We start from the raw sequence: 113,134 nt of genomic DNA, 5'->3' as shown, positions 1-113,134 counted from the left end.
GACGGTAACATCTGCCTCGGCCCGACGATTAAGCTCTGCCGTCTGGCGTTCGACGAATATGCCGAAATTTGCTGCTCCCGCGTGCGGAAACAAAGTCGACAGGGTCAATATGCGAAGCGGTCTGGTCATCGGGATCTGGAAGTGCGGATCACAATGACCGGACAAGACGGACCGCGACGCCAATCCAGGCAGGGTCGCTGACAATCTGCTGGCGGGCTCCGGCGGCGAGTGGCAGGATCTGCAGCTTGCCATCCTCCCGTCCGATCAGCCGGCCAAACAGAAAACGCCCGCCGGGGCGCGGCACCAGCACATCGCGGTTGAGGGCAGAGGCATAGTCGTCTGGTGTGCGGCGGGAGAGCCAGAGATCGTCACCGGCCCGATAGTCACCGGTACTGCTCTTGATGCGCAGGGCGACCATTCCCGCCTCAACCGTCGGCTGATGAATTGTTTCGGTCCGGGTCAGTGCATGCGCACCCTTGTGATCGAGAGTCGCGGCGACCGGAATGTTATCCTGATCGGGAAGTGCCAGGAGGGCGGTGCTGTCCACGCCCAGCGCATCGGCAATCCGGTTGAGCCAGTCGAGCGACAATGTCCGGGTCCCGGTTTCCAGCCGTCCAATCGTCTGGGCCGTTGTCGGGGGCTCACAGCGTCTGGCGACTTCATCCAGCGTAAATCCCCGGTTTTTTCGGACATCACGAATGCGATTGATCATATTCAGCTCCAACCTATATGGTTTTTTCTTTCCTACATTATCTCCAAAATGGCAAGAGTCTTTGCCACGAAATGGAGATGCCAGTGAACAGATCACCCAAGACAGCTGAAGATCCTAGTCTGTTGGTCGAAAGACCCGTCCCGCAAGACGGAAGGGAAAAGAAGAGGAAGAAGTCGGGAAGATCCGGAAGACCGGCGCGCAGCGTCACGGTCAACCTGGCGGAGTCTCCTTTGGCATGGCTGCATGCTCGTGGTCATCTGACCGACCGGCAACTGGATGCAGGAGAAAAACTGCGGGAGGACTGGGAGCGCGCCCATATGGCCCCGGGGATAACCATGAACTGGTCCCTGGTCCCGAGGGATCAGAACCGAAGGTCCGGGGAACAACATCTCGAGCCATCGGAAGTGCAGATTTCTGCAAGGCAGCGTTTTGAAGCGGCTCAAAGCGCATTGGGCAAAGACCTGCATGATATTGCCTGGCGGGTTATCTGTGCCGGGGAAACGGTCCCAAATGCAGAGCGAAACCTCAATTGGCCAGCCCGATCAGGCAAGATTGTGCTCAGGATTGCTCTGGACCGTCTCGCCGATTTTTATCGTTTGCCGGGTTAAGCGATTATCGGGCCTTTTCCATGGCTTCAACCTGTTCCGCCAGTTCCAGCCAGCGCATCTCGGCCTCGTCTTTTTCGGCAAGAAGTGCGGTGTTTTCTGCTGTCAGTTGGTCAAACCGTTCCCGATCGCTATTATAAAGGTCCGCATCCGAAAGTGCTTCTGCAATCGCCGATATCCTGCTCTCAATCTCTTCGATCCGCGCCGGAAGCAGATCATAGTCCCGCTGATCTTTATAACCGAGTTTTTTAGGAGACTGTGACGGGGAAGCGGTCTTGGGTGCGGTTGTTTTTTCCCGGGATGTCGATGCGCTCTTTCGTTTGGTACCAGGTTTGGCCTTGCGTTTGGCTTCCCATTCCGCATAGCCACCGGCGACAATGTCCACCTCTCCGCTGCCATCGAGCCCGAGCGTGACAGTAACCGTTCTGTCCAGAAAATCCCTGTCATGGCTGACCAGCAGCACGGTTCCGTCATAGTCGGCGATGACTTCCTGGAGCAGATCCAGGGTTTCCAGATCCAGATCATTGGTTGGTTCGTCGAGGACCAACAGATTCGACATGCGGGCAAATTCCCGCGCGAGCAGGAGGCGCGACTGCTCTCCGCCGGAAAGGGTTCCGACCTTCGCATCGATCAACTCGGGTGCAAAAAGAAAATCCTTGAGATAACCCTGAACATGCTTTTTGACCCTGCGGACATCGACCCAGTCGCTACCGTCCGCCAGAATATCGCGCACGGACTTACCGGGTTCCAGCAATTTGCGTTGCTGATCGATAAATATGCCGCTCAGTGTCTTTGCCAGCGTGACCTGACCTGTGTCCGGGGCGAGTTCACCGGTGAGTATTTTCAGCAAGGTTGTTTTGCCCGCACCATTGGCGCCAACGAGCCCGATACGATCCCCCCGCTGAATGCGCAGGGAGAAGTCGCGGATTACCGTTCGTTTGTTGGAACCATCGCCAAATGTCTTTGATACATGCTCGGCGGTAATTACCGACTTCGTCCGGCTGTCATCGCTCTGGACCTTCAGAGCCGCCGTTCCGGCAGGCCCAATCATCGCTGCGCGCTGTGCCCGCATTTCGTAAAGTTTTTCGAGGCGTCCCTGGTTGCGCTTGCGCCGGGCAGTCACTCCGCGCTCCAGCCAGTGTGCTTCCAGCTTCAGCCGGGCATCGAGTTTCCTCGCCGCCTGCGCCTCGTCGGCATGGATCTTCTCCATCCAGGCATCATATCCGCCAAATCCAACCTCCTGACGGCGGAGGGCCCCGCGGTTGAGCCAGGCTGTCTGTTTCGTCAGCCGGGTGAGAAAGGTGCGGTCATGGGAAATGGTGATGAAAGCACCACTATATCGACCGAGCCATTGCTCGAGCCAGTTGATCGCCCCCAGATCGAGATGATTGGTCGGCTCATCAAGCAGCAACAGATCCGGTTCGGATGCCAGTGCCCGGCAAATGGCAGCACGCCGTTTTTCCCCGCCACTGGCTTTGGTCGCCTTGATGGAAAGATTGATGCCCAACTGGTCTGCAATCGCTTCCACGTCATGAACAGCTGGGCCCTGATCGCCCGCAACAGCAAAATCCAGAAGCGTTTCGAACGGTGCAAAATCCGGTTCCTGTTCCAGCATGACAATATTTGTGCCCGGCTGGATCATGCGGCGCCCCTTGTCCGCCTCAATCTGATCGGCGAGCAAGCGGAGCAATGTGGTTTTTCCTGCGCCATTGCGACCAATCAACGCCAGCCTGTCCCGCGGTCCCACATGAATATCGAGATCGCGAAACAGCATGCCTTCTCCCTGGTGGAGAGAAAGCCCTTCATAGGACAGGATGGGTGGCTGGGACATATCCAAGCCGGTTAGGGGGAAGACCGCCTTTGCTCAAGCCCCCAGTTGGGAAAAACCCTTTCCTTTCCCAACTCGTGGGGAAACCATTTTGCCTTTGTTCAGTTATCGCGTCATAAGTCATCATCACAAGGGAGGGTTTCACATGCACAAAATGCCTCGGCTTCCAGCTAGCCTCGTTGCGAGTGCGGCATTGGCCTTTTGGACTCCGGTGACCCTGCAGGCAGCAGAGGTCCAGATTTCTGCACAACATCCTGTGGTCGATCTCCGCGTCACCGAAACGGTGGAAAGCGTTCCTGATACGGCTTCCTTCAGCACGGGTGTTGAAACCACGGCTGCTACTGCCACGCAGGCGTTGCGCCAAAATTCGCGGCAAGTCCGGGTTCTGATCGACAAGCTGAAATCCCTCGGAATAGCGCAAAAGGATATCCAGACGACGGGAATAAGCCTGAACGCCAATTATGACTATGATCGGTCCACCCGTGAGAACCGGTTCACCGGATATCGGGTGTCCAATCAGGTCAGTGCCAAAGTCCGAAACCTTGATGATCTGGGCCGCATACTGGATGCGCTTGTCAGTGAAGGTGGGGCGACCAGTCTGAACGGCCCCTATTTCAGTGTCCGGGATGACAGTGAACTGAAGGAGCAGGCGCGTAACCGGGCATTGCAATCTGCGAGGGAACAAGCTGAGTCCTACGCTGCAATATCGGGCTTTTCCGGAGTCAAATTATTGTCCATCTCGGAAACTCTGCGGAACAGCTCGCCGGCTGGACCGGTCCCGATGCGGGCGATGGTCGCCGAAGCCGATGCCAGTGTCCCGATATCGGCCGGTCAGGTGGGGACCAGCGTGACTCTTCAAATCAGTTTCGAAATGATTCCTTAACAATATTCGCTATTGAGTGAATTGCCCATTCACCTTTGGTTCAAAGCCAAAAGACTAGGAGGAAGGCACGATGATGGGAAAAAATCTTCTTGTTCCGCTATTTGCGGCTTTTGGTCTGGCGACCATTTCGGCGCCCGCAAGCGCCGGCCAGGCCAGCAATGAGCAAAATGCCGCGCGCGCGCAAATGCTGGCCGGCAAGGTGCAGTCGATCCGGTCTATCGAAAACCGGGTTTTGCCCAAAATGTCAGGAAGTCAGTATATCGGGCCGGAATATGATGCCGCCTCACAGGTTTACCGGCTGAAATTCATTCGCGAAGGACGCGTCATATTTGTCGACGTCGATGCGCGAACCGGATCGATCTTGCGTCGCCGCCGCTGATTTTGCCGCGGCCTTCCGGACCCTATTTGATCATTGTGCGTTTCTGTCATGGTGATATACCCTTCCGAAAATCAAAACAGGTTACCGGAGATTTTGCATGCGTGTTCTGATCGTTGAAGACGAACCCACTCTTGGTCAGCAGCTGAAATCCACCCTTGAAGCCAATGGCTATGCCATCGACCTGTCCACCGATGGCGAAGATGGCCATTTCATGGGATCGACGGAAGAATATGATGCGGTGATCCTGGATCTCGGACTTCCCGAGATTGACGGGCTGACGGTGCTGGATCGCTGGCGGAAAGAAGAGCGCAATTTTCCGGTGCTCGTTCTCACCGCGCGGGACAGCTGGTCGGACAAGGTGGCCGGGCTGGATGCTGGTGCGGATGATTATCTTGCCAAACCCTTCCAGACCGAAGAGCTGATCGCCCGATTGCGGGCTCTCATTCGTCGTGCTTCCGGAAATGCGTCTTCCGAACTGACGGCAGGGGATGTGCGTCTGGATACCCGTTCCGGCAAGGTTACACTTGATGGCAGTCCGGTAAAACTGACGGCTCAGGAATATAAGTTGCTGTCCTATTTGATGCACCACAAAGGCAAGGTGGTGTCCCGAACCGAGCTGATCGAGCATATCTATGATCAGGATTTTGACCGCGATTCCAATACTATCGAAGTTTTTGTGACACGTATCCGCAAGAAGCTGGGTGCAGATGTCATTTCGACCATCAGGGGGCTGGGTTATAGTCTGGAGGATCCGGCAGGCTGAATGAGACGAGCAAAATAGACCTGCCAGCGGACGATGCGCCAGAGGCACGTTCCGGCCTGATCGGCACCCGGACCACTGGGTCTCTGGGACGCCGGATGATCGGTATTGCGGCTGCATGGATCGTGATCCTGTTGCTGGGCGGTGGTCTGTTGCTGGACCGCGTTCTGGTCAGTGCCGTAACCCGCAATTTCGATAATCAGCTCGAATATGTCCTGACCGCCATGATCGCCTCGGCCGAGATTGGCCCGGACGGAGAGATTTTCCTCAACCGCCCGCTTGGTGACCAGCGGTTTTATGAGCCCAATAGCGGCGCCTACTGGCAGATCAGCGGGCAGGACAAACCGGACTTCTATTCGCGTTCCCTTTGGGACCGGCGGCTTGAACCCAATTTCGACTATGACGATACCGACGTGTACATTGTGGAAAGCAATCAGTTTTCCGACGAGCCCCTGCGGATCGTCGGACGGACGATCATATTGCCGGATTCCGACACGAAATGGTCATTCCAGGTGGCCTCCGCAAAGGAAAGCCTGACCGCTCAGATAGCTGAAATCCGCGCTATTCTGATCAACAGCTTCCTGCTTCTGGCGCTCGGCCTGATCGGCATGGCCGCCCTGCAAACGCTATATGGCCTCTGGCCGTTGCGGAAGATCCGCAAGGCGATATCGGAAATGCGAACCGGCCAGCAGAGGCGAGTCAGCGAGCCGATGCCCAATGAAGTAACTCCCATGGTCGAGGAACTGAATCAGTTGCTTGAGCATAATGAGAAACAGGCAGAAGAGGCCCGCCGCCATGCCGGCAATCTGGCGCATGCTCTCAAGACTCCGCTGACGGTCATCATGAACAGTGCGACCGCCAAAGCCGATGATCTGGCCGATACCGTCATCCGGGAATCTGGGGTGATGCGACGTCAGGTGGATCACCATCTCGCGCGGGCCCGTGCGGTCGGTCGTCGCGGGCATGCCCATAGCATGGCCCGGGTCTGGCCGAGCCTGCAGGCAGTGGAAAGGGCTGTCGGACGGCTCTACAAGCATGTCCGGATCGATATTGATGGAGACAAGGAAGCATCGGTTTCCGTGGAGCGTCAGGACCTCGACGAAATGATCGGCAATCTCGTCGAAAATGCCGCCAAATATGGCGGAGGCAGCGTTTTCATCACTGTCGAACCCGGGGATGATTTTGTTGATCTGCTGATCGAGGACGATGGACGAGGCATTCCCGAAGAGGAACGCCAGCGGATTTTTGATCGCGGCGTGCGTCTCGATACCGGAAAGCCAGGGACAGGGCTTGGCCTCGCAATCGTGCGGGACGTGGCCGAAATATACGAAGGCACGGTATCTCTGGAAGAAAGCGAAGACCTGGGCGGACTGCTTGTCCGGCTTCGTTTGCCGCGATCGTTTCTGGCTCCATAAAAAAATCTCCGCGAAAGGGACGCGGAGATTTCATACCAAACTTGTATATGGATCCGCTGACGGACCCGGAATGTCAGGCGATGCTGGCTTTCATCGCGGACTTGCGCCGACGACTGCGCATCGCGCCGCCGATCGCCCCGAAGCCGATGATCATCATCGCCCAGGTTCCGGGTTCCGGAATGGCTGGTGGCGGGGCAACGAAATCGGCTTTGACCAGACCCAGCTTGAAGGAGTCGTTGGAACTGCTGAACTTCGGTCCAACCAGCCAGAAATTGCCACTGTTATTTGCCGCATTGACCGAGCGGAACGAGCTGCTGTTGTTGCCGCCATCGCCGCCATTATAGTCGATCAGGGACGGAAAGAGTGCGTTCAGCGCGGCCACGTTCTGATTGTCCAGATTGGGCACGGCCGCGTTCCAGGCGAAGTTCACGTTGTTGAAGCCAGCCACGATATCGCTGTCTTCGTCAATGAAGTTGAGCCGGAACCCGTTGACATCAACGGCCTGATCGAACTGCAGCAGAATGAAATCCTTGCTGACACTATTGTCGGCCACATGCCCCGATGATCCCTCATTGCGGTTGGTCACGCCGAGGCCACTCGAGTAATGGCCGAGATAACCATTGCGAACAACGTTGCTGGTGTTGATCGACCAAGCCGAAGCCCGGACGTTTATTGTCATGCCATTGTCGGTTGCAGAAAAGATGCGGCCATTGCCATCCGGCCCGGTAAGCGAACTATTCCCGCCGTTGAAATTGAACACAAAAGCTGCATGCGCTGGCGCCATAGCCGTCACGGCCAAAGCTCCTGCCAAGGCAAACTTCATCAGCTTGATCATAAATAGCCCCTTTGAAACGATCTGATACTGAACTCACAGATAGTTTCGTCAATTCGTTGCGCGACCCACACGCAAAGCCCGAATCTTCCGACTCAAGCTGGTTAATATATAGTGAATCCTGCGGCGCAGCACAAATCATTTGTACAGCCTGTCAATCCCTGGCTTGTCTCATTTTGGGTCAGATAGGTCCGGATAGTATTACTTTCGTATCCAAAGGAAATATTATCCAGATTTTTCAATAATTTGCTCGTGATGCCTTATGACTTCATCGATGATGAAACGCAGAAATTTCTCGGAAAATTCCGGATCCAGTCGCGCATCGCTGGCAAGCTGCCGCAATCGGGCGATTTGTTCCTTCTCGCGCCCGGGATCTGCCGGTGGCAGCTGATTTCTTGCCTTATACTCCCCGACAGCCTGCGTGACCTTGAAACGTTCAGCCAGCATGAAGACGAGCGCCGCATCGATATTGTTGATGCTTTCCCGGTAGCGTTTGAGCGTATCATCCATTGCGTGCTGACCTGACTTTCTGAAATCCTGTTGCCGGTGAAGGTCTCCCATATACCGGCAGGCAGGTTTTGCAAACCACACCTTGTCTTGCAGCGATTTGACTTGCGTTATCCGCTCTCCCTTGCCACATCCCCAGCAACATGAGCGCATCCATTCATCATATCGGTCGCGACGACGCACCATCGCTTGAACCCCTCATGACGCTTGTCGCCAATGACATGAATGCGGTGAACAGCGTTATTCTTGATCGCATGCAATCCGACATCCCACTGATTCCGGAGCTCGCGGGGCATCTGATTGCCGGCGGAGGCAAGCGGATGCGGCCGATGCTGACCCTCGCAGCTGCCAAGCTCATCGGCTATGAAGGCGAACGGCATTTCAAACTTGCTGCCGCTGTGGAATTCATCCACACGGCGACCTTGCTCCATGACGACGTAGTGGATGGCTCGGATTTGCGCCGGGGCAAAACTGCCGCAAACCTGATTTTCGGTAATCCGGCAACGGTTCTGGTGGGGGACTTTCTGTTCAGCCGGTCGTTCGAGCTCATGGTTGAAGACGGCTCACTGAAGGTGCTGAAAATCCTCTCCAGCGCGTCCGCTGTCATTGCCGAAGGAGAGGTCAACCAGTTGACCGCTCAGCGCAAGATCGACACCAGCGAGGACCGGTATCTGGACATCATCGGATCGAAGACGGCGGCCTTGTTTGCAGCAGCCAGCCGGATTTCTGCAGTCGTTGCTGAGCGTGACGAGGAAACCGAACTGGCACTCGATGCCTACGGACGTAATATCGGCATTGCGTTTCAGCTGGTTGACGATGCCATTGATTACAGCTCTGACAGCGAAACAATGGGCAAGGACGCGGGCGATGACTTTCGCGAAGGTAAAGTGACATTGCCGGTCATTCTGGCCTATGCGCGCGGCAGTGATGAAGAACGCCAGTTCTGGAAAGATGCGATAATCGGTCACAAGACCTCCGGGGATGACCTGGCTCACGCTACGTCGCTGTTGCAGCGCACCGGGGCCATTGAAGACACAATTTCCCGGGCTCGCCACTATGGTCAACGCGCGATTGATGCATTGGGAACCTTCCCGGCAGGGAAGGCGAAAGCGGCGCTCATTGAAGCAGTTGAATTTGCCATTTCGCGGGCTTATTAGCAGCGAAACGCACGAGGAATCACTGATGGCTGCCAGAATTTTTCAAAATCCCATGAATGCCATGCAATCAGGCAAGGCCCTCACGGACAAATGGATATTGCAGTTTGAACCGGCAGAGGCCCGCAAGCCCGATCCGCTGACCGGCTGGGCAGGTTCGGGCGATACCCGTCGTCAGATTGAGCTGTCATTTCCCGATATGGAAGCTGCCAGGGCTTATGCTGACAAATATGGCATCGCCTATTCGGTAACGGAGTCGCCGCAGAAAACCCTCAAAATCCAGGCCTATGCCGACAATTTTCGGTAGTCCGCCAGAACAGGAATTTTGACTTTTCAATAGAGACGGTGATCAGCGCTGACGAATGCGCTAAAGCAAATTCAAGGACAAAGTCCGGGAATTGAAACAGAAAGCGTATCTTCATGAAACACCTGACGGTCGTTGATCATCCGCTCGTACAGCACAAGCTCAGTCACATGCGGGATGTTCAGACCCCGTCACACCAGTTTCGTCAGCTGTTGCGTGAAACAAGCCACCTGTTGGCCTATGAGATCACGCGCAATCTAAAAAGCGGAACCCGGGAAATAGATACTCCGATGCAGCAAATGGAGGCCCCGGTTCTGACAGGCAGGAGACCGGCACTGGTTTCGATCCTCCGGGCGGGCAATGGGCTGCTCGATGGTGTGCTTGACCTGGTCCCGATGGCGCGGGTGGGGTTTGTCGGTCTTTACCGGGACGAAGAGACACTGAAACCGGTGCAATATTATTTCAAGGTCCCGGAGCAGCTGGACCAGCGACAAGTCATTGTGGTCGATCCGATGCTCGCAACCGGACACTCTGCGATTGCCACCATTTCCCTTCTCAAGGAGGCAGGGGCGAAAGATCTGCGCTTTTTGTGCCTGGTTGCCGCGCCGGACGGTGTGGCGGCGATGCAGGATGCCCATCCGGACGTGCCAATCGTCACTGCAGCACTGGACAAGGGGCTCAATGAAAACGGATATATTTACCCGGGACTGGGCGACGCTGGTGACAGGATTTTTGGAACTGACTAGGGTTGGCCGAACGGCAGCAGGAGCAGCAACCTTACATCGATGCCGGCTCCAGCCGCGCGTTTGGTGGCGATGAACTGATCCAGTTTATCGAGATGTACCCGGTGCACGATGATATCTTCCCCGTCAGTACCGCCACCGTCACCCGTTTTGGTCAGCCCTATTGCACGAAAAAGAGAAAAACTCTCGGAAACCATACCGGGAGAGGAATAAAATTCTCCGCAATCCTCCATGCTTTCCGCGAGATAACCGGTTTCTTCTTCGAGTTCCCGGATCGCCGCGATATCGGCGGCTTCGCCGGCGGTTTCATCGCCAACCAGCCCGGCAGGCAATTCAATACAGTTCCGCCCCAACGGGACCCGGAATTGTTCCACAAGAAGAACGTGGCCTTCGTCAATAGCGAGGATGACCGCAGCCCGAATGCCGCGACTGCGGGCAACATATTCCCACTTGCCCTGACGTCTGGCCGTGATGAAACGGCCTTCCCACATCGTTTCCACTGGCGGCTCGGAACTGCTCAAAGTTCGATCAGCCTGTCAGGCAGTTCGTTGGGGTTGTTGTCGGTTTTCGGGAAATGTTCGGTCAATACCAGGCCCATTTGCCGGACCGCTTCTGCCATGCCTTCGCCGGGCTTGCCCTCGCGAACGAGATCGATCAGAGCGACCATGGCGTCGCCCCAGACAGCAGACTCGACCTTCTCGACAATTGCGTCATCTGCCACAATCTCTGCGCGATGTTCCCGCATCGAAAGATAGAGCAGGATGCCGGTTCGTCCGACCGTGCGATGGTCGGTGGATACGGTGAACAGCGAAACGGCCCGTTTTCGAACCCGCGCATTTTTGATCGGTGGCGGGATCAGCACAAACAGCAGAGGCTTCCAGATGAGGATCAGCCGCGTGCCAAAGAATTTCAGCGCTGCAAAAGCGAAAAGGGCCCAATAGGGCAGGGCGGTGATTCCACTCCATCCTCCGGACAGCCAGTCAACTATGCCCAGATACCATTCCGGAAAAAGGCTGATGACGAGCAGGGCAGTGAGGGCTACCAGCCCGGATATGGCCCATGCCACGTCCCCATAATGATCGGATTCCGCTGTCACTATTGTGACGATTTCACCATCGGTGGCCTTTTCCGCTTCTGACACGGCGGTGGTGACAATACGATGATCATCACCGGTAAACTGGCTGACTTTCCCCATTACCAGCCTCCCGACGCGCCGCCGCCGCCGAAGCTGCCGCCCCCGCCGCTGAATCCGCCGCCGCCAAAGCCGCCACCACCGCCGCCCCAACTGGAACCGCCGCTGCTGCTACCCCAGCCCGAACTGCCGCCGCCCCAGATAACAACCGGGCCCGCACCACCGCGATAGCGCTTGCCACCCTTTCGCGCCCGGATCATGGGAATGATGACAAAAAAGATCAGGACGAACGCCCAGAAGATGATCAGGCCAACATTTTCACCATCATCACTTCGGCTGGAGGCCCGTTGTCCGGCTTCCTGGGCGAGCAACCGGGCTTCGTCTTCGGGCAGGGTCAGCTGGGTCGTGATCCGGTCGGCCCCGGCCATGATCCCGCCAGCCATGTTCCCGTTGCGGAATTGCGGCAGGATGTCGTTCTGAATGATGATGCTCGACAGGGCATCGGTCATGATGCCTTCCAGTCCGTAGCCGACCTCGATGCGCACTTTGCGATCATTTGGCGCAACCAGCAAAATCACCCCATTGTCTTTCTCGGTCTCGCCTTCGCCATCCTGACCAATGGCCCATGTCCGCCCCAGCTGATAGCCATAGCTTTCAATGTCATAGCCTTCGAGGCTGTTGATCGTGGCGACCACCATCTGCCGGTTCGATTGCATTTCCAGCGCTTCCAGGCGCGCCGTCAGATCCGCTTCCTGGGCGGGATCAAGCAGGTTCGCCTGGTCGACAACCCGGCCGGTGAGCTCGGGAAATGTCTGCGCATGCGCCGGAGAGACGAGCAGCAGGAAGGCAAGAAAGATGGCCGCAAACAATGAGCTGGCGGAACGTGAGCGGGCGTGGGGCATCAGTTGCCGAAATTCACTTCTGGCGCTTCTTCCGCACCTTCGGTGGTTGCTGCAAAGGGCTCCATTGGTTCAGCGCCGTGAATGATCTTTGCACCGATAATGTCGGGGAAGGTGCGGATTGTGGTGTTATACTGCCGGACGGCTTCGTTATAGTCCCGGCGTGCCACGTTTATCCGGTTTTCCGTGCCCTCGAGCTGGCTTTGCAGGGCCAGGAAATTCTGGTTCGACTTGAGGTCGGGATAGGCTTCCACTGTTGCCAGCAGCCGGCCGAGACCTTGTGACAACGCGCCCTGCGCAGCTGCATATTCCTGAACTTTCGAGGCGTCTCCGAGATCATCGGCACTGACTTGAATCGATGTCGCTTTGGCTCGGGCTTCCACCACTGCCGTCAGCGTATCCTGTTCCTGCGCCGCAAACCCCTTCACGGTTTCCACCAGATTGGGGATGAGGTCCGCCCGCCTTTGATAAGTGCTCTCGACATCCGCCCACTTGGCCTTGGCCTGTTCTTCTGCGGTCGGGACACTGTTGATGCCACAGGCGCTGAGCGACAGTGCGACAGCCGGTATCATCAGGAATTTGATCAAATTGCTCGCCATGTGTGAAAATCCTCCATCATCGCGGCTGAACGCCGCTTCCAATTGTAAAAATAGGGATTTTGCTGCCGGATTTCAACGGCTTCTCTCGACAATATCGCCGGATTCGGGCAGTTATGGGCCGACTAACAAAGGGAAGGACCAGCATGTTTAGCGAATTCAAGGAATTCATTCTCAAAGGGAATGTACTCGACCTGGCTGTGGCCGTGATCATCGGCGCAGCTTTTGCCACCATCACCACCTCACTGACCGAGGACGTGATCATGCCGATTGTCAGCGCGATATTGGGCACGCCCGACTTTTCGAGCATGTTCATCCTGTTGGGATCACCGCCGTCGGATTATGCCGGAGCCATGGACGATTATGCGGCACTCAAGGAAGCCGGGGTACCGATGCTCGGCTGGGGGCAGTTCCTGACGGTTGTCATCAATTTCCTGATCCTCGCCTTCATCATTTTCCTGATCGTGCGCTATGCCAACAAGGTGATGAAACAGATGGAAGAAGAGAAGGCAGCGGAGGAATCCGGTCCGACCGAGATTGATCTGCTGACCGAAATCCGGGACAATCTGAAAAAATAGTTTATAGTCAGCGATTTATATCAGAAACAAACGGGTGCGAAATGTGGATTCCGCACCCGTTTTTTATGCATTCGCTTTTCATTCAGAAATATCCGCCTATATAGGGCTCGTTCGCTTCGGCGGACTATGGTGATAAATTGTGATGTGCAATAGGCACAGCGGACCCGGGGGCAGTACCCGGCGGCTCCACCATTTCGGATGGCTTTGAGGCATCCTTGTTGACGGGGCCGAACCAGGATCGACGTGTGTTGAAAAGCATTGTTTTTACCCGGCCTGAGTATGCCGTGATTGCTCATTTTATAAGTGCAAACGATAACGAAGCACTCGCAGTAGCGGCTTAAGCCAACGACCTCACGGTTGTAACTTGAGAAGTTAAAGCGCGGTTGGACCCACCGGGCAACAGAAGGGATACCGGCGGCCTGGGGGTGCCGAGCAACAGAAACCCCCGCCGTTCAACTCTGCATGAATTGGTAATGCGGGCGAGACTCAGTAATCGTCGCCATAGGCCTTGTGCAATTCAATCGCCTCGAGCATTTTTGCGCCAGCCATGAATACGGCACCAGTGGCGGCAAGAAAAAGCAATTTCCCCCCGATGCCGGGATATTGAACCATATAGGCCTGACCGCGGGCCACGGCTCCGGTGGCCAGGGCATAGGTTATGAGGAAAGCTTCAAATTTGGTCTTGATAACAAAGAGGCGTTTGAATTTTTTCCACATGCATTAATAAAAGCAAGGCTTATGCCAAGCCCGGAAAACTGCCGATTATGGGCTGGTGGCAGTAGTTAACTGTAAATTAAATCGACAGTTTCGGTCATTCGGATGATACGAGTTCTGAGAGATCGCACAGCTCGAGCAATGCGAGGCGTGCGGACTGGATCTGCTCCGCCAGTTTGGCATCTCTCAATTGTGCTGGCCTGATGCTCTCCGGCCAGTTTTTCTTGATGACCGCAGCCATAGCGACCAGTTTGTCCGGCGTGGCCATGAACCGGTCATCGACCGTGGTCGGGTCGGCGACGACACGCAGCCGGAGACAGGCCGGTCCGCCGCCATTGGCCATGGATTGCCGGACATCTACGGGACAGAGCTTGCGAATGGGCCCGTTGCCGGCGACCAGTTCTTCCAGATATCTCCACACAGCCGCATTGTCCCGCGCTTCCGTCGGCAAAACTAGCGCCATGCCGCCATCATCCGGAAGCGTCACCAGCTGGGCATTGAAGAGATAGGAGGTGATGGCATCCGCCAGGCTGACCTTGTCGGCCGGCACAGTGACTATTTCCGCTTCAGGAAATTTTTCGGAAATTTCCGAATAGAGTTCGTCGGGTTGCTCAAAAGCCTGTTCATGGGCGAATAGCACCGGGCCGTTGGCGACTGCTACAACATCATTGTGAAAGGCGCCGGCGGCAATGGCCGTATTTGATTGCTGCGTATATATCACTTGCGCCGGATCGAGCTGGTGCAATCTGCCCACCGCTTTGCTCGCTTCCAGATGCTGGCGCGCAGGGAAGGGACCACCACTTTCGCCATAGACAAATATCTCCAGACCGGGTGCCTCATGCCCGGAGCACAGCCGCATATGATTGGCGGCACCCTCGTCTCCGAAGGCCGCCGGAACCGGTTCGTGCACGGCAAAATGCCGGTCATCGGCAAAGGTCAGCCGGAGCTGGGCGAGCGTTCCTGGCCATTCGTGGCTGCGGTGGGGCATGGTCCGCAGGTTGGCGACCGTCAGATGGCATTTCCCGTCCACGCTATCCGGCGCAGGTGACACCGTCGCAGCATTGGCAGCCCACATCGAAGAAGCCGAATAACCCGCGGCCCGAACATGCGGGTCAGCGGAAGCAATGTCCGCTCCCAACGAGGCCAGCCAGTCGGTATTTGGCCGGTCCAGCGGCATGAAAAAGCCCTGCGTCAGTCCGAGATCGATATTGTGCCGCATCTTCGCCAGACCTTGCAGAGCTGCTTCTCGCGGGAACGCTGTTTCGCCCGCATTTTTTGACGAAGCAATATTCCCCCGGCTCAACCCGGCATAATTGTGACTGGGGCCAATAATCCCGTCGAAATTGATTTCAACAAGCTTGCTCATCGCGGGATGTATCGCACTGTGTCGCCCACGCTGAGGCCAATATTGTCAGCCGCCTCGCCATCGATGGTCAGGCCGTCATCCAGTTCCTCGATCATCGCATAGGTTGCCTGGAAATCATTGAGATGACCGTGCGAAATAATCGCTTTGGTCTTGCCGACATCAATCCGGCTGATCTTCGCTTCCTTGCTGTTGCGCACACTGGTCACGTCGTCGGTTTTTGCAATCATGGTGGGCCCACCATCGAAAATATCGACATAGCCATCATAGGAGAAATTCTCGTTCTCCAGCATCCGCATCGCCGCCCGCCCATTCGGGTGTGGTACACCAATGGCTGCTCTCGCAGTCTCGCTCAGCATCGCGGTATAGATCGGATGTTTGGGCATCAGATCGGCGATAAACTGGTTGCCGTGGATCGCATTGAAATAGTCGGCTTCCTGAAAACTCATGCCGAAGAATCGTCCGGCCAATCCGTCCCAAAAGGGCGATCCGCCAGCCTCGTCAATCACGCCGCGCAATTCGGCGAATATCTTGTCGCCAAAACGGGGCCGGTGTTCCTTGATGAACAGATAGCGACTACGGGCCAGCAGCATGCCCAGACCACCGGCACGTTCATTCGGGTGCAGGAACAGGCCGCCGACTTCGCTGGACCCTTCCAGATCGGTGACCAGTGACAACATCTGGGCGCTGAACGTCCGGTCCAGCTCCTTGCTCGTTTGGGACAGGGTGCTCAGCCGATAGGAATAGAAGGGCCAGCTTTGCCCGACCTTGGTGAACAATTGCGATGTTCCGCGGACCATGCCGGTCTCGACATTTTCCAGGACCATGACGAACAGGTCATTGCCATGTTCGTCGGTTGTACGATCAAAGGCGCGTTGCGAGCGTTCCAGTTTTGCGGTCAGCGACGGCTTGTCGGCCGGCAGATTGGTGAAACCTCCGCCCGTCAGCTTCGCCATTTCGTAGAGATGCTGGAGATCCTCCATTCGCGCAGCACGTATCCGGAAACTCATATCCCTCCCTTTTCGGCCATGCGCATGATGGTCAGCGCTGATAATTGTGTGCGTTCCACCAGGCTTTCCGTGATCAGAAATTCATCCGGGCTATGAATGGAACCCCCGCGCACGCCCATAGTATCGACGACCGGTATTCCGCAAGCTGCGATATTGTTGCCATCGCAAACACCACCGGTGCTGCGCCAGGAAATGTCGAGGCCGAGCTCCCGTCCGCACTGCTTCACGAGGTGGAACAGCTTGTCTGCCTGCGTATCCACTGGCTTGGGTGGACGACCAAATCCGCCGTGGCAATGCACTGCGAGGTCGTGCTCCTTTGCGATCACCTGCACCATTTCGGCCAGCGCGTTTTCAGCTTTGTCCTGATCATCCAGCGTCTTCGGGCGAAAGTTCACGCGCAATATCGCATGATCCGGCACGGCATTGTTCGGGGCCCCGCCATCAATCTTTGCGGGGTTCACGCTGAGCCCCGGTCGATGCAGGGCCTTGAGCCGCAACGCCATGTCGGAAGCTGCGATCAGAGCATTGCGCCCGTCATCCGGATTGCGCCCGGCATGTGCACTTTTTCCGGTGAAGGTGATGGAGTAATTCCCGCTGCCACCCCGTTCACCGGCGAGTGTGCCGTCGGGCAGCGCCGGTTCGTAGGTCAGCGCCGCCATTTTGCCCTGCGCACAGTTTTTGATCAGTTCTGCCGAAGATGCAGAGCCGGTTTCCTCATCGCTGTTGATCATGATGTCATAACCGAGCTGCGATGCCACAGGGCTCTGTTCCAGCAGCTGTAATGCCCCGAGCATGACGGAGATGCCGCCCTTCATGTCCGCGACACCGGGACCGTTTAATATCCCTTCTTCCAGCCAGGCAAGTGTCTGAAACGGATGATCGATCGGGAACACGGTGTCCATGTGACCGGTCAGAAGGATCCGGTTTGGGGCCTCAGGTCGAACGGAGACAAGGAGATGCTCGCCGCGTTCAATCCGGTCAATGCTGCCATCCTTGCGGACAGCTTCCACCGGGTCTGGTGGAACAAACCGGATATCTCCCGGCAGGACGGCAAAGGCATCGGCAAGCATGCCGGCGACGGTTTTCAGGCCATCCAGGTTGGTCGAACCGCTGTTGATCTTGGCCCATTCCTCGGTCCGCGCGAGCAGCGGCAGGTCGTTTGCCTTTTCGAGCAGGGGTTTTTCCGGGAGGGAAGTAACGGACATGGCGAACTGATAGCATTTGAAATCAAACGCTGTCACCTGATTCCGCTACAGTCCCGAGCGATTTCAGATGCGCGCTTCCTTCACCACGCTGGTCAGGCCCGCATGGATTTCCTGCAGGACCTGGCGTTCCTCGTTTTCGGAGGCAGGGATGGTTTCATCAATTACGGCAATACCGGCATCGACGAGGCCCGTGAACCAGTCGGAACTGACCCGCAATGTGTCCTCATGATGCGGCACGGTGCTGCCGAACATGATCCGGATTTCCTGTGGGCGTTCGAGCCAGTTCATGATGCAGTACAGCACGCTTTCCACCATCTCGGCTTCCAGCTTCCGGGTGTTGCCCAGCCCGTGTTCGCGAAAGGATTGCTGCGCGTTTGGATGATCCGAATAATATTGGGCCATGACCGGCTCGGTGACATCACCAAGTTGCGTCGCCGCGCGCTCGAGTATGTTTTCCAGAACGGTCATTTTGCTGGTGGTATTCATTGTACACCCAGCTTGAACCGTCTTGGCTGACACTGCAAGCATCCGTTCCTGAAAATCGGCTTTTCGGGATTTACAAAATTTGTCGCAACCGCCATAGCTTCTGCCCGATTCCTCCCCGGACAAATTTGCGCATTTTGGACCCGCTCAGACCGTCCAGCAATGCTTCAACAATTTAGCAAGAGGAAAACCCATGTCCGAATATGTCAGCCAGAACGGCATTCAGATCGCTGGCGAGTTGCACGCCTTTGTAAATGGCAAGGTCCTTCCCGGGACGGGTGTTGACCGTGACAGTTTCTGGTCGGGATTTGCAGACCTGCTCGCGCGCTTCGCACCAGCGAATGCGAAACTGCTGGCCAAACGTGAACAGCTGCAACAGCAGATTGACGAATGGCACATGGCGCGCCTGGGCAAGCCGGTCGATCAGCCGGAATATCAGCAATTTCTGACCGACATCGGCTATCTGGTTGAAGAACCTGCGCCCTTTGCGATCACCACGGAAAATGTCGATCCGGAAATTGCCCGCATGGCCGGACCGCAGCTCGTTGTACCCTCGCTCAACGACCGCTTCGTGCTGAATGCAGCCAATGCGCGGTGGGGCAGTTTGTATGATGCCTTTTACGGCACCGATGTTCTGGATGCCGAACCCGCACAGCCGGGAGGATATGATCCGGTGCGCGGTGCGGCAGTGATAAAGGCTGCCAAGGCACTGCTTGACGAAATATTGCCACTGGACGGAAGCAGCTGGGCGGATCTGACCAATGTCAAGGAAAGCGGTATTCCTCTGAAAGATCCTTCGCAATGTGTGGGATGGAACGACAGGGGATGCCTGTTCCGTCACAACGGACTGCATATTGATGTCATTTTTGACCCGGATCACCCTGTCGGCAAAGACGATCCCGCCAATATTGCCGATGTCCACATGGAAGCGGCGCTGACCACCATCATCGACATGGAAGACTCGGTGGCGGCGGTTGACGCCGAGGACAAGGTGCTGGCCTATACCAACTGGCTGGGCCTGATGCGCGGTGATCTCGATGCCTCGTTTGAGAAAGGTGGAAAAACCGTCTCGCGCAAGGCCAATCCGGACCGGACCTATACTGATCCGGACGGCAAGGAATTCACCTTGCCGGGACGCAGCCTGATGTTCGTCCGCAATGTCGGGCATTTGATGACCAATCCGGCGGTATTGCTGGCAGATGGTTCGGAAGCGCCCGAAGGCCTGCTGGACGGTGTGTTTACGAGCCTGATCTCCATGCATGATCTGAAAGGGCTGGGTGAACTCGGCAACAGCAAGACCGGGTCGATCTATATTGTGAAACCGAAAATGCACGGGCCGGATGAATGTGCTTTCACCAATGACCTGTTCGATGCCGTTGAGGATCTGCTGGGACTGGACCGCAACACGATAAAGGTTGGCGTGATGGACGAAGAGCGCCGGACTTCTGCCAATCTGGCGGCCTGTATCCATGCGGTGAAGGACCGGATCGTTTTCATCAATACCGGATTCCTCGATCGCACCGGCGACGAAATCCACACCTCCATGCAGGGCGGGGCGATGCTGGCCAAGGGCGACATCAAGAACAGCGAATGGATCGCTGCCTATGAGCAACGCAATGTGGGCATCGGGCTGGCCTGCGGCATGTCGGGCAAGGCCCAGATTGGCAAGGGCATGTGGGCCGCACCTGACATGATGGCCGACATGATGGAACAGAAAGTCGGCCATCCGATGACCGGAGCCAACACCGCCTGGGTGCCCAGTCCGACAGCAGCGACATTGCATGCCATCCACTATCACCGGGTCAACGTCTTTGACCGGCAGAAGGAAGTGGTTGCGGACGGGATTGCGTCACTCGACAAACTGCTCACCATTCCCTTCGCCGATGGCCATAACTGGTCGGCAGAGGAAATCGAGCGCGAGCTTGACAATAATGCGCAGGGGATCCTGGGCTATGTTGTCCGCTGGATTGATCAGGGCGTGGGGTGCTCGAAAGTCCCGGACATCAATGATATCGGCCTGATGGAAGATCGTGCGACCTTGCGGATTTCTTCCCAGCATATGGCAAACTGGATGCTTCACGGCGTGTGTAGTGCGGAACAGGTGGATGCCGCGCTGCTCCGCATGGCGGCCAAGGTTGATGGGCAGAATGCCGGTGATCCGCTCTATCGCCCGATGGCGGACAATCCGGATGCGAGCCTGGCCTTCCAGGCTGCACGTGATCTCGTCTTCAAGGGTGTCGAGCAGCCAAGCGGATATACCGAACCTCTGCTCCATGCCTATCGCCGCAAGCTGAAAGGCAGCTAGTTGACCTCATCCAGCTGACGGGCGAGGGCAACAAATTCTTCAACACTCACCGTTTCCGGACGACGGGTGGGATCAATAGCTGCGATATCCAGAGCTTCCAAGGCACCTGGCAAGCCCTTCAGGCTTTGTCGCAGCATTTTCCGGCGCTGGCTGAATGCGGCCTGTGTCAGCCGTTCGAGCGTGGCGGGATTGACACCCGGTGGCTGCTCGCGGGGTGTCAGATAGACGACGGCCGACATCACCTTTGGCGGCGGCGTGAAGGCGGAGCGATGGACCGGCATCGCCAGCTTCGCATCACATCGCCATTGCGCGAGGATAGAAAGCCGGCCGTAGGCAGATGATCCCGGTGCGGCCACAATCCGGTCCGCTACCTCTCGCTGAAACATCAGCGTCAGGGATTTCCAGAGCGGCGGCCAGGTGGGCTGGGAGAGCCATTTGACCAGCAACGCGGATCCAACATTGTAGGGCAAGTTGGAAATGATGTGAAAAGGCCTGGAAAACCGGGCTTTCAGATCAATTTGCAACGCATCAGCATTGATCACCTTGAGCTGATTCGGAAAACAGGCGTCCAGTTCGTCCAGAGCGGGGAGACATCGTTCGTCCCGTTCCACCGCGGTAACTTCAGCCCCCGCCTGAAGCAGGGCCCGGGTCAGGCCTCCGGGGCCAGGGCCGACCTCGAATACTTGTTCTCCTTCCAGGGGACCCGGAATGGCCGCAATGCGGTCAAGCAACTGGGTGTCGAAGAGGAAATTCTGGCCGAGTGCCCGATTGGCGGTCAGCCCATGTCTTTTTATGACCTCCCGCAGGGGAGGAAGAGAAGGAGAGTTACTCAAAATCTGACCCGGTGATCATGTTCTTTACGATTCTCGACCGCCGTGGCGGCCATCTGGATCGCGGCAATCATGGAACGTGGATCCGCCTTGTTCTGACCAGCAATTTCGAATGCTGTTCCATGATCGGGCGAGGTTCTCACAATCGGAAGGCCGAGTGTCATGTTTACACCATCAAAAAAATGCAGTGTTTTCAGCGGCACCAGCGCCTGATCATGATAGGGGCACAGCGCCACGTCATAACGCGAACGAGCCTCGGCATGAAACATGGTGTCGGCTGGAAGCGGGCCGCTGATGTCGAGGCCATCTTTCCGCAAGCGCTGAATCGCTGGCTCCATGACAGTTTTTTCCTCGGTTCCCAGATTGCCATCTTCTCCGGCATGGGGATTCAGCCCTGCAACCGCGATACGTGGCTGCAATATCCCGAAATTGCGGATCATCGCTTTCCTCGCCGCTTCAGCGCGGGCGGTGATCAATTCCTGGGTGAGAAGGGGCGGGACGGCCTTCAGCGCGATATGGGTCGTCATCGGAATGACGCGGAGCGACGGGCCGGCGAGCATCATGACCGCATTCTCCCGAGCAATGCCGCACCTCTCGGAGACAAATTCGGTCTGCCCGGGATAACGAAAACCCACCTGGTATAATTGCGACTTGGACACCGGGGCGGTGATGATGGCTGCGGCATCACCAGATCTTGCAAGCCCAACGGCTATTTCGAGCGCATGCAAGGCGCATTGGGCGCCATCAAGACTGGGTTGACCGGCTACCGCAGGATCGCCCTCGTGAATGTGAAAAACGGGCAGTGCAGTTTCGAATTTGCTGAGCGCTTCGGCAGGCTCGCTGATTTTGACCGTGGGAACATCTGAATTTCCTTCAAAGTCCAGGAAATTGCCCACCACAAAAAAGGGCTGCAGACCGTATTTCTGTCTTTCAAGCCAGCTTTTGCAGATAATTTCCGGGCCGATCCCCGCTGGATCACCACCAGAAATGGCAAAGGGTTTGGTCACCCCTTCGCCCTTCAGTTATATTCTATGATCGCGTCGCGCCGCAGGTCTCTCAGATAAATCTGCGCACGCTTGTTGACGCGCTGATTTTCCAGTTGCGACATGATCTGGTCAAAAGACGGTGCCGCTGCCGATTGCGGGTCATCGCGACCACATAGAATCAGAACGCGCACACCATCTGCAACGGATCCAAAGGGCGGACTGGCTTGTCCGATTTGAAGTTGAGCAACGGTATTTTGCAACGGGCCAGGCAGATCCCGGAGCCGGACACGGTCATTGTCAACCACATCTGCATTAATACGTGCTGCGGTTTCGTTGGCTGCACCGCAGCCCTTGATCTGCTGGGTTGCTTCCGCAAATTCTGCTGCTCTGGCCGCGGCTTGCTGTTCCGTTGTTCCTTCCGGAAACGAAATTGCAAGTTGCTTGAGGCTCAGCAGAGCATTGCGCGGATCTGCTGTCAAAATCTGGCGTTGATCGATCAAGTAGAGGATGGAGAAACCGCCAGGTACCTCTACCGGGCCAACAACCTGTCCAACCTGCATCTGTACAGCTGCATCGGCAAGCGGCTGAGGAAGTTGCGCCGGGCGCACCCAGCCGAGATCGCCACCAGTCGCAGCGGTCGATGCTTCAGAGAACTGCCGGGCATAGGCAACAAAAGAGCCACCTGCACTGATTTGCTGGAGAATTTTCCGCATGTTTTCGACAACCTGTGGAGAATTTTCCTGACTGGCAGACATGTAGATTTCGCCAATACGGTATTCGGTTGTCCCCTTGGACGCATTTAACCGCTCGATAATGGCGTTCACCTCTTCATCACCGACATTGATGAACGGCTGAATATTGCGCCGGAGCAGCCGGCTCCAGGCCAGCTCACCCTTGATCTGGCGTTTCAGGGTATCGCTGGAGGAGCCGCGCTCGCGCAAATACTGGTCGAACGCTTCGAGATCCTGCCGAAAATTTTGCTGGGCTACCTGCTGGAAGGTGGAGTCGATTTCAGCCTGATCAATGACAATCTCGTTGGCTTCCGCTTCCTGAATCTGCAGTGTTTCATCAATCAGGTTGCGCAGCACCTGCAATCGCAGGCGTTGCTTTTCTTCATCCGAGACTTCGCCGCCATTGGCGGCCACGATCAGGGCCAGTCGGTGCCCGACATCGGTGCCGGTAATGATATCACCGTTCACAACCGCTGTGGCACGCCGCACATTCGGATCATTCTCTCCGAATATCGTCAGCTTTTCGGGAATATTAAGCCCGGTTTGCGGAACACTTGTATCCGCAACGGTTTGCCCGGTGGATGGTGTCACAGCGAGCATAGCTGCACCTGCCATTACCGCCAGACCAGAAAATGCTTTGGTTCCAAAACGCGATTTACTATGCATTATTCATTTCTTCTCAATACTATAAGCCATTAGGGGCGCGATCCTTTAGCGCACATGCTGTGAACCGGATATGACCGTTAACCAGTTTCCCGGACGTCTTACACGCCCAGATTGCGCAATGCCAGCCGGAACAGAAAAGTACTGCCGCGCTCCGCATCTCCGGTATCCTCATAATCATAGCGCCAGGTTACGCCAAGGGAAAGGCATCCGTCATCATAGGCTACGCCCAGCCGGTGGCGTACCGGTTCAAATCCGTCGGCAGAGGATGTCGGATCTTCCCGTTCATCAGTCAGGTCGACAATGGCTGATCCGAAAACGGACCAGTATTTGTCGATCTGATAGCGTCCCCCAATGCGAATCTCCTCGCGATCCCTTAAATCCTCAAGTTCTGCGCCAATGTCACGGTTGAGTCGCAGATAACCAGCCTGCACATATGTACTCTTGGAGCCGACAGTGAGGTCTATTTCGTTGCGCCGAACGGCGAGATTGTCCTTGTCGAGCCGGAACCGGTGGGTGAATTTGACGATATCCTTGAACCGCACATTGGATCGTCCGACAATGTCCGAGAAGCGGTCCGACAGCCCGGTACCTTCCGGTACGATATTGTTGTTGTTTTCCAGGCGGTAACTCTGTCCCACAATCGTGTTTATGCTGAGATTGGGACGGACGAGATTCCATTCGACGCCATAACTAGCGCGAACATTGTCCTCATACCGGTCATATCCGGGAAAGCGGTTCAATGAGAAAAGGTTGGTGTCTTCCAGATCAACTGCTCGAGAATCCTCATTGGGCAGCGACAGGTTTGCAAGGTTCGGCGTTGCCACAATCTGAAACCGCGGGGTTATCGTTTGAGTTCCGCCAAATGCTTTCCCTATAAACGGCCACTTGATATCTACCGCCGCGCTTACAATGCCTCGCGCTTCCCAGCCGCTATTGCCCTGATAGACCGTAACCGGATTCTGGACATTGTCATCGCTGTGATAGACATCTCCTCGGGCGTAGGCGGTGAAAGTAATCTCCTGACCAGTTTTTGTAAGCCTTCGCAGATCCCACCGGGCTGAGGCAAAGGCGCGCTGGGTATCCTGCCCGCCGGTCCTTTCAATGGCCAGGCTGTTGAACTGGAGCATCGCCTGTCCGCCCAGAACCGGATCGGAAAGCCTCTTGCGATAATCCACCATGGGCAGAACTATCGGTACCTGATTCTGCGGGTCACTGGTCCTCAATGTTTGGAATGCCCAGCCTGCCAGAGAAAAATAGCTGCTGTTGTCAATTCGTTCGAGGTTTATTGTGGACCGCAAACTGTCGTCATCACTGATGTCATAACGTCGGAGAAAAGTACGATCTGAAACCAGTCTCGCGGATTGGGAAACGGTCCAGTTATTGCCCAGTTTGAAACGGCCGCTGGTTTCAAAATAGCCCCGAAAATCCTTTTCCGCATTGGGCAGGGGGCCCGTCGCACCGGTGGGGATGCGGGAGCTGTAGGTTGCATAACCGGTTATTTGAAATGCGCCCTTGTCATCGAGATGGCGAAACGTGCCGCTCACAAGGGGCGCCACTTCCGTAAAGACCTGCGCAGTGACGGTGGCGTCCTGATTGGGCGCGATATTGAAATAGTAAGGCAGCGACACTGCTACGCCATTGGTCGAATCGATCCGCAGATTGGGAACCAGAATGCCGCTTCGGTTTTCGTTACTGATTGGATGGGACAGGCCGGGCAGGGGTATGACGGGCAGTCCGAATATCTCAATTCGGGCACCGTCATAGCTAACCCGCTTTTTGATCGGATCATACCGCACTTTCACAGCCTTGATCTGCCAGCTGGGTTCCTTTGGACATCCCTCTTCGGTCGTGACGGCACAGGCGGTATAGGCAGCGATATCGAGCGCCATTGATCCATCATCAAACCGCTCGCCCTTCAGGGCTGCCAGTCGACCGCCATCCTCCAGAACCAGCAGCAGGTTTTCAACCATCCCGTCGCGGAGGGAATCGGTCAGGGTTATGGTATTGCTGTAAACAATATCCCCATCGGGACCTGTGGTCCGGACGTCGCCTTCTGCGGTCACCCGCCCTGTTTTCCGGTTCCATGTGACATTGTCCGCCCTCAGCCGATAGCCTTCGCGTGCCAGCTCGACATTGCCGCGGGCAACCACAACGTCATTTTCGAAATCATAGTTGATTGTGTCAGCAGAAAATTCGATTTCCTCGGGATCACTCGCGGTGATCCCGGAGTCGGGTATATCTGGTTGTCCCTGCGCATTTGCCGGCAAGGAAAAAGGCAGAAGGCAAGCAGCAAGAGCGAAACAAGATTTCATCAGCTGACTCAATAAACCTCTGCCATTAACAAGTGGCGACCGGAACGCAAACCATCCAGCCGGGCCTGTTTTTCCTGTATCGGCCTTGGCCTATTGCACCTGATTGTCTCTGCTGCAAATATTTTGGACGCAAAAACCTAATTCTCATGCAACCCTCCTGCAACGTGCTGACATATTTGCGTTTGAGCGGTCCAATTGGTCCAGCAAATGATCGTTGCATTGCCTGAGCCAATCTTTCATTGATCTTGTCTTAACCAGGCCTGATGACTTCGGGCACAGGAACAGAATTTGCGACAGACAAGGAAGCCCGAAAGATGAAATTCAACTTCACAAGTAGCCCTGCACAGGATCCGGATGCGATGGCATTCGCCGTTGGCAAGGATTCCCTGGACGGCCTGAGCCTGCCTCTGGAACAGTCGGCGATGGTTATAGCAGGAGCCAAAGCCGCCCGTTTCAGTGGCAAGACCGGACAGACTTTTCAAACATTTGTGACCGAGTCGGATCGGGTCATTCATATCATTCTGACGGGGATCGGCGCCGGGAAACGGCGAGACATGGAAAGCGCAGGCGGTGCGGTGATCGCCAAATTGATGACGTCGGGCGCCGAACATCTCGCGATTTCGGCTGAAGGACTCGAATCGGGGCAATTGGCGCGGCTGGTTTTTGGAGCGAAGCTTCGGACCTGGCGGATCGACAAATATCGGACCACCATGCCCGAGAACCAGAAGCCGACACTGACGCAAGTCACCGTGCTTGACAATGATCTTGGTTCGGCAAAATCGTGGCAAGATTTGTCCGCAGTAGCCGACGGAGTCGGGTTGACCCGGGAACTTGTGTCGGAACCTGCCAATGTCATTTATCCGGTGAGTTTCGTCGCGCGGTGCCAGGAACTCGCCGACCTTGGCGTGGAGATATCCGTTCTCGGCCAGCAAGAAATGGAAAAACTGGGAATGGGTGCTTTGCTTGGCGTCTCTCAGGGGTCTGTCCGGCCACCCCGTATGCTCGCAATGCGCTGGGACGGAACCGATGGCGCACAGAAAAAACCACTGGCGCTTGTGGGCAAAGGTGTAACCTTTGATACAGGTGGTATATCTCTGAAGCCGCCGGCCGGTATGGAGGACATGAAATGGGACATGGGTGGTGCTGGCGCAGTGGCTGGAACCATGAAAGCTCTGGCCGGTCGTAAAGCCAAGGCACATGTGGTTGGCGTATGCGGGCTTGTTGAGAACATGCCCGATGGCAATGCCCAGCGACCGGGCGACGTGGTCACCAGCATGAGTGGGCAAACCATTGAAGTTATCAACACCGATGCCGAAGGTCGCCTCGTTTTATGCGATGCCCTGCACTGGACGCAGGAGACTTTTGAGCCAGAAGTCGTTGTGAATCTTGCCACTTTGACCGGTGCGATCATCATATCACTTGGAAATGAGCACGCGGGCTGTTTCAGCAATGATGATGGCCTGTCGGAAAACCTGCTTGCAGCCGGCAAGACAGCCGGGGACCCGCTGTGGCGTTTTCCGCTGACCAGTGCCTATGACAAACAGATCAACTCGCCGATTGCCGACATGAAAAATGTGGGCGGCAAGGGTGCCGGTTCCATAACCGCGGCGCAATTTCTGCAACGTTTCATCAAGGATGGAGTGAAATGGGCCCATCTCGACATTGCCGGCATGGTATGGGCGGACAAGCCAGGGCCAGTATGGGACAAAGGTGCGACCGGCTTTGGCGTGCGGTTGCTGGATCAGTTTGTAGCGGACAATTTCGAATAATAGCGATCGGGAAGGATGGGACGCGGTGGCCAGACAGGTTGATTTCTATCACTTGACCCGTGACCCGGTGGAAAAACTCGTTCCGGTGCTGGCCGAAAAAACGCTGGGAGGAGGGCAACGGCTGCTGCTGGTCTCAGCCAATGACGAACAGGTCCAACAGTTGTCCGCTGCACTCTGGGATGCTGGACCAGGCAGTTTCTTGGCGCACAACTTTTCCGGTTGCGAGGCTGAAAAGAACCAGCCGATCTTGGTCTCATCAGATTGCCGACCCGGCAACGGTGCGAAGTTTGTGCTACTTGCGGATGGCATCTGGCGAGATGAAGCATTGCAGTTCGACAGGACTTTCTATCTGTTTTCCGGTCAGGAAATTTCTGCGGCCCGGGATGCCTGGCGTGCTTTGTCTGCCAGGGAAAATGTCACGCCGCGATACTGGAAACAGGACAATGGTCGCTGGTTAGAAGGCCCGTGACAAATCAGTATTTGCGCTGAAGTGCGAATGCTTCTAGTTTTTCTCTCAGGTCGCGGTCTTTATTGATGGAGCCTTTCCCATGAACAGATTTTTGATTCTTCCAGCATTGCTGATCGCAACCGCCTGTGGCGGCAACGACGAGATAGCCTCCGGAACGTTTGATGACGGTGAGGGTGGAGAAGGCAGCTACTCGGTAACGGGCGATGAAGAATCCACCGAGACGGTGATCAAGTCGGCGGACGGTGAAGTCCGAATCGCCAGCGGATCCAAGGCACTTCAGGACCTGCCGATGGGCATCAAGCTCTACCCTGGAGCCAATGTCGAAAGCAGTATGACGGGAATGGCTGACGGTGGTTCTGGTGCGATGGTGGTCTTTTCCACGAGCGACAGTCAGGAAGATGTGATTGATTTCTACCGCAAGGAAATGGAAGCAAAGGACATCAAGATCGCTACCGAGGTGAAGGCCGGGGACATGCAGATGATTGGCGGCGAACGGGGCGATGGCGAGGGCGTCAACATTTCCGCGACCAAAGACGGGGAAGGCAAGGTGATGGTTACCCTTTTTGCCGGCAGCAAAAACTGAGTTCTGTCCTCAAATACTGACCGGGATACAGTTCTTGCCATGCGGTTCCGCAGCGGCTAGGGGCTGCGCAACTTTACCACTTCAGACAGATATGGAGCATTATCATGGCCGGTAACCGGACATTTTCGATCATCAAACCTGATGCCACTCGCCGCAACCTGACTGGCGCCGTGACCAAGAAGCTGGAAGATGCCGGTCTGCGCGTCATTGCCAGCAAGCGGATCCACATGACCAGAGAACAGGCGGAAGGGTTTTACGCGGTTCACAAAGAGCGGCCTTTCTTTGGCGAGCTGGTGGATTTCATGACCAGCGGTCCTTGTGTTGTCCAGGTGCTCGAGGGCGAAAATGCCATGCAGCGCAATCGGGATATCATGGGCGCGACAAACCCGGCCGAAGCCGCTCCCGGCACTATCCGTGCAGAATTCGCAGAAAGCATTGAAGCGAATAGCGTACACGGGTCGGACAGCGATGAAAATGCCGAGATCGAAATCGCGCATTTCTTCACGGAAGATGAAATCGTCGGATAATCCGGTAACGAATTTCAAAGCTCGCCCGATTGATTTCGGGCGAGTTTTTTATTGGCCTCAGGACACGGACGGCCCGTTGGCTTCGTCATATCTTTCCCAGTCATGGAAAGCGTCCCGGCGGACGATGATCCATTTTCCATCCCGTTTTTCCAGTTTGTCGCAATAGCGTCCGGCGACGATCCAGTCCGTTGCCTTGCCTCCGGTTGGCACTGGCGCAAAATCCACCGCTCCGGCTTCGACATAGTGATATGCGACAAAATTTGCTTCCGTTGAAGCCTTCATCCCATCGTCGGACAGTTCAATATGCACGTTGGCAATGGAATGATGTGTGGCCGGGACCTGTTTCAAAACCTCGCTCGCAAAACCGATAAACTCATCTGGAGGTCCGCTATAATCCCCATGATTATGTACATGATCATCAGCGAAACAGGATCTGACCAACACCCAGTCCTTGCGATCTATGCCTTTGCAATAACGGTATAAAATATCCCGGATTTCTTCCCTCGCCCAAAGCTTCTCAGTGATGTCCATAAGTGCATCTCTCTCATTTTATCAGTGCCCAATTGGCTAAGGCCAATCTAGGACTGTTCTCCACAAAGGGAGGTTTGACATGGGCAGGCTGGAAGGCAAAGTGGCAATAATAACAGGCGCGGCAAAGGGATTGGGTGAAGCTGATGCCCGAATGTTCGCAAGGGAAGGCGCAACCGTCATAATGACGGATATGGATGAAGCAAATGGCCAGCGCGTCGCTGGTGAAATCGGTCAGGCAGCTGAGTTCCATGTCCAGGATGTCAGGGATGAGCGTCAGTGGGAAGACCTGATTGCTGATGTCGTGTCCCGTCACGGCAAGCTGGATGTGCTGGTGAACAATGCCGGGGTCGTCGAGCCAGGAACGATCGAAACCCAGACTGCGGAAGAATATAAATTCGTCATGGAGGTCAGTGCTGACGGTACATTCTATGGTTGCAAATACGCTGTTCCGGCCATGAAAGCGTCCGGAGGCGGTTCGATCGTGAACATGTGTTCGATCGCATCTGTGCAAGGAGAACCGATTGTGGTGGCATATGCTGCTGCCAAAGGCGCAGTGGAAAGCCTGACCAGAAGCGTTGCGGTGCACTGCGCCAACAACCAGTATGATATTCGCTGCAACAGCGTTCACCCGGCGGGCATCCTGACTCCGATGGTCGAAGAGATTGGCCCCAAGGTCATGGACCGCGACGATTTGCGGCCGGCGAGCGAAGGACCGGCGCCCAGCGCTTTGGGCGAGCCGGATGACATCGCCCATACTGTTCTGTTTCTCGCTTCGGATGAATCCAAATTTATCAATGGCGCGGCAATTCGTGTGGACAATGCCAAATCTGTGGTTGAGGGTGTCGTACCCTGACAAGTTAAGTTTGGTACCATGAACAGCACAGAAAACGGCAATTTCTGCGCCTTGATGCTTGCTATCCGCTATCCTGATGGACTAGGTTTACCGACATGGATCGTGAGGGACGAGTAAAAGGTACCGATGGCAAATCGGTTGCTGCAGAGGTGGCTGCGCCCCGAAAGTCGGTTCAGGCGCTGATCGACAACAGCCCGATTGCGTCGGTAATCAGCAATCCCAGATTGCCTGACAATCCGATTATTGCATCGAATGACGCATTTTCAGAGCTGACCGGTTATGATCGGGACTTCATTATTGGAAGAAACTGCCGTTTTCTTGCGGGTCCTGCGACCGAACCGTGGTTGTCCGAGGAGATCCGGCGCGGTGTGCGCGAACGCAAGTCCGTTCTGGTGGAGATTCTCAACTACAAACAGGACGGGACACCCTTCCAGAATGCGGTGCTTGTTGCCCCGATGTTCGATAATGATGGCGAGCTCGAATATTTTCTCGGCTCGCAGGTGGAAATCGACAGTGAAGGCCCCAGTCTGGCCAAAGCCCGCAGAATGCGCGCGACTGAGATAGTGAAAGACCTGTCCAAGCGGCAGCGGGAAGTGCTTGAATTCATCGCGAAGGGCTTTCTGAACAAGCAGATAGCTCATGAACTGGATTTGAGCGAACGAACGGTAAAAATGCATCGTGCGATACTGATGAAACGGCTGGAAGCACCAAGCGCCGCGGATATGGTAAGGCTGGCTGTCGAAGCGGGAATGTAGCCGCAAAATTGTTACGTCCTTAGTGACGTATCGATAAATGTGACCTTGAGGTGCATTACATAGTCAGCATCGCGGGCAGGGTCACCTCCCAAAGATCCACTTTCGGACGACATCTCCTCCCTCCTCTTGTCGTTCAGATAGGACTCTGTTCCGCGATGTTTTACCTAAAATTGGTCTGCGACATCCGCCAGCTTCACTAGCCGTTTTGGTGCGACGATACGCCAGCTTTTGGCCAACCAGTCGCCGATATGATCCCAATCCGTTTTGCCGGTGTCCAGACGGATGGCGATCCATCCGGATTTGCCATAAAATTTTGGCAGATAGTAAAGTTCCGGGTCGGCTTCGAGGAGTGCCGACTGTTCATCAGGGCCTGTCGTTTTGACCAGCAACCCGACGCTCGCTTCGCCATGTAGTCGCTGGGTGAAATAGGCGAAATATTTGCCTGTTTTCTCGCTCCCGACCCGCCAGCCAGGAGAACCGAAGCTTGCGCGCTCGTGCGTTTCCTCAAGTGCCAGCGCCCGTTCCCGCACTTGCCCCAGGATCCATTCGGGATCCGCTTCAAGCGTTACATAACTGGACAGAATGGACGGATAAAGCTGGTGCTCGGCAATCAAAATCCGTTCGGCGAGACTGTCGGCATTATCGCCTGCGACAATAGCAACTTCGGTTTGTCCCAGCACCGGTCCGTCATCGAGCTCAGGTGTTACCAGATGCACGCTGCATCCGGCCCTGTCATCGCCTGCATCCAGCGCTCTCTGGTAGGTGTCCAGACCCTTGTATTTTGGCAGTAAACTGGGATGGATGTTGAGCATGCGCCCCGGCCATTTGCCCACGAATCCATCGGACAGAATGCGCATGTAACCTGCCAGGACAACATATTCTGCCCCCGATTCCGAAATGGCCTGGTGCATGATGTCGTCATGCGCTTCGCGTGACAAGCCTTTGTGGGAATGGGCTAATGTCGCAATTCCTTCTGCTGCCGCCAGCTTCAACCCTTCGGCGTCCGGGACATTGGAGCCGACCAAAACAACTTCATAGGGGCAGTTCGGGTCTTTGGCCGCATAGAGCAGTGCTGCCATGTTCGACCCGCGTCCCGAAATCAGGATGGCGATTCGGGCCTTGTCAGCCATGATGCGTGGCCGACCAGTCCTGCATTGCAGACCAGGTGTCAGAATTGCCGAAAACCGTACACCCTTTTTTGCCCTGGCGAACATCACCAACCTGAAATACGGTTTCGCCGGCGGCTTGGAGCGCGGCCGAGACTCTGTCCGCTTCATCCGCAGCGACGGCCACAATCATCCCAATCCCGCAATTAAAAGTCCGCGCCATTTCTTCGGGTTCAATATTCCCTTGCGCCTGCAGAAAGGCCATCAGTCGAGGCTGATCCCAGCGGCCCGCATCGACATGGGCATGCAGGTTGTCGGGCAGTACCCGGGGGATGTTTTCCAGCAGTCCGCCGCCAGTAATATGTGCCAGTGCCTTGATTTGTCCCGATTGCATCAGCGGCAACAATGAGCTGACATAAATGCGTGTTGGCGCAATCAGGGCTTCGATCAAAAGCACTTCGGGATCAAACAGGGCAGGGCGATCTAGTTTCCAGCCCTTGTCTTCCGCCAGTCGTCGAACCAGAGAAAATCCGTTGGAATGCACTCCGGACGAACTTAACCCGAGCAGGATGTCTCCTTCTTCCAGCTGCGCACCGGTAACCGCCTTTTCGCGTTCCACTGCACCGACGCAAAATCCGGCGAGATCATAGTCCCCGTCCGCATACATGCCCGGCATCTCTGCGGTCTCGCCACCGATTAGCGCACATCCGGACATCCGGCAGCCTTCGGCTATCCCGGCAACAACCCGTTCCGCGACACCGTTCTCAAGCCTGCCGGTGGCGAAATAGTCGAGGAAAAACAATGGCTCTGCACCCTGAACAATCAGGTCGTTCACGCACATTGCAACAAGGTCGATTCCGACCGTATCATGCCGATCATAATCAATGGCCAGTTTCAGCTTGGTCCCGACACCGTCATTGGCCGCGACCAGCAAGGGATCGTCATAGCCAGCAGCTTTCAGATCGAAAAAGCCGCCAAATCCCCCCAGTTCTGCATTGGCTCCTGGCCGGGCCGTGGCTTTCGCTAGCGGGGCAATAGCCTTGACCAGGGCATTGCCTGCCGCAATTGAGACACCGGCCTTCGCATAGGTATAAGGCTCGGACTCGTTTCGTTGCTCTTTCGCAGGCATGTTTTGTTTGTCACTCATGCAATAGGCGATTAGACAACTCGCGGCTGGATTTCCACGTCATAATCGTCAAAAGGACCGAAATGAAATTTTTGACTGACCTGAGGTTCAAAATTGCCGCCCTGTTTGCGTTGGTTGCGCTTGCCACCACCGGCATTGTCTATGCCCAGCTTGAAGGGACCGAACGGGGTGTCGCGCCGCTTGCGAGTACCGGTGATTTCGAAGTGCTCGGGGTTGAAGTGGACGTCCGCGGCAAAAACGCTTTTGAAGCCCGTCAAAAGGGCTGGGAAGAAGCACAACGCAAGGCCTGGAAGCAGCTTTACAAAAGAACGCAGGGCAGTGACACCTCCGGTCTTTCCGACAGCGCCCTGAACAATATCGTGTCCGCCATTATTGTTGAAGAAGAACAGATCGGTCCCCGCCGGTATATTGCGACTCTGGGTGTCATGTTTGATCGCGCCCGGGCGGGACAGATCCTCGGGGTAAGCGGCCGGAAACTCAGATCACCGCCCCTACTGGTTCTGCCCATCATGTGGAGCGGAGGGTCCCCTCAGGTTTTCGAGAATCGTACGGAGTGGCAGAAGGCCTGGGCCCGCTTTCGGCCCGGGGACAGCGCCATAGATTACGTACGGCCTTTCGGATCCGACAGCGAATCGCTCGTGCTCACCGCCGGACAGGCGGAACGGCGCAACCGGGTGTGGTGGCGCAATATTCTCGATCAGTTCGGAGCGGCGGATGTTATCATCCCGATAGCTCGGCTGGAATATGAATATCCGGGCGGACCGGTGAGCGGACGTTTTACAGCGCGATACGGGCCGGATAATCGCTTCATCGAGAGCTTCACCCTGAATGCCACCAGCAGTGAAGGTATTGCTGATATGATGGATACCGCCATTGCCAGAATCGACACAATCTATGCCAGTGCGCTGTCTCGCGGGATCCTGAAAACCGACAAATCGCTGATCATCGACGATCCGTTTGATCTGGATGCACTGGAAGCAGCACTGGAAGCAGAATTGGCGGCTGAAAATACGGAAAATCGTATTGATAGAACTGACGGTGCCGGAGATTCTGGTGCTGAGGCTGTGGAAAGCGGCGACGCGACAACTGCTCCATCAACGGGAGCTGCCATCACCGTTTCGGTGCAGTTTGACACTCCCGATGTGGGGGCGGTTGGCAGAGGGGAGTCTTCGGTTCGCTCAGTGCCCGGCGTATCCTCGGCGGCTACCTCCAGCCTTGCACTCGGAGGTGTATCGGTCATGCGAGTGACATATTCCGGAGATATTTCCACCCTTGCGGCGGCACTGCGTTCGAGAGGCTGGCAAGTGCAACAGGGATCCGGAGCGCTCCGGATCAGTCGCGGGGGGAACGAGTAGAGCAAGTGAACCAAATCGCACTTCCTCTGGATACACGACCGGCAGGTGCCAGTGACAGTTACATCGTCACTTCAGCAAATTCGGAAGCGGATCATCACCTGAATAACTGGCAACACTGGCCGAATGGAACAGCAATTCTGGTGGGGCCGGCTGCATCAGGCAAGACAGCCATGGCCAGCCAGTTTCTTCGCGAAACGGATGGCCTGTGTTTTGAAGCTGAAAAGGGCTTCCGGGAAGAAGACCTTTTTCACCTCTGGAACAAGGCTCAGACGGAGCGGAAACCGCTTCTGATCCTCGCTTCCCGGCCGGTTGCCGACTGGAGCGTTCTGTTGCCGGACCTGCAGTCCCGGCTTGCTGCCTCCCAGTTGATCGAAATTGGTGCGCCCGACGAAGCGCTGCTGACCGGACTGTTTCAGAAATATTTTGCGATGCGCGGAACCACGATTTCCGAAGAAGCCCTGTCCTGGCTGGTGCGACGAATGGAGCGCAGTTATCAGGATGTTCAGATATTGGCGCAAAGGATGGACAGATTGGCCATCGAACGGAAAAAACCAGTGACCCGGAATATCGCCCAGGAAGCGTTGCGTTCGTACCAGGATGAGGGACATGCTATTGGAACGGAAAACCTGGCGGATAAATGATGGACAATATCGGCTCAAGCAAAGCGAACGACGATGATCTGGCAACAGATTCTGCCGATGTCGCACCGGAAGAAACGGCGGCGCGCTATTTCAATCGCGAGTTGAGCTGGCTGGGTTTTAACGAGCGGGTTATTGAGGAAGCCCAGAATACCTCTCACCCACTTTTGGAACGTGTGCGGTTTTTATCCATTTCCGGCAATAATCTCGACGAGTTTTTCATGGTCCGTTTTGCCGGTCTGGTCGGACAGTATCGGCAGAATATCGAAGAGAGATCAGCCGACGGACTGACCGCATCACAGCAGCTTGCAGCCATTGCAGAACGGGCTGATCGAATCCTCCACAACCAGCAGGCGGTCTGGGAGCAACTGCAGGGGACTTTGCGTTCGGAGGACATCACCGTTGCACCGATCGCGGATCTCGACGAAACCGACAAAAAATGGCTCGAGCAGCATTTTCTTGATCAGATATTTCCGGTGCTGACCCCACAGGCGCTTGATCCGGCGCATCCGTTTCCCTTCATTTCGAACAAGGGGCTCAGTCTGGTCTTTGATCTGGTGCGCCGGTCGGACAAACAGGGCATACGCGAACTGGTCATGATCCCGTCCGGTTTGCCGCGGTTTATTCGGATGCCCAGCGAAAACGCGGTCTATGTCTCCGTGGAATCAGTCATCCAGCATTACTCCAAACTTCTGTTTCCCGGATATGAGGTGGCCAATAGCGGCCTGTTTCGAATCATCCGCGACAGCGATATCGAGGTGGAAGAAGAAGCAGAGGATCTCGTCCGCTATTTCCGCAGCGCGATCAAGCGGCGCCGTCGCGGCGATGTCATTCGGCTTGAACTGGGTCCGGGACTTTCGGATTCTGTGATTACGCTTCTTCGGGAAAGTCTCGTCAGCGACGGCGGCATTGAAAGCCGGATCCAGGGTTTTGTCGGGTTGAGCGATCTTGACTTACTGGTTGAGGAAGACCGCCCGGATCTCAAGTTTTCCCCTTATAGCCCGCGTTTCCCGGAACGAATCCGCGAACATGGCGGAGACTGTTTTGCGGCCATTCGGGACAAGGACATTCTGGTCCATCATCCCTATGAATCGTTCGAAGTGGTGATCGAGTTTTTGCGGCAGGCGGCTGCCGATCCCGATGTGGTTGCGATCAAGCAGACGCTCTACCGCGCCGGCAAGCAATCCGCCGTCATCCGTGCGCTGATCGACGCCGCGGAGGCTGGAAAATCGGTAACCGCGGTCGTCGAATTGAAGGCGCGGTTTGACGAGGAACAGAATCTCAAATGGGCCAGTCAGCTCGAGCGGGCTGGCGTGCAGGTGGTCTACGGATTTATCGAGTGGAAAACTCATGCGAAAATTTCGATGGTCGTCCGCAAGGAGCAGGACGGATATCGGACCTACTGCCATTTTGGCACCGGAAACTATCATCCGGTGACCGCAAAGATTTACACGGACTTGAGCTTTTTTACAGCCGATCCCAAAGCCGCCCGGGATGCCGCGCAGCTGTTCAACTATATTACCGGCTATGTTGAACCGGAGAAGCTGGAACTGATTTCGATGTCCCCGCGCTACTTGCGGGATGATCTCATGACCCTGATCGATCGCGAGATTGCAAACGAACGGGAGGGCAAGCCCGGCATGATCTGGGCAAAAATGAACAGCCTCGTCGATCCGGCCTTGATCGAAAAGCTTTATGCGGCAAGCAATGCCGGTGTGGAAATCGACCTGGTGATCAGAGGTATCTGCTGTCTGCGCCCCGGCGTGCCGGGCATGTCTGATCATATCCGGGTCAAGTCGGTGGTCGGTCGCTTCCTTGAGCACAGCCGGATCTGGGCATTTGGCAATGGCAAGGAGCTGCCCAATGACCGGGCCAAACTCTATATCAGTTCCGCTGACTGGATGCCGCGCAATCTGGATCGCCGGGTCGAGTACATGATCCCGATCACCAATGAAACCGTGCATGACCAGATCCTGGACCAGGTCATGGTGGCCAATCTTATTGATGACGAACAAAGCTGGGAGCTCAACCCGGATGGCAGCTATGAGCGTGTCAGTCCGTCTTCCAAGCCTTTCAACCTCCATCGCTATTTCATGACCAATCCGTCACTGTCCGGTCGCGGCAAAGCGCTCAAGAAGAGCAATGCGGTTCCGCGGCTCTCGCTGCGCCGTCGCAAGAACCGCAGCTGAATGCCAGATCATGCAGCTCGGGGGATTGCAGATAACCAGAAAGAAAAAGGCGTCGCGACGGAACGAGCGGACGGCTATCATCGATATTGGTTCGAATTCAATCCGGCTTGTTGTCTATCAGGGGCCGGCGCGGGTGCCGGCGATCCTTTTCAACGAAAAAGCCATGGCTGGCCTGGGCAAGGATCTGGCTACGACCGGGGCGATTTCACCTGAATCATTTGAGCTGGGTGTTGGTGCCCTCCAGCGGTTCCATCATCTTTGTATCGAGATGGATGTCGATAATGTCGAGAGTTTCGCCACCGCAGCGGTTCGAGATGCAAGCAATGGTGCGGATTTTCTTGCTGCTGCGGAAAAAATCGGGATTCAGACACAAATTTTGCAAGGCGAGGAGGAAGCCGACCTGGCCGGTCTTGGCGTGATCTCTGCCATTCCCGGTGCGAACGGAATCGTGGGTGATCTCGGGGGAGGCAGTCTCGAGCTGGCGCGGATCGAGAATGGGCAGGTGACGGACCGTTATTCCTTTCCGTTAGGCGTGTTGCGGATCGCCGAGTTGCGCGTAAAGGGAAAGGACAAGCTCAAGCGGCAAGTGCGCAAGATGTTGAAGAAAACCGGTTGGCCGAAAGACTCGGAGCGACTCCCGTTCTATCTGGTCGGTGGCTCATGGCGATCACTGGCAAGGCTTGATATGCACGACAGCGGCTACCCGCTTCCGGTGATCCACCATTATGAAATGGAACCGCGCAGAGCGCGACGGCTTGTCAGCCGGCTGGCCCGGCTGGACAAGGCAAAGCTGAAGGCAGTACCGGGACTTTCGACATCCCGGATTCCCACGCTTGATGATGCGGCCTGGCTATTGTCATTCATCGTTCGCCATCTCGACAGCAGCCGGCTGATTGTGTCGGCCTACGGCGTCCGCGAAGGCATGTTGTACAGCCGCATCAGTCCGCAGGAAAGCAAGCGGGATCCGTTACTTCTCGCGACCGAGGAGTCCGGTGCGGCTCAGGCTCGTTTTCCCGCCAACAGCAAGCTGCTCGGGAAATGGCTCGCGGAGATTTTTACCGGCGATTCCCCGGAATGGCAGCGCATTCGACAGGCCGCCTGCAATCTGGGTGATGTGGCCTGGCGGGCAAATCCGAACTTCCGCGCCGAGCGGGGTCTGGTGATGGGGCTCCACGGCAACTGGGTCGGTATCAACGGACCCGAGCGGGAAATGCTGGGCCAAACGCTTTTCACCAGTTTTGGTGGCGGCGCGAATGTGTTCCCTGGCGGTGGTAAACTCCTGGATGATGCGGCTACGGAACGGGCGATTTGCTGGGGGCTTGCGATGCGACTGGCCCAGAGACTCAGCGGCGGTACCCGCAAACCGCTGGAGCAGACGAGGTTACGCAAATCTGGCGAACGGCTGGAACTGGTAATGGCAGAAAGCCTGCGCGACCTTTATGGTGAAGCCGTGGCGAAGCGGCATGAACAGCTCGCTCATATGCTGAAGCTGGAAGCGGCCTGTGTTCTGGTTCCGGACTGAACCGGATCCGAGAGACCCGGGGCGGACCCATGGTCTCAGGCTCGCGCCGCGTTTCAGCCTTCAGACGCTTCTGCCTGTGAGTCTTCCTCGGGCTGATGTGTCATCTTCAGCCGACCGTCCTTGACGGTGAAGCTCATTCGTCCTTCGATCAGGTCGAGGGCATCGCGGCCAAATTCTTCATAGCGCCACCCTTCGAGCAAGGGCACGTCTTCCCGGTCTCCGCTGACGATCCGTTCCAGATCATCGGCGCGGGCAAGCAATTTGGAAGCGACGTTCATTTCTGCGGAACGAATTTTCAGCAGCAATTTCAACAGATCGGCAACGAGGGCGTTTTCCTTGCCAAATTTTGGTCGGCGGCCATTGCGCACTGGCATTTCTTCACGGGGAAGGGGATCGGCATTCTGGAGAACTTCCATCAGGCGCTCCCCAATGTCATTGTTTTTCCAGCCATTTGAAAGGCCGCGGACCTGACCAAGCTTTGACTGGTCCTTGGGCGGGTGCCCGGCAATATCTGCAAGCGTCTCATCTCGCATGATGCGGCCTCGCGGCAAATCCTTTGCCTGTGCTTCTTCTTCCCGCCAGGCAGCCAGCGCCTTGAGCCGTCCAAGCGCTTCCAGGTTGCGGCCCTGGAATTTGACCCGGCGCCATGCCAGATCCGGATCATTGATGTAGTTTTCCGGGTCCGCCAGACGTTCCATTTCAGCGTTGATCCACATGCCGCGACCCGATTCCCTGAGCTTCTCGAGCATCATCGGAAATATTTCGGACAAATGCGTGACGTCACCGATCGCATATTTGATCTGCCGTTCGTTCAGTGGTCTCCGCGACCAGTCGGTGAACCGGGCACCCTTGTCGAGGGTAACACCCAGCCAGCTGTCAACGAGATTGGCATATCCAATCTGTTCACTGGGGCCGAGCGCCATTGCCGCGATCTGGGTATCGAATATCGGGTGCGGGGTCTTGCCCGTCATGTTGTGGATGATTTCCACGTCCTGTCCGCCGGCATGAAAGATCTTCAGCACATCTTCATTGTCGACCAGCAGGTCGAGCAGGGGCTGCAGATCAACATCCTTGGCCAGTGGATCAATCGCTGCTGCTTCTTTGCCGTCCGAGATCTGAATCAGACACAAAATCGGCCAATAGGTATTCTCCCGCATGAACTCGGTGTCGACAGCGACAAAGTCAGCTTTGGAAAAACGTGCGCAAAGGTCGGCAATGTCCTGATTGTCGGTCAGCAAAGGATGTATTTTCATGGCAATTGCTATACAGAGTCCGGCGCAGCCCGCAAATGTTTCTGCACAGCGGAGTTCAACCTTGACAAAAGCCGCCTTTCACTGTGTTAGGCGCACCACAGTCTGCCTTTGGCAACAATCCATTTATGAAGGCCCATCATGCACGCTTACCGCACCCACAACTGTTCGCAGCTTCGCTCCTCCGATGTTGGCACCGAGGTTCGTCTCTCTGGCTGGATTCACCGGAAGCGCGATCACGGCAATTTGCTCTTTGTGGATTTGCGCGATCATTTCGGCCTGACCCAGATTGTCAGCGAGACCGGCAGCGAAGCCTTCAAGTTGCTCGACAGTGCCCGCATTGAGTCGGTGGTAACGGTGACCGGCAAGACGGTGGCGCGCGATGACGAGACGGTGAATGCCAACTTGCCCACCGGCGAAGTGGAAGTCGTCGCGGAAACCGTTTTCATGCAGGGACCGGCGGAAGAACTGCCGATGCCGGTATTCGGGGATCAGGAATATCCGGAAGATATTCGGTTGCGTTACCGCTTCCTCGACCTGCGGCGCGAGAAAGTTCACGCCAACATGATGCTGCGGTCCGAAGTTATCGCCAGCATTCGCCGCCGGATGGTCGACCAGGGATTTACCGAGTTCCAGACACCAATTCTGACCGCTTCTTCTCCCGAGGGCGCGCGCGACTATCTGGTGCCCAGCCGGGTTCACCCGGGCAAGTTCTACGCACTTCCGCAGGCGCCGCAGATGTTCAAGCAGATGTTGATGGTGGCGGGATTTGACCGCTATTTCCAGATCGCGCCCTGTTTCCGCGATGAAGATGCGCGTGCAGACCGGTCTCCCGGGGAGTTTTATCAGCTCGATCTCGAGATGAGTTTTGTCACGCAAGATGACGTTTTCGCTGCTCTGGAACCGGTCCTCGCAGGGGTGTTTGAGGAATTTGCCAACGGTCGTTCGGTAACGCCGGCAGGGGAATTCCCGCGTATTCCTTACAAGGAAGCGATGCTGAAATATGGGTCGGACAAGCCGGATCTCCGGAACCCGATTATCATCCGGGACGTCAGCGACCATTTCAAGGGGTCCGGCTTTGGCCTGTTTGACAAAATCACCGCGAGCGGCGGCACGGTTCGCGCCTTTGTCGCGCCGGAAGCCGGCAAGAATAGCCGGAAGTTTTTTGACGACATGAACAACTGGGCCCGCGGCGAGGGATTTGCCGGGCTGGGTTATATCAACATGAAAGACGGTGCCGCCGGTGGCCCGATCGCCAAAAACCATGGGGAAGAAGGAACCGCGAAGCTGCTGGCCGATCTCGGATGTGGTCCTGATGACGGCGTCTTCTTTGCGGCCGGCAAGGAAGCGGAAGCCGCCCGGCTGGCTGGTGTGGCTCGGACCCGGGCCGCAGAAAAGCTGGATCTGATCAAGGATGATGAATTCAGGTTTTGCTGGATCGTCGATTTCCCGATGTTCGAATATGACGAGGAACTGAAGAAAGTTGATTTCTCGCACAACCCCTTCTCCATGCCGCAGGGCGAAATGGAGGCGCTCGAAACGAAGGATCCGCTCGATATTCTCGCCTGGCAATATGACATTGTCTGCAACGGTGTGGAGCTGTCCTCTGGCGCGATCCGGAACCATCGGCCAGATATCATGTACAAGGCTTTTGAAATCGCCGGATATACAAAAGATCAGGTCGACAGCGAATTTTCGGGCATGATCAATGCGCTGAAATACGGCGCTCCGCCGCATGGTGGTTCTGCACCAGGTGTAGACCGGATCGTCATGCTGCTCGCAGACGAACCGAATATTCGGGAAGTGGTGGCTTTTCCGATGAACCAGAAGGCCGAAGACCTGATGATGAGTGCACCCAGCGGCGTGTCGCCCAGGCAGCTGCGCGAATTGCATATCCGGGTCGTTGAGCCGCCAAAGGAAGGCTAGTCTTTATTCCGCTAGTGGCAGGCCGGGCAATTGCCGATTATCGCCTTTGCCCATCGACCGGACCACTAATTGCGGAACGCTGCATATGACGCAACCCGAACAGCATGTCTTCTCCTCTTCCCATGGCGATATCTGCTATTTTGAATGGGGCAGGGCGGGCATCGGGCCATCTGTGCTGCTGTTGCACGCAACCGGATTTCATGCGCGGTGCTGGGATCAGGTGGTTGCTGCGTTTCCTCCCGATACCCGTGTCATTGCAGTGGATCAGCTGGGCCATGGACGTAGTGCCAGGCCGGAGATCACGGACTGGCACATGATCGCTGATGCCACGGCGCAGCTTCTGAAGTCGCTGGACATTCCGTTTGATATCGGTGTGGGACACAGCATGGGCGGGCATTGTCTGGTCCAGGTGGCGGCGCAGCTGACTGGACAGATTGGACGCCTGGTTCTTGTCGACCCGGTGATCATGGAACGCGAGACCTATCTCGACCCGCCTGATTACAGTGCGACCAATCATATGGTGGCAAAACGGCGGAACAGCTGGGCCGGACCGGATGAGATGTTCGAGCGATTTTGCGACCGGCATCCCTATCGGCTTTGGGATCCCGTTGTGCTCAGAGACTATTGCGAACATGGCCTGCTCCCCGCTGGAAACGGCACTTTTGAGCTCGCCTGTCCGCCGCAGTCCGAGGCTTCGGTCTATGCGACCAGCGCAACTGTCGACCCCTGGCCCCTGATGGAAAATATCTCGCAGCCGGTCACCATTTTGCGCGCCCCGCAGATTGAGCAAAAAGGCGGTTTTGACTTCGCTTCCTCTCCGACACCGCCGGGTCTCGCGGAGTTTTTTGTATTGGGAACAGATATTTATATCGATAATCTCACACATTTTATGCCAATGCAGGAGCCGGCGACCATTGCCGGTCTTATCCTCCAAAATCACGGTTAACCGGTTGGCTTCTGACGCTTTTCTGGGCTAGACCGACGCCATGACCATCAAGCTTTCCGACTTTGAAGCTGGCGAGAAATTCGACGGGGACTATGGCGATGCGCTGAAAGACGTGCAGGAACGGCTGGCGGACGTCCATTTCAAGCATATCATCTACGGCAATCGCACTATTTTGGTATTCGAGGGCTGGGACGCGGCCGGCAAGGGCGGGTGCATTCGGCGCATGACCGCCGAATGGGATCCCCGTTACTTCGAAGTTTATCCGATTGGCGCGCCGTCCAGCGAAGAAAAGGACCGGCATTTTCTCTGGCGTTTCTGGAAAAACCTTCCGGGAAGCCGCAATATCGCCGTGTTTGACCGCAGCTGGTATGGCCGGGTTCTGGTCGAGCGGGTGGAAGGATTTTGCAGCCAAGCCGAATGGAAACGCGGCTATGACGAAATCAACGAGTTCGAAGCGCAGCAGATTGATGGCGGCACCAACCTGATCAAACTGTTTTTCCACACGACCCAGGAAGAACAGGACAAGCGCTTTGCCCGCCGACTGGATACGCCCTACAAGCGCTGGAAAATCACGGCAGAGGACTTCCGCAATCGGGCCAGACGCGAAGATTATGTCGAAGCGATCGAGGACATGTTCAAACAAACCGACACGCGCTGGGCGCCGTGGACAGTTATCGACGGCAATGACAAAAAATCCGCCCGGATCAAGGCGATGACTCATGTTGCCGAGACGCTGGAGGCCGCTCTGCCGGAGGGTCTGCCGGATGCGGATCCGGAACTCGTCAAAATGGCGGAAGACGCTTTTGGATACAAACCCGACTGATCGTCACGCGTCACGCGTCGCGCGGCATGCATAACATCCGGATTTTGCTACTTGCGTTCTGACGGCGGCCGTTGCTTGATCGGCGGCAGATTGCCGATCATGCCATCTGGTCGGGCCGCGGCCAGCATGCGCTGGTAGGCAGGCCTGTTTTCGATCTTCTTTTTCCAGGCAGCAATGTGGGGAAACTTTTCCTTGTCGACGAGGTTCAGGCCCGTGGCGACATTGAGCGGAAACAGCATCATGATGTCGGCTGTCGAGAATTCCGATCCGCCAAACCAGGAATGTTTTGCCAGGTGGTTTTCCGAGAACTGGACCACCGCTTCGCTATCGACAAACCGGGACCGCACCGTCGGGGGCCGCGTGCGCCACGCCCGGTAATCGCTGAACAGGCGCGCGGCGAGGGACCCTTCCGCATAGTGCATCCACATGAGATGCCCGGGATAATCGACGCTGTCGCGCGCCGGGGTCAGTCGGCCGGGCGCATAGCGGGCAAGGATCAGGTCGATAATCGCTCCCGATTCCACCAGAATCTGCTCATCGATCACGACCGTAGGGACCATCGGCATTTCATGTCCGAGCGCGCGGACCTTGGCCATGGAGGCGGCAAGGTCACCGCGCACATATTCCAGCTTGTACGGCATGCCCAGTTCCTCCATCAGCCAGACAATCCGCTCGGAACGACGGCCCTCAAGATGGTAGATGGTGATGTCGGGTGCCGGGGCGTTGGCAGCTCGGCCGGCATCCGCCCGGACTTCAGTCGCAAATGTCCCGAAAAGTCCTGTGATGAAAAGCGCCAGACTGGCAGAGACAAGACGAAACATTCCAAACTCCGGGTTGCGTGACGAAGAAAGCCGAATGTGCCCGTCCCGATGGTAGTTGTCAGCATCTAATTTGCTGCGGCCATGCTGGCCCGGTTTCAACATTGCCTAGGGCTCTCCTGCCGGATATTGCCGACAACATGCAGATGTCCGTTTCGGGCGCAAAAGCGGACATTGGATTCAGTTGTTCAATTCAAGCGTTTTCAATCGTTTTCCGATCCTCTTCCGGAAGCAGGTTCCAAAGGATTTCATAGTAAGCCTTGTGTATTGAAGGATAATTTTCATCCGCAAATCTAGCAATTCGTTTGCCGTCTTTGAGGTTTCTCGGTTGATGAAACAGGTCATTCATCTTCTCCATTAGCTGGAAAAGGTCTCGGACATTTTCAACCGGCACTTCCACTGTGGATTTCATCTACTCACCTGTTCACTGATCGACCAGTTTCGTTCTCTATCAGAATTTGAAAGTGAGGGGCGTCTTATTCTTGTCTTCCAATGTCCGCTTTCGGGATGTAGCTGACCTTAGAAAATCACTCGCTCAGTCTGGCAGTTCCGCACCATAAATGTCAAAGTCGAGAAGCAGGCTTCTTTCGCCAATGGCTGCAACCGTTTCTGGTTGTAGTCGGATACCTTCATTTCCGCTTGCCAAGAACAGTCCACAAAATACTCTTCCTTGGTACAACTCAGATAACTGCCGCCACACTCCGATATCACTCTCAAGCTTCCCGAAGATATCTTGTATTTGCCCATCAACATCCCCGGGTGAACGGCGTTCAGAACCAATTCTCCAAGAACCGGTGATCGCAACTTTTTCAACACCGCCAACCGTTTTCCACACATCGCCTTTTTTTACACCCACATCCGGTTCAGCACCTAAGATTTCTGAGATGCGAGAAGGATCAAGGTCATCATTGTAGAAACCAAGAGAAACAGCGGATTTGTGAAGAATGCCCATCTTTCTTGTCTATCATAGGAGATTATTCGTTCCACCAATTTTCCCGTTGAGTTCGTTGGGTGCCAATGTCCGCTTTCGGGATTTAGCGGACAAACTCACTCCTCCGTCACCCCTTGTAATTCTTCCCGATATAGCGCGTCAGTGGTGTGTCGCTCTTCATCCGGGGGCCGCGTGGATTCTTGGTATCGTAGACCACCGCATTTTCCAGCACCCGTTTGACATAATTGCGGGTTTCGGAGATCGGGATGTTCTCGATCCACATCAGCCAGTCGATGCCGCCCATGCGCGGGTCGCCGTTGCGGCGCAGCCATTTGTTCACATTGCCCGGTCCGGCATTGTAAGCGGCGGCGGCCAGTGGCCAGGATCCGCCATAATAGGACAGCATGCGTTCAAAATAACCGCTGCCCAGCCGGATATTATATTGCGGGTCCGTGGTGAGTGCGGACATGTTGTAGCGCAGGCCCGCCTTGCCGGATTGTTCGCGGGCCGTTCCCGGCATGAGCTGCATCAGGCCGCGGGCGCCGGCATGACTGATCGCACCGATGGCGAACTGGCTCTCTTGCCGCGTGATCGCATGGATACTGGTCCAGCTGTTCTCATAGCCGAATGGCACCTTCAGCGTGGGAAAGAATGTGGCGTCAGTTACGCCGGCGCCATTGCCGACACCACTGATCCCCGAGATGACACCAAGATCGCGCTGGCCAATGCGGACGGACAGGTCGCTGAGCAGGGCATAGTCCTTGGGAGTTTCCGCCTTGTACGCGAGTGCCCGATAGAAACGGATCTGCTCGCGCCACGGTCCTGTGCGTGCCGAAGCAATCGCCGCCTGGACCAGCGTTTCGTTATTGAATACCTTGCGGTCCTCAGGCGATATTTCCGCCTGATAGGTCCGGTCAAACGCGGGCAAAGCACGGCCCAGTCGTTCATGGGCCAGCTGTCCATAGAAATAGGCGGGGAATTGCGCCGCTTTCTGGAAATAGCTGATCGCCTGGTCGGTCTGACCCGCATCCGCAGCAGCCCGTCCAGCCCAGTAATAGCCCTTGGAACGGATATTGGGAGAATTGTACGATCGTGCATAGCGGTCAAACATCGCCACCGCCTTGCGCGGCTGGCGTTGTTTCTCCAGCGCCACCGTTCCGGCCAGCCAGACCAGGTCGGAATATTTGTCCCGGATCCGGCTGTTCTGTTCGGCAATATTCACCGCGCCCGTCCATGCGTCATCGACATTGGAGGCGATGTCGTAAGCCAGCTTCCATTGCCGGTCATTGGCTGCAGCGCGCGCGTTGATCAGGTTCGACTCATACCAGGTTTCCACCTTGGCCGGCTTGACCCGCAATGGTGGGCGGGAAGCCAGCAGCTGACGCGACGCGAAGCTTTGCCCCTTGTTGCGGAGATAACGCGAGCGATCGGCGAGAAAGCCGGCATCATCGCGGGCCTGCGCGCCTACTGCACTGGCCCGGGTATTGGCATCTGGGGACTCAGTCAGCTGGGCCAGTCGGGCCGCAAATACCGGGCGCATCGAAGACGAAACGAAACCCAGTTGCCGGGTCGCGGCCTTGGTAGCGCGGGCCCAAAGCAGCGCATTCATCCGGGCATCATGATCGGCTGGTGAAAAGATGGAGCGGAACCGGCTCAGCAGGGCGGCTTCATCTTCATCCGCCATGGTCCCACCGCGCCAGGCCTGACGGGCCAGGGTGTTGGCTTTTTCGCGTTGCCCCGTGGCGAGAAGAGCAACTGCATATTTGGCTGCCCCGCCATTGGTGACCGGCGCAAAGCGATCAAAATATTGCAGCGCCATCCGCGGTGAGAAGCTTTCGATATTGATCGCCTGTTCGGCATTGCGTTTCATCCGCTCGCCATCCGGCCAGTCGGGATAGGTCATCACAAAGCCCGCATAATCCTCGAACGAATAATTGTCCGATTGCGAGAGCACCCGCCATCTTTGCAAGGCCAGTACGGCATTGCCATTGGTCGGGTCGGAAAGAGACCGGTCTCCGCTGCTTTGCCAAGCGGTCTGTTCCGCGGCCATGCAGGTGGCGGGTGTCAAAAGCAGCGACGACAGAAGAATTCTTGATACCATACTGGACATTTTGGGGTTAGGCTCCTTATCAGGCGCTGAACGGTAAACTATATCATTGTTAAGCTTGTGATAGCTGTGGCAATTTCCAGGCCAAATTTAAAGGAGTAATTCCATGTTTTCCGGCTCAATTCCGGCTCTGGTGACTCCCTTTCGCGACGGATCGTTTGCGGAGGAGGAGTTTCGGGCGCTGGTAGACTGGCAGATCGAGCAGGGGAGCAGCGGACTGGTTCCCTGCGGAACCACCGGTGAATCCTCGACTCTGTCCAATGCCGAACATCACCGGGTCATCGAAGTTTGCGTGGAGCAGGCCGCGGGGCGTGTTCCCGTGATAGCCGGCTGTGGATCGAACGATACAACCAACGCGATGCTGCACCTGAATTTCTCGAGGAAATGCGGAGCGACTGCGGGACTGGTTGTGGCGCCTTATTACAACCGTCCGAACCAGGAGGGCATTTATGCGCATTTCGAAGCGCTGACCAAAGGCAATGACCTTCCGCTGGTCCTGTATAATGTTCCGGCCCGGACGGTGACGGACATCCTGCCCGAAACGGTCGCCGCGCTCGCCAAGCTACCGTCGGTTGTGGCGATAAAGGATGCCAGCGGTGAAATTGACCGGGTGACCGATCACCGGCTTGCCTGCCCGAAAAAATTCTGTCTGTTGTCGGGTGTGGATGAATTGTCTCTGGCCTTTAACGCCTCAGGCGGCGGCGGATGTATTTCCGTCACCGCCAATGTTGCCCCCAAACTTTGTGCAGAGTTTCAGGCCGCCTGCCAGTCCGGGGACTATGACAAGGCCCGCGAGCTGAACGACATTCTCTATCCGCTGCACAAGGCGTTATTTTCCGATGCATCTCCCGGGCCAGTCAAATATGCCTTGTCCCGGGTTATTGACGGATTCCCGACCGACTTGCGCCTGCCCATGACTCCACCATCGGAAGCCAGCAGGAAAGCTGTGGATGCGGCTCTGGAAGGAGCCAGCCTGGTCTGATGGCAAAGCCCCGTCCCACCGAATTTGACAAACAGAAGGTCGTCGCGGAAAATCGCCGCGCACGGTACGACTATCATCTGGATGAAAAGTTCGAGGCGGGTTTGATGCTGACCGGGACAGAGGTCAAGTCTCTGCGTTTCGGTTCGGGAACGATCGCGGAGAGCTATGCCGAGGTCAAGGATGACGAGGTCTGGCTGATCAATTCCAATATCCCGGAATGGAGTCACGGCAACCGGTTCAATCACGAACCGAAACGGCCTCGCAAGTTGCTGTTAAACAGACGAGAGATCAACAAACTATATGGTGCGGTCAATCGCAAGGGCATGACGATTGTCCCGCTGTCGATCTATTTCAACAGCAAGGGCCGGGCGAAAATCGAACTGGCACTGGCCAAAGGCAAGAAGGCACCTGACAAGCGCGCGACCGAAAAGGAACGCGACTGGAAACGGCAACAGGGCCGGCTGATGCGCGAACATGGCTGAGCAAGACAAGGACTGGGGTGCACGAACGATCAAGCGGGCCGCCGCCTGGCTTGAGCGCAAGATGCCGACACGGGACGGGATGCGGAAAAACCGCTATCTCAAGCCGATTGCGCACCGGTTTCTGCGCTCTGACTTGTGGCGATTCACGCGTCGCTCCGTACCGCGTGGTGTGGCGCTGGGCATGCTGGCGGCCTTTCTGATTCCGGTCGGGCAGATTTTTGCTGCGGTGTTTTTGGCCCTTCCGGTCAGGGCCAATGTCCCAATCGCTGCGCTGACCACATTCATCACCAACCCGTTTACATATCCCTTCTGGATCGCGGTTGCGAACCAGATCGGCAAGTTTGTACTGCGGATCGACGCGTTGACGGCAGGTCAGCCGCTCAATGAAGGCATGCGCAGCGGACTGGGAGAATGGCTGAGCTGGTTTGTGCGCGAAGCCGGCGTCACGGCTTTCGGGTTTTTGCTGCTGGCCATTGTATTCGGAGCCCTCGGCTATGTCATCAGCTCGGTTGGCTGGAGATGGTGGGTGGCACGCAAGCGAGCCAAGCGACTGGGACAGATACATTATGGCGAGTGAAGCAGGCAGCAGTTCGGGACTGCTCAATCAGAGTACGAAGCTGACCAGTATCGGCACGCAAACCCGATTTGCGATACTGTGTGTTGCCGTCATCGCTTCTCTTGGCCTGCTATACTGGCAGGTTCCCAACACGGCATTGCTGATTGCCTTCGGAGCGATGGTTATCTGCACGGCCGCCGCGGTATATTTCATTCGGCCGCAAACCGGGCTCGAGGATGAGGCTGTCACGGAGTCGGCCGACTGGGTGGTGACTCGCCTGATCGCGGACCAGTCGGACATCGGACTTGCAGTTACGGACCGGGCCGGGCGGCTTGTTTGCGCCAATGACCTTTTCACCAAATGGTTCAACGGCCCCGCAGTGCCACCCGAACTGCCACTTCAGGATGGCGGCAATGACCTGCTTGCCACGGCGGGACGCAATGCCTGGCGGGATGGCCGGGGCTATGCCGAGGGGCTGAAGCGCGGTGTGGCGGAATATGCGGCAAAGGTGCTGCGGACAGGGCAGGGGGATGAGTATCTGCTTTGGCAATTCACGCCCGAAATTCGCGCCGATATTCTCGACGACACCATCAAGATGGTTGGCGGAGGTACGGGCCGGGCCCTGTCTGAAGCCGGGGTTCTGGCCACCGTAATCGGTAGCGAAGGCCGCATTCGGGCTTCCAATGCCGGATTCGCCTTGCGTGCAACGGGAAGCACGGATGCGAATATCTCCGGTCGCAATTTCATCAATTTTCTCCGTGCCGATGACAAGGGAACGATATTTTTCGAACGGGAAGGCCGGCACGGCACCCCGGTCCGCATGTTCCATATCCCGCTTGAGCGGACGCAGAAAAAGGGGCCGGCCCTGATCCTGCTGATCGATGATGATGGCGGGACGTTCGAACGCGGACAGGCGCTGGAACAGGTCGAGTCGATGTTGTCGCTGCTTCCGCTGGGGCTGGCGCTGACCGACCGCGATGGTCGGTTCCTGTTTCTCAACAAGGCCTTTGCCCGCACGGCCGGCGTCGGTGAAGGCGAAAAGCCGCTCTATCCAGGCGACCTGATGATCCGCGATGACAAGTCGGCAGTGGCGGATGCGGTGCGGCGCTACGCCAGCGGTCCTCCCATGTCCGGCGACATGGCAGTCCGGCTCCGCTCGGGCGGAGATGATCCGGTGGCGCTGGGCATGGCGAGTGTTCGCGGGCTGGGTGATGCGGCGGTGTTGCTCTCGATCAAGGACAATAGCGAGGAAACCCGGCTCAAAAGTCAGGTCGCACAGGCGACGAAAATGCAGGCCGTGGGGCAACTGGCAGGCGGAGTTGCGCACGATTTCAACAATATCCTGACCGCGATTATCGGTCATTGTGATCTCATGCTGCTGCGCCATGCGCCGGGCGACAGCGACTATGACGACATCCAGCAGATCCGCAACAACAGCAACCGGGCGGCCGGCCTGACCCGGCAGTTGCTGGCCTTTTCCCGTCAGCAGACCCTGCGGCCACAGATCCTGCAGTTGCCCGACGTGGTTGCGGACGTTTCCAATCTGCTCAAACGCCTGCTCGACGACAATATCGAGCTGGAAGTGAAACACGGACGCAATCTGGGACTTGTGCGGGCCGATCCGGGTCAGCTCGAACAGGTGATCATCAATCTTGGCGTCAATGCACGAGATGCAATCAATGATCGCGGACCCGGCGGTGGCACCATCTCCATTTCCACGCGTTCCGTTTCACCGGCAGAGGTGCGCGAGCTCAAAAACGAGATTCTTCCTGTGGGCGAGTATACGGCGCTGTTCGTGGAGGATACCGGCAAGGGTATTACGCCGCAGGTCATCGGCAAGATTTTCGAACCGTTTTTCACAACCAAGGAGGTCGGCAAGGGCACCGGGCTGGGACTGTCCACAGTCTACGGTATCGTGAAGCAGTCGGGCGGTTATATCTTCGCAGATTCCGAACTGGGCGAAGGCGCCAGCTTCTCGATCTACTTCCCGGTCCACAAATTGTCCGATTCCGAGAAAGCGCCGGCAAGCGAACCGCTCAAGGCAGCTGCGAAGAAAGAGCTTTGGGGCAGCGGCCATATCCTGCTGGTCGAGGACGAAGACATGGTCCGTGCCGTGGCCGAACGGGCCCTGACCCGGCAGGGTTATTCCGTCATGACAGCCTGCGACGGCGAAGAGGGGCTGGCTCATCTGGCTGCCCAGGCCGAAGCGGGCGAAGAAATATTCGACATGATCGTGTCTGACGTGGTCATGCCCAATATGGATGGCCCGACAATGGCGCAGCAAGTTCGCCGCGACTATCCGGACATGCCGATCCTGTTCATGTCCGGCTATGCGGAGGAGCAATTGCGCAAATCCATCGATCTCGACAATGTCGCATTTCTCCCCAAACCCTTTTCTGTCGCGCAGATTGCAGAAGCCGTCGGCGAAATTTTGACCGAAGAAGGCAAGGGTGACGACTAGTGTGATATAAATATCTGAAACAAAGCCAAAAAACACAGAGCTAAAAAAGTTTCGTTCCCCTCTTGTTCTGGTAGAACAAATGCGGTACATCATTTCCATCATTGATTGATATCGTACAAGCATTTAGCGAAGGGGACAGGCAAATGGCCGGCAATTTAAAAGTCGTGGAATCGGAAAATCAATTGAACTCATCAGACAGACAGAAGGCGCTCGACGCAGCCCTGGCACAGATTGATCGTGCCTTTGGCAAGGGCTCGGCAATGAAGCTGGGCTCGAAACAGGCAATGGAAGTGGAAGCCATTTCCACCGGCTCTCTCGGGCTCGACATCGCACTGGGCATCGGGGGACTGCCCAAGGGTCGTGTCATTGAAATTTACGGACCGGAAAGTTCGGGTAAAACAACACTGGCGCTGCACGCCATTGCCGAAGCGCAGAAAGCCGGCGGAACCGCTGCCTTTGTTGATGCGGAACATGCCCTTGATCCGGTTTACGCCAAAGCCTTGGGCGTGGATATTGACGAACTGATCGTCTCGCAGCCGGATACCGGTGAACAGGCCCTGGAAATCACCGACACGCTGGTGCGGTCCAATGCGATTGACATTCTCGTGGTGGATTCGGTCGCGGCTCTGGTCCCGCGGGCGGAGATCGAGGGTGAAATGGGTGACGCCCATGTCGGTCTGCAGGCCCGGCTGATGAGTCAGGCGCTGCGCAAGCTGACCGGTTCGATCAGCCGCTCCAAATGCATGGTGATCTTCATCAACCAGGTGCGGATGAAAATCGGTGTCATGTATGGCAATCCCGAAACCACGTCCGGTGGCAACGCCCTGAAATTCTATGCATCGGTACGGCTGGATATCCGGCGGACCGGCCAGATCAAGGAGCGTGACGAGATTGTCGGCAACTCCACCCGGGTGAAAGTGGTCAAGAACAAGGTTGCGCCTCCGTTCAAGCAGGTCGAGTTTGACATCATGTACGGCCAGGGCATTTCCAAGGTCGGCGAGATTATCGACCTGGGCGTGAAGGCCGGTGTGGTCGAAAAGTCGGGAGCCTGGTTCTCCTATGACTCCGTACGGATCGGGCAAGGACGCGAAAATTCAAAACGCTTCCTGCTCGAAAACCCGGAAATGATGGCCAAGCTGGAAGGTCAGATCCGCGGCAAGGAAGAAGAAGTGGCCGAAGAGATGATGACCGGACCTGTCGGCAGCGAATCCGAAGACAACAGCTAAACCATATCGAGGCAGGGACCCAATCTATCAGTCCCTGCATCATCGGGTGCGCCATCAGATGTGAAGTGCGTACTCCTGCCACAAAACGATTTTGCCAGGACCAGCCTTCCCCGAGGCGGCGTCAGGCAAGCGGGCCGTCCTTCTGTCCCCCGACACTGAGGACGGCCCTTTTAACATGCTCTGGTGTCATGCGGATTGTAAAGTTCAGCCAGATGGTTCGGAAAAGCCCATCGAGGCATCAAGCGGGATTGTAAACGACCAACGGCTGTCCTAAGTCGGCAGCATGCAGACGACCAACGATATAAGACGCTCTTTTCTGGAATATTTTGGAGATAACGGACATGAGGTTGTTCCGTCATCTCCCCTGATTCCGCACAATGATCCAACGCTGATGTTCGTCAACGCCGGGATGGTACCTTTCAAGAATGTTTTCACTGGCGCTGAAACCAGTGCCTATGCGACGGCCACGTCCAGCCAGAAATGTGTGCGTGCCGGTGGCAAGCATAATGATCTCGACAATGTCGGCTATACTGCTCGCCATCATACATTTTTCGAGATGCTGGGAAATTTTTCCTTCGGTGACTATTTCAAGGAGCAGGCGATCTATCACGCCTGGAAGCTGATCACCGGGGAATGGGGTATTGATCCCGGGCGGCTGACAGCGACGGTCTATCATACGGACGACGAGGCGTTCGATCTGTGGCGCAAGATTTCGGGGCTGCCGGAAGACCGGATCATCCGGATTGCGACCAACGACAATTTCTGGTCGATGGGTGATACCGGTCCCTGCGGCCCGTGCAGTGAAATATTCTATGATCACGGCGATCATATCGCCGGAGGCCCTCCTGGTAGCCCCGATGAAGACGGGGATCGCTTTGTCGAGATCTGGAACCTGGTGTTCATGCAATATGACCAGCAGGCAGGCGGCGATCGTCGGGATCTGCCCAGCCCCTCGATCGACACCGGAATGGGTCTCGAACGCATTGCAGCGGTGATGCAGGGTACGCATGACAATTATGAAATCGACCTCTTCAAGACGCTGATCGCGGAATCGGGTTCTCTGACCGGAACCGCCACGACCGGTGACAACCAGGCCAGTCACAGGGTGATCGCAGATCATCTGCGCGCCGCCTCTTTCCTGGTGGCAGACGGTGTGCTGCCGGCCAATGAAGGACGCGGATATGTCCTGCGCCGGATCATGCGCCGGGCGATGCGCCATGCCCATCTGCTCGGTGCGAAAGATCCGTTGATGCATCGCATGGTCGGATCACTGACCGGGGAAATGGGTAATGCCTTTCCCGAACTGATCCGCGCCAAACCGTTGATCGAGGAGACTTTGCTGCGCGAGGAAACCAGCTTCCGGCGAACTCTCGCTAACGGATTGAAGCTGCTGGATGCCGAAATTGCCGATATGAGCGAAGGCGATACATTGTCGGGCGAAACCGCGTTCAAGCTCTATGACACCTATGGTTTCCCTTATGACCTCACGGAAGATGCCTTGCGCGCGCGCGCGCTGGGCGTGGACCGGGCCGGCTTTGACGCCGCGATGGAACAGCAGAAAGCGGCGGCGCGGGCAGCCTGGAAAGGTTCAGGAGATCAGGCGTCGGAGACGGTCTGGTTTGACATCGCCGAAAAGCATGGCAGCACCGAATTCACCGGATATACCGCCGAAGAGGGTGAGGGCGTTGTTGTGGCTCTCGTTCAGGATGGCAATGCGATCGCGGAAGCCGGACCGGGTGATGACATTATCATCCTGACCAACCAGACGCCGTTTTATGGCGAAAGTGGTGGTCAGATGGGAGATGCCGGAATCATATCCGGCGCAGGCGATCTGCACGCAACCGTTTCGGACACGTCCAAGCCGCTGGGACGGCTGCATGCACACCATGCGAAGATTGAAAAAGGCACGATTTCGGTCGGTGACACCATTCATCTGGACGTAGACGGCGCGCGCCGGACACAATTACGGGCCAATCACAGCGCCACCCATTTGCTGCACAAGGCGTTGCGTGACCATCTCGGTGATCATGTGACGCAGAAAGGCAGTCTGGTTGCGCCTGATCGCCTGCGTTTTGACTTCTCCCATCTTTCCGCACTGACCGACGATGAAATCCGGGCGGTGGAAGCCGATGTCAATGCGCAGATCCGCGGTAACAGCACGGTAGTCACCCGATTGATGAGTCCCGATGACGCCGTTGCAGCCGGTGCTTTGGCCCTGTTTGGCGAGAAATATGGCGACGAAGTTCGGGTCCTGTCGATGGGAATGGAAGCAGGAACGGATTATTCGGTTGAACTGTGCGGCGGGACCCATGTCCAGGCACTGGGCGATATCGGGCTGATGGTGATCATCGCGGAATCGGCCGTATCGAGCGGTGTACGCCGGATCGAGGCGCTGACGGGTGAAGCCGCTCGGCTCTGGCTCGGGGAACGTGACAGCAAATTGAAATCGATTGCATCGGTCTTGAAGTCTTCACCGGAGGAAGCCGAAGAGCGCGTTGCCACCCTAGTGGAAGAACGCAAGAAACTGGACCGTGAACTGACCGAAGCGAAAAAGGCTCTGGCACTGGCCGGAGACGGCGGTGGCAATGCCGAGGCGGAAATCGAAACCGTGGGCGACGTGGCGTTCAGTGGTCAGGTGATTAACGGCCTGAACCCCAAGGAATTGCGCGGCCTGATCGATGAGGCCAAGAAAAAGCTGAACAGCGGCATTGCGGTTCTGGTGGCGGTCAATGATGGCCGCGCCGCGGTGGCTGTCGGCGTGACCGATGACCTGACCGACAATTTCAATGCCGTCGATTTGGTGCAGGCCGGTGTGGCGGCGGTTGACGGCAAAGGCGGCGGAGGACGCCCGGACATGGCGCAGGGCGGTGGACCGGATGGCAGCAAGGCCGATCAGGCGATTGCGGAGATCAGGTCGAAGATTGCGGCTTGAGATCGCCTTCGCCCGAAGATGTCTTCAGGGCGTTGGTCGTTTCCATCGATTTCAGTATCGGTGCCTTGTCGAGGTCTCCTTCCGACTTGATCTGCTGCCTCAGTTGATCCCGTTTTTCGTGGATGGAGGCGATGACCGGCCCCATGGCCACGCCGTTTTCCACCAGCACAGCTTCCGAAAGCTGCAACGAGCCTTCGAGTGCCTCGGGTACCGCATCTGTGGCACCGGCCTGATATAGCTCCGCCGCATGCTCGGTATCGCGTGCGCGGGCGATGATCGGCAAATCGGGCACCCAGGCGCGGACGCGTTTGACAATCTGGACCGACAGCACCGGCTCATCCATCGTCAGGACCAGCGCCTTGGCGTGACCCAGTCGCAATTTGTCGAGCATTTCGTTGCGCGACACATTGCCGAAGATGATCGGATAGCCGTTCCGACGTGCTTCGGCGACGACATCAATATTCGATTCTACCAGCAGAAACTCCTGATCATGCGTTTTCAGCATGTCGGCGATCAGCTTCCCGACCCGTCCAAAGCCGATGATGATCGTTTGCTGGGCTTCTGGCGGATGTTCTTCATCGAGACTGACATTGTCACCGCGCATTTCGATCCGCCTCGCCATGTCGTGCCCAAATCGCGCGAGCAGCGGGGTGATGGTCAGACCGATGGCGGTCACAATCTGCCAGAAAGCAGCGGTCTGTGGCTGAATGAGCTGGGCCTGTGCTGCGGCCGCTAACACGATCAGGGTGGTTTCCGAGGGGCTCGCCATCAACACACCGGCTTCGGTTGCCGTGCCAACCCGGGCGCCTGCAAACCGGAGCAGGCCGCCGGTCACGATAGCCTTGACGATGACGACACCTACCACTGCCGTGATCAGCGTAGCCCAGTTTTCCAGAATGACCCGGATATCTATCTGCATGCCCACCGTGATCAGGAAGACACCCAGAGCGAGGCCCTTGAAGGGCTGCGTAATGACTTCGACCTCGCCGTGATATTCGGTTTCGGCGATCAGCAGTCCGGCGAGCAGTGCGCCAACAATCGGGGACAGGCCGGTTGCAGCTGTTGCGAGGCTGGCGAGAATGATGACCAGCAGGCTGACCGCCAGAAACAGGTCGGGGCTTTTTGTCCGTGCAGCCTGAGCGAATATTTTCGGCAAGAGAATACGGCCGAGAACGAGCATTCCGCCAATGACAATGCCGCTGATCAGCAGAGTGCGGCCAAGTTCATCCCAGCCGGAATTGGCTGCCATCGCCGGGGAGATCGCACCCAGCAGGAAAATGATCGGGACAATCGCAACATCCTCGAACAGGAGCATGGCGAGCGCTGCCTTGCCAACCGGACTCTTGGTCCCAGACATCGGCAGGACCAGAGCGGTGGAAGACAGCGCCAGCGCAAGGCCCAGCCCAACCGCGCCCTCCCAGCTTTGTTGCGGATAACCATAGAGATATAGCGCCCCGCCGATCAGGGCACCGGAAATGGTCAGCTCGGCCGCACCGACGCCAAAAACCAGCCGCCGGAGCGACCAGAGTCGCTTGAATGACAGTTCCAGTCCGATCGAGAACAGCAGCAATATGATCCCGAATTCGGCGAAGGGTTCTATCGCCTCCCGGTCATTGATGGTCACAAATCGGAGCCAGTCATACTGGCTCTGGAGCGAACCCAGACCCGACGGGCCGAGCAGGATGCCGACCAGAATAAAACCGATTATCGGGGTGATCCGGAAACGGGCGAAGGCCGGAATGACGATCCCCGCCGCGCCCAGTATCACAATGGCATCAATGAAGGCCGGACTTTCAAAAGGTGTTGCCATGCTCCTCTCCTATACGGGAAAGCGAGCGATTGTCAGCACTGATGATGACTTTCCGGAGAAAGCTGGATTTATTTCCAGTTGTCCATTTCTTTTTCGAGATTGACCCGGATGGCTTCGAAAAACTGTTCGGTTGTCATCCACGACTGGTCGGGACCGATTAAAATTGCGAGATCCTTGGTCATGTCACCGCTTTCGACTGTCTGGATACAGACCCTTTCCAGCGTTTCGGCGAAGCGCGTGACTTCCGGCGTTTCGTCAAATTTGCCGCGATAAATCAGACCGCGTGTCCAGGCAAAGATCGAGGCAATCGGGTTGGTTGATGTCGCCTTGCCTTGCTGATGCTGACGATAGTGGCGGGTCACAGTGCCATGCGCGGCTTCCGCTTCCACTGTCTTGCCATCGGGCGTCATCAGAACCGAAGTCATCAGGCCGAGCGAACCGAAGCCTTGCGCCACGGTGTCCGACTGGACATCGCCGTCATAGTTTTTGCAAGCCCAGACAAATTTGCCGGACCATTTCATTGCCGCGGCGACCATGTCGTCGATCAGGCGATGTTCGTAGCTGATTCCCGCCTTGTCGAAATCCGCCTTGAATTCTTTTTCGAAGACTTCTTCAAACAGATCTTTGAACCGACCATCATATTTTTTCATGATGGTGTTCTTGGTCGAGAGATAGACCGGCCAAGCGCGTTGCAGGCCATAGTTCATGCTCGCACGGGCAAAGTCGCGGATGGAATCATCCAGATTGTACATCGACATCGCGACACCCGATGACGGGAAACGGAAAACTTCCTCGTCCTGCACAACGCCGTCGTCACCTTCGAAAATCATGCGGAGTTTGCCCGGACCCGGGATGAGCATGTCGGTTGCGCGATACTGGTCACCAAAGGCGTGACGGCCGATCACGATGGGATCGGTCCAGCCAGGGACCAGGCGCGGGACATTGTCGATGACAATCGGCTCGCGAAAAACAACGCCGCCGAGAATGTTGCGGATGGTGCCGTTTGGCGATTTCCACATCCGTTTCAGGTCAAATTCTTCCACCCGGGCTTCATCCGGCGTGATTGTAGCGCATTTGACACCGACGCCGTGCTTCTTGATGGCATTGGCCGCGTCGACGGTGATCTTGTCATTTGTTTCGTCGCGCTTTTCGACGGACAGGTCATAATAATGCAGGTCAATGTCGAGATAGGGTTCAATCAGTTTTTCGCGAATCCATTGCCAGATGATGCGCGTCATTTCATCGCCATCGAGTTCGACAACGGGATTTTTGACCTTGATTTTCGACATATTTGAAAGCTCTTTCCTGGATTGGGACAGGCGGGAGGAACAGTGTTGGGGCACCTCTTAGCAAAGATCGCGATATGTTCAACCATCTGTTCGGGATGAGCAACTATCAGTTCGGACCGGCGCTCCAAATTTGACCTGGAAGATCAGGAGTGTTGTCAGAGCAGGTCACTCTCCCTAAGTAACGCTTATGGCGATAGAGAAATATTCCAACAAGGGACTGGGCGAAGCGAAATGGTCTTTCCCGCCGGTTCATCCTGAAGGCCGCAAATTTGCGGTGATCTCCGGTCTGGTAACTGCGGCATTTGCATTCATGGCATGGGAGACCCTGGCCTGGCCGATGGCGGGTGTGACGATCTGGGTGCTCGCCTTTTTTCGTGATCCGAAACGGGTCACGCCGCTCGACGACAAATATATTGTTGCGCCGGCAGACGGCCTGGTAAATCTGATCATGCCGGTTGTGCCTCCCGCCGAATTGCAGGGCGAGGGGGGTCTCGGAGACGAAGAACTGATCCGGGTTTCGATTTTCATGAGCGTTTTTGACGTACATATTAATCGCACGCCAATCGAGGGTACGGTCAAGCGCCAAGCCTATATCTCGGGCAAATTCCTGAATGCCGATCTCGACAAGGCCAGCGAGGAAAACGAGCGTCAGCATTTCATGGTGGAGCGCAATGACGGTCTGAAAGTTGGTTTCACCCAAATTGCCGGCCTGGTTGCCCGCCGGATCATGTCCTTTGTCAAGGAAGGCGATTTTGTCGCTGCCGGCCAGCGCGTCGGTCTGATCCGTTTCGGCAGCCGTGTCGATGTCTATCTCCCCAAAGGCACCACCCCGAATGTGGTTCTCGGCCAACGGACGATTGCCGGGGAAACAGTTATCGCCGAAGTCGGAACCATGAAAGAGATCGAAGGCGTGGGTCAGTAATGCCCGGTCGTTTGATCCTGACCCGCCGGATCCCGAGATGAACGGTCCCGGTACTGGCAGGAGGCCCGAACGCGGTATCTCTCTGAGGCAGTTCATTCCGAATGCGGTGACCGCCTTGGCGCTGAGCGTGGGGCTTAGCGGCGTGCGGTTTGCCTATCTGGAAAACTGGGTCCTTGCCGCGGGCGCGATCGTGCTCGCCGGTATTCTGGACGGTCTGGACGGTAGAATAGCCCGTCTGCTCAATGCGCAAAGCCGTTTTGGCGCGGAGCTCGATTCTCTTGCCGATGTTATTGCCTTCGGTGTGGCGCCGGCTCTCGTCATGTTTTTCTGGTCAACACAGCATATGCCGCAGTTCGGCTGGGTGCTGACACTGACCATGGCCGTGGGATGTGCTCTGCGACTTGCGCGGTTCAATGCCCAGATTGACGATGAAGACCAGCCGCACAAATCCGCTGGTTTTCTGACCGGGATCCCGGCGCCGGTTGGTGCAGGGTTGGTCATGCTACCGCTGTATCTGTGGATGGTGACCGGGCAGGAACTGTTCCGGCATTATGCTCTGGTCGCCCCCTGGATCGTGATCATCGCCTTTCTGATGATTTCCAACACGGCGACCTACAGCTGGTCATCACTGCGTCTGCGCAAGAATATCCGCCTCGAAGCTCTGGCGCTTTTTGCCTTGCTGGGCGTGGCCCTGCTCAACAATCCCTGGATCACGCTCTGCGCAATCAGTATCGGCTATATTGTCCTGATCCCGTTCAGCATCAGAAGCTATGCAAGAGTCAAGCGGCAGCGGCGAGCGGAGCAGGCCGACGGGAATGACGCTGCGGCCTGATAGCTGTGCCAGTGATGCGGGTAGACCTAACACGGAATGTCCGAACTGATTCACCAGATAGTGGTTCGGGGGAGGGCAGCTGCAGTTCCTGCCGAATCACCGATGCGATCTTGCCGCGATAGGTGGCAAACATATATCCGATCACCGAAAGAGCCCCGAAAAAGGAGAGGACAAAGAGAGTCGTGATGGCAAATGTCAGCATGGCGAATTCCTGTATGTTCTTTCTATGAACGCATAATGTTCTAATTATGTTCTTTTTGTCAACCGTTATTGTCAACTCACATCCAAAATTCGCCAGAATCGGGAAAAGGTTACATTATTTGCCGCTTTGGGCTTGCATTCCGCGGCGCGCCGCTTTAACGGCACGCTCATTCCACATGGAAAGCACACATACCGGTGCCAACGCCGCCCTTTCAGGTCGACCGAGGTTCTCAGCTTTCCAGAGGCATAACCGGAAGGAGAAAGACTATGGCGGCCCCTGTCGTCACCCTACAGCAATTGATTGAAGCCGGATCCCATTTCGGCCACCAGACCCACCGCTGGAACCCCAAGATGAAACCATACATCTTCGGAGCCCGTAACGGTGTCCATATTCTCGACCTGTCCCAGAGCGTTCCGCTTTTCGCGCGCGCTCTCGACTTTATTGCCAATTCGGTTGCGGCCGGTGGCAAGGTCCTTTTTGTCGGAACCAAGCGCCAGGCGCAGGAACCGATTGCAGAAGCTGCCCGCGTCAGTGGCCAGCATTTTGTCAACCATCGCTGGCTCGGCGGCATGCTGACCAACTGGAAAACCATTTCCAACTCGATTCGCCGGATGAAAACACTTGAGGAACAGCTGAGCGGCGACACCGCCGGCTTCACCAAGAAAGAAGTCCTGCAGATGACTCGGGAACGGGACAAGCTGGAATTGTCGCTTGGCGGTATCCGGGACATGGGCGGAATTCCTGACGTGATGTTCGTGATCGACGCCAACAAGGAAGAACTCGCGATCAAGGAAGCCAATGTGCTTGGCATTCCGGTTGTCGCGATCCTCGACTCCAATGTCGATCCGACCAACATTGCATTCCCGGTACCGGGCAATGACGATGCGGCACGCGCGATCCGTCTCTACTGCGAATCTGTAGCTGCTGCTGCCACCAAGGGTGGTCAGGAAGCTGCTGTCGCATCCGGGGAAGATCTTGGCGCTGCTGTTGCACCGCCGGTCGAACAGATTGTCTCCAGCGAGGCGAATGCCAGTGCCATGGCCAGCGGCGAAGAAGCCGCGGTTGCGGACATTGCCGAGAAGGCTGCCGAGAAGCCGACAGAAGAAGCTCCGGCTGAGGCACCCAAGGCAGAAGAAGCGCCAGCCGAAGAAGCGCCGGCAAAGGAAGAGGCCAAGGTCGAAGTGGAGCCTGCCAAGGAAGAAGCGCCTGCAGAAGACGAAGCCAAGGCGGAAGAAAAGCCCGCCAAAAAGGCTGCTGCGAAAAAGGCTCCTGCCAAGAAAGCGGCTGCCAAAAAAGCTCCGGCGAAAAAGCCGGCTGCCAAGAAGGCACCTGCCAAGAAAGCTCCGGCGAAAAAGGCCGCGGCCAAAAAGGAAGATGCCAAGGCGGCTGACGAAAAGGCCTGAGCTTGAAGCGTCTTTCTGCGGCCATATATTGGCGGCATAAAAATTAGTAATGGGGCGGCCGCAGCGTCGCCCCAATTGTACATTCCCCACCCAAGACATTTGAGGAACGAAAAATGGCTATTACAGCAGCTGCAGTGAAGGAACTGCGTGAGCGCACCGGCGCCGGCATGATGGATTGCAAAAAAGCACTGAACGAAACCAATGGCGACGTCGAAGCCGCAGTTGACCTGCTCAGAACCAAAGGCCTTGCTGCTGCCCAGAAAAAGTCCAGCCGGACGGCTGCAGAAGGCCTGGTCGGCGTGGCTGTTGAAGGCACAAAAGGTGTTGCTGTTGAAGTGAACAGCGAAACCGACTTTGTAGCCAAGAATGACCAGTTCCAGGACTTTGTCACCACCGTGACCGGTGTGGCGCTGAACCTGGGAAGCGATGATGTCGATACACTGTCGGCTGCAGATCATCCCGCTGGCGGAACAGTGCAGGATGCGCTGACCAACAATATCGCGACCATTGGTGAAAATCAGACGATTCGCCGGATGAAAACCGTCGCGGTCAGCAGCGGTCTGGTTGTACCTTATGTGCACAATGCCGTCACTCCGACCATGGGCAAGATCGGCGTCCTCGTGGCGCTGGAAAGCACCGCCGGTGCCGACGTGCTCGAGCCGTTGGGCAAGCAGATAGCCATGCACATTGCAGCCGCCTTCCCGCAGGCCCTCAATGCCGAAGGCCTCGACAAGGACATGATGGAACGCGAACGCGCCATTGCCAAGGAAAAGGCCGCCGAATCCGGCAAGCCTGACAATATCGTCGAGAAAATGGTCGACGGCGCGATGGCAAAATTTGCCAAGGAAAACGCGCTTCTGAGCCAGATTTTCGTGATGGACAACAAAACGCCAATCGCACAGGTTGTCGAGCAGGCTGGCAAGGATGCAGGTGCGGAAATCAAGCTGACCGAATATGTTCGCTTTCAGCTCGGCGAAGGCATCGAGAAGAAAGAAGAAGATTTCGCAGCGGAAGTCGCGGCCACTTTGGGCAGCTGATCCGGCGAAATTACAGCCAATCTGCGGATTGGTGCATTAACACTTGGCGCAATGGCGCGGACTATCTATGGTCTGCGCCATTGTCATATCTGGCGTCATAAATGGGCCTGACATGATCATGTCATTGGGATGGAAATTACATGAACAGACCTGCGTTCAAGCGCATTTTGCTGAAGCTTTCAGGCGAGGCTCTGATGGGAAGCGGCGAGTTTGGCATCGATACCGACACAGTCGCACGAGTGGCCAAGGAAGTGCAGGCAGCGAAGGAAGCCGGATTTGAACTGTGCCTCGTTATTGGCGGCGGCAATATTTTTCGCGGCGTTGCTGGTGCTGCCGGTGGCATGGACCGGGCGCAGGCCGATTATATGGGCATGCTGGCAACCGTCATGAACGCGCTGGCCATGCAAAATGCGCTGGAACAGCTTGGTGTGCATACCCGGGTCCAGTCGGCCATCGAAATGGATCAGGTTTGCGAGCCAGTAATAAGGCGACGGGCATTGCGGCACCTTGAAAAAGGGCGGGTCGTGATTTTTGCGGCGGGTGTTGGCAGTCCCTATTTTACCACGGACAGCGGCGCAGCCCTGCGGGCCGCGGAAATGAAATGTGATGCGCTGCTCAAGGGTACCAGCGTTGATGGCGTCTATGACAGCGACCCCAAGACCAATCCGGATGCCAGGCGCTTTGACAATGTGAGCTATGACAGGGTCCTGAGCGACAATCTCAGGGTCATGGATGCGAGTGCGGTGGCGCTTTGCCGGGACAACAATATTCCGATCGTGGTATTTTCGATCCGGGAGCAGGGCAATCTGGCCAAGATTCTCGGCGGCGAAGGCACTGCGACCATCGTCGGAAGCAACGGATAACTTGCCCGACAGGGCCTGGAGGAACAGAAAATGGCGAAATATGACAAGGACGATTTGAACAAGCGCATGAACGCGTCCCTCGATGCGCTCAGGCATGATTTGAGCGGCCTGCGGACGGGGCGGGCAAACACCGCGTTGCTCGACAGTGTGACGGTCGAGGTCTACGGATCCAAAATGCCGCTGAATCAGGTGGCGACTGTTTCGGTTCCCGAACCCCGGATGCTGTCGATCCAGGTCTGGGACAAAAGCAATATCCAGCCGGTGGAAAAGGCCGTCCGCTCAGCGGGGCTGGGACTCAATCCCATGGTCGACGGTCCCAATATCCGCTTGCCGATACCCGATCTGACCGAGGAACGGCGCAAGGAACTGGCGAAACTGACCGGGCAATTTGCCGAGAAGGCAAGGATTGCCATCCGGAATGTCCGCCGGGATGGAATGGATGATATCAAGGCTGACGAAAACAAAAAGGAAATCAGCGAAGACGACAAGAAGCGGCTGGAAACCGAAGTCCAAAAGCTGACCGATGACAAGATCGCGGAAGCGGATTCGCTGGCCGATGCCAAAGAGAAAGAAATTCTCTCCCAGTGAACCTGCGTCCTGCCCGGAAGGAATCACACGATTCTCCCGCGACCGCCACGACCGTGGCTGACCCCACCCATGGGGCGCAGCATGTTGCGATCATCATGGACGGCAATGGCCGCTGGGCAAAGAAGAAGCATCTGCCGCGTGCACTGGGCCACAAAAAGGGCGTGGAAGCTGTCCGGAACATCGTGCGCGCTGCCGGAGAGATGGGGATCAACGTCCTGACGCTCTATGCGTTCTCGTCGGAAAACTGGAGCCGCCCGGAAGACGAAATCTCGGACCTGATGGGCTTGCTGCGGCAATATATCCAGTCGGACATTGAAGAGTTTGTCGAGAACGGAATCAAGCTGAAAGTTATCGGCAATTACAAGGCGCTCGAGCCGGATATTGTCAAACTGATTGAAGATGCGCTGGATCGAACAGCCGGTAATGACCGGATGGTTTTGGCGATTGCGCTGAACTATGGCGCGCAGGACGAGATCGTCCGGGCCATGCAAAATGTGGCACAGGCGGTAAAGCGCGGCGAACTGACTCCCGAGCAGATAGCGCCGGAACATCTGAACGAAGCCCTGGATACTGCCGATCTTCCGCCGCTGGACTTGCTGATCCGGACATCCGGCGAAATTCGTTTGTCCAATTTTCTGCTATGGCAGGCCGCTTATTCCGAACTCTATTTCACGGATGTGCTGTGGCCCGATTTCGACAAAAGAGAGTTGCAGAGAGCCTTGAAATCCTTCGGTGATCGGCAGCGCCGTTTTGGTGGCCGGTAACATATGACCGAACCCGCGCAGCCGGCCGTGCAGAATGAATTGCGAACCCGCATCATTGTCGGTGTCGCGCTGGTTGCGGTCACCGTCTTTACCCTGCTGGTGGGGGATCATTACATTGGCCGGCATGCGCTCTGGCTGCTCGTGACCCTGATGTCGCTCGGCATTGTGTCCGAATGGGCAGATTTGACAGACCGCAGCAGCAGCAAGAAGCTCGCCCAATACACGCTGTTCGTCCCGCTGACGATGATGTCTCCCTTTGCCGCCGGGCCATCCTTTCTGGCACTGGGCATGATTTTTGGCGCTGCGATGTTCACGGCGGTTTTTGACCGGTCCCTGAAGCTTGCGGCAGGGGTCATCTACGCTGGTCTGCCCGCCCTGGCTGTTCTTTACCTTCGCGGCATCGACGACGGGCTGTTACTGGTATTCTGGACCCTGGCGATTGTCTGGGCCACGGATATCGGCGCCTATTTTGCCGGCCGTGCAATTGGCGGTCCGAAGCTGGCACCTCGGTTCAGCCCCAACAAGACCTGGGCGGGTCTGATCGGCGGCATGCTTGTGGCTCTTCTGTTCAGCTTCGCCCTGCATGTCTGGTGGCAATTGCCTTTCCGGCTGGTCCTGCTCAGCATGCCGCTGGCCGTTCTCGCGCAAATGGGTGACCTGTTTGAAAGCTGGCTGAAGCGAAGCGCCGGAGCCAAAGACAGCGGGATCATATTCCCCGGTCATGGCGGCGTTATGGATCGGCTGGATGGCCTGATCCCGGTGGCACCGGTCGTCGCGGCCATCATGTTGCTGGGCAGCCAGACATGACCGGATCAACGCGAACCATATCGATTTTCGGTGCGACCGGATCGGTCGGCACATCGACACTGGATCTTGTCCGCCTCAACCCCGACAAATACCGCGTCCTCGCTTTGACGGCGAATGGCAATGCCCGGGCTCTGGCAAATCTGGCGAAGGAATTTTCCGCCGAGCTGGCCGTGATCACCGATCCGGACCGGTATGAAGAATTGAAGGATTTGCTCGCCGGGACATCAACCGAAGCGGCATGCGGCCCGGAAAAGCTGGTGGAGGCTGCGGCACTCGGAGCAGACTGGACCATGGCTGCGATCGTCGGATGTGCCGGCCTGCCGCCCACGCTTGCGGCGCTCAAATGTGGCAAGACTGTTGCGCTTGCGAACAAGGAAGCACTGGTGTCGGCCGGTGACCTGATGATGGCGGAAGCCCGTTCGAGCGACGCGGTGTTGCTTCCGGTGGATTCCGAGCATAACGCCATTTTCCAGTGCCTGCAGGGCGGGAAAATCAACCAGGTCCGCAAAATCACCCTGACGGCAAGTGGCGGGCCATTCCGGACATGGACGCGCGATCAGATGGCACCGGTCACACCTGAACAAGCGGTTGCGCATCCCAATTGGGACATGGGGGCCAAAATCTCGGTCGACAGCGCCACGCTGATGAACAAGGGACTCGAACTGATCGAGGCCTTTCATCTGTTTCCGGTCGGGCTCGATAACATCGACATTCTGGTCCACCCGCAGTCGGTCATCCATTCCATGGTTGAATATCAGGACCGCTCGACACTGGCCCAGCTCGGGTCTCCGGACATGCGTATTCCGATTGCCAGCGCGCTTGCCTGGCCGGAACGGATGGAAACGGACTCACGGCCGCTGAATCTCGCAGAAATTGGCCAGCTGGATTTCGAAGCACCCGATCACGACCGCTTTCCCGCTTTGGGTCTCGCGCGATCGGCGATTGAAGCCGGTGGCGTCAAGCCGGCCATCCTGAATGCGGCCAATGAAGTGGCTGTGGCAGCGTTTCTGGACGGGGCCATTCAGTTTCTGGACATAACGGAGATTGTATCGCGGGTGCTAAGTAGTTATAGCCCGCCGCAACCCATCAGTCTTGCGGATATCTTTGCAGCAGATGAAGAATCGCGCTGTCGGGCAGAGACAGTAGTTGAGGAAATGAAAGTTTGACTGACAATCCCGGCTTCCTGCTGACGATTTTTGCCTTTCTCATCACGATAGGCGTGCTCGTTTTCGTCCATGAAATGGGGCACTATCTCGTCGGCCGCTGGTGTGGCGTGAAGGCCGAGACTTTTGCGATCGGCTTCGGCAAGGAGCTGACCGGCTGGACCGACAAGCGTGGCACGCGCTGGAAAATCTGCATGCTTCCGTTGGGCGGCTATGTGCAGTTTGCCGGAGACATGGATCCTGCCAGCACACCCAGCAAGGAATGGCTGTCGCTCCCGGCGGAAGAGCGCAACCAGACGTTTCAGTCCAAATCTCTCTGGAAACGCGCGTCCATTGTGTTCGCCGGTCCGGCGATCAATTTCCTGTTTGCAATTCTGATTCTGGCTGGATTTGCTTTGGCCTACGGAACGAGCGAAACGCTGCCGGTTGCCGGTACCATATCCGAAAACTCGACTGCAGCAGAAATCGGCCTGGAGCCAGGAGACCGGATCGTATCGGTCAATGGCGACAGCATTGAAATGTTTGATGATCTGAAACAGAAAATTGTTCTGATTCCTGATCAGCAAGCCACATTTGTTTATGAGCGTGAAGGCCAGTTGATCGAAAAAACTGCAATTGTCGGCGTCGATGTACAGGTGGACCGCTTTGGAAATGAGTATCGGCTCGGCCTGCTGGGCATGTCCGCCGGTAAGGTGGAATGGCGAGAAGTGGGTTTGCTGGAAGCGCCGCTGGTTGCCACAGAGCGCACAATTCGCATCGTCAAAGCCATCTGGACCACTCTGGGGCAGGTTATAACCGGGAAGCGTTCAATCAAGGAGCTTGGAGGACCGCTCAAAATTGCTCAAATCTCGGGCGAGCAATTCAAACTTGGTTTGGAAGCATTTATTGGCTTTGTTGCCCTGATCTCAATTAACTTGGGGTTCATCAACCTGCTGCCAATCCCCATGCTCGATGGAGGGCATTTGATGCTCTACGCGATTGAAGCAGTGAGGAGGAAACCTGCCAATCCAAAGGTTCAGGAATGGGCATTCCGGTCCGGTTTTGCGCTGGTCATGGTGTTCATGCTGGTGGTGACATTCAATGACTTGTCATCCTTTGGCCTGTTCCGGGCATTCGGCGGCTAGCTTGTGCGTATGCAGAGTGGTGATTGGCCATTGATTGATGGGCCTGGTTGGGGCAGGGGGTTCGCAAAGTTAATGCGATTTTCGGCATTGACGGTAATTTTGGTTTTTAGGCGTGAAAGCGAGTTAGTCTGTGAAGCATAAGAAACGGCTCTTGCCCCTCCTGATGTGCGGTACGATTTTGACGGGCATTGCGGTTTCCGCATCTGCGCAGCAGGCCGCTCCGCCGGCGGAAGCCACCCCACCGGAAGCGACTCCGGTGGATAATACGATCCGTTCGATTGTCGTGAATGGCTCACAGCGCCTCGAACCCAGCACCGTCTTGTCTTACATGAAGCTGCGGGTTGGTCAGGAATATACCCAGGAAAGTGCTGACCAGGCTCTCAAGGACCTTTTTGAAACCGAATTGTTCAAGGATGTCAGCATTCGCAACAATGGCGGTGCGGTCGTCATCGAGGTCATCGAGAATCCGGTGATCAACCGGATCCTGCTGGAAGGCAACAAGCGGATCAAGGAAGACAAGATCTACCCCGAAATCCGGCTGGCTCCGCGGCAGATTTTTACCCGATCCAAGGTGCGTGCCGATGTGGCCCGGATCATTGAACTTTACAAGCGCAAGGGCCGGTTCGCGGCGAATGTCGAACCCAAGATGGTCCAGCTGGACCAGAATCGCGTCGATATTGTGTTCGAGATCAACGAAGGTCCGAAGTCCAAGGTTCAACAGATCAACATTATCGGCAACGAAGTGTTTTCCGATGGCAAGTTGCGCGGTGAAATGGCAACCAAACAGTCCCGTTTCTACCGGTTCTTCAGTTCCAGCGATACTTATGACCCCGACCGGCTGGCCTTTGACCAGCAAAAGCTGCGGCAATTTTATCTGACTGAAGGCTATGCCGATTTTCGCGTCATTTCGGCGGTAGCCGAGCTGACGCCTGACAAGCGTGACTTCATCATCACCTATGTTGTGGAAGAAGGCGAGCAGTATAAATTTGGTGACGTGTCGGTCGAGAGCGATATCCGGGATTTTACGGCCGAGCGTCTGACTCCGTTGCTCCCGATGGAAACGGGCGATGCTTATGACGCCAAGCTGGTCGAGGATACGGTGGAGCAGCTGTCCGAGACCGCGGGTCTTTTCGGCTATGCCTTTGCCGATGTCCGGCCGCAGTTTGACAGGAACAAGGAAGACCTGACCATGTCAATCGTCTTCCGCGTTGCAGAGACACCGCGTGTTTATGTCGAACGGATTGACATTAACGGCAACACGCTGACCGTGGACAAGGTCGTCCGGCGCGAATTTCGTCTGAACGAGGGGGACGCCTTTAACAGTTTCCAGGTCAAGCGCTCCGCGAACCGGATCAAGTCTCTGGGCTTCTTCCAGGACGAACTGGAAATCGAGCAAAAGCAGGGCAGTGCACCTGACCGAATCATTCTGGAGGCGAATGTCGAAGAGAGAGCGACCGGTGAATTGCAACTGTCAGCCGGTTTCTCCAGCGTCGAGAATTTCATTCTCCAGTCTTCGGTTCGGCAGCGCAATTTCCGCGGAAAAGGTCAGGAATTGCGTGCCAGCGTCAGCTATTCCAGTTTCTCCCAGGCGATTGAGCTTGGTTTCACCGAACCCTACCTGTTCGATCGAAATGTGGCAGTCGGTGTCGATGTATTCCGCCGCGATCTGAACAGTTTTGGCTTTGGCAGTACCGGCGATCGTCGGACCACCTTTGAGCAGCTGACCACCGGTTTCCAGATTCGTGCAGGTGTTCCGATCACGGAATTCATGTCGGCCACCTTGCGTTATGGTCTCAGTTTTGACGACGTGACGCTGGACCGGAACTCCTTCTTTACCGACAACAATAATGACGGGATCCTGGGTAACAGCCCGGATGACACCTGCGATCCGCTGCGTTCCGGACGCTTCCTGTGTGATGCCATTGGCGAACGCACGACATCATCCATCGGGGCATCACTTATCTATGATGACCGGGATAACCGGCTACGTCCCACTCGCGGTCAGCAGGTTGTTGGCAGTCTCGATTTTGCGGGTCTGGGCGGCAGTGTCAAATATCTTCGTGGCCGGTTAAATGCTTCGAAACACTGGCGCGTCTTTGGAGACTTCATTTTCAACATCAGCGCCGAAGGCGGTTATATTTATCCGCTGGAAAACCGCGGCAGCGCGGCAGATGGCATAGACGATGTGCGCCTGACCGACCGGTTTTTCCTCGGTGAACCGCAAATTCGCGGCTTTGATATTCGGGGGGTGGGGCCACGGGTAATTCGATCCGGATTTGTTCCGGAAATCGTCGATGGTCGGGCCGTCAACTCGGTTGTCGATTTCAACACCAATCGTAACAACGTCAACGACGATGCAATTGGCGGACGAACCTATTATCTGGCACGCGCAGAACTGGAAATTCCGCTGGGCAGCGGAGCCCGGGAGCTCGGACTTCGGCCCTCAATTTTTGTGGATGCCGGTGCTGTTTTCAATGTCACCCGCCCGTCGCTGGTTACGAGCCAGGTACAGCTGGTCAACGACGATGGTGATCCGTTGTTCCTGACCGTTGACAATACTGGCGCGATAGTAACGACGGTTGATGCCACGGACGCCATGGGCATAGCCAATGAGCCAGCGCTGAACACAAACCCGCTGGTCAGCTTCACCGAGCAATTTTTCGGCGACAGCCCCAGCCCGCGTGTTTCCGTGGGCTTTGGCGTGAACTGGAATTCTCCATTTGGTCCGTTCCGGATCGATATCGCCCGCGCTCTGTTGAAAGAGCCAGGCGACGATACTAAACTGTTTACATTTAACGTAGGAACTCAATTCTGATGAAAAAACTTTCCAAAACACTGCTGAAATCCGCAGCACTTGCCATTGCGGCGGTGTCGGTACCAGCTATCGTAACCGCTCCCGCTGCTGCACAGTCACGCACAAGTATCGGCATGGCCAATTTTGAATCCGCCATCGTGAAGTCGAACGCCTATCAGACGGCGGTCAACCAGATGAAAACCACCTACAAGTCGGACATCGATGCGACCAATGCCCGTGCAACGGCACTGCAGGCCGAAATCAAACCGCTTGTTGATGCCTATAACGCGGCGGTGCAGCAACCTGGCGCTACCCCGCAATCGGTTCAGCCGCAGGCACAGGCTTTGCAGGCCAAGCGCAATTCCGGTCAGCAGGAACTGGCCCGGCTGCAACAGCGCGTCACCCTCGCAACCGCCTATGTCGAAGAACAGGTCGGCAAGCAGCTGACGGCCGCCATTCAGGCCGCGATGAAGGCAAAGAACGTGGATCTGGTTCTGTCTCCGCAGGCCGTGGTTGCCCGTGAGCCCTATGTGGATATCACAGACGATATCGTGGCGGAACTGAACAAGCTGGTTCCATCAGCCTCGATTACACCGCCTGCGGGATGGCAGCCGGGTCAGCAGAATCAGCAGGCCCAGCAGCAACCCGCAGCGACCAACCAGCCGACCGGCCGGTAATCGGTCTCGATGACGGAAGCTCTCGATTATGACGTGACCCGGGTGATGGGGGTTCTCCCCCATCGCTATCCGATGCTGCTCGTCGACCGGGTGGAAGAACTGGTCAAGGACGAGTCGATCCGGGCGATCAAGGCTGTCACCATGAACGAGGGCTTTTTTCAGGGGCATTTCCCTGGCCGCCCGATCATGCCCGGCGTGATGATTGTCGAAGCGCTGGCCCAGGCGGCCGGCGTTCTCGCGATGGAAAGCTTCGATCTGGTTGGCTCCGGAAAACTGGTCTATTTCATGGCTATTGACGGTGCCAAATTCCGGCAGCCTGTCGAACCGGGCTGCCTGCTGTCACTCAATGTGGAGTTTGTCCAGAAACGCCCGCGGGTGTGCAAATTTGCGGGTCAGGCCATGATTGGTGACAAACTGGCTGCAGAGGCCAGTTTTACCGCCATGATCGCGGATCCACCTGCCGCCTGACCGGCGCAAAAGAATCTTGCACTTTGCAGCGACGGGGGCTAATGCGCCGCTTCGCACAAATTTATTCGCTTGGGGTCTGGTCGGAAACCAGCCCGTCATGGAGCAGAAAATGAAAAAAGATACACATCCTGATTATCACATGATCAAGGTCCAGATGACGGACGGCACGGTCTTCGAAACCCGCTCCACATGGGGCAAGGAAGGCGATACGCTGCAGCTCGACATTGATCCGACGTCGCACCCGGCATGGACCGGCGGCAACCAGCGTCTGCTCGACGCCGGTGGTCAGGTTGCTCGCTTCAACAAGCGTTTCGGCGGATTGTCTCTCAAGAAAAGCTGATCTCGGCGGTGGTGATAACATCTGTTTTCACCACAAGCTGATATCCCCCAGCCACGGTTGCAGAAGCTTGAGCTTCTGCCGGTAGATTTCCTGTGCCTTTTCCGGGCTGGTCAACACCAGCTGGACCCGATCGCCCGGACGCAATTGTCCGATCAGATGCCGGTCCGCCCGGATGACCTGGGCAACTCGCGGATATCCTCCGGTTGTCTGCGCATCCGGCCCCAGCAGAAACGGGGCGCCATCAGGCGGACACTGGATCGTTCCCGGAAACACCGCTGCGCTGGGCATGGTGTTGTGATCTTGCAAATCAAGCGGAGTGCCCGCCAGCATCGTGCCCATGCGACTGGAGCGTTGCCCCGATTGCCATTTGTTCGAAAAGAGACGGTGCCGGGAATCCTCCTCGAGTTTGGTGAATTCCGGGCCAGCGGTCACACGAAGCAGATGATGGCCCGACAGATTGGGTATAAACTGGACCGGAGTCTCGAGGGCATCCGACGGGAAGTTGTTCGCGGAAAATTCCAATATGTCACCGGCCCGCAGGCCACGTCCCTGATATCCGCCGAGACCTGCCTGAAGACACGTGGACCAACTCCCCAGGACGGGGTTCCATGAGGGATCCCCGGCAAATGCTACATAGCTGCGGCATCCCGTTCGGGCCGGGCCTATTCGAACCTTGTTGCCGGCTGTCAGCCGAAAACTTTTGTGCAGGGTTGCCGCTTCGTCATTCACCTTGACATATTCGGCAGCGCCAGTGACGGCGATGGTACAGGTCTCTCGGACAGTGAACTCCATCGCGTCGAGCGTGACCTCCAGCGTTGCCGCGGTCGGGATTTTGCCGACCAGACGGTTTGCCAGGCATGAGGACAGGCAGTCCGCTGCACCGGCTGCGGGCATTCCGACGTGCCGATGACCGAAAAAAGGTGCGGCCTGCACCGTGGTTTGCAGACCGGGCTTTTCAATACGGATGGTCATCACGGTAATCCTGCGACCAGGTCGTCATATTGCTCCCTCCCGATCTGCCGGAACCGGACAGGTTGATCGGGCTGAAGCAGATTTGGCGGAGTTTTTCCGGGATCGAAGAGCAGGGCCGGCGTACGCCCGATGATCGGCCATCCGCCCGGGCTGGAGAAGGAATAGAGACAATTCTGATTGCCGATCATGCCCACCGAACCGGCTGCGACATGCTGGCGTGGTTGTTCCAGCCGTTGAACATCGCCCATGTCCTGTGTGCTGCGAAGATAGGCGAATCCGGGCAGGAAGCCCAGCATGCTGACCGAAAAGTCCAGGCCCTGATGCCATGCGACAAAGCTCTCCACGCTATGTCCGGTCTGACTCACAACCCCATGGATATCTGGGGCAAATTCCGGATCATAGCAGATTGGTAACTCAATCGCTGGAGGCGCAGATATCGCGGTTTCCTGACCGGTTGAAATCTGTTCGCGCAAGACGGAGGCAGCTTCTTTGACCGAGATCCGGGCCGAGTCAAACTGCACAGTGATGCTGTCCAGTCCCGGCACCACTTCTAACCAGGTCCCGGCTTTCAGCAAGAAAGGCACCAGCGCATGGATATGCGGCAAGTCCTTTATTTTGCAGGAGATCCAGTCATCGCAAACGTGAAGGTCCGCTGTGACATCCGTCATGATTTGGGTACCCCGACCCCGATCCCGTGACGTTCCAGCTCCGCACGCATTAACTGTGCGGTTTTCAAAGCGCCGTTGCTGTCGGAATGGAGACAGAGTGTATCGGCCGAAATTTGTAATTCCTCGCCGCCGGAAATTTTGATGGGGCGGCCTTTGGCGAGCGCCAGACCTTGGTCAAGCCGTTCCTGTTGATCGGCTATGACAGCATCCGGCTGGCTGCGAGGTACGAGCCTGACGTTCTTGTCATAGCGGCGGTCGACAAAGGCTTCGGCGATAAATCCGATATTCTGATCACGGGCGTGATCACGGAGTCCAGAGGGGACCATGCCGACGAGCGGGAGCTGATGCGTCTTTGCCAGGTCCACCAGAATTCGCGACAAAATCTCGCTGTCCTGCGCGTCATTATAGAGCGCGCCGTGCGGCTTGATATGCGTGATTTTCGCGCCGGTCCGGTCTGCTACATCCAGCACAAGTCGCACTTGTGCGTGCAGTGACGCGGCCAGTTCGTCAGGCGCAATTGCCATGCTGACGCGGCCAAAATTCTCGCGATCCGGATAGGAGGGATGTGCGCCGGGGGCGACCTTGTGCTGCAATGCGGCGACCAGCATCCGGGCCGCGAGTTCCGGAGACCCGGCATGTCCCCCGCAGGCGATATTGCAGCTGGACACGATCTCCATCATGGCGACATCGCGCGCGATACCGTCAGCGGACTCATCCTCACCGAGGTCGGCATTGAGATCAATGGAGTCGCTCATGGCCAGATCCCCAGGGCGCGGGTGATCAGACGCACGCCGAGCAAGCCGGTAATCAGAAGAATCAGGATACCCGCGAAATTGGCTTTCCGGTCATTGACATGGTCCTGCAAAATATCTTGGTTATTCGCCAGATACAGAAGAAATCCAGCAATTATGGGTAGCAGCAACCCATTGGCAATCTGGGCCACGAAGATGATCTCGACCGGGCGGTAGTTCAGCAAAGCGCCAATTGTACCAGACAAAAGAACAATCGCGATTCCCAGAATATAGGGCAGCCTTGATCCGGAAGTCGCTGACCTTCCAAAGATTTCCTGCATGATATATCCGGTCGCGAGAGGTGCCGTTATGGCGGATGTCAGACCAGCTGCAAAAAGGCCGAGACCCAGCATCAGGGTGGCTATGCTTCCGAAAACCGGATCCAGCTGACGAGCCATGTCTGCGGCATTGGCGATCTCGCTTCCTGTCCCGAACAGGCTGGCCGCCGCCGTGGCCAGGATCGTGATTGAAATCAGACCACCGATACCGATCGAGACAATATTGTCCGTCTGTGCTTCAGGTAACCCGTCCACGCTGTCCCATCGCCGGCGCGCACTCGCGGCGTGCAGGAACAGGTTATAGGGAACAATGGTCGTCCCGATCAGGGCAATGGCGGTGAGGAGACCCGCTTCGGGGATCCGGGGCACAAAACCGGAGAATATTGCGGCGAAATCCGGGCGGGTCAAAAGAAAAGCCGAGAGAAAGGCACCGCTCATCAGCAGGACCAGCGCGATCAGCACCCGCTCAACCCATCGCGGTCGTGACAGCAGAAGCAGTCCGGTTGCCAGCAACGCAATCCCGATGATCACCAGCGGCCGGAATGAGGCAATGTCGGTTCCCGCGAGTGCCTCGACACCCAGAACCGCGCCCGAAATATTGCCGGCCTCATAGGCGGCATTGCCGAGCAGCAAGGCGGCGATCAGCAAAAGCGCCGCGAGGACTTTTACGATGGTAGAGGAAATGCTGGCCATCATGGCTTCCGCCAGACCCATGCGCGAAACCAGTGCGATCCGCACGGCGAAGCTCTGCAGAATGATTGTGGTTATCGTGGCAAATACGAGAGCCCAGATCAGCGCAAAACCAAAATTGGCACCGGCGAGGGTGCAGGCGGTGACGGTTCCCGGACCGATGAACGCCGCAGAGACCATCATGCCGGGGCCGGGCCGATAGGCGGATAGTTTCATGGGCATAACCAGCCTCGCATCAACTGTTCCATGGCCAGGGTTTCTCCCGGAACCATTTCGTGATCACATATTTGGTCCCGCTTGTCACCGCCATGCCATGATGCAGTGTTCGGTCATTGACCGACCCGTCAGGTTTGAGATTGTTCCAGCAAAGCAAGGTCCCGGCCTCGGGAACAAACTGATGATCCAGTTCCACAAACCAGGTGGTACCACCACCGGCCGGTGCATTCAGATAAATCATGAAGGTCCAGGTCCGCTGCCCGGAAAGCGAGCAGAACTTTTCGAAATCTTCCCCGCCGGGATCAAAATAATCTGTATGCGCTTTGAACTCCTGCCCCTCGGCATAGCGTTGTCCCTGAAGCGGTTCTCCGAATATGGGCAGGATATCTGCGAAGTTGCAAATCCTGTCATCCAGCTCGGCAACCAGAGGGTCCTGGTGATCCAGATCGCAGGTTTCACTGGTCCGGAAATAGTCGTCCCCGTTATCGTCCGCAATTGTCGAAGGTCGTCGTTTTTCGTCAATCCGCCGGATCAGCTCGTCGCATTCCGACCTGCGCAGAAAGTCTTTCACAACACACAGCTCGATATCGTCGGCCGGAAATCGTTCGACTCCGCCCAGTGCCACCAGATAATCCGCATTTGTGGTGTTGCTCATCTCCACAATCCATCCGTCCCTGTCGGCATCAGACTAGTAGAAAAATGGAGCACCGCAACTGCTCTTTGCGGATGTGCCGGGAGGGGCTATAGCATGAGCCACGATGACAGTATTCCGTCTCTCCGATCATTCGCGCAATGGCTTCACACTGGTCGAGATGATGATCGCTTTGCTGGTATTTTCGATGCTGGCAGTTGCCGGTGTCCTGTTGCTGCGCTCCGCCGTCGACAGCAATGAAGTCACCGATGCCAGATTGCGCGAAATGGCTGGGATGCAACGCCTTGTGTCGCTGATGGAGGCTGACCTCAGTCAGGCGATTGCGCGGACTTACCGGGATGAAGACGGTGACCGGAAAGCGGCGTTCATTGCGGAATCGCGTATTTCGGACGAGGATTTTCTGACCTTTACGCGAGGGGGGCAAGGCAATGTGAATGACGAGCCTCGTTCGAGCCTGCAGCGAGTTTCCTATCGGTTGACGGAAGGTCAGCTGGAACGTCGTCAGTTTGAAATGACTGATGGAGGTCTTGCCAGTGACCCCGCCCGTTTGGTCAGCGGTATTGAAAATCTCGAAATCCGGTTTCGCGATCGTCGCGGGCAATGGCTCAGCGACTGGCAGCCGGGACGGCTGAACGATATGCCGCGCGCGCTGGAACTGCAGTTTGATCAGAATGGCCGTACCTATCGTCATGTTTTTCTGGTTGGCACGGGATATTTGTGAAGATGTCTGAAAAGCCTTTCGGAAAATCGGAAAAAGGTGCGGCGCTTTTGACCGTGCTGCTGCTGGTTGCCGTGCTCGCGATTCTGGCGGCCCACGGTATTGACCGCATTGCGGGAGCGGCCAAGCTGACATCGAACGCCCGGGAACTGGCGCAAGCGCAGGCCTATATGGTGGCGGCCGAAAATCTCGGAATGGAAACCGCACAGCAAATCACGGCGGCATCTCCCGGACGCACCACGAATCTGGGAGACTGGAACGGTCGTCCCAATCGGGTGCCGGTGGAGGGCGGGATCATCACCGCGTCCATCTCAGACGGCGGCAATTGTTTCAACATCAATGGCCTGGTGCGTCAGGAGCAGAACATTTTCACGGCGCGACAGGCGGGGCTGGACCAGTTTGTCCGCCTTATGGGGCTGCTTGATGTGCCGCAGGGAGATGCGATCGACATCGCAGCTTCGGTTGCCGACTGGCTGGACAGTGACACGATCGCCGCGCCCGGTGGCGCTGAGGATGAATATTATCTGCAATCGGAACGCGCCTATCGCACGGCCAATAGTCTGATAGTCGACATCAGCGAGCTTCGGGCCGTGAAGGGGGTAGATACGACGATCTATGCGCGGCTGGCTCCCTGGATCTGTGCATTGCCGATCGCCGAACTGTCCCCGGTCAATGTCAACACTTTGAAGCCCGAACAGTCTCTGCTGCTCGAGATACTGTCAGAGAATCCCGTCAACAGCGTTGAGATTCGGCAGTTTCTCGGCCGTCGTCCCGAAACCGGCTTCAGCAGTGTCGGTGATTTCTGGTCCCGGCCCGTTCCCGCCCGGTTCGGCGCCGATTCCGAGGTGCAGCGACAGGTGAAGGTCGCAACGCGCTGGTTCCGGCTGGACCTGACCGTCGAAATGCAAAGCGCGCTGATAGAAGAACAGGCGCTGGTTGATGCAGGGCTGCAACCGGCCCGGCTTGTTCAGCGTCGCCGCGGGGATACGCTTTAGGCGGGAATTCACCGTCATGGCGCGGGAAAGGCTTGACGATGACCCGTTGCCGTCCCTATGCAGCGTCGCGCATCAGAATGTCTGATTGCAGCAAAGTTGTGGCGATCGTAGCTCAGTTGGTTAGAGCGCCGGTTTGTGGTACCGGAGGTCGGGGGTTCGAGACCCCTCGATCGCCCCAGCATTGGCCCTGTATTTTCCTTCGTTTGACAGTTAATTCAGGTCTCCCGGTTTTCCGGGATGACAAACGCGGTTTGTAATATTATTACTCCTTGAACAAATTTAATTACTACTTGCGCCGAGGAATTCCGAAATGACGGTAATGTGGGATTTGCCAGATTATGATGGACATGAAGCGGTCCATTTTTTTCACGACAATGACACTGGCCTGAGCGCCATTATCGCATTGCATTCGACTCATCTCGGACCCGGCGCTGGCGGCACCCGGTTCTGGCACTATGAGAATCGCGAAACAGCGGTCACGGATGCACTCCGGCTGTCGCGTGGCATGAGCTTCAAAAATGCTCTGGCCGATCTGCCGCTGGGCGGCGGCAAAGCCGTGATTCTCGCTGATCGCAACCGGACGAAGACGCCGGAAATGATGGCGGCCTTCGGGCGGATGATCGATTCCGTGGGTGGTCGCTATGTGACGGCGGAAGATGTTGGTATCAGTACCGCGGACATGGTCGAGGTCTCAAAGCAAACTCGCTACGTTTCCGGTCTTCCCGTGAGCAACAGCGACCATGCAGGTGGTGATCCTGGACCCTTTACCGCCAAAGGCGTGTATCTCGGGGTCAAGGCGGCCGTGGCCCACAAGCTGGGAAAAACCGACATGGATGGCGTCCATGTTGCGATTCAGGGTGTGGGGAGTGTTGGCGGTGGACTGGCGCGGTTGCTGGCAAAGGATGGCGCCCGTCTCAGCATTGCTGATATCAATCGTGAACATGCCCTCTCGCTCGCCGGGGAAATCGGGGCAGAGGTTGTGGGTCTTGATGAAATCATGCGGCTGGAAGCGGATGTGTTCAGTCCCAATGCCCTGGGGGCGATACTGGACAAGGTCTCGATTGCACATCTGAACGTCCCAATCGTCGCGGGTGGAGCGAATAACCAGCTGGCCACGCCCGAAGACGGGCAACGGCTTTTTGACCGTCAGATCCTGTTCGCGCCGGATTACGTGATCAATTCAGGCGGAATTATCAGCGTAGGTCTGGAATATCTGGGCGACAGCGATGTCGACGACGTCAATGCCCGTGTGGACCGGATCCCTGGTCGTTTGACCGAAATATGGGAACAGAGCGCTTCGCAAAAACTGCCCTCCGCCATCGTTGCGGACAATATGGCACAACGTTTGATCGGTCGGGCGTAAACTTTTGAATTTCTGCTGATTTTGCCGCTATTGGCGAACATTTTATACATGCGATTCCGTTCGCCCTTGTAAATCCATCCCGGCACTTTGGATCGCAGTAAAGATCACGGTAAACATTCCGGATCGAAATCCGTTATGGGAATCATGTCTGTTTGCCTGATTTCCTCCGACCACGCGTAACACTGTCTGATGCGTGAATTCGGAACATTTTTGCCACTAATTCTGGGATTTGCCCTGGCCGCATCCATTTGCATATTTTTGCGGGTGATCAGTCATGTGCGGTCGCGGCGGTCCGGCGATGATCCGCACACGGATATCCTGGCTGATGAAGCAGGCCACGAGCGCCATTCCATATCCGCGGAGGACCTGACCAGAATATTGGGGCCAAATGCACTCTTCAATCCCGATGAAGATCAGAGATTCCAGACGCTCGCAGACATGTCGCCCGCCGGTATTTTTCTCACCGACAGCGGCGGCGATTGCATCTACGTCAACCAGTCCTGGCTGAAAGTCAGCGGTCTGAATCTGGAACAGGCGCTGGGGCCGGGCTGGGTAGATGCCATTCATCCCGATGACCGCGACCAGGTCTGGACGGAATGGGATCGGGCGGTCCGGGAGGAAGGCTTGTTCAAGATGGATTTCCGGATGCGGCAGCCATCGGGTCAGGTCGTTTGGATCACCGTGCTGAGCAGCCCCTACCGGAACCAGGACGGAGAAATCGCCGGTTTTGTGGGTGTAAACATCGATATTTCGGAACAGAAAATCCTGCAGTTGCAGCTGGATTTTGCCAACCGTCAGTTCCGCCAATCGGAACTTATCGCCAATATCGGATCATGGCGGCTGACAGTCGATGACTGGAAACTGGAATGGTCAGACCAGATTTTTCGGATTCATCAATTGCCGATCGGCGAGATGCCGAGTCTCGAAGATGTCATGAAATACTATCCCGGCGAAGCATCCAAAACCCTGTTCCGATCGCTGCAACTCGCAATTGAGGAATGCAGTTCCTTCGACATCGAAACAGATTTCGTTACGGAAACAGGTATTGCGAAACGGGTGCGCAATCTTGGCGAACCGGAATTCGAAGACGGCAAGCTTGTTGCCCTGGTCGGGGTTATTCAGGATGTAACGGATCAGTCTTCCCTGCGAGAGAAACTGCGCAATATCGCGCGCATCGATGAACTGACGGGGATCGCCAACCGCAAGAAGCATAATGAAACGCTGGAATCACTTCTGGGACAGGACAACTGTCCGGTTGATCCGGTAGCGCTGTTCATAATCGATCTGGATAATTTCAAAACGATCAATGACAGCCTTGGTCATCCGGCGGGGGATGAGCTTCTCCGTCAGGTTGCAGAAAGGCTTGCCGGGATCCCGGATATCAACCTGGTTTCCCGCATCGGCGGAGATGAATTTGCCATCATCAAGCAGCAAAGACTGAAAGACCCGGATTTCACCCAGACAGCGAGGCAGCTTGAAGCCTGTTTCGATGATGATTTTCAGATTGAGGGCCAGACGATCGGGGCGAGCGCCAGCTTTGGTGCGGCTATTTCGTCCGACAGTGCCTTGTGCCCCGAGTCTCTTGCTAAAAGTGCGGACATTGCACTTTATGTCGCCAAGGCCAGTGGCCGAAAAGACTGTCGCTTTTATAACGAAGAGCTGGGCGCAGAATATCACAAATCCGGACAGCTCCGCCTTGATCTGAAATCAGCCTTGAAAAATGATCAGCTCCGGCTCTGCTATCAACCGATCATCAGCCTGTCGGGTCAGAAGATCATCGCGTTTGAAGCATTGCTGCGCTGGGAACATCCGACGCTCGGCCAGATTGCTCCTGATGAGTTCATCCCGCTGATGGAGCAGGCGGACCTGATCAATCCGATTGGCAAATGGGTCATTCTCGAAGCGTGTCGCCAGGCATCGAAATGGCCGGATGATATCAGGATTTCGGTGAATATCTCAGCAATCCAGTTGAAGGAAAAAGGGTTTAGCAGCCAGATATTGCAGGCGCTCGCAGCCTATCAGCTCAAACCCGGTCGGCTGGAACTGGAAATCACGGAGACGGTGCTGATCGATAACGTTCAGGAAGCTCGCAAGACGCTGAAAAACCTGCAGAACATGGGTGTGCGCATCGCCCTTGATGACTTCGGTACAGGCTATTCCTCTCTCAGCTATTTGCGATCCTTCGCATTCAACAACATCAAGATCGACCAGAGCTTCATCCGCGATGCGGGAAGTTCGGAAGGTACCGGCTCAATTATTGCGGCGGTTATTGGCTTGGGCAAGGCGCTCAATTTCGATACGGTGGCGGAAGGTGTGGAAAATGCCGAACAGCTGGAATTCCTGAAAAGTCAGGGTTGCGATCAGGTGCAGGGCTTTTTCCTGAGCAAACCGGTCGCTCCTGACGAAATCTACAATGTGATCGCCGAATTGAGCGGCGACCTTGCAAAAGTCCGGGCCGCCTAAAGCCCTTCGGGCTGCCGAATTCCAAGAAAAACACTTGTCGCTCAGCTGGTCTTCTGCCATCGAAACCTGCGATTATGCAGCTATTTCGGCAGACACTGAAGAAGACCGGTTCCTAAATGCACGCTTACGCGAATCCTGCCCGTTTTCTGTCCATTGCGCGGCCATTGACGCCATGGCTGTTTGGGCTGGGTATCCTGCTAATTGCCGCGGGTTCGGTCTATGGACTGGTCCTCGCACCGGCTGACCGGCTGATGGGCGACAGCGTCCGGATCCTTTATATCCACGTGCCGGCATCCTGGCTGGCCATGGGGGGCTGGACCGGCATTGCGATCGCCAGCATCATGCAGATCGTCTGGCAGCATCCGCTGGCAGCAGTCGCCGCGAGGGCGATTGCGCTGCCCGGAGCCATGTTCGCGGCAATGAGCCTGATGACCGGTTCAATCTGGGCGCGGCCGACCTGGGGCACCTGGTGGGTCTGGGATGGGAGGGTAACCTCTGTTCTGGTGCTGTTTTTTCTTTATCTGGCCTATATCGCGCTTGCAAATGCCAGCAGTGGAAAAGGCGGAGTTTCCAGGGTGACCGCCATTTTCGGGATTGTCGGGGCCATCAATATTCCCATCATCAACCGGTCGGTTGTCTGGTGGAACACCTTGCACCAAAAGGCGAGCATCACGGTGGGCGGGTCGTCGATTGATAGTGCATTTCTATGGCCATTGCTGGTAAATGTCATTGGCTTCAGCTTGCTGTTCGGTGCCATTGTTCTGATGAGAATGCGGGCTGTTTTGGCCGAAACAAAGGTAGAAGCGCGATTGAAACGGATGGCTGCAGAATGAACCATTGGCCATTTGTTATCGCTTCCTATCTGATTGTGCTATTCGGCACCATGGCTGTGGTGGCATTCAGCTATGCCAGCATGCGCAAAGCAGAGCGGCACGCTGAAGCGCTGACCAGGAAACGAAGTGGGGCCAAGACCGGGACATGAAGGCGAAACATCAAAGATTGACGCTGGCTTTGCTGGCGCTGGTGGCACTGATCGGTGCTGGATTGCTGGCGGCTTTTGCACTGCGCGATCAGGCCAGTTACTTCTACACGCCATCTGATATCGTGGCGAAAAAACCGGAGGCCGGACAAGCCATTCGCTTGGGTGGCATGGTGGAGGTTGGCTCGATCAAACGCGACGCCGACGGCGTGACGGTCAATTTCATTGTCCAGGACGGCGATGCCCGCCAGGCGGTCAGCTATACCGGGATCACGCCGGATCTGTTTGTTGAAGGATCCGGTGTTGTGGCCGACGGGTCGCTGACTGCAGACGGACAGTTCGTGGCCGAAACGCTGCTCGCCAAACATGATGAAAACTATGTTCCGCGCGAGCTGGAAGGCATAGACATGACGGGTACGCCACAGGCAACGGGAACACTGATTGAATGATTGCTGAAGCAGGACTGATCGCGCTCTGGCTTGCCGCCGGGCTGGCCTTGTTGCAGCTGGCTCTGGGCGGTATCGGGCTGAAGGCCGGACGCACAGATCTCCTGCAGGCGATTCGGCCAGTGGCTGTGGCACAGGGCGGACTGGTCACCCTGTCTTTCCTCTTGCTGATTTGGCTGTTTCTGCGATCCGACATGTCGGTGGCACTGGTGGTTAAGAACAGCGCGTCCGTAAAACCGTTTCTCTATAAGTTTGCGGGTACCTGGGGCAATCATGAAGGGTCGATGCTGCTCTGGGTGACCGTCATGGGGCTGGCAGGCGCGATGATCGCGCTTTTTGAACGCAATCTCAAGACGGCCACGCTGGTGACGACCTTGGCGGCGCAGGCGTTTATCAGTCTCGGCTTCTACGCTTTCCTTCTCATTTCTTCCAATCCCTTTGAACGCATGTTCCCGGTTCCGGCAGACGGGCAGGGGCTGAACCCGCTGTTGCAGGATCCTGGTCTCGCCTTTCATCCGCCAACCCTGTATTTTGGCTATGTCGGGCTCTCTGTTGCGTTTTCCTTTGCCGTTGGTGCCATGATCACCCGCGACGTCGGCCCCGCTTTTGCCCGGGCGATGCGGCCGTGGGTATTGGGCGCGTGGATTTTCCTCACGCTGGGAATTACAGCCGGCAGCTACTGGGCCTATTATGAACTGGGCTGGGGCGGCTGGTGGTTCTGGGATCCGGTTGAGAATGCATCACTCATGCCCTGGCTGGCCGCAACCGCCTTGCTCCATTCGGTGACGGTGCTCGCCACACGGGACGGGTTGCGCGCCTGGACCGTCATGCTGGCGGTGGTAGCGTTCTCGATGTCGATGATTGGGACTTTCCTTGTCCGTTCCGGCATCCTGACCAGCGTTCACGCCTTTGCCGTTGATCCGGAACGCGGCAGTTTCATACTGGCCTTGCTGGCCATCTATATCGGCGGCGCCATGGCGCTCTTTGCCCTGCGCATCGGAACGGTGAAAGAAGGCTCGAAATTCGAACTGGTCAGCCGGGAAGGCGCGCTGGTGGCGAATAATTTGCTGCTTTCGGCGATCCTGGGTATCGTCTTTATCGGTACGCTCTACCCGCTGTTTGTCGAAGCGATCACGGACGAGAAACTTTCGGTCGGTCCTCCATATTTCAATCTGGCAGCTGGACCGATCACTTTACTGCTCGTCGCGATCATGGCAGCCGGTCCGTTGCTGAAGTGGCGCAGGGACAATCCGAAAAAGTTGCTCAACCGGCTTTCAATCCCGATTTTGGTTACAGCCGCAGCCGTTTTCCTGCTGGTGCTGCTCACGACGTCCATGTCGGTGATGTCGCTACTGGCCATGGGCCTGGCAGCGGGCATTGCCCTGGCCAGTTTTGCGCCGCTCTGGAAACGCAATCTTCGGCGAACCCCGATGCATGTTTACGGCATGGTCATCGCCCATTTCGGCATTGCGGTCGCTCTGGTTGGGATGGCATCGGAAAGCAGCTTTACGGAAGAAAAACTGGTCGCCGCGCAGCCGGGGACCGAGATTGAAATTAACCGGTGGAATCTGAAATTCGAAGCAATTGAACCGCTGGCCGGACCCAACTGGACCGCTCTGGAAGCCCGGATTTCCGCACGATATGACGGGGGAGAAACGGTCGAAATCACGCCGCAGAACCGGATGTTCGCTTCCGCTCAGACACAGACCAGTGAAGCCGCATTGCTGACGCGGTGGAATGGTCAGCTCTATGTCGTGCTCGGCGAGGGTGACAGCGAAGGGCGCTGGCAGATCCGGACCTGGTGGAAGCCGTTTGTTACGCTGATCTGGTATGGTGGCATTCTTGTCGCGCTCGGTGGTCTGCTGGCGGTGGTCGGAAGATTGCGTCGCAGTCGTCGTCAGCGCCTGCAAAGAGAATATGCAGAGGTGATGGTGTGAGACGCTGGGTGCTCTGGGTGCCGCTGGGCCTGTTTGCGATATTCTTTGCCGCCTTCGCCACGGGACTGATCATGCCGAAGGATGATATCATTCAGTCGCGCATGGTGGGCAAGCCGATGCCCGAATTCTCCCTGCCAGCAGCGATTGATCAGCGGCCAGCGCTAGCCAGCAGTGACCTGGCTACCGGGAAGCCGCAGCTGCTCAATATCTTTGCAAGCTGGTGTCTTCCCTGCATTGCGGAAGCGCCGCAGTTGCTTGAACTGGAACGCGCGGGCGTCGACATAAATGCCATTGCCATTCGTGACCGGCAGGAAGATATCACAAATTTCCTTACTCGCTGGGGCAATCCCTATCGCCGGATCGGGTCGGATGAAACAAGCTCGGTGCAGCTGGAATTGGGATCATCGGGGGTTCCCGAGACTTTTGTTATAGATGGCAATGGTGTGATAACCCATCAGCATATTGGAGATATTCGCAAGGACGATGTCGCCATGTTGCTCGAGAAACTGAAGGAAGCGGAATGAAATATTTTTGCCTGCTCCTTGCATTAATGTTGTCGCCCCCGGTTTTCGCCCAGACAGGCCTGCCGCCTGCGCCACTGGCGGACCGCCAGCTGGATGATCCGGTGAAGGAAGCTGCGGCACGTAATCTGATGGAAGAACTGCGCTGTCTCAAATGTCAGAGCCAGTCCATCGCGGACAGCAACGCGCCCATGGCTGGCGACATGCGCAGCAAGGTGCGCGAACGGATTGCCGCCGGCGAAACGCCGGAACAGGTGCGGGACTGGCTGGTGGACCGATATGGTGCCTGGGTGACCTATGATCCGCCGGTATCTGCGATCACCTGGCCGCTCTGGATCGCTCCGGTCATCCTGTTGATATTGGCGATCTGGCTGGCACGCGGTCGGTTTCGCCGGAAAAAGGATAACGAGTAATGGGCTGGCTGATACTGCTCGGGTTCTTGCTGTTGCTGTTTGGCGCCTTGCTCTGGCTGGGCAAATTGCCGCGACCGGCCTGGGAACTGACCGGTGCGGCACTATTGCTAGCAGTGGCCGGTTATGCGTGGCAGGGTAATCCGGGGATGGCCGGCGTGTCGATTGAACCGACCGAAAAGCCCAACAGTTTTGATGACAGCAATATTGATGCCCGGAATGAGCTGGGTGAGCGGTTTGGCGATGCCCGGGAATGGCTCATCTTTTCCGATGCGCTGAATCGCGGCGGCAAGCACGGCGCAGCTGCGAATTACCTGCGAAACGGGGTCAAGGAACATCCGGATGATCCGGACCTTTGGGTGGGACTCGGCAATGCGCTGGTTGTTCATGCGGATGGCATCATTACTCCGGCTGCTCAATTTGCCTTTCAGCGCGCCGCCGAGATTTCGCCGGAACATCCCGGACCACCATTTTTCCTCGGCATGGCCTATGCCCAGTCCGGTAATATCGACCAGGCCCGGGCGATCTGGACGGAATTGCTGGAGCGCAGCAGTGATGATGCACCCTGGCGTGCAGATCTCGAGTCGCGTCTGGCCGCTATGGAGCGTGCGCAGCCTAGTTTGCCGCCATCTTCGGAACCCCCTGCGACTGAATAGAAAATCCCGGATTATCAAGCGATTGGTTAACGAAAAGATCGCTGTGTTGCGTGCGCAATAGGCGCGTGCTAATCGCGCCCGCTCGCTGAAACTTGCAGGCTGTGCTAGCCACCGGGTTTCTATCTATTCAGGGGAACGCCGTACCGGCCTGTCCAATGTCAGAATCAACCGCTAAATCCAGCCGCAAGCCCGGCCGCGTGATAAGACCGCACGGTTCGAGGCAGGAGGGCAGTGCTGTTGCCAAACTGGCGGCCGGCGCGATCGGAATTGTTTTTGGCGATATTGGGACCAGCCCGCTCTATGCGTTTCGGGAAACTTTCGTCGGGGCGCATCCGCTGGATCTGGACAAGCTCCACGTGTTCGGCGTGGTCAGCCTGATATTCTGGTCGATGACCCTCGTCGTGGCGATACAATATGTCACCATCCTGATGCGGGCGGACAACAAGGGGCAGGGCGGAAGTCTGGCCGTGGTTGCATTGCTTTCGGGGGCCTTGAGAAAGTCCAAATTTGGCTGGGTGGCCATATTGCTGGGCGTTTTCGCAACATCGCTCTTCTATGGCGACAGCATGATTACGCCTGCGATTTCGGTGCTGTCTGCTGTGGAAGGCCTAACTGTCGTTGAGGCTGGATTGCAACCATTGGTGTTGCCGATCGCTGTCGGTCTGCTGGTCTTCCTTTTCGTCATTCAATCGCGCGGAACCGCCAAAATCGGGGCTTTGTTTGCACCGATCATGTTTGTCTATTTTACGGTGATAGCAATTCTGGGGCTGACCCAGATTGTCCAGAACCCGGAAATCCTTCTCGCGCTCAACCCCTGGTATGCCGTCCAGTTTTTCCTGATTGACGGGTTTCAGGCCTTTCTGGCGCTGGGCTCAGTGGTTCTGGCTGTTACCGGCTCCGCGGCGCTGTTTGCCGACATGGGGCATTTTGGCCGGCGACCCATGCGTATTGCGTGGTTCGGCTTTGTCATGCCGGCCTTGCTCTGCAACTATTTTGGCCAGGGCGCGATGATCATCGGTCTGGATGAAGCCGGTGCCCGCGCCGCGATCCAGAATCCGTTTTTCTTGCTGGCCCCCGAAATGCTGAGACTGCCATTGGTGATCCTTGCGACAATGGCGACATTCATCGCCAGCCAGGCCGTGATTTCCGGAGCTTTCTCGGTTACGCACCAGGCAATTCAGTTGGGTTTCATTCCCCGGCTCACTGTCAAGCATACCAGTGCATCCGAAGCGGGCCAGATCTACATTCCGGTCATTAACTGGACGATCATGATCGCGGTTTTGATCCTCGTTCTGACCTTCCAGAGTTCCAGCAATCTCGCCTCCGCCTACGGCATCGCCGTCACGGGAGCGATGCTGATTGACACCTGTCTGCTCGCGGTTCTGGTTTTCACCATGTGGAAGTGGAAATGGTGGTACGCGGTGCCGTTGCTGGCGCTCTTCTTCCTCGTCGATGGTGCCTATTTCGCTGCGAACCTGACCAAGGTTCCGCAAGGCGGCTGGTTCCCGCTGATGGTTGGTGGTTTTGCCTTCCTGTTGCTGACCACCTGGGCCAAAGGCCGGAAAATCATGCGCGAGAACATGGCCGAAGCTGCCATGCCGATCGAGATTTTTACCAAATCGGCCAAGAACAGCGCGACGCGGGTGCCCGGAACGGCAATCTTCATGGCTTCCGCGTCCGTCGGTGTCCCTTCCGCCTTGCTGCACAATATCAAGCATAACAAGGTGGTGCACGAACGCGTTGTCATTCTCACCGTCAACATTCAGGATGTGCCCTATGTCGAACCGGAAAAGCGGGTCGAGGTTACCGATCTGGGCGATGGCTTCTACCGTTTGATCCTGAATTACGGTTTCATGCAGGAAACCGATGTCCCAGCCGCGCTGAAAAAGGTCAAGGAATGCGGGATGGAGTTCAAGATGATGCAGACCAGCTTCTTCCTGTCGCGGCAAACCCTGTTGCCATCCGAGAAACCGCAAATGATGATCTGGCGTGAAAAAATCTTCGCCTGGATGCTGCGCAATGCGGCGACAGCGATGGAATTTTTCAAGCTTCCCAGCAACCGGGTCGTTGAACTCGGCAGTCAGATGGAAATCTGATCCCGTCCGCCCAAAAGAAGTGGCGTTCAATCAAATATTTTGTGGCCTATCCCGCCCCGCTCTACTAGATAGCGGGCATTGATTCTCGCAACAGGATAACCGGCCCATGCGTCTTGCCATTGCCTCTGATCACGCTGCCATCGAAATGAAATCGGCTCTGGTAGCCTGGCTGGAAGAGAGTGGGCATGAAGTTGCGGATCTGGGGCCGATGACGGCAGACAGTGTCGATTATCCGGACTTCGGATACAAACTGGCGGAGGCTGTGGCTTCCGGGGCGGCGGAGCGGGGCATTGCCCTTTGCGGGTCAGGAATTGGAATATCGATCGCGGTCAATCGCAATCCGGCCTGCCGCTGTGCGCTGGTGTCGGAGAGCCTGTCGGCCCGGCTGAGCCGCGAACATAATGATGCCAATGTTATTGCGATGGGTGCTCGGTTGATCGGGATCGAAATTGCGAAGGACTGCATCACCGGATTTTTGAATACGGAATTTGGCGGAGACCGGCATCAGCGCCGGGTGGACAAATTGTCCGCTCCGACCACCGAAGGAGTAGCATGATGAGCAATGTAGCAGATATTCAGGATATCCGGCCGACCGGCTTTTTTGATTTTGCCGTTGGGGAAAGCGATCCCGCTGTCGCCGGCGCGATCAATGCGGAAATGACCCGCCAGCAAAACCAGATCGAGTTGATTGCCTCGGAAAATATCGTTTCGAAAGCGGTGTTGCAGGCGCAGGGCTCGGTGTTCACCAACAAATATGCGGAAGGTTATCCCGGCCGTCGCTACTATCAGGGCTGTGCCCCTTCCGATGATGTCGAAACGCTGGCAATCGAACGCGCCAAACAGCTGTTCAACTGCGGCTTTGCCAATGTTCAACCACATAGCGGTGCGCAGGCAAATGGCGCCGTGATGCTGGCGCTGACGAAGCCCGGCGATACGATATTGGGCATGTCGCTTGATGCCGGTGGCCATCTGACCCATGGCGCCAAGCCGGCGCAGTCTGGGAAATGGTTCAATGCCGTGCAATATGGCGTGAATGATGACGATCACCTGATCAACTATGACGAAGTGGCAGCGCTGGCGAAGGAGCATCAGCCGAAACTGATCATTGCCGGTGGTTCGGCCTATCCGCGCCAGATTGATTTTGCGCGCTTCCGGGAAGTTGCCGACTCCGTCGGAGCGATCTTCATGGTCGACATGGCCCATTTCGCCGGACTGGTTGCTGCCGGATACCATCCCAGTCCGCTGGACTTTGCGGATGTCGTGACCACCACGACGCACAAGACATTGCGGGGCCCTCGTGGCGGTATGGTGCTGACCAATGACGAGTCAATTGCCAAGAAAATCAATTCAGCGGTTTTCCCGGGTCTTCAGGGCGGACCGCTGATGCATGTGATCGCGGCCAAGGCGGTGGCGTTCGGTGAGGCGTTGCGCCCCGAATTTGCCAGCTATTCGGCAGCCGTAATCGAAAACGCCAAGGTTCTGGCCGCTCGCCTGAAAGAACGGGGCGCGGACGTGGTTGCGGGCGGTACGGATACGCACCTGGCCCTGATTGACCTGTCCCCGCTGGGGATCACCGGACGGGACGCGGACGAAGCGCTCGAACGGGCCGGCATTACCTGCAACAAGAACAGCATCCCCAACGACCCGCAACCGCCAATGAAAACGAGCGGGATTCGTGTTGGTTCTCCGGCTGGCACCACACGAGGATTTGGGCCTGCCGAGTTCCAGATGATCGGTGACATGGTCGCTGATGTTCTCGACGGACTGCGGGAGAAAGGCGAAAGCGGTGATCCGGCGGTGGAAGCCGATGTCCGTGCCCGGGTCGAGGATCTGTGTTCGCGTTTCCCGATTTATCCTGAATAGACGAGCAGGTTTTCCATGCGTTGTCCCTTTTGTGCCCATGATGACAGTCAGGTCAAAGACAGTCGACCAACCGAAGATGGCACCACCATTCGCCGGCGCCGGCAATGCGAAGGCTGTGGTGCCCGATTCACGACCTTTGAGCGGATACAGCTTCGGGAAATAACCGTCGTGAAGAGCGAGGACCGGAAAGAACCATTTGACCGGTCGAAGATCGATCTCTCGGTTTCCCTTGCCTGTCGCAAGCGCGGAATCGCTCAGGAACAGATGGATCAGCTTGTTTCGGGTATTCAGCGTCAGCTGGAAACCAGCGGGGAAAACGAGATCCCGTCGAAGCGGATCGGTGAAATGGTGATGGATGGACTGAAATCGCTCGACAGCGTGGCCTATATTCGGTTTGCGTCGGTCTACAAGGATTTCACTGAGGCGAAGGATTTCGAGGAATTTGCGGGTAGCGTGAAGGATATCGGCGCCAGCGATCTGAACGACAAGTGAGCAGCGACCTGCCTGCACTGGTGCTGGTCAAGCCGCAACTTGGCGAGAATATCGGCAAGGCGGCAAGGGCCATGCTCAATTTCGGCCTGACCGAGATGCGAATTGTCGATCCGCGCGATGGCTGGCCCAATCCGGCGGCGGGTCCAACCGCCGCAGGTGCAGACATCGTGCTGGAAAAAGCGGCGGTATATGCATCGACCGCTGAAGCGGTGGCGGATTGTGCCCATGTCTACGCCACAACCGTGCGCAAGCGTGGCATGACAAAGCCGGTTCTGGATCCGGTGGAGGCAGCAGCAGAGATGCAATTAGCAACGGGCAAATCTGCGATTCTGTTTGGACCGGAACGATCCGGGCTGGAGGTTGCCGATGTTGAACTGGCACGCAAGATTATCACCGTTCCCATTAACCCGGAATTTGGATCGCTGAACCTGGCCCAGGCCGTGATTCTGATGGCCTATGAACTTTCCCGAACCGGTCAGATGACTGTTCAGCCAACGCGCGAGAAAGAACCATCTTCCCCGGCACCGCAATCCGAGCTGGATCAGTTATATGATCATTTGGAGGGGGCCCTTGAACAGACGGGATATTTTTATCCCCCGGACCGGGCGCCGGCCACCAAAATTACACTCCGAAACATGTTAACGAAACCGGGATGGACCAGCGAGGAGATCCGGACATTGCGCGGTGTCATCAGTGCACTGGAAAACCCGCATCCCCGCAAAAAGCCCTGAAGCAGAATCTCATTCTCTGAGATCGCCCCATTTTTGAAATTCGTAACTGATTGATGTTTCAATCAGAATTTCCCACATTGCAGCGACGGAAGGGGACGGGATTCCCGCTTCACTGGCCAGTTTCTTCACATTTTCCAGGACTTCGGCCTTGCGTTTTTCGTCACGAACCGCGTCGCGCGTCTCCTTGATTCTGGCGGCTGCTTCCATGCATTGGAACCGCAATTCGAGAAGTGAGACAAGGTCGGCGTCCAGCTGGTCAATGGTCGTTCTGAGCGCGGCCATATCGGTGGTCCGGGAGATGGATTCTTTGGAATAAGACATAGGCGCGGCGTTATAAGAGCTTTAGTCAATTGTCGAGCAGATGTTGGGAATAGTTGTGGATTTCTACCGGAATTCTGCTAAGCATCAGGCATTCAAATTCCTGGAGATTTGTTGTGTTTTCAGTTTTACTTGCACTTGCCATGGCAGGTGGCACTGCTGCCACTCCGGCAGAAACAGACATTGTAGACGAGAAGAAGATCGTTTGCAGAACCCATAGGGTGGTCGGTTCCAGAATTCCGGAACGGGTGTGCAGGACGAACAAGGAATGGGCACGAATTGACAAGGAAAATGACCAACAGCTGCGGAAACGTTTTGACGAGAGTCGCGGCACACAAAACAGTAATTAGGCTTTTTTCGGCAGGTTCAGATCTGCTTCGCCTTTAGTATTTCAGGAGAATTGTTGTGTTTTCACTATTGCTTTCACTTGCCTTGGCAGGTGACACTGTCGCCACACCGACGGAAACGGATGCAGCCGAAGAAAAGAAAATGGTATGCAAGTCCGTCAAAACGCTCGGTACACGGATACCCCAGCGGGTTTGTCGTTCGAGCAAGGAATGGGCGAAAATCAACGAGGCACAGAAGCGCCAGCTGGAAACCCGTTCCAACCAGAGCCGCGGAACCCAGGGCAGCAACTAGACTTTGCGGACAGGAGTTAATTTGCAGGCGTAATTGTTTTCGGGAGAACTATGATGTTTTCACTTTTGCTTTCACTCGCTGTGGTCGGAGATACCGTCGACAAAACGGTCGAAACAGACAATGCGGAAGAGAAAAAGATCGTCTGCAGAACCCATCGGGTACTCGGATCCCGCATACCGGAGCGAGTCTGCCGCACCTCCAAGCAATGGGCACGCATCGACAAGAGCAACAAGGAAGAACTGCAGAACCGGTCCAACTACAGCCGTGGTACGCAGAATCTGAATGAAGACTAGGCGCCCGGCGTTCCGTCAGTTGAAATAGCGCCCAGTCTTGAAACGAGGTACCCGCGCTTGACAGGGACAGAGATTCTCGTCATAGCGCGCGTCTTGCAATTGGCTCCGCACCCCGGTGAAGCGGTAGCCGCGGATATCTTCCGGATATTCGGTGCATTCCGGGATTGTATCAAACAGCAAATTGGAGTCCTTTCGTGACCAAACGTACCAGTTCGAAATACAAGCTTGATCGCCGCATGGGCGAGAATATCTGGGGACGCCCCAAATCGCCCGTCAACCGGCGCGATTATGGCCCTGGTCAGCACGGCCAGCGCCGCAAGGGCAAATTGTCCGATTATGGCCTGCAGCTGCGCGCGAAGCAGAAGCTGAAAGGCTATTATGGCGATGTGACCGAGAAGCAGTTCCGCCGCGCTTATAAAGAAGCCGCTGCAATGAAGGGCGATACCAGCCAGAACCTGATTGGTCTTCTCGAACAGCGTCTTGACATGGTGGTCTATCGCGCAAAATTCGCACCGACGATTTTCGCCGCCCGCCAGCTGGTCAGCCATGGTCATATTCGGGTCAACGGCGTGAAATGCAACGTCGCTTCGCGGAAGGTTGTTCCGGGCGATGATGTGACGCTGAGCGACAAGGCCAAGGAAATGCTGCTCGTCATCGAAGCGCAGAGCCTGCCCGAGCGGGAAATTCCCGAATATGTGACCCCGGACGGTACCGACAAGGTGACCTATGTGCGCGTTCCGACCCTGGACGAGGTGCCTTATCCGGTAACGATGGAACCCAATCTGGTCGTCGAATTCTATTCGCGCTGATTTGGCACTTTATACCTGAAACAAGGGGCGGCCTCATTGCGAGGCCGCCTTTTTTGTTATTTCAAATGTGATCCAAGGAAAACGTCAATTTCCTGGAGCATTCTGGTCCGGACATTGCTGTCTTCGAGACCGTGGTCAAGATCCTTGTATTCGTGCAAAACCGACTCCTTGTTGGCATTTTTGAGAGCGTTCTGCATCTTGCGGGAATGGGCGACATCTACGCTCAAATCCATATCCCCGTGAAACATGATGACCGGAGCTTTCATCTTCTCAGCCTTTTGAGCCGGCGAGCCCTCGACAAGATGAGGCCCTTGGCCGATATATTTCAAAACATTGCTGAAATGCGTGTATTTTCGCGCGTTATCAAGTTCCGTCCTGAGATCTGTAACCGGGGCGATGGCAACGATGGCCTTGTACAGATCTGGCTCGGTAACTCCTGATTGCAATGCCGCATAACCGCCATATGACCAGCCAACTATGGCCAGTTTGTCCGGATCTGCAATACCTTCCGACACCAGCCACCTGGCTCCGGAGGAAATGTCGCCGATCGCTGTCGGCCACTGCTGGAATCCATTCACTTCAAACCATTTCTGTCCAAATCCATCTGATCCGCGAAAATTCGGTTGCAATACAGCATAACCCTGACTGGCGAAATACTGAGCCAGCCAGTCGAAGCCCCAGACATCGCGTGAAGATGGACCGCCGTGTGGCATCACGATTGCGGGCAGATTTGATGAATTCTGACCTGGCGGGAGTGTCAGGTAGCCGGGAATTGTCGTGCCGTCTGGCGTGGCATAGGAAACTGGTTTGACCCTTGCCAGCGAGATGTTTTCCAGCTGCGGTCGTTCCAGCATGATTTCTTCGAGCCTTTTTTGAGACCGGTCAAATATGTAATACCGGCCAGGGTCAATATCGCTGCCAGCGTAAAGCAGCAGAATATTTTCGTTCAGGCTGGATTGCAGAAACTGGAGAGTGGGATTACCTGGCAATGCCTTTGAAAGCTGCGCTGACAACGAGGCGAGTGACTTGTCAAAATACTCAACACGGTTGAATTCGTCTGCATATCGAGCTCCGACAACACGTTGGTCGCGTCCAAACTGCTTGGTTCCCGAGACATCAACTTCCGGATGCGCGTAGACCAGTTTCTTGTCGAGCGATCCGTCAAGCGAAACGGAGAAAAGAGCCATTTTTCCCTTGTTCAGCTGGAGGCCAAATACCGAATTGGTTGAGCTGTCGACAATAAGTGGCCGAAAACCACTGCGATCCAGATAATCATACGTACTCAGATCGTGAAGCTTCTTTTCTCCGGCTTTGCGATAGGAATAGCGTGTGACGGTCGAACCGCTTCCCCGAGTGGTGAGAACATCAAATCCAATGACCCGGATATTGCCACTCCCGTCACTCAGGAAATCGGTGGCCGTTCGCCGGGCTTTTTCGATTCCCTTCCATCTGCCCGTTTTCGTATTCAGCCGAACAACCCCCATACCATCTGCGGTCCGGGAAATTTTCGATGACGCGTTGACTTCCGGAACGAATTCCCATGCCATCAGAACATCATCACTTTCGGGAAGGCTATCTACAATAAAGCCGTCAAACTGGCGTCTTTTCGTGGCGTAAAAACTCTGCCTTTGACCTAGCTTCTGCATGTCTTTGCCATCGGTACCAAGAGCGATATTTTCCCGATAGTTGATGATCGCTCCGCCAATGTCTCTTACACCGTAGACAGAGCATGTTATCCGGTTGCCGGAAATAAAGTCGCAACCGGTAATCCGTTCCGGATTTCCGGAAGACCGGGAAATCAGCTTGGGCTGTTTGTCAGCGAGATTGACATGATAGACATGAGATGTTCGCCCCGGGCCCGGCGCAACATAAACGATTTGCTTCCCGTCTGGTGAAAGCGAAATGTCCAGCACACCCTGTCGTTGTCCAAAAAGCCACTCTGGTTCCGCCTCGGTCTGGGCATTGGCAGATGCAGAGAAACCAATAACGGTTAACAAAAGAAGTGCAAAACGCATGAAAAAAGCCCCGCCGGAAAGTAATACCGATTTTGTTGATCAAACATAATTTGGATGGCTTTGCAACGAGACATTTTGCTGCAGTCGTCACTTGCCTCAAATTCCTTGCTCTGCCAATGAGATTGCAAAGGAAACCAACAAGCACAAGGGTGCTCAAGAATGAAAAAGCTTCTACCTGCAGTCCTGGCTGCGTCTCTCCTCAGTTTAAGTGCATGTGTCGATGACGACATGGATGCGGGAATTGCTCCTGTTCCTCCGACTTCAGCACCCGAGCTTTCGCTGGAAACGATGAAGGATATCACCCGGGAATTGTCTTCGGATGAATTTGCGGGAAGGGCACCGGGCACTGTCGGGGAAGAGAAAACTCTTGCGCTGCTCACAGAAAGATTTGCAGCTGCCGGGATTGCGCCGGGCAATGGAGACAGCTGGTACCAGGATGTTCCACTTTTATCTATTGAAGCTCAGAATGTATCACCGTTGACGATTACGGGAGGCGGCGAGGATCTGAGCCTGGCCTACGGTCCGGAGATGGTTGTCACCACCTATCGGGAACAGAAAAAGATCGACATCGTCGACAGCGACATGGTGTTCGTTGGCTATGGCGTGAATGCGCCGGAACGCGGCTGGAACGACTATGAGGGGCTGGACGTCAAAGGTAAAACCGTTGTCATTCTGGTAAACGATCCGGACTTTGGGACCGATAGCCTGGAAGGTGATTTCGGTGGCCGGGCGATGACCTATTATGGCCGCTGGACCTACAAATATGAGGAAGCCGCGCGGCAAGGTGCAGCGGCGGCGCTGATTGTCCATGATACCGCACCGGCTTCCTATGGCTGGAACGTCGTGGAATCGAGCTGGAGCGGACCGCAATTCTATGCCCAGAGCGAGAATGGCGGCGCTGACCAAACCAAGGTCAATGGCTGGATACACAAAGATGTGGCGGCGCGGATCTTTGCGAATGCTGGTCTGGATCTTGCCGCACAGATGGCTGCGGCGAAACAGAAAGGCTTCAAGGCTGTCGATCTGGGACTGAAGGCTTCGGTGTCTTTCGAGAACACCATGATGCGCATGAATTCGAAAAATGTGATTGGCATATTGCAGGGCAAATCCCGGCCTGACGAATATGTGCTGTATACCGCGCATTGGGACCATCTGGGCATCTGCAAACCGGATGCAAGTGGTGACAATATTTGCAATGGAGCGGTGGACAATGCCACCGGAACCGCAGCGCTGGTCGCGCTGGCAGAAGCACATGCCAAGGCAGGCGCTCCGGAACGCAGCATCATTTTTCTGGCGGTGACAGCTGAAGAATCTGGTTTGCTGGGCTCGAAGCACTATGCCGAAAATCCTGTTTATCCGCTCGCAAAGACTGTCGGCGGGGTCAATATGGATGCTTTTCTGATTGCCGGACCGGCGAAGAATGTTGTGGTGGTTGGCAAGGGCAAATCGGAGCTCGATAACTATCTCGAGGCAGCATTGACCAATGATGGTCGCATAGCGGAAGCCGAACCGACACCGGAAGCGGGCTACTATTACCGTTCGGATCATTTCAGCTTTGCCAAGAAGGGCGTGCCGATGATCTATTTCGATGGCGGTGAGGATCTGGTTGACGGCGGCCGGGAAGCCGGCAAGAAAATTGCCGATGACTACCGCGCCAACAAATATCACGCACCGTCGGATGAATTTGATGCCGACTGGGACTGGACCGGCGTGATGGCTGATCTCAGAGTCTATTATACGGTTGCGCGGATGCTGGCGACGACGGAAGACTGGCCGAACTGGGTGGAAGGTGACGAATTCCGGGCCATCCGTGATCAGAGTCGTGCCGGTTCATAAAAAGGGTGCATCGACCTGGTGAGATGGCCTGCTGAATGGGAACGGCACGAGGCCGTCTGGATCGGATTTCCGGGCAATCCGGCGGAATGGCCGGAAATGCTCAAAGAAGCCCAGAGAGAAGTGGCGGCCTTTGCTGACGCGGTTTCTGATGACGGGAAGGGGGAGCAGGTTCTGCTCGTCTGCCGGGACCAGCAGGATGCCAGAACAGCACGGTCGCTGACATCAGATCGGGTCCAGCCGGTCATCGAACCATTCGGCGACATCTGGCTCCGCGACACCGGTCCGGTCATAACCATCGATGAGGGCAAATTGCTGGCCAATGATTTTGGCTTCAATGGCTGGGGCCGGCAATTTGAAATGGCCGGTGATCAGGATATCGGATCGCGTCTGGCCGCGATGCGTTCGATGCCGATCCGGAAACATGACTGGGTGCTGGAAGGTGGTGCGATCGACGGCGATGGCACGGGCCGACTGGTGACGACGGAACAATGTGTCCTAAATTCCAATCGCAACCCGGGACTGGACCGGGCAGAAGCCGAGCGCCGGCTGTCAGCTGCTTTGAGCGTTCGGAAACTCTGCTGGCTGGGCGACGGGCTGACGGCAGATCATACTGATGGCCATGTGGACAATCTGGCGCGGTTCGTTGCACCGGGCACGCTCGTCATTCCCATTGGGAGCCGGCCCGATGATCCCAACGCGGCGATATATGATGGTGCCGCCGCCCGTGCCGAAACAGCCGGACTGGATGTACGGCGCCTGCCGTCGGTTGGAAAATACCTGGTCGACGGTGATGTCGCACCAGCCAGCTACATGAATTTCTATATCGGCAACACGGTGGTCGCTATTCCGCAATATGGCGTGCCCGAGGACAGCGCGGCTCTGGAAAATCTGGCGGCCTTCTTCCCGGGGCGCAAGGTAATTGGTCTGTCCAGCATGGCGCTGCTTCGCGGGGGTGGCAGTTTTCACTGCATATCTCAGCAGATTCCGGCGCTGGACTAGCGATTTTTTTGGCTCTGCGGAACTTGGTTGCAGTCCGCTCTCATGCTAGACCTGACACAGCAATGACGGGGATCCCATGGCTGACAATATTCTCAATATTCTGAGCAGTTTGACCTATATCCTGATATTTCTTCTGGGTCTCGGTCTGGCCCTGCTGGTGGTCCTGTTCATCATCGATGTGACACAGAAGCAGGACGCAGTCCGGCGCAACTATCCGGTGATCGGGCGGTTCCGGCATTTGTTCAGCAGTCTGGGCGAGTTTTTCCGCCAGTATTTCTTCGCCATGGATCGCGAAGAAATGCCGTTTAACCGGGCTGAGCGTGAATGGGTGGTCCGTGCAGCGAAGGGGAAGGGCAACACAATTGCATTCGGTTCTACCAAGAACCTGCAGCCGGCCGGGACACCGATCTTCGTCAATTGCCCATTCCCGACTCTGGAGAAAGATGCTGCGGAAACGGCGCTTTGCACCATCGGTCCCTATTGTGAGAATCCCTTTGAATCGCGGTCGCTGTTCAACATTTCCGCGATGAGTTTCGGCGCACTGTCCGTCCCCGCCATTCGGGCCTTGTCCCATGGTGCGCGTATGGCCGGGTGCTGGTTGAACACCGGTGAGGGCGGCCTTTCTGCCTATCATCTGGAGGGCGGTTGCGACATCGTTTTCCAGATCGGCACCGCCAAATATGGCGTGCGAAATGCAGATGGCAGTCTCAACGCCGACAAGCTCAAGGCGATAGCGGCGCATGATCAGGTTCGCATGTTCGAGATCAAATTGTCCCAGGGCGCGAAGCCGGGCAAAGGCGGGATCCTGCCGGCTGCAAAAGTCACCGAAACCATTTCCGAAGTCCGCGGTATCCCGGTCGGGCAAGCCTCGATTTCTCCCAACCGGCATCCCGAGATCAATAGCGTGGGCGACATGCTCGACATGGTTGATATGATCCGCCGGACCACAGGCAAGCCGACGGGAATCAAGTCGGTCGTCGGGTCCTATGGATGGCTGAGTGAGCTGTGCGAGGAGATTCATCGGCGCGGCATCGAAAGCGCTCCAGATTTCTTCACGCTGGATGGCGGCGATGGCGGGACCGGGGCAGCGCCGATGCCATTGATGGACAATGTCGGGCTGCAACTGCACGAAAGCCTGCCGATGCTGTCGGACATTCTCCACCAATATGGCCTGCGTGAACGCATCCGCATCATCGCTTCCGGCAAGCGAATTACGCCCAGCGAGGTCGCCTGGGCCATTTGCGCCGGTGCCGATTTTGTCAACAGCGCGCGCGGGTTCATGTTCTCGCTGGGCTGTATCCAGGCGATGAAGTGCAACAAGAATACCTGTCCGACCGGTATCACGACTCATGATCCCCGTTTCCAGCGCGGGCTCGATCCGAATGACAAAAAGGCCAAGGTTGCCAATTATTGCAAAAGCCTGGTGCACGAAGTGGAGGTTCTGGCCCACAGCTGCGGTGTTGATGAGCCCCGCCAGCTCGGGCGCAAACATGTCCGTATCATGCAGGCCAACGGAAAATCGGTGCCGCTCGATGAGCTTTATCCGCGTCCGGAGGTGATCGATGCCTATCGAACCGGTCTATGATCTGACCCCTTCCAATGTCTGGCATCGTGACTTATGCAATGCGCCAGTCAAATAATCCCCCAAATCAGAGAGGCAAGACCATGAAAAAGATATTGTTTTTGGCGAGCGCTGCTGCCGCTTTCATCGCTGTACCGGCACTTCCTTCCGAAGCCCGCGACCATAAAAATACCGCCGAAAGTCATGAGAAGCTGAAAACGGTTTTGAGCCATGAACGCCGGGCGGATGACATGGCCCGTGACAGATATCGCCGGCCGGCCGAAACACTGGCATTTTTCGGGATCAAGCCGGAACATATGGTCGTGGAATATGGTCCGGGTGGCGGCTGGTATACCCGGGTGTTGCTTCCTTACGTACACGGGGCCGGAAAATATGTTGCGGTGGGAACCAATAGCGATAGCATCAGTTTCACAAGTCGGGCCAGGGAGGCGCGGTCCAAAAGCTGGCCCGAGCGTTTCCCGGAATCGGCTTCCGGATGGACCGGCATAGATGCGAAGGAGATCGCGGCCTATGAAAGTGATGAAGTACCGGAAGAGATTAAGGGCAAGGTCGACCGGATTGTGATCTTCCGATCCCTGCATGGCATGATGAATCGCAACTATGCGGATTCGGAATTGCGAGCATTGCGCGAGCTTCTGGCGGACGACGGGATGATCGGCGTCGTTCAGCATCGCGCCAAGCCGGATGCGCCCTATGCCATATCAAGCGGCAGCCGGGGCTATCTCAAGCAGTCTTCGGTGATCGCATTGTTCGAACTCCATGGTTTCGAACTGGCAGAAAGCTCCGAGATCAATGCCAATCCAAAAGACAGTTCGGACTATCCCAGAGGTGTCTGGACACTGCCTCCGCGACTGGCAGAAGGTGAAACCGATAAAAGCAAATATCTGGATATTGGTGAATCGGACCGCATGACGCTATTGTTCCGCAAGCGCAGCTAGAGAATATCCAGCATCTCATCGAAAGGACGGATGATGAAAAAGACACTGACTGCAATGGGTGCGTTCGCCGCGATCACCCTCGCAACCACATTTCCGGCATCGGCCAAGGATCATGACAAGGGCGAAGCCATGCAAACCGGCGAAGCCCTGGCAGCCATCGTCGCGCATGAACGCCGCGGAGATGACAAGGCTCGAGACAAATATCGCAATCCGGTCGAAACGCTCACCTTTTTTGGGGTAAAACCAACGGATACGGTTGTTGAATATGTCCCCGGCGGCGGATGGTATTCGAAGATTCTGGCACCTTATGTGGCAGAAAAAGGCAAGTATATCGGGCTGACTTTTGCGCCGGACCCACTACCATTTGGCGATGAAGCGAAAGAACGGATCCGCGGTTTTCCGGCCAAATTCCCCAATGATGTTGCCGGCTGGACCGGCATGCCAGCCGGGACCTTCTCGGCTTATACCGCGGACAATGTGCCGGAAGACGTCATGGGAACGGCGGATTTCGTAATTATTCCCCGGATGATGCATAATCTGATGCGCTGGAATCTGGCAGACAGCGAAATCAAGGTGATGCGCAGCATGCTGAAAGATGGCGGTACGCTCGGCATTGTCCAGCATCGCGCAAAGGATGACGCACCGTTCAGCTTTGCCGACGGCAACAAGGGGTATCTGCACACCGCTGCGGTAGTGAACTTTATGGAAGCCCATGGTTTCGAGCTGGTGAAACAGTCGGAAATCAATGCCAATCCGAAGGACACGGCGGACTATCCCAAAGGAGTCTGGACATTGCCACCCCGTTACGCCGAAGGTGATGTCGACAAGGCCAAATATACGGCGATAGGGGAATCGGACCGGATGACGCTCCTGTTCCGCAAGCTGCCTTGAATCAGATTCGCACATGAGCGGTTTGACCGTCGCGGCGCTGCAGCTGTCACTGGCCGGTCCGGAAGAACAAAATATCGAGATGACGGCAGATCTCGTCGTCAAGGCTGCAGAGCTGGGCGCGCAAATCATATTGCCCCCGGAACTGTTTGCTGGCCCCTATTTCTGCAGAACGGAAAACGAGGCCCTGTTCTCCTTGGCCAAACCGGTTGCCAGAAGCGCGCCGGTATTTGCCATGCAGAAGCTGGCGAAGCAGCTGCGGGTGGCCATACCAGCGAGCTTTTTCGAACGGGATGGCAACCATTATTATAACAGTATTGCCATGATCGATGCGGAGGGCGAGATCATGGGCGTCTATCGGAAAAGCCATATTCCTGACGGGCCGGGATATGAGGAAAAATTCTATTTCCGTCCGGGCAATAGTGGCTTCAAGGTCTGGGATGTCTTCGGAACCACGGTCGGTGTGGGGATATGCTGGGACCAGTGGTATCCGGAAAGCGCGCGGGCGATGGCGTTGATGGGTGCGGAATTGCTGCTTTATCCCACGGCCATCGGATCGGAACCCTATGATGCGGATCTTGACACCAGCCGGATGTGGCGGCGGGCGATGCAGGGGCACGCGGTCAGCAATTGCATGCCGATTGTTGCCAGCAACCGGATCGGGCCGGAAGGCGAACAGACATTTTACGGGAACAGCTTTATCGCCAATGAGTGGGGTGATCTGGTCGCGGAATATGGGGCTGACGAAACGGGCGTCCTGATTGCGAAATTTGACCTCGAACGGGCCCGCGAACGCCGCGCCGGCATGGGTTTTTTCCGGGATCGCCGGCCTGATCTTTACGGACGTCTGGTCGAGGATAGCTGAGCAGCGGCAAGCGCCTGACGAAACACATCTTCAAACATGTCCACGGTCAGGCGGCGGGTATTCATGTTGTACCGGCTGCAATGATAGCTGTTGATGAGGATTCTGCCATCTGGCAGCCGGTGCTCGGCACCATGCCCGAACGGGAACTCTGATAGCCTGCAACCGGTCATGCGAATGAGGCTATCATGGGCAATCTTGCCCAGTGCCAAAATAACGCGCAGGTTGGGGAGGGCACCAAGGCCCTTCTTCAGGAAAGGACGGCAATTTGCGATTTCCGCACCCACCGGCCGGTTTTCAGGCGGCAAGCACTTCACCGCGTTGAAGATCATCGCACCCTTCAATTGGACTCCGTCGTCCACGCGGGATCGAAACTGACCCTTGCTCAATCCGAACTTGTCGAGAGTGGCGAATAATGTGTCGCCCGATGCATCCCCGGTGAAGGGGCGACCAGTCCGGTTCGCACCTTCTTTTCCCGGTGCAAGGCCGACGATGGCGAGCCAGGCAGCCGGATCACCAAAAGCAGGTACCGGCGCGTTCCACCAATCCGGTTCCTCCCGGCGCAAATCCCGTCGCAAGGAGACCAGTCGGGGACAGCGACGGCAACCTTTTGGTGCCTCGGCAAAGGGAAGGGGACCATGATTGCTCATGACCCCCTTCCTGAATTGCGCTGGACCCGAAGTCCAGAAATGACTGTGATCAGTCTTTCAGTTCTGCCGGAACGATTCCGCCATTGGCCGCGATCTCGCTCATCACGCGCTTGTGCAACGCGATATTGTCTTCGGCCGATCCGCTATAGTCGGCATTGCCCAGCTCAATGGCCAGCGCCTTGCGGTTCTCATAGCTCGCATCAATCTGGACGAGTTTCATCAGATCGACGATGGATGTGCGCCAGTTCAATTTGTCGGCACCCGGAATATTGTCGAGACGTGCGGTCACATCGACTTCGCTGATAGCGGCCCGTTCCTTCGGTGCTTCCTCCATCGGGATAGCGGCTGGTTCGGCGGCCTTTGCTTCGCCACCGAAAATTGCGTTTTTGATTTTCCCGAAAATGCTCATGTTCTGCTCCTCTTTATTTCTGCGAAAAACCTGATTGCCCTTGAATCGTTTTCGGGCTTCGGAGCGGCGGAGTCAAACGCCGTCTCGTGATTGGTGCGTTTGGCCGCAAAACTGCGTGTGTAAATAGGTGTAAAGCCTCTCCGAAGCCGGTTTTATCGCGATATTTGTGCTAAGGCCGAGTCGAGAACAGAATCAAAATCAGTGACTTAGTGGGCAAGGAGACCAGAAATGAATATCATGGACGTACTGCAGCAATCGGGTGGTATCGGCAACATGGCGAAGGAACTGGGGATTAGCGAAAATGTCGCCCAGGCCGGCGCCGCAGCATTGCTTCCGGCGATCCTGGGGGGCTTCAAAAAGACCACACAGGCTCAGCCGAGCGGGCTCGACGGACTGGGCGGTTTGCTGGGACAGCTCGGCGGCGGCGGACTGCTCGACAGCGTACTGGCGCCACAACAGACTCCGGTTCAGCAAGGCAATGAAGTGCTGGGCCAGATTTTCGGATCCAAGGAAGTCAGCCGGACCGTCGCCGCGGGCGCAGAACAGCAGACCGGAATCAGCAGTGACCTGCTCAAGAAAATGTTGCCGGTCGTTGCGATGATGGTCGCTGGTTACATGGCCAAGCAATCCGGCGGAAATTCCGGCAATGGCGGCGGGCTGGGCGGCCTGATCGGCGGTTTGCTTGGCGGCGGATCCCAGTCTTCCGGCGGCGGTCTGGGGGGCTTGGGTTCGCTTCTTGATCTGGACGGCGACGGAAATCCGCTGGATGATATTATCAATATGGCCGGCAAGCTTGCTCGCTAGACCCGCCCAACCTGGAGGATGACAATGGCTCTACTCGACAATATTCTGGATATGATGCCTGACAATGTGAATCTGGATTCACTGTCGGAAAAACTCGGCATGTCTGCGGAAGAACTGAAGAACAGTGGTGAAGCGCTGTTTGCCAAGCTTCAGGACGGCAGTGTCGATAAAATGACGGCCATCAAGGAAGCAGCCGCGGAATCCGGCGTGGATGCGGAAAAGCTGCAAGGCCTGTTGCCCGCCATGGCGGAAAAAGCTGGCCTGGACGGAGAGGGTGGTCTGATGGACAAGCTGTCCGGCGAAGATGGCCTCTTGGGCAAGATGAGTGGTTTTCTGGATCGGGACGGTGACGGCAATCCGATCAACGATATTACCGACATGGCCAAGGGATTTTTCAAGAAATAGATCCCGGCCAGCTGGTTCCGCTAGCTGCTATGAGTTTGGCAGGGCCTGGGGCTCTGCATTGTCCTCGAGGACAACAACGCCATTTTCCACGTTGATGATTTTGGCGGTGGCCCCTTTTTTCAGCTCCGGCCCGCGCGCTGGCCATTCGCTGTCGCCAACCTTCACGCGACCGGCGGTTGCAGTGATCGGCTTGACGACAGTGACGGTTTTTCCAATCAGTCTCGCAGCCCGGTCATTGAGCAGCGGGTCCTCATTCTTCACATCATGGGTCAGGTACCAGCGACGACCAGCAAGGACCGAAGCGACTGTCGCAAGGCCAAATGTGGTGAGCTGTCCGGCAAAAGTCAGGTCTACAAAAGAAGCGATAATGCCGGTGAGAAACGCTGCGGCTGCCACCCAGATCAGAAAGACGCCGGGAACAAACAGCTCGGCCAGCGCCAGCAATATGCCCAGTATAAGCCAGGCATAATGTGCTTCTATCCCGAAAAAATCACCCATGGGTCCGTCTCGTGCCGTTACTGCTGATCAAAGGGATTGCGCCGCTTTGAAGGTTTTGCGGAAACAGCCGTGCCCGCATCTTCGCCCAGTGCTTCCTTCGCCAGTTCGCCGATACCGCCCAGCGTACCGATCAGCTGGGTTGCTTCGACCGGGAACAATATGGTTTTCGCATTGGGGGAGGTTGCGAACTGACTTACTGCCTTCACATAATCCTGGGCGATGAAGTAATTCACGGCTTGCGCATTGCCGCCCGCGATCGCGTCGCTGACCATCTGCGTCGCCTTGGCTTCTGCCTGAGCCTCGCGCTCGCGGGCTTCGGCGTCGAGGAAAGCTGCTTCCTTGCGGCCTTCGGACTCCAGAATCTGGGAACGCTTTTCACCTTCCGCCTTCTTGATTGCCGCTTCCCGCAGGCCTTCCGCTTCCAGAATGGCCGCGCGCTTTTCGCGTTCCGCCTTCATCTGGCGAGCCATCGCATTGGAGATATCCTGTGGCGGCTGGATGTCCTTGATCTCCACCCGGGTGATCTTGATTCCCCACGGGGTGGTCGCCTCGTCGACCACGGTCAGCAGCCGGGCGTTGATCTCGTCGCGACGGGAGAGCAGTTCGTCGAGATCCATTGATCCCATGACGGTTCTGAGGTTTGTCGTCGTCAGATTCATGATGGCGTTGTAGAGGTCATTGACTTCGTAAGCCGCTTTGGCAGCCTCCAGAACCTGGAAGAACACGACCCCGTCGCTGTGGATAATGGCATTGTCCTTGGTGATGATTTCCTGACCCGGAATGTCGAGGACCTGCTCCATCATGTTGACCTTGCGGCCGACCCGGTAAAGAAAGGCGGGAAAGAAATTGAATCCGGGTTTCGCAACCTGCGTGAAACGGCCGAAATATTCGATTGTATACTCGTACCCCTGGCGGACGATCTTGATGCTCGCAAAAAGGTAGAACAATATGGCAATCAATGCGACAAGTAGTACGAATTCCATCGGTCTTCACTCCTGCATTCAGTTCGGTTTTATCATTGATTAATTGGGGCATAATGCCAAGGAAAAAGCGAATATTCGCTTCAGGAAGAAGGTTATCAGTATCTATGCGTCTCCTGTTTTTTGCCGTTATCGCATCCATCGCCTTTTTTCCCGTCCCGGCATTTGCAGACGGCATTACGCAAGAGCAGCTCCGCGCCCATATCGACATTTTGGCCAGCGACGCCTTCGAAGGCCGGAAACCCGGAACGGCTGGCGAAAACAAGACCGTGAACTATATCGCGACCCAATGGCTGAAGGCCGGATTATCCGGTGGAGCGCCTGATTCCGGCTGGTACATGAAAGTGGGCCTGGTCGAGCGTGCGCCCGGGGCACAGGATATCACATTCCTTCGACAGGCTGGTCGTCGAACGCGAAAAATCGACATCGGCGACGGACAGATCGTGCTGCGAGGGTCGCAAGCAGCCAGTCAGATCTCAAGTGCCGAACTGGTTCACGCCGGCTATGCAACGGCCAGCGTTGATGAGCTTCGCCCCGAAGTAGAAGGCAAGGTCGCCTTCCTGTTTCTCTCGGGCCAGCCGCTGGTACCTGATTTCCCCAGCTATCGTGAACGCAAGGCCCGTCTGATTGCCGCGGGCGCAAATGGCGTGATTGCCGTCATTCGCGGCAAAAACCGGTGGCTGCGGTTCGAACGGCGATTCCGGTTACCTGCCACCAATCTCGACCGGGAAGGGCTTCACGCCCAGGTTGAGGGCATGATTTCCGAAGCCGGACTGGCACGATTGCTGCGCAAATCCGGACTCAAGCCAGCGGATATTGTGGAGTCTGCTGGTGGACAGAATTTTGTCGTGCAACCAATAGCTGCAACCGTCAATATGTCGGTCGAAACCGGGGTGCGAACCTTCATTTCGCACAATGTGATCGGCAAGATAGCCGGTCAGCGGCCGGACGGACAGGCGTTGCTGTACATGGGGCACTGGGATCATCTTGGCATATGCGGAGATGAGGGAGAGAGTGATCGCATTTGCAACGGTGCCGTAGACAATGCGAGCGGTATTTCCCTGCTGATCGAAACCGCGAGACAACTGGCGGACGCTCGCCCCGATCGTGACATCTATTTTTTGGCAACGACGGCTGAGGAAAACGGATTACTCGGTGCTCGGGCTTTTGTGGCTGATCCGGTAATCGCTCTGGACAAGCTGATCGCTGTTTTCAATGCCGACACAGTGGCGTTGACAGCGGAAGGCAGGAAAATCGCTGTCATCGGAATGGGGCAATCGGCACTTGATCCCCAGATTGACCTGGTCGCCGAGCAAGAGGGGCGCGAAATCGACATGTCCGGCAAACCGGATGTCTATCTCGCACGTCAGGATGGGTTCGTGTTCACTGAAATAGGTGTGCCCGCGTTCATGATAACCAGCGCTTTCGCCGATGAAGAACGGCTCAACGCATTTCTCGATGGCAGATATCATGATGTGAGCGATGAAGTGGATGGCGAACTGGTGCTGGGCGGCGCCACCGATGATGCCAACTTTCATGTCTCGTTGGGACGGCATTTTGGCAATATCGCGACATATCCGAAAAAGCCTACTAGCGGAGACGTCCAGAACTGATTACATGGGCCGCCACAGAATCAAATTCAGACGATGGAAAGTGGCCCGCCATGAGCAGCAGAGATATTCGAACCGGACTGACTTTTGATGATGTCCTGCTGCAGCCCGCGGCATCGGATATTGTCCCCAGTCAGGCGAATACGGAAACGCGCCTGACCAAGGAAATCGGTCTCAACATTCCCGTCCTGTCATCGGCAATGGACACGGTTACCGAAGCCGACATGGCGATCGTGATGGCCCAGCTGGGCGGTATCGGCGTTCTTCATCGCAATCTGACACTCGAGCAGCAGATCGCTGCAGTCCGTCAGGTGAAGCGCTTTGAATCGGGCATGGTGGTCAACCCGATCACAATATCCCCCGATGCCACGCTGGCTGATGCCGAAGCGACCATGGCACAGAACAAGATTTCCGGTATTCCAGTCGTCGAAGCGAGCGGGAAACTGGTTGGTATTCTGACCAATCGCGACGTCCGTTTCGCGGAAAATCCCCAGCAGCCCGTATCGGAGCTGATGACGAAGGATGACCTTGTGACGGTTCCTCTGGGCGTCAGTCAGGAAGAAGCCCGCCGCATGCTGCACCAGCGCCGGATCGAGAAACTGCTGGTTGTTGATGACAGTTTTCATTGCGTCGGCCTGATCACCGTCAAGGATATTGAAAAGGCGGTGACTTATCCCACCGCGACCAAGGATGATTCCGGACGTCTCCGGGTTGCCGCAGCATCCACGGTTGGCGATGCAGGCCTGGAACGGACCGAAGCGCTGATTGATGCGGAATGCGATCTTGTGGTGGTGGATACCGCGCATGGTCACAGCGCGATGGTTGGTCGTGCGGTTGCGGAGATCAAGAAGCGATCAAACAATACCCAGATCGTTGCCGGGAACGTGGCAACTGCCGAAGCCGTCAAGGCGCTGATCGATGCCGGGGCGGATGGCATCAAGGTGGGCATTGGCCCGGGATCGATCTGCACTACACGCGTAGTCGCCGGCGTCGGAGTCCCGCAGCTGACGGCCATCATGGACTGTGCCGAAGAGGCCGAAAAAGCCGGCATTCCGATTGTGGCCGATGGTGGATTGCGGACATCGGGCGATGTGGCCAAGGCTCTGGCAGCTGGCGCGTCGTCGGTCATGGTCGGCTCGCTGCTGGCCGGTACCGAAGAAGCTCCGGGCGAAACCTTTCTCTATCAGGGCCGGGCCTACAAAAGCTATCGCGGCATGGGTTCTGTCGGTGCGATGGCGCGCGGTTCGGCAGACCGCTATTTCCAGCAGGATATTTCCGACCAGATGAAGCTGGTACCCGAGGGCATTGAAGGGCAAGTCCCCTTCAAAGGGCCGGCCGGCGATGTCATTCATCAGCTGGTGGGTGGCGTGAAAGCAGCCATGGGCTATACCGGGTCCGAGACGCTCAAAGACTTGCGCGAGCGTGCCGAATTTGTGCGCATCACCAATGCCGGTCTTCAGGAAAGCCATGTGCATGACGTATCGATTACCCGGGAAGCACCCAATTATCCGACGCGCTGATCGTTGACCCCGTCGGCGAGACTGCAGGCGGCCATCGAGCTGCTCGACGAAATCATCATCGCTGCGCGCGATGATGGGGCATCTGCGGACAACATCATCAAGCAGTTTTTCAAGGCACGGCGTTACGCGGGCTCGAAGGATCGCCGGGCGGTGCGTGAACTGGTCTATCAGGCCATCCGGCGTTTCGGCGACCGCCCCGCATCCGGGCGCAGTGCCATGGTCGGTTTGCTCGAGGACCAGCCGGAACTGGCAGAGTTGTTCGACGGGTCCGGTTACGGACCCGCAAAGCTGGGCGAAGACGAGCCGATGGCAGAGGGCGGGGCGATCCCGCACTGGCTCAGCGAAAAATTTGCCGAACCGATCGTTGCGGAGGAGCGGGAGGCCCTGCTCGGGAGGGCAGCGCTGGATATCCGGATGGTTCCGGCGAAAGTGGACCTCCGGACTCTTCGCAGTCAGTGGCCTGACGTTGAGGAACTGCCGCTCAAGAACGCGTATCGACTACCCGCCGGCACACGGGTCGAAAATAGCAGTTTGCACAATAGCGGTCAGATCGAAATTCAGGATCTCGGCAGTCAGACGATTGTCGCAGCCTGTACCGGGCATGAGCCCAAACTGGTGCTAGATCTGTGTGCAGGGGCAGGGGGCAAAACCCTTGGATTGGCCTCGGAATTGTCCGCAAAAACCCGGATCATCGCCGCGGATACCGACAAGAGGCGGCTTGGTCGGCTGGCGCCGCGGCAGCAAAGAGCGGGTATTGAGAATATCGAACCCCTGTTACTTGACCCGGGAAAGGAGGATGAGGCGCTGGCGCCGTTTGTCGGCCGATGCGACCTGGTTCTGGTTGATGCTCCCTGTTCGGGAACCGGAACGTGGCGGCGCAATCCCGAATTGCGCTGGCGCATGACCCCGGATCGGCTGGAAAGAACGGTGAATCTGCAGACGAGATTGTTCGAACTGGGCAGCAGGATGGTCGCCCCCGGCGGGCGTTTGATCTATGCGGTTTGCTCGTTGCTGGACGCCGAAGGGGCGGCTCAAACCGGCAGCTTCCTTGGAAAATACCCGGATTGGCAGCATATTGAGGTTGATTTGCCGCTGGGCCGGCCATATCGTAAAGGAAAATTACTTTCACCGTATCAAGACGGAACGGATGGCTTTTATTTCACCTGCCTCGAAAAATTGTGATATCAAATCATGTTAAGCGCTGGTGCAGGTGAATCTGCTAAACAGCGCGAAACCCTTTTGG

General features: G+C 56.4%; 111 protein-coding genes, 1 tRNA gene, 1 other RNA gene and 1 pseudogene (1 of these 114 only partly in view). 75 read left to right on the top strand and 39 right to left on the bottom strand.

All coding sequences use genetic code 11. The features are described from left to right. Window positions 1–129 carry the 5' end (the start) of a glycosyltransferase gene (locus BUQ90_RS14340; RefSeq protein ID WP_074205819.1) on the bottom strand. 1,062 nt of this gene lie to the left of the window's left edge, so the window shows 129 of its 1,191 coding nt (coding positions 1–129); it begins with the start codon at window positions 127–129; its stop codon lies beyond the left edge, outside the window. Window positions 130–148: 19 nt separating this feature from the next. Then, window positions 149–712 carry a helix-turn-helix domain-containing protein gene (locus BUQ90_RS14335; protein ID WP_074206454.1) on the bottom strand — a complete coding sequence of 188 codons (564 nt, stop codon included), beginning with the start codon at window positions 710–712 and terminating at the stop codon, window positions 149–151. Between the two features lie 17 nt (window positions 713–729). On the opposite strand from BUQ90_RS14335, the gene BUQ90_RS14330 reads away from it, so the two are divergent. After that, window positions 730–1,320: a DUF6456 domain-containing protein gene (locus tag BUQ90_RS14330; protein WP_420812022.1), complete on the top strand. Its 591-nt coding sequence runs from the start codon at window positions 730–732 to the stop codon at window positions 1,318–1,320. A 4-nt stretch (window positions 1,321–1,324) separates the two neighbouring features. Here BUQ90_RS14330 and BUQ90_RS14325 read toward each other — a convergent pair whose 3' ends face one another. Further along, entirely contained in the window at window positions 1,325–3,148 is a 1,824-nt protein-coding gene (locus BUQ90_RS14325; protein WP_074205818.1) for an ABC-F family ATP-binding cassette domain-containing protein, read from the bottom strand. Window positions 3,149–3,290: 142 nt separating this feature from the next. Here BUQ90_RS14325 and BUQ90_RS14320 point away from each other — a divergent pair, with 142 nt between their 5' ends. The 4 genes from BUQ90_RS14320 to BUQ90_RS14305 all read left to right on the top strand — a co-directional run bounded on the left by BUQ90_RS14320 (window position 3,291) and on the right by BUQ90_RS14305 (window position 6,582). Next, entirely contained in the window at window positions 3,291–4,028 is a 738-nt protein-coding gene (locus BUQ90_RS14320; protein ID WP_159437117.1) for an SIMPL domain-containing protein, read from the top strand. A gap of 70 nt (window positions 4,029–4,098) precedes the next feature. Further along, window positions 4,099–4,407, top strand: coding sequence for a PepSY domain-containing protein (locus BUQ90_RS14315; protein ID WP_239447441.1), 309 nt, complete (start codon window positions 4,099–4,101; stop codon window positions 4,405–4,407). A 97-nt stretch (window positions 4,408–4,504) separates the two neighbouring features. After that, window positions 4,505–5,170 (top strand): response regulator transcription factor, encoded by a 666-nt coding sequence (locus BUQ90_RS14310; protein ID WP_074205817.1) that lies wholly within the window; start codon window positions 4,505–4,507, stop codon window positions 5,168–5,170. A 95-nt stretch (window positions 5,171–5,265) separates the two neighbouring features. Next, entirely contained in the window at window positions 5,266–6,582 is a 1,317-nt protein-coding gene (locus BUQ90_RS14305; RefSeq protein ID WP_074205816.1) for an ATP-binding protein, read from the top strand. 73 nt (window positions 6,583–6,655) lie between these two features. On the opposite strand, the gene BUQ90_RS14300 is transcribed toward BUQ90_RS14305, so the two are convergent. Together BUQ90_RS14300 and BUQ90_RS14295 are read right to left on the bottom strand one after the other, a co-directional pair. After that, window positions 6,656–7,417: a PEPxxWA-CTERM sorting domain-containing protein gene (locus BUQ90_RS14300; RefSeq protein WP_074205815.1), complete on the bottom strand. Its 762-nt coding sequence runs from the start codon at window positions 7,415–7,417 to the stop codon at window positions 6,656–6,658. Between the two features lie 222 nt (window positions 7,418–7,639). Beyond that, a complete protein-coding gene (locus BUQ90_RS14295) occupies window positions 7,640–7,924 on the bottom strand; it encodes a chorismate mutase (protein WP_074205814.1) in 285 nt (94 codons plus the stop codon). A 140-nt stretch (window positions 7,925–8,064) separates the two neighbouring features. Here BUQ90_RS14295 and BUQ90_RS14290 point away from each other — a divergent pair, with 140 nt between their 5' ends. The 3 genes from BUQ90_RS14290 (at window position 8,065) to upp (ending at window position 10,125) form a co-directional block, all read left to right on the top strand. Continuing rightward, window positions 8,065–9,078 (top strand): polyprenyl synthetase family protein, encoded by a 1,014-nt coding sequence (locus BUQ90_RS14290; protein ID WP_074205813.1) that lies wholly within the window; start codon window positions 8,065–8,067, stop codon window positions 9,076–9,078. 25 nt (window positions 9,079–9,103) lie between these two features. Further along, window positions 9,104–9,382: an ETC complex I subunit gene (locus BUQ90_RS14285; RefSeq protein ID WP_074205812.1), complete on the top strand. Its 279-nt coding sequence runs from the start codon at window positions 9,104–9,106 to the stop codon at window positions 9,380–9,382. 113 nt (window positions 9,383–9,495) lie between these two features. Beyond that, complete coding sequence (upp, locus tag BUQ90_RS14280) at window positions 9,496–10,125, top strand: uracil phosphoribosyltransferase (protein ID WP_074205811.1); 630 nt, start codon at window positions 9,496–9,498, stop codon at window positions 10,123–10,125. On the opposite strand, the gene BUQ90_RS14275 is transcribed toward upp, so the two are convergent. The 4 genes from BUQ90_RS14275 to BUQ90_RS14260 are packed head-to-tail and all read right to left on the bottom strand — an operon-like array spanning window position 10,122 to window position 12,752. Then, the gene (locus tag BUQ90_RS14275; protein WP_074205810.1) at window positions 10,122–10,613 is read right to left on the bottom strand and encodes an NUDIX hydrolase; all 492 of its coding nucleotides are present in this window, start codon (window positions 10,611–10,613) and stop codon (window positions 10,122–10,124) included. The two genes, upp and BUQ90_RS14275, sit on opposite strands and share 4 nt — an antisense overlap. Window positions 10,614–10,639: 26 nt before the next feature. Then, window positions 10,640–11,317 (bottom strand): TPM domain-containing protein, encoded by a 678-nt coding sequence (locus BUQ90_RS14270; protein ID WP_074205809.1) that lies wholly within the window; start codon window positions 11,315–11,317, stop codon window positions 10,640–10,642. Further along, the gene (locus BUQ90_RS14265) at window positions 11,317–12,156 is read right to left on the bottom strand and encodes a TPM domain-containing protein (protein WP_074205808.1); all 840 of its coding nucleotides are present in this window, start codon (window positions 12,154–12,156) and stop codon (window positions 11,317–11,319) included. Before BUQ90_RS14265 ends, BUQ90_RS14270 begins: the two co-directional genes overlap by 1 nt. After that, a complete protein-coding gene (locus BUQ90_RS14260) occupies window positions 12,156–12,752 on the bottom strand; it encodes a LemA family protein (protein WP_074206450.1) in 597 nt (198 codons plus the stop codon). Before BUQ90_RS14260 ends, BUQ90_RS14265 begins: the two co-directional genes overlap by 1 nt. A 143-nt stretch (window positions 12,753–12,895) precedes the next feature. Here BUQ90_RS14260 and mscL point away from each other — a divergent pair, with 143 nt between their 5' ends. Together mscL and ssrA are read left to right on the top strand one after the other, a co-directional pair. Then, window positions 12,896–13,327 (top strand): large conductance mechanosensitive channel protein MscL, encoded by a 432-nt coding sequence (gene mscL / locus BUQ90_RS14255; protein ID WP_074205807.1) that lies wholly within the window; start codon window positions 12,896–12,898, stop codon window positions 13,325–13,327. A 71-nt stretch (window positions 13,328–13,398) separates the two neighbouring features. Then, window positions 13,399–13,741: a transfer-messenger RNA gene (gene ssrA / locus BUQ90_RS14250) on the top strand. 72 nt (window positions 13,742–13,813) lie between these two features. Here the strand turns inward: ssrA and BUQ90_RS14245 are convergent. From BUQ90_RS14245 to BUQ90_RS14225, 5 genes are all read right to left on the bottom strand, one after another. Then, window positions 13,814–14,044, bottom strand: coding sequence for a hypothetical protein (locus tag BUQ90_RS14245; RefSeq protein ID WP_074205806.1), 231 nt, complete (start codon window positions 14,042–14,044; stop codon window positions 13,814–13,816). A gap of 94 nt (window positions 14,045–14,138) precedes the next feature. After that, complete coding sequence (locus tag BUQ90_RS14240) at window positions 14,139–15,407, bottom strand: N-succinylarginine dihydrolase (protein WP_074205805.1); 1,269 nt, start codon at window positions 15,405–15,407, stop codon at window positions 14,139–14,141. Continuing rightward, window positions 15,404–16,414, bottom strand: coding sequence for an arginine N-succinyltransferase (locus tag BUQ90_RS14235; protein WP_074205804.1), 1,011 nt, complete (start codon window positions 16,412–16,414; stop codon window positions 15,404–15,406). The genes BUQ90_RS14240 and BUQ90_RS14235 overlap by 4 nt, the downstream gene beginning before the upstream one ends. Further along, entirely contained in the window at window positions 16,411–17,619 is a 1,209-nt protein-coding gene (locus BUQ90_RS14230; protein WP_074206449.1) for a hydrolase, read from the bottom strand. Before BUQ90_RS14230 ends, BUQ90_RS14235 begins: the two co-directional genes overlap by 4 nt. 63 nt (window positions 17,620–17,682) lie before the next feature. Then, on the bottom strand, window positions 17,683–18,105 hold the full coding sequence (locus tag BUQ90_RS14225) for a hypothetical protein (RefSeq protein WP_074205803.1): 423 nt from the start codon (window positions 18,103–18,105) through the stop codon (window positions 17,683–17,685). Between the two features lie 190 nt (window positions 18,106–18,295). Between BUQ90_RS14225 and BUQ90_RS14220 the strand changes: the two genes are divergently transcribed. Beyond that, entirely contained in the window at window positions 18,296–20,407 is a 2,112-nt protein-coding gene (locus BUQ90_RS14220; protein WP_074205802.1) for a malate synthase G, read from the top strand. On the opposite strand, the gene rsmA is transcribed toward BUQ90_RS14220, so the two are convergent. The 4 genes from rsmA to BUQ90_RS14200 all read right to left on the bottom strand — a co-directional run bounded on the left by rsmA (window position 20,404) and on the right by BUQ90_RS14200 (window position 25,932). After that, the gene (gene rsmA / locus BUQ90_RS14215; protein WP_074205801.1) at window positions 20,404–21,240 is read right to left on the bottom strand and encodes a 16S rRNA (adenine(1518)-N(6)/adenine(1519)-N(6))-dimethyltransferase RsmA; all 837 of its coding nucleotides are present in this window, start codon (window positions 21,238–21,240) and stop codon (window positions 20,404–20,406) included. The two genes, BUQ90_RS14220 and rsmA, sit on opposite strands and share 4 nt — an antisense overlap. Continuing rightward, on the bottom strand, window positions 21,237–22,244 hold the full coding sequence (gene pdxA / locus BUQ90_RS14210) for a 4-hydroxythreonine-4-phosphate dehydrogenase PdxA (protein WP_084192715.1): 1,008 nt from the start codon (window positions 22,242–22,244) through the stop codon (window positions 21,237–21,239). Before pdxA ends, rsmA begins: the two co-directional genes overlap by 4 nt. 11 nt (window positions 22,245–22,255) lie before the next feature. After that, window positions 22,256–23,620, bottom strand: coding sequence for a peptidylprolyl isomerase (locus BUQ90_RS14205; protein WP_074205799.1), 1,365 nt, complete (start codon window positions 23,618–23,620; stop codon window positions 22,256–22,258). A gap of 98 nt (window positions 23,621–23,718) precedes the next feature. After that, window positions 23,719–25,932 (bottom strand): LPS-assembly protein LptD, encoded by a 2,214-nt coding sequence (locus BUQ90_RS14200; protein WP_074205798.1) that lies wholly within the window; start codon window positions 25,930–25,932, stop codon window positions 23,719–23,721. A gap of 314 nt (window positions 25,933–26,246) precedes the next feature. Here BUQ90_RS14200 and BUQ90_RS14195 point away from each other — a divergent pair, with 314 nt between their 5' ends. From BUQ90_RS14195 to ndk, 4 genes are all read left to right on the top strand, one after another. After that, a complete protein-coding gene (locus tag BUQ90_RS14195) occupies window positions 26,247–27,701 on the top strand; it encodes a leucyl aminopeptidase (protein WP_074206448.1) in 1,455 nt (484 codons plus the stop codon). Window positions 27,702–27,726: 25 nt separating this feature from the next. Continuing rightward, on the top strand, window positions 27,727–28,170 hold the full coding sequence (locus BUQ90_RS14190; protein ID WP_074205797.1) for a DNA polymerase III subunit chi: 444 nt from the start codon (window positions 27,727–27,729) through the stop codon (window positions 28,168–28,170). 79 nt (window positions 28,171–28,249) lie between these two features. Further along, window positions 28,250–28,753, top strand: coding sequence for a hypothetical protein (locus BUQ90_RS14185; protein ID WP_074205796.1), 504 nt, complete (start codon window positions 28,250–28,252; stop codon window positions 28,751–28,753). A 104-nt stretch (window positions 28,754–28,857) separates the two neighbouring features. Further along, entirely contained in the window at window positions 28,858–29,280 is a 423-nt protein-coding gene (gene ndk, locus BUQ90_RS14180) for a nucleoside-diphosphate kinase (RefSeq protein WP_074205795.1), read from the top strand. A gap of 57 nt (window positions 29,281–29,337) precedes the next feature. Here ndk and BUQ90_RS14175 read toward each other — a convergent pair whose 3' ends face one another. After that, window positions 29,338–29,811 (bottom strand): nuclear transport factor 2 family protein, encoded by a 474-nt coding sequence (locus BUQ90_RS14175; RefSeq protein ID WP_074205794.1) that lies wholly within the window; start codon window positions 29,809–29,811, stop codon window positions 29,338–29,340. Window positions 29,812–29,890: 79 nt separating this feature from the next. On the opposite strand from BUQ90_RS14175, the gene BUQ90_RS14170 reads away from it, so the two are divergent. After that, window positions 29,891–30,664, top strand: coding sequence for an SDR family oxidoreductase (locus BUQ90_RS14170; protein WP_074205793.1), 774 nt, complete (start codon window positions 29,891–29,893; stop codon window positions 30,662–30,664). A gap of 179 nt (window positions 30,665–30,843) precedes the next feature. Further along, on the top strand, window positions 30,844–31,419 hold the full coding sequence (locus tag BUQ90_RS14165) for a LuxR C-terminal-related transcriptional regulator (protein ID WP_074206447.1): 576 nt from the start codon (window positions 30,844–30,846) through the stop codon (window positions 31,417–31,419). A gap of 164 nt (window positions 31,420–31,583) precedes the next feature. Here the strand turns inward: BUQ90_RS14165 and purN are convergent, their stop codons facing one another. Beyond that, window positions 31,584–32,549 (bottom strand): phosphoribosylglycinamide formyltransferase, encoded by a 966-nt coding sequence (gene purN / locus BUQ90_RS14160; protein WP_074205792.1) that lies wholly within the window; start codon window positions 32,547–32,549, stop codon window positions 31,584–31,586. Continuing rightward, a complete protein-coding gene (purM, locus tag BUQ90_RS14155) occupies window positions 32,542–33,672 on the bottom strand; it encodes a phosphoribosylformylglycinamidine cyclo-ligase (protein WP_204244798.1) in 1,131 nt (376 codons plus the stop codon). Before purM ends, purN begins: the two co-directional genes overlap by 8 nt. A gap of 62 nt (window positions 33,673–33,734) precedes the next feature. Between purM and BUQ90_RS14150 the strand changes: the two genes are divergently transcribed. From BUQ90_RS14150 to BUQ90_RS14135, 4 genes are read left to right on the top strand one after another with little or no spacing between them, the layout of a single operon-like run. Beyond that, window positions 33,735–35,027 carry a hypothetical protein gene (locus BUQ90_RS14150; protein ID WP_074205791.1) on the top strand — a complete coding sequence of 431 codons (1,293 nt, stop codon included), beginning with the start codon at window positions 33,735–33,737 and terminating at the stop codon, window positions 35,025–35,027. Between the two features lie 5 nt (window positions 35,028–35,032). Next, on the top strand, window positions 35,033–35,668 hold the full coding sequence (locus BUQ90_RS14145; protein ID WP_074205790.1) for a P-loop NTPase family protein: 636 nt from the start codon (window positions 35,033–35,035) through the stop codon (window positions 35,666–35,668). After that, complete coding sequence (locus BUQ90_RS14140) at window positions 35,668–37,854, top strand: RNA degradosome polyphosphate kinase (RefSeq protein WP_084192808.1); 2,187 nt, start codon at window positions 35,668–35,670, stop codon at window positions 37,852–37,854. The genes BUQ90_RS14145 and BUQ90_RS14140 overlap by 1 nt, the downstream gene beginning before the upstream one ends. Window positions 37,855–37,864: 10 nt before the next feature. Then, window positions 37,865–39,376 carry a Ppx/GppA family phosphatase gene (locus BUQ90_RS14135; RefSeq protein WP_074206444.1) on the top strand — a complete coding sequence of 504 codons (1,512 nt, stop codon included), beginning with the start codon at window positions 37,865–37,867 and terminating at the stop codon, window positions 39,374–39,376. Window positions 39,377–39,429: 53 nt separating this feature from the next. Here the strand turns inward: BUQ90_RS14135 and rnd are convergent, their stop codons facing one another. Continuing rightward, window positions 39,430–40,629, bottom strand: coding sequence for a ribonuclease D (rnd, locus tag BUQ90_RS14130; RefSeq protein WP_074205789.1), 1,200 nt, complete (start codon window positions 40,627–40,629; stop codon window positions 39,430–39,432). 138 nt (window positions 40,630–40,767) lie between these two features. On the opposite strand from rnd, the gene aspS reads away from it, so the two are divergent. The 3 genes from aspS to BUQ90_RS14115 all read left to right on the top strand — a co-directional run bounded on the left by aspS (window position 40,768) and on the right by BUQ90_RS14115 (window position 44,321). Beyond that, window positions 40,768–42,552, top strand: a complete 1,785-nt coding sequence (gene aspS, locus BUQ90_RS14125; protein ID WP_074205788.1) for an aspartate--tRNA ligase — start codon at window positions 40,768–40,770, stop codon at window positions 42,550–42,552. Window positions 42,553–42,637: 85 nt separating this feature from the next. Continuing rightward, window positions 42,638–43,498: an alpha/beta fold hydrolase gene (locus tag BUQ90_RS14120; protein WP_074205787.1), complete on the top strand. Its 861-nt coding sequence runs from the start codon at window positions 42,638–42,640 to the stop codon at window positions 43,496–43,498. A 40-nt stretch (window positions 43,499–43,538) separates the two neighbouring features. Continuing rightward, entirely contained in the window at window positions 43,539–44,321 is a 783-nt protein-coding gene (locus BUQ90_RS14115; RefSeq protein ID WP_074205786.1) for a polyphosphate kinase 2 family protein, read from the top strand. Window positions 44,322–44,368: 47 nt separating this feature from the next. Here the strand turns inward: BUQ90_RS14115 and BUQ90_RS14110 are convergent, their stop codons facing one another. The 4 genes from BUQ90_RS14110 to BUQ90_RS14095 all read right to left on the bottom strand — a co-directional run bounded on the left by BUQ90_RS14110 (window position 44,369) and on the right by BUQ90_RS14095 (window position 48,180). Continuing rightward, complete coding sequence (locus BUQ90_RS14110) at window positions 44,369–45,142, bottom strand: glutathione S-transferase family protein (RefSeq protein ID WP_159437116.1); 774 nt, start codon at window positions 45,140–45,142, stop codon at window positions 44,369–44,371. 190 nt (window positions 45,143–45,332) lie between these two features. Further along, on the bottom strand, window positions 45,333–45,551 hold the full coding sequence (locus tag BUQ90_RS14105; RefSeq protein WP_074205784.1) for a hypothetical protein: 219 nt from the start codon (window positions 45,549–45,551) through the stop codon (window positions 45,333–45,335). Window positions 45,552–45,674: 123 nt separating this feature from the next. Beyond that, window positions 45,675–46,091: a DUF4279 domain-containing protein gene (locus tag BUQ90_RS14100; RefSeq protein WP_074205783.1), complete on the bottom strand. Its 417-nt coding sequence runs from the start codon at window positions 46,089–46,091 to the stop codon at window positions 45,675–45,677. A 106-nt stretch (window positions 46,092–46,197) separates the two neighbouring features. Then, entirely contained in the window at window positions 46,198–48,180 is a 1,983-nt protein-coding gene (locus BUQ90_RS14095; protein WP_084192714.1) for a lytic transglycosylase domain-containing protein, read from the bottom strand. A gap of 103 nt (window positions 48,181–48,283) precedes the next feature. Here BUQ90_RS14095 and dapA point away from each other — a divergent pair, with 103 nt between their 5' ends. The 6 genes from dapA to alaS all read left to right on the top strand — a co-directional run bounded on the left by dapA (window position 48,284) and on the right by alaS (window position 56,816). Then, a complete protein-coding gene (gene dapA, locus BUQ90_RS14090; RefSeq protein ID WP_074205782.1) occupies window positions 48,284–49,159 on the top strand; it encodes a 4-hydroxy-tetrahydrodipicolinate synthase in 876 nt (291 codons plus the stop codon). Further along, window positions 49,159–49,641 (top strand): SsrA-binding protein SmpB, encoded by a 483-nt coding sequence (gene smpB / locus BUQ90_RS14085; RefSeq protein WP_074205781.1) that lies wholly within the window; start codon window positions 49,159–49,161, stop codon window positions 49,639–49,641. The genes dapA and smpB overlap by 1 nt, the downstream gene beginning before the upstream one ends. Next, complete coding sequence (locus BUQ90_RS14080; RefSeq protein WP_074205780.1) at window positions 49,634–50,218, top strand: DUF2062 domain-containing protein; 585 nt, start codon at window positions 49,634–49,636, stop codon at window positions 50,216–50,218. Before smpB ends, BUQ90_RS14080 begins: the two co-directional genes overlap by 8 nt. Then, complete coding sequence (locus BUQ90_RS14075; RefSeq protein ID WP_084192713.1) at window positions 50,208–52,658, top strand: response regulator; 2,451 nt, start codon at window positions 50,208–50,210, stop codon at window positions 52,656–52,658. The genes BUQ90_RS14080 and BUQ90_RS14075 overlap by 11 nt, the downstream gene beginning before the upstream one ends. A 143-nt stretch (window positions 52,659–52,801) precedes the next feature. After that, window positions 52,802–53,884: a recombinase RecA gene (gene recA / locus BUQ90_RS14070; RefSeq protein ID WP_074205779.1), complete on the top strand. Its 1,083-nt coding sequence runs from the start codon at window positions 52,802–52,804 to the stop codon at window positions 53,882–53,884. 283 nt (window positions 53,885–54,167) lie between these two features. Next, on the top strand, window positions 54,168–56,816 hold the full coding sequence (alaS, locus tag BUQ90_RS14065; RefSeq protein WP_074205778.1) for an alanine--tRNA ligase: 2,649 nt from the start codon (window positions 54,168–54,170) through the stop codon (window positions 56,814–56,816). Here the strand turns inward: alaS and BUQ90_RS14060 are convergent. After that, complete coding sequence (locus BUQ90_RS14060; RefSeq protein WP_074205777.1) at window positions 56,794–58,626, bottom strand: cation:proton antiporter domain-containing protein; 1,833 nt, start codon at window positions 58,624–58,626, stop codon at window positions 56,794–56,796. The two genes, alaS and BUQ90_RS14060, sit on opposite strands and share 23 nt — an antisense overlap. Before the next feature lie 68 nt (window positions 58,627–58,694). Continuing rightward, a complete protein-coding gene (locus tag BUQ90_RS14055) occupies window positions 58,695–59,915 on the bottom strand; it encodes an NADP-dependent isocitrate dehydrogenase (RefSeq protein WP_074205776.1) in 1,221 nt (406 codons plus the stop codon). A 187-nt stretch (window positions 59,916–60,102) separates the two neighbouring features. Between BUQ90_RS14055 and BUQ90_RS14050 the strand changes: the two genes are divergently transcribed. The 14 genes and pseudogenes from BUQ90_RS14050 (at window position 60,103) to rpmE (ending at window position 73,899) form a co-directional block, all read left to right on the top strand. Next, window positions 60,103–60,837: a phosphatidylserine decarboxylase gene (locus BUQ90_RS14050; protein WP_074205775.1), complete on the top strand. Its 735-nt coding sequence runs from the start codon at window positions 60,103–60,105 to the stop codon at window positions 60,835–60,837. Between the two features lie 37 nt (window positions 60,838–60,874). Beyond that, on the top strand, window positions 60,875–61,669 hold the full coding sequence (locus tag BUQ90_RS14045; protein WP_074205774.1) for a CDP-alcohol phosphatidyltransferase family protein: 795 nt from the start codon (window positions 60,875–60,877) through the stop codon (window positions 61,667–61,669). Window positions 61,670–62,137: 468 nt separating this feature from the next. Next, window positions 62,138–62,884 (top strand): annotated as a pseudogene (rpsB, locus tag BUQ90_RS14040) (30S ribosomal protein S2); the annotation flags it as partial. A gap of 503 nt (window positions 62,885–63,387) precedes the next feature. Further along, window positions 63,388–64,311: a translation elongation factor Ts gene (gene tsf, locus BUQ90_RS14035; RefSeq protein ID WP_074205773.1), complete on the top strand. Its 924-nt coding sequence runs from the start codon at window positions 63,388–63,390 to the stop codon at window positions 64,309–64,311. Window positions 64,312–64,451: 140 nt separating this feature from the next. Continuing rightward, entirely contained in the window at window positions 64,452–65,174 is a 723-nt protein-coding gene (gene pyrH / locus BUQ90_RS14030; protein WP_074205772.1) for a UMP kinase, read from the top strand. Between the two features lie 30 nt (window positions 65,175–65,204). Further along, window positions 65,205–65,762 carry a ribosome recycling factor gene (gene frr, locus BUQ90_RS14025; protein ID WP_074205771.1) on the top strand — a complete coding sequence of 186 codons (558 nt, stop codon included), beginning with the start codon at window positions 65,205–65,207 and terminating at the stop codon, window positions 65,760–65,762. A 2-nt stretch (window positions 65,763–65,764) separates the two neighbouring features. After that, window positions 65,765–66,526, top strand: a complete 762-nt coding sequence (locus tag BUQ90_RS14020; protein ID WP_074206441.1) for an isoprenyl transferase — start codon at window positions 65,765–65,767, stop codon at window positions 66,524–66,526. Between the two features lie 3 nt (window positions 66,527–66,529). After that, window positions 66,530–67,333 (top strand): phosphatidate cytidylyltransferase, encoded by an 804-nt coding sequence (locus BUQ90_RS14015; protein ID WP_074205770.1) that lies wholly within the window; start codon window positions 66,530–66,532, stop codon window positions 67,331–67,333. Continuing rightward, window positions 67,330–68,499, top strand: coding sequence for a 1-deoxy-D-xylulose-5-phosphate reductoisomerase (locus BUQ90_RS14010; protein WP_074205769.1), 1,170 nt, complete (start codon window positions 67,330–67,332; stop codon window positions 68,497–68,499). Before BUQ90_RS14015 ends, BUQ90_RS14010 begins: the two co-directional genes overlap by 4 nt. Next, window positions 68,496–69,620: an RIP metalloprotease RseP gene (gene rseP / locus BUQ90_RS14005; RefSeq protein WP_143182873.1), complete on the top strand. Its 1,125-nt coding sequence runs from the start codon at window positions 68,496–68,498 to the stop codon at window positions 69,618–69,620. The genes BUQ90_RS14010 and rseP overlap by 4 nt, the downstream gene beginning before the upstream one ends. A gap of 163 nt (window positions 69,621–69,783) precedes the next feature. Next, window positions 69,784–72,435: an outer membrane protein assembly factor BamA gene (bamA, locus tag BUQ90_RS14000; RefSeq protein WP_074205768.1), complete on the top strand. Its 2,652-nt coding sequence runs from the start codon at window positions 69,784–69,786 to the stop codon at window positions 72,433–72,435. Further along, entirely contained in the window at window positions 72,435–73,091 is a 657-nt protein-coding gene (locus tag BUQ90_RS13995) for an OmpH/Skp family outer membrane protein (RefSeq protein WP_074205767.1), read from the top strand. The genes bamA and BUQ90_RS13995 overlap by 1 nt, the downstream gene beginning before the upstream one ends. A gap of 9 nt (window positions 73,092–73,100) precedes the next feature. After that, window positions 73,101–73,559, top strand: coding sequence for a 3-hydroxyacyl-ACP dehydratase FabZ (gene fabZ, locus BUQ90_RS13990; protein WP_074205766.1), 459 nt, complete (start codon window positions 73,101–73,103; stop codon window positions 73,557–73,559). Between the two features lie 109 nt (window positions 73,560–73,668). Then, the gene (rpmE, locus tag BUQ90_RS13985; RefSeq protein WP_074206439.1) at window positions 73,669–73,899 is read left to right on the top strand and encodes a 50S ribosomal protein L31; all 231 of its coding nucleotides are present in this window, start codon (window positions 73,669–73,671) and stop codon (window positions 73,897–73,899) included. A 27-nt stretch (window positions 73,900–73,926) separates the two neighbouring features. On the opposite strand, the gene BUQ90_RS13980 is transcribed toward rpmE, so the two are convergent. The 5 genes from BUQ90_RS13980 to BUQ90_RS13960 are packed head-to-tail and all read right to left on the bottom strand — an operon-like array spanning window position 73,927 to window position 78,169. After that, window positions 73,927–74,871 (bottom strand): 5-oxoprolinase subunit C family protein, encoded by a 945-nt coding sequence (locus tag BUQ90_RS13980; RefSeq protein ID WP_074205765.1) that lies wholly within the window; start codon window positions 74,869–74,871, stop codon window positions 73,927–73,929. Beyond that, window positions 74,871–75,539: a 5-oxoprolinase subunit B family protein gene (locus tag BUQ90_RS13975; protein WP_074205764.1), complete on the bottom strand. Its 669-nt coding sequence runs from the start codon at window positions 75,537–75,539 to the stop codon at window positions 74,871–74,873. Before BUQ90_RS13975 ends, BUQ90_RS13980 begins: the two co-directional genes overlap by 1 nt. Further along, the gene (locus tag BUQ90_RS13970; protein WP_074205763.1) at window positions 75,536–76,294 is read right to left on the bottom strand and encodes a LamB/YcsF family protein; all 759 of its coding nucleotides are present in this window, start codon (window positions 76,292–76,294) and stop codon (window positions 75,536–75,538) included. Before BUQ90_RS13970 ends, BUQ90_RS13975 begins: the two co-directional genes overlap by 4 nt. Continuing rightward, window positions 76,291–77,514 carry an Nramp family divalent metal transporter gene (locus BUQ90_RS13965; RefSeq protein ID WP_074206438.1) on the bottom strand — a complete coding sequence of 408 codons (1,224 nt, stop codon included), beginning with the start codon at window positions 77,512–77,514 and terminating at the stop codon, window positions 76,291–76,293. Before BUQ90_RS13965 ends, BUQ90_RS13970 begins: the two co-directional genes overlap by 4 nt. 19 nt (window positions 77,515–77,533) lie before the next feature. Then, on the bottom strand, window positions 77,534–78,169 hold the full coding sequence (locus BUQ90_RS13960) for a prolyl hydroxylase family protein (RefSeq protein ID WP_074205762.1): 636 nt from the start codon (window positions 78,167–78,169) through the stop codon (window positions 77,534–77,536). Between the two features lie 103 nt (window positions 78,170–78,272). Here BUQ90_RS13960 and gspJ point away from each other — a divergent pair, with 103 nt between their 5' ends. The 17 genes from gspJ (at window position 78,273) to BUQ90_RS13880 (ending at window position 93,836) form a co-directional block, all read left to right on the top strand. Next, entirely contained in the window at window positions 78,273–78,887 is a 615-nt protein-coding gene (gene gspJ / locus BUQ90_RS13955; RefSeq protein ID WP_074205761.1) for a type II secretion system minor pseudopilin GspJ, read from the top strand. A gap of 2 nt (window positions 78,888–78,889) precedes the next feature. Further along, a complete protein-coding gene (gene gspK, locus BUQ90_RS13950) occupies window positions 78,890–79,879 on the top strand; it encodes a type II secretion system minor pseudopilin GspK (protein ID WP_074205760.1) in 990 nt (329 codons plus the stop codon). A gap of 101 nt (window positions 79,880–79,980) precedes the next feature. Then, window positions 79,981–80,057, top strand: a tRNA-His gene (locus BUQ90_RS13945). A gap of 132 nt (window positions 80,058–80,189) precedes the next feature. Next, window positions 80,190–81,242, top strand: coding sequence for a Glu/Leu/Phe/Val family dehydrogenase (locus BUQ90_RS13940; protein WP_074205759.1), 1,053 nt, complete (start codon window positions 80,190–80,192; stop codon window positions 81,240–81,242). Between the two features lie 189 nt (window positions 81,243–81,431). Next, window positions 81,432–83,705 carry a sensor domain-containing protein gene (locus BUQ90_RS13935; protein WP_074205758.1) on the top strand — a complete coding sequence of 758 codons (2,274 nt, stop codon included), beginning with the start codon at window positions 81,432–81,434 and terminating at the stop codon, window positions 83,703–83,705. 116 nt (window positions 83,706–83,821) lie between these two features. Then, window positions 83,822–84,538 (top strand): heme ABC transporter permease CcmC, encoded by a 717-nt coding sequence (gene ccmC / locus BUQ90_RS13930; protein WP_074205757.1) that lies wholly within the window; start codon window positions 83,822–83,824, stop codon window positions 84,536–84,538. Then, complete coding sequence (locus BUQ90_RS17800; protein ID WP_204244797.1) at window positions 84,535–84,687, top strand: hypothetical protein; 153 nt, start codon at window positions 84,535–84,537, stop codon at window positions 84,685–84,687. Before ccmC ends, BUQ90_RS17800 begins: the two co-directional genes overlap by 4 nt. Then, window positions 84,684–85,133: a cytochrome c maturation protein CcmE gene (ccmE, locus tag BUQ90_RS13925; RefSeq protein ID WP_074205756.1), complete on the top strand. Its 450-nt coding sequence runs from the start codon at window positions 84,684–84,686 to the stop codon at window positions 85,131–85,133. Before BUQ90_RS17800 ends, ccmE begins: the two co-directional genes overlap by 4 nt. Further along, entirely contained in the window at window positions 85,130–87,067 is a 1,938-nt protein-coding gene (locus BUQ90_RS13920; RefSeq protein ID WP_074205755.1) for a heme lyase CcmF/NrfE family subunit, read from the top strand. Before ccmE ends, BUQ90_RS13920 begins: the two co-directional genes overlap by 4 nt. Beyond that, a complete protein-coding gene (locus tag BUQ90_RS13915; RefSeq protein WP_074205754.1) occupies window positions 87,064–87,591 on the top strand; it encodes a DsbE family thiol:disulfide interchange protein in 528 nt (175 codons plus the stop codon). The genes BUQ90_RS13920 and BUQ90_RS13915 overlap by 4 nt, the downstream gene beginning before the upstream one ends. Next, complete coding sequence (locus BUQ90_RS13910; protein WP_074205753.1) at window positions 87,588–88,001, top strand: cytochrome c-type biogenesis protein; 414 nt, start codon at window positions 87,588–87,590, stop codon at window positions 87,999–88,001. Before BUQ90_RS13915 ends, BUQ90_RS13910 begins: the two co-directional genes overlap by 4 nt. After that, the gene (locus BUQ90_RS13905) at window positions 88,001–88,654 is read left to right on the top strand and encodes a tetratricopeptide repeat protein (protein ID WP_074205752.1); all 654 of its coding nucleotides are present in this window, start codon (window positions 88,001–88,003) and stop codon (window positions 88,652–88,654) included. The genes BUQ90_RS13910 and BUQ90_RS13905 overlap by 1 nt, the downstream gene beginning before the upstream one ends. Window positions 88,655–88,809: 155 nt before the next feature. Continuing rightward, the gene (locus BUQ90_RS13900; protein ID WP_074205751.1) at window positions 88,810–90,750 is read left to right on the top strand and encodes a potassium transporter Kup; all 1,941 of its coding nucleotides are present in this window, start codon (window positions 88,810–88,812) and stop codon (window positions 90,748–90,750) included. A 106-nt stretch (window positions 90,751–90,856) separates the two neighbouring features. Beyond that, window positions 90,857–91,306 (top strand): ribose 5-phosphate isomerase B, encoded by a 450-nt coding sequence (gene rpiB / locus BUQ90_RS13895; RefSeq protein WP_074205750.1) that lies wholly within the window; start codon window positions 90,857–90,859, stop codon window positions 91,304–91,306. Continuing rightward, window positions 91,303–92,613: a serine hydroxymethyltransferase gene (gene glyA, locus BUQ90_RS13890; protein ID WP_074205749.1), complete on the top strand. Its 1,311-nt coding sequence runs from the start codon at window positions 91,303–91,305 to the stop codon at window positions 92,611–92,613. The genes rpiB and glyA overlap by 4 nt, the downstream gene beginning before the upstream one ends. Before the next feature lie 15 nt (window positions 92,614–92,628). Further along, entirely contained in the window at window positions 92,629–93,105 is a 477-nt protein-coding gene (gene nrdR, locus BUQ90_RS13885) for a transcriptional regulator NrdR (protein ID WP_074205748.1), read from the top strand. Further along, entirely contained in the window at window positions 93,102–93,836 is a 735-nt protein-coding gene (locus BUQ90_RS13880) for an RNA methyltransferase (RefSeq protein ID WP_074205747.1), read from the top strand. The genes nrdR and BUQ90_RS13880 overlap by 4 nt, the downstream gene beginning before the upstream one ends. Before the next feature lie 9 nt (window positions 93,837–93,845). On the opposite strand, the gene BUQ90_RS13875 is transcribed toward BUQ90_RS13880, so the two are convergent. Next, a complete protein-coding gene (locus tag BUQ90_RS13875; RefSeq protein ID WP_239447440.1) occupies window positions 93,846–94,118 on the bottom strand; it encodes a chorismate mutase in 273 nt (90 codons plus the stop codon). A 441-nt stretch (window positions 94,119–94,559) separates the two neighbouring features. Here BUQ90_RS13875 and BUQ90_RS13870 point away from each other — a divergent pair, with 441 nt between their 5' ends. The 3 genes from BUQ90_RS13870 (at window position 94,560) to rpsD (ending at window position 95,895) form a co-directional block, all read left to right on the top strand. Continuing rightward, window positions 94,560–94,793 (top strand): hypothetical protein, encoded by a 234-nt coding sequence (locus BUQ90_RS13870; protein WP_143182872.1) that lies wholly within the window; start codon window positions 94,560–94,562, stop codon window positions 94,791–94,793. A 50-nt stretch (window positions 94,794–94,843) separates the two neighbouring features. Further along, window positions 94,844–95,086, top strand: coding sequence for a hypothetical protein (locus BUQ90_RS13865; protein WP_143182871.1), 243 nt, complete (start codon window positions 94,844–94,846; stop codon window positions 95,084–95,086). Between the two features lie 194 nt (window positions 95,087–95,280). Next, complete coding sequence (gene rpsD / locus BUQ90_RS13860; protein ID WP_074205743.1) at window positions 95,281–95,895, top strand: 30S ribosomal protein S4; 615 nt, start codon at window positions 95,281–95,283, stop codon at window positions 95,893–95,895. Between the two features lie 56 nt (window positions 95,896–95,951). On the opposite strand, the gene BUQ90_RS13855 is transcribed toward rpsD, so the two are convergent. Further along, window positions 95,952–97,910 carry a S9 family peptidase gene (locus BUQ90_RS13855; protein ID WP_074205742.1) on the bottom strand — a complete coding sequence of 653 codons (1,959 nt, stop codon included), beginning with the start codon at window positions 97,908–97,910 and terminating at the stop codon, window positions 95,952–95,954. 159 nt (window positions 97,911–98,069) lie between these two features. On the opposite strand from BUQ90_RS13855, the gene BUQ90_RS13850 reads away from it, so the two are divergent. The 6 genes from BUQ90_RS13850 to aguB all read left to right on the top strand — a co-directional run bounded on the left by BUQ90_RS13850 (window position 98,070) and on the right by aguB (window position 105,018). Continuing rightward, entirely contained in the window at window positions 98,070–99,746 is a 1,677-nt protein-coding gene (locus BUQ90_RS13850; RefSeq protein WP_074205741.1) for a M28 family metallopeptidase, read from the top strand. An 18-nt stretch (window positions 99,747–99,764) separates the two neighbouring features. Then, the gene (locus BUQ90_RS13845; protein WP_420812021.1) at window positions 99,765–100,745 is read left to right on the top strand and encodes an agmatine deiminase family protein; all 981 of its coding nucleotides are present in this window, start codon (window positions 99,765–99,767) and stop codon (window positions 100,743–100,745) included. Between the two features lie 76 nt (window positions 100,746–100,821). Next, window positions 100,822–102,330: an FMN-binding glutamate synthase family protein gene (locus tag BUQ90_RS13840; RefSeq protein WP_074205739.1), complete on the top strand. Its 1,509-nt coding sequence runs from the start codon at window positions 100,822–100,824 to the stop codon at window positions 102,328–102,330. A gap of 80 nt (window positions 102,331–102,410) precedes the next feature. Beyond that, the gene (locus BUQ90_RS13835; protein WP_074205738.1) at window positions 102,411–103,265 is read left to right on the top strand and encodes a class I SAM-dependent methyltransferase; all 855 of its coding nucleotides are present in this window, start codon (window positions 102,411–102,413) and stop codon (window positions 103,263–103,265) included. 33 nt (window positions 103,266–103,298) lie between these two features. After that, entirely contained in the window at window positions 103,299–104,156 is an 858-nt protein-coding gene (locus tag BUQ90_RS13830; protein ID WP_074206437.1) for a class I SAM-dependent methyltransferase, read from the top strand. 13 nt (window positions 104,157–104,169) lie between these two features. Next, on the top strand, window positions 104,170–105,018 hold the full coding sequence (aguB, locus tag BUQ90_RS13825) for an N-carbamoylputrescine amidase (RefSeq protein ID WP_074205737.1): 849 nt from the start codon (window positions 104,170–104,172) through the stop codon (window positions 105,016–105,018). On the opposite strand, the gene BUQ90_RS13820 is transcribed toward aguB, so the two are convergent. Both BUQ90_RS13820 and BUQ90_RS13815 read right to left on the bottom strand, forming a co-directional pair. Beyond that, window positions 104,991–105,665: a uracil-DNA glycosylase gene (locus BUQ90_RS13820; RefSeq protein WP_074205736.1), complete on the bottom strand. Its 675-nt coding sequence runs from the start codon at window positions 105,663–105,665 to the stop codon at window positions 104,991–104,993. The two genes, aguB and BUQ90_RS13820, sit on opposite strands and share 28 nt — an antisense overlap. Window positions 105,666–105,714: 49 nt before the next feature. Beyond that, window positions 105,715–106,074 (bottom strand): DUF3597 domain-containing protein, encoded by a 360-nt coding sequence (locus tag BUQ90_RS13815; protein WP_074205735.1) that lies wholly within the window; start codon window positions 106,072–106,074, stop codon window positions 105,715–105,717. Between the two features lie 228 nt (window positions 106,075–106,302). On the opposite strand from BUQ90_RS13815, the gene BUQ90_RS13810 reads away from it, so the two are divergent. Both BUQ90_RS13810 and BUQ90_RS13805 read left to right on the top strand, forming a co-directional pair. After that, window positions 106,303–106,878: a DUF937 domain-containing protein gene (locus tag BUQ90_RS13810; RefSeq protein ID WP_074205734.1), complete on the top strand. Its 576-nt coding sequence runs from the start codon at window positions 106,303–106,305 to the stop codon at window positions 106,876–106,878. Between the two features lie 24 nt (window positions 106,879–106,902). Continuing rightward, on the top strand, window positions 106,903–107,283 hold the full coding sequence (locus BUQ90_RS13805) for a hypothetical protein (RefSeq protein WP_074205733.1): 381 nt from the start codon (window positions 106,903–106,905) through the stop codon (window positions 107,281–107,283). A gap of 27 nt (window positions 107,284–107,310) precedes the next feature. Here the strand turns inward: BUQ90_RS13805 and BUQ90_RS13800 are convergent, their stop codons facing one another. Both BUQ90_RS13800 and BUQ90_RS13795 read right to left on the bottom strand, forming a co-directional pair. Continuing rightward, window positions 107,311–107,781 carry an NfeD family protein gene (locus BUQ90_RS13800; RefSeq protein WP_074205732.1) on the bottom strand — a complete coding sequence of 157 codons (471 nt, stop codon included), beginning with the start codon at window positions 107,779–107,781 and terminating at the stop codon, window positions 107,311–107,313. A 17-nt stretch (window positions 107,782–107,798) separates the two neighbouring features. Further along, window positions 107,799–108,764, bottom strand: a complete 966-nt coding sequence (locus tag BUQ90_RS13795) for an SPFH domain-containing protein (RefSeq protein ID WP_074205731.1) — start codon at window positions 108,762–108,764, stop codon at window positions 107,799–107,801. A gap of 104 nt (window positions 108,765–108,868) precedes the next feature. Between BUQ90_RS13795 and BUQ90_RS13790 the strand changes: the two genes are divergently transcribed. The 3 genes from BUQ90_RS13790 to BUQ90_RS13780 are packed head-to-tail and all read left to right on the top strand — an operon-like array spanning window position 108,869 to window position 113,073. Next, window positions 108,869–110,374 (top strand): M28 family peptidase, encoded by a 1,506-nt coding sequence (locus BUQ90_RS13790; protein WP_074205730.1) that lies wholly within the window; start codon window positions 108,869–108,871, stop codon window positions 110,372–110,374. 50 nt (window positions 110,375–110,424) lie between these two features. Then, complete coding sequence (gene guaB / locus BUQ90_RS13785; RefSeq protein ID WP_074205729.1) at window positions 110,425–111,891, top strand: IMP dehydrogenase; 1,467 nt, start codon at window positions 110,425–110,427, stop codon at window positions 111,889–111,891. A gap of 3 nt (window positions 111,892–111,894) precedes the next feature. Further along, window positions 111,895–113,073 (top strand): RsmB/NOP family class I SAM-dependent RNA methyltransferase, encoded by a 1,179-nt coding sequence (locus tag BUQ90_RS13780; protein WP_074205728.1) that lies wholly within the window; start codon window positions 111,895–111,897, stop codon window positions 113,071–113,073. The last annotated feature ends 61 nt before the right edge of the window (window positions 113,074–113,134 follow it).

Origin of the sequence: Parasphingorhabdus marina DSM 22363, from assembly GCF_900128895.1 — a bacterium.
Classification (GTDB): Bacteria; Pseudomonadota; Alphaproteobacteria; order Sphingomonadales; family Sphingomonadaceae; genus Parasphingorhabdus; species Parasphingorhabdus marina.
This window is presented reverse-complemented; position numbering and strand designations above follow the sequence as displayed.

Excerpts from the sequence above, each read along its gene's own strand:
- BUQ90_RS14170 (WP_074205793.1), top strand. The coding sequence starts at position 29,891 with ATGGGCAGGCTGGAAGGCAAAGTGGCAATAATAACAGGCGCGGCAAAG.
- pyrH (WP_074205772.1), top strand. The coding sequence starts at position 64,452 with ATGAACAGACCTGCGTTCAAGCGCATTTTGCTGAAGCTTTCAGGCGAG.
- BUQ90_RS13850 (WP_074205741.1), top strand. The coding sequence starts at position 98,070 with ATGAAAAAGCTTCTACCTGCAGTCCTGGCTGCGTCTCTCCTCAGTTTA.
- nrdR (WP_074205748.1), top strand. The coding sequence starts at position 92,629 with ATGCGTTGTCCCTTTTGTGCCCATGATGACAGTCAGGTCAAAGACAGT.
- BUQ90_RS14135 (WP_074206444.1), top strand. The coding sequence starts at position 37,865 with ATGCAGCTCGGGGGATTGCAGATAACCAGAAAGAAAAAGGCGTCGCGA.
- BUQ90_RS13975 (WP_074205764.1), bottom strand. The coding sequence starts at position 75,539 with ATGACGGATGTCACAGCGGACCTTCACGTTTGCGATGACTGGATCTCC.
- BUQ90_RS13865 (WP_143182871.1), top strand. The coding sequence starts at position 94,844 with ATGATGTTTTCACTTTTGCTTTCACTCGCTGTGGTCGGAGATACCGTC.
- BUQ90_RS13840 (WP_074205739.1), top strand. The coding sequence starts at position 100,822 with ATGGCTGACAATATTCTCAATATTCTGAGCAGTTTGACCTATATCCTG.
- smpB (WP_074205781.1), top strand. The coding sequence starts at position 49,159 with ATGGCAAAGCCCCGTCCCACCGAATTTGACAAACAGAAGGTCGTCGCG.
- BUQ90_RS14270 (WP_074205809.1), bottom strand. The coding sequence starts at position 11,317 with ATGGGGAAAGTCAGCCAGTTTACCGGTGATGATCATCGTATTGTCACC.
- ccmE (WP_074205756.1), top strand. The coding sequence starts at position 84,684 with ATGAAGGCGAAACATCAAAGATTGACGCTGGCTTTGCTGGCGCTGGTG.
- BUQ90_RS14275 (WP_074205810.1), bottom strand. The coding sequence starts at position 10,613 with ATGTGGGAAGGCCGTTTCATCACGGCCAGACGTCAGGGCAAGTGGGAA.
- BUQ90_RS13980 (WP_074205765.1), bottom strand. The coding sequence starts at position 74,871 with ATGACCATCCGTATTGAAAAGCCCGGTCTGCAAACCACGGTGCAGGCC.
- rnd (WP_074205789.1), bottom strand. The coding sequence starts at position 40,629 with ATGAAAATACATCCTTTGCTGACCGACAATCAGGACATTGCCGACCTT.
- BUQ90_RS14240 (WP_074205805.1), bottom strand. The coding sequence starts at position 15,407 with ATGAGCAAGCTTGTTGAAATCAATTTCGACGGGATTATTGGCCCCAGT.
- BUQ90_RS14060 (WP_074205777.1), bottom strand. The coding sequence starts at position 58,626 with ATGGCAACACCTTTTGAAAGTCCGGCCTTCATTGATGCCATTGTGATA.
- BUQ90_RS14235 (WP_074205804.1), bottom strand. The coding sequence starts at position 16,414 with ATGAGTTTCCGGATACGTGCTGCGCGAATGGAGGATCTCCAGCATCTC.
- BUQ90_RS14150 (WP_074205791.1), top strand. The coding sequence starts at position 33,735 with ATGAAATTTTTGACTGACCTGAGGTTCAAAATTGCCGCCCTGTTTGCG.
- purN (WP_074205792.1), bottom strand. The coding sequence starts at position 32,549 with ATGGCTGACAAGGCCCGAATCGCCATCCTGATTTCGGGACGCGGGTCG.
- BUQ90_RS13835 (WP_074205738.1), top strand. The coding sequence starts at position 102,411 with ATGAAAAAGATATTGTTTTTGGCGAGCGCTGCTGCCGCTTTCATCGCT.
- BUQ90_RS13900 (WP_074205751.1), top strand. The coding sequence starts at position 88,810 with ATGTCAGAATCAACCGCTAAATCCAGCCGCAAGCCCGGCCGCGTGATA.
- BUQ90_RS13905 (WP_074205752.1), top strand. The coding sequence starts at position 88,001 with ATGGGCTGGCTGATACTGCTCGGGTTCTTGCTGTTGCTGTTTGGCGCC.
- frr (WP_074205771.1), top strand. The coding sequence starts at position 65,205 with ATGGCGAAATATGACAAGGACGATTTGAACAAGCGCATGAACGCGTCC.
- BUQ90_RS14330 (WP_420812022.1), top strand. The coding sequence starts at position 730 with ATGGTTTTTTCTTTCCTACATTATCTCCAAAATGGCAAGAGTCTTTGC.
- alaS (WP_074205778.1), top strand. The coding sequence starts at position 54,168 with ATGCAGACGACCAACGATATAAGACGCTCTTTTCTGGAATATTTTGGA.
- BUQ90_RS13815 (WP_074205735.1), bottom strand. The coding sequence starts at position 106,074 with ATGAGCATTTTCGGGAAAATCAAAAACGCAATTTTCGGTGGCGAAGCA.
- BUQ90_RS14295 (WP_074205814.1), bottom strand. The coding sequence starts at position 7,924 with ATGGATGATACGCTCAAACGCTACCGGGAAAGCATCAACAATATCGAT.
- BUQ90_RS14265 (WP_074205808.1), bottom strand. The coding sequence starts at position 12,156 with ATGCCCCACGCCCGCTCACGTTCCGCCAGCTCATTGTTTGCGGCCATC.
- rpmE (WP_074206439.1), top strand. The coding sequence starts at position 73,669 with ATGAAAAAAGATACACATCCTGATTATCACATGATCAAGGTCCAGATG.
- BUQ90_RS17800 (WP_204244797.1), top strand. The coding sequence starts at position 84,535 with ATGAACCATTGGCCATTTGTTATCGCTTCCTATCTGATTGTGCTATTC.
- tsf (WP_074205773.1), top strand. The coding sequence starts at position 63,388 with ATGGCTATTACAGCAGCTGCAGTGAAGGAACTGCGTGAGCGCACCGGC.
- BUQ90_RS14015 (WP_074205770.1), top strand. The coding sequence starts at position 66,530 with ATGACCGAACCCGCGCAGCCGGCCGTGCAGAATGAATTGCGAACCCGC.
- BUQ90_RS14120 (WP_074205787.1), top strand. The coding sequence starts at position 42,638 with ATGACGCAACCCGAACAGCATGTCTTCTCCTCTTCCCATGGCGATATC.
- BUQ90_RS14140 (WP_084192808.1), top strand. The coding sequence starts at position 35,668 with ATGGACAATATCGGCTCAAGCAAAGCGAACGACGATGATCTGGCAACA.
- BUQ90_RS13920 (WP_074205755.1), top strand. The coding sequence starts at position 85,130 with ATGATTGCTGAAGCAGGACTGATCGCGCTCTGGCTTGCCGCCGGGCTG.
- purM (WP_204244798.1), bottom strand. The coding sequence starts at position 33,672 with ATGAGTGACAAACAAAACATGCCTGCGAAAGAGCAACGAAACGAGTCC.
- dapA (WP_074205782.1), top strand. The coding sequence starts at position 48,284 with ATGTTTTCCGGCTCAATTCCGGCTCTGGTGACTCCCTTTCGCGACGGA.
- BUQ90_RS14300 (WP_074205815.1), bottom strand. The coding sequence starts at position 7,417 with ATGATCAAGCTGATGAAGTTTGCCTTGGCAGGAGCTTTGGCCGTGACG.
- BUQ90_RS14315 (WP_239447441.1), top strand. The coding sequence starts at position 4,099 with ATGATGGGAAAAAATCTTCTTGTTCCGCTATTTGCGGCTTTTGGTCTG.
- mscL (WP_074205807.1), top strand. The coding sequence starts at position 12,896 with ATGTTTAGCGAATTCAAGGAATTCATTCTCAAAGGGAATGTACTCGAC.
- BUQ90_RS14100 (WP_074205783.1), bottom strand. The coding sequence starts at position 46,091 with ATGGGCATTCTTCACAAATCCGCTGTTTCTCTTGGTTTCTACAATGAT.
- gspJ (WP_074205761.1), top strand. The coding sequence starts at position 78,273 with ATGACAGTATTCCGTCTCTCCGATCATTCGCGCAATGGCTTCACACTG.
- recA (WP_074205779.1), top strand. The coding sequence starts at position 52,802 with ATGGCCGGCAATTTAAAAGTCGTGGAATCGGAAAATCAATTGAACTCA.
- aguB (WP_074205737.1), top strand. The coding sequence starts at position 104,170 with ATGAGCGGTTTGACCGTCGCGGCGCTGCAGCTGTCACTGGCCGGTCCG.
- BUQ90_RS14175 (WP_074205794.1), bottom strand. The coding sequence starts at position 29,811 with ATGGACATCACTGAGAAGCTTTGGGCGAGGGAAGAAATCCGGGATATT.
- BUQ90_RS14195 (WP_074206448.1), top strand. The coding sequence starts at position 26,247 with ATGAAATTCAACTTCACAAGTAGCCCTGCACAGGATCCGGATGCGATG.
- rpiB (WP_074205750.1), top strand. The coding sequence starts at position 90,857 with ATGCGTCTTGCCATTGCCTCTGATCACGCTGCCATCGAAATGAAATCG.
- BUQ90_RS13875 (WP_239447440.1), bottom strand. The coding sequence starts at position 94,118 with ATGGCCGCGCTCAGAACGACCATTGACCAGCTGGACGCCGACCTTGTC.
- BUQ90_RS13790 (WP_074205730.1), top strand. The coding sequence starts at position 108,869 with ATGCGTCTCCTGTTTTTTGCCGTTATCGCATCCATCGCCTTTTTTCCC.
- BUQ90_RS13960 (WP_074205762.1), bottom strand. The coding sequence starts at position 78,169 with ATGAGCAACACCACAAATGCGGATTATCTGGTGGCACTGGGCGGAGTC.
- BUQ90_RS13940 (WP_074205759.1), top strand. The coding sequence starts at position 80,190 with ATGACGGTAATGTGGGATTTGCCAGATTATGATGGACATGAAGCGGTC.
- BUQ90_RS14105 (WP_074205784.1), bottom strand. The coding sequence starts at position 45,551 with ATGAAATCCACAGTGGAAGTGCCGGTTGAAAATGTCCGAGACCTTTTC.
- glyA (WP_074205749.1), top strand. The coding sequence starts at position 91,303 with ATGATGAGCAATGTAGCAGATATTCAGGATATCCGGCCGACCGGCTTT.
- gspK (WP_074205760.1), top strand. The coding sequence starts at position 78,890 with ATGTCTGAAAAGCCTTTCGGAAAATCGGAAAAAGGTGCGGCGCTTTTG.
- BUQ90_RS13995 (WP_074205767.1), top strand. The coding sequence starts at position 72,435 with ATGAAAAAACTTTCCAAAACACTGCTGAAATCCGCAGCACTTGCCATT.
- BUQ90_RS14230 (WP_074206449.1), bottom strand. The coding sequence starts at position 17,619 with ATGTCCGTTACTTCCCTCCCGGAAAAACCCCTGCTCGAAAAGGCAAAC.
- BUQ90_RS14045 (WP_074205774.1), top strand. The coding sequence starts at position 60,875 with ATGAACGGTCCCGGTACTGGCAGGAGGCCCGAACGCGGTATCTCTCTG.
- guaB (WP_074205729.1), top strand. The coding sequence starts at position 110,425 with ATGAGCAGCAGAGATATTCGAACCGGACTGACTTTTGATGATGTCCTG.
- BUQ90_RS14220 (WP_074205802.1), top strand. The coding sequence starts at position 18,296 with ATGTCCGAATATGTCAGCCAGAACGGCATTCAGATCGCTGGCGAGTTG.
- BUQ90_RS14110 (WP_159437116.1), bottom strand. The coding sequence starts at position 45,142 with ATGTTTCGTCTTGTCTCTGCCAGTCTGGCGCTTTTCATCACAGGACTT.
- BUQ90_RS13965 (WP_074206438.1), bottom strand. The coding sequence starts at position 77,514 with ATGAAACTATCCGCCTATCGGCCCGGCCCCGGCATGATGGTCTCTGCG.
- ndk (WP_074205795.1), top strand. The coding sequence starts at position 28,858 with ATGGCCGGTAACCGGACATTTTCGATCATCAAACCTGATGCCACTCGC.
- BUQ90_RS13810 (WP_074205734.1), top strand. The coding sequence starts at position 106,303 with ATGAATATCATGGACGTACTGCAGCAATCGGGTGGTATCGGCAACATG.
- BUQ90_RS14010 (WP_074205769.1), top strand. The coding sequence starts at position 67,330 with ATGACCGGATCAACGCGAACCATATCGATTTTCGGTGCGACCGGATCG.
- BUQ90_RS14205 (WP_074205799.1), bottom strand. The coding sequence starts at position 23,620 with ATGCATAGTAAATCGCGTTTTGGAACCAAAGCATTTTCTGGTCTGGCG.
- BUQ90_RS13855 (WP_074205742.1), bottom strand. The coding sequence starts at position 97,910 with ATGCGTTTTGCACTTCTTTTGTTAACCGTTATTGGTTTCTCTGCATCT.
- BUQ90_RS13910 (WP_074205753.1), top strand. The coding sequence starts at position 87,588 with ATGAAATATTTTTGCCTGCTCCTTGCATTAATGTTGTCGCCCCCGGTT.
- aspS (WP_074205788.1), top strand. The coding sequence starts at position 40,768 with ATGCACGCTTACCGCACCCACAACTGTTCGCAGCTTCGCTCCTCCGAT.
- BUQ90_RS13805 (WP_074205733.1), top strand. The coding sequence starts at position 106,903 with ATGGCTCTACTCGACAATATTCTGGATATGATGCCTGACAATGTGAAT.
- BUQ90_RS14335 (WP_074206454.1), bottom strand. The coding sequence starts at position 712 with ATGATCAATCGCATTCGTGATGTCCGAAAAAACCGGGGATTTACGCTG.
- BUQ90_RS14305 (WP_074205816.1), top strand. The coding sequence starts at position 5,266 with ATGATCGGTATTGCGGCTGCATGGATCGTGATCCTGTTGCTGGGCGGT.
- BUQ90_RS14185 (WP_074205796.1), top strand. The coding sequence starts at position 28,250 with ATGAACAGATTTTTGATTCTTCCAGCATTGCTGATCGCAACCGCCTGT.
- BUQ90_RS14290 (WP_074205813.1), top strand. The coding sequence starts at position 8,065 with ATGAGCGCATCCATTCATCATATCGGTCGCGACGACGCACCATCGCTT.
- BUQ90_RS14115 (WP_074205786.1), top strand. The coding sequence starts at position 43,539 with ATGACCATCAAGCTTTCCGACTTTGAAGCTGGCGAGAAATTCGACGGG.
- BUQ90_RS13970 (WP_074205763.1), bottom strand. The coding sequence starts at position 76,294 with ATGAGCGACTCCATTGATCTCAATGCCGACCTCGGTGAGGATGAGTCC.
- BUQ90_RS14310 (WP_074205817.1), top strand. The coding sequence starts at position 4,505 with ATGCGTGTTCTGATCGTTGAAGACGAACCCACTCTTGGTCAGCAGCTG.
- BUQ90_RS14200 (WP_074205798.1), bottom strand. The coding sequence starts at position 25,932 with ATGAAATCTTGTTTCGCTCTTGCTGCTTGCCTTCTGCCTTTTTCCTTG.
- BUQ90_RS14320 (WP_159437117.1), top strand. The coding sequence starts at position 3,291 with ATGCACAAAATGCCTCGGCTTCCAGCTAGCCTCGTTGCGAGTGCGGCA.
- BUQ90_RS13800 (WP_074205732.1), bottom strand. The coding sequence starts at position 107,781 with ATGGGTGATTTTTTCGGGATAGAAGCACATTATGCCTGGCTTATACTG.
- fabZ (WP_074205766.1), top strand. The coding sequence starts at position 73,101 with ATGACGGAAGCTCTCGATTATGACGTGACCCGGGTGATGGGGGTTCTC.
- BUQ90_RS14050 (WP_074205775.1), top strand. The coding sequence starts at position 60,103 with ATGGCGATAGAGAAATATTCCAACAAGGGACTGGGCGAAGCGAAATGG.
- BUQ90_RS13795 (WP_074205731.1), bottom strand. The coding sequence starts at position 108,764 with ATGGAATTCGTACTACTTGTCGCATTGATTGCCATATTGTTCTACCTT.
- BUQ90_RS14260 (WP_074206450.1), bottom strand. The coding sequence starts at position 12,752 with ATGGCGAGCAATTTGATCAAATTCCTGATGATACCGGCTGTCGCACTG.
- BUQ90_RS14080 (WP_074205780.1), top strand. The coding sequence starts at position 49,634 with ATGGCTGAGCAAGACAAGGACTGGGGTGCACGAACGATCAAGCGGGCC.
- BUQ90_RS13820 (WP_074205736.1), bottom strand. The coding sequence starts at position 105,665 with ATGAGCAATCATGGTCCCCTTCCCTTTGCCGAGGCACCAAAAGGTTGC.
- BUQ90_RS14285 (WP_074205812.1), top strand. The coding sequence starts at position 9,104 with ATGGCTGCCAGAATTTTTCAAAATCCCATGAATGCCATGCAATCAGGC.
- BUQ90_RS14055 (WP_074205776.1), bottom strand. The coding sequence starts at position 59,915 with ATGTCGAAAATCAAGGTCAAAAATCCCGTTGTCGAACTCGATGGCGAT.
- BUQ90_RS13935 (WP_074205758.1), top strand. The coding sequence starts at position 81,432 with ATGCGTGAATTCGGAACATTTTTGCCACTAATTCTGGGATTTGCCCTG.
- bamA (WP_074205768.1), top strand. The coding sequence starts at position 69,784 with ATGTGCGGTACGATTTTGACGGGCATTGCGGTTTCCGCATCTGCGCAG.
- BUQ90_RS14095 (WP_084192714.1), bottom strand. The coding sequence starts at position 48,180 with ATGTCCAGTATGGTATCAAGAATTCTTCTGTCGTCGCTGCTTTTGACA.
- BUQ90_RS14225 (WP_074205803.1), bottom strand. The coding sequence starts at position 18,105 with ATGAATACCACCAGCAAAATGACCGTTCTGGAAAACATACTCGAGCGC.
- BUQ90_RS14245 (WP_074205806.1), bottom strand. The coding sequence starts at position 14,044 with ATGTGGAAAAAATTCAAACGCCTCTTTGTTATCAAGACCAAATTTGAA.
- ccmC (WP_074205757.1), top strand. The coding sequence starts at position 83,822 with ATGCACGCTTACGCGAATCCTGCCCGTTTTCTGTCCATTGCGCGGCCA.
- BUQ90_RS14075 (WP_084192713.1), top strand. The coding sequence starts at position 50,208 with ATGGCGAGTGAAGCAGGCAGCAGTTCGGGACTGCTCAATCAGAGTACG.
- BUQ90_RS14325 (WP_074205818.1), bottom strand. The coding sequence starts at position 3,148 with ATGTCCCAGCCACCCATCCTGTCCTATGAAGGGCTTTCTCTCCACCAG.
- BUQ90_RS13830 (WP_074206437.1), top strand. The coding sequence starts at position 103,299 with ATGAAAAAGACACTGACTGCAATGGGTGCGTTCGCCGCGATCACCCTC.
- upp (WP_074205811.1), top strand. The coding sequence starts at position 9,496 with ATGAAACACCTGACGGTCGTTGATCATCCGCTCGTACAGCACAAGCTC.